A 115,343-nucleotide genomic window follows, 5' to 3' on the forward strand; every position below is an offset into this window, starting at 1 on the left:
ATGCATACTTTACAGCTACCGGATTAGGCAAAGGATGAGGACAGCCGAACATGCCCTTAAAAATCGGGAACAACTGTTGATGCAGTTTTGCTGCCTCTTGAGCGTGTCCCCCTACAAAGGAATCCAGCATTCGCTTCATTTCTGCACCTACCACGTGACTTGCTACGCTGATAATACCATAAGCACCTACAGCCATGGCAGGTAATCCAGATGCATCATCCCCGGAATAAACCAGAAAACCTTCTGGTGCTGCCGCTGCAATCTGTGTAACTTGTGCAAGTGATGCACATTCTTTGGTTCCTACAATGTTCGGAATTTGTGCAAGCCGCAGTGTCGTTTCAGCTGTCAGGCTGGCACCGGTACGGCTTGGAACATTATACAGTATAGCTGGAAGGGATGTGGAGTTTGCAATACTTTTGAAATGCTGATACATCCCTTCCTGATTCGGTTTATTATAATATGGCACTACCAGCAGCACACCGTCTGCTCCCGCCTGCTCCGCAGCACGGGTGAGGTGGATGGAATGACGTGTGTTATTGCTTCCTGTCCCTGCAATAATTTTACATCGCCCAGCTGCTTTTTCTACAACAAATGCAAACAACTTAATTTTTTCATCATCACTCAGGGTAGGAGACTCCCCTGTTGTTCCAGATACAACAAGTGACTCTGAATGCTGTTCTTCTATTAAATAATCAATCAACGAGGACAATGCAGTCCAGTCAATCTCTCCTTGCTGATCAAAAGGTGTCACCATTGCGGTAATCAATCTGCCGAAGTTCACCATGCTGCCTCCTTTTTTTGCAAGTCCGAGCACGGACAATGCGCCTATTGATGGAGTTCAAATTTATTATGCAATGCGCGTACAGCCTGCACCATATCTTCCTTTTTAACAAGTACCCAGATCGTGGTGTTGGAATCTGCCGATTGAAGGATCTGTACGTCTGATTCTGTCAATGCCTCCACAATTGTCGCCATAATACCTGGTACCCCGTTGATACCACCGCCTATGACCGAAACTTTAGCACACCCGGCCAGTATTTTAGGCTCTAGACCCAAACCGTTAAGTACTTCAACCGCTTTGCTTCCATCATTATCAAATACGGTATAAACCGCTCCTGATGGAGTTACATTAATGAAATCGACACTGATTCCGTGTTCAGCCATAGATTTGAATACTTGTAATTGCAAGTGCTCCAAACCCGACTTTAATTCAACAGTAATTTGAGTAACATTGCCGACATACGCAATACCGGTCACGAAGCGGTCTACGATATCTGCCTGCACATCTTTAAAGCCTTCCGGATGGGTAACCAACGTCCCCTCTCCCTCGGAGAAGGTAGAGCGAACCCGTACCGGAATATTAGCCTGCATGGCTATTTCCACAGCACGAGGATGGATCACCTTTGCTCCCTGATGAGCCATATTACAAATTTCCGTATAGCTAACATGTGCAAGCGGCTTCGCATTTTCCACAATACGCGGATCAGCGGTCAATATACCATTCACATCTGTATAAATATCAACCATATCCGCATGTAGAGCAGCACCTAGTGCAGTAGCTGACGTATCGCTGCCTCCCCGACCAAGGGTAGTCATATCACCATCAGCTGTTTGTCCCTGAAAACCAGTCACAATGACCACTCTGCCTTGGTTCAGTTCTTCCACAATACGGTCTGGCTTGATATCCAAAATCCGAGCATTGCCGTATTGATCATCCGTAATAAAGCCTGCCTGTGCTCCAGTCAGCACTGTAGCAGGGATACCTTCCTTCTCCATCAGGCTGCACAATGTAGCAGCAGAAATGATTTCACCACAGCACAGCAGTAAATCCCGTTCGCGCTTCGGAAGACTGTCGCCGTTAGATGCCGCCCAATCCAGCAACGTGTCCGTGGCATAAGGCTCTCCTTTCCTCCCCATGGCCGACACAACAACAACCAATTGAAAATTTTGCTTCAGTTCCCGCTTCACATGTGCCAGCACAAGTTGACGCGCTTCAGGTGTGGATAGCGAGGTTCCCCCAAATTTTTGCACCAAAATACCCATTATTCTTCCCCCATATACTCCCGGCTTTAGGAACGTTACTCCGCTTTTGCAGCAATAATTTCCGCGATTTGCACCGCGTTCCATGCCGCTCCCTTGAGCAGATTGTCGGATACGACCCACAAGTTCAAACCACGGCTATTGCCCAAATCACGACGTACACGCCCTACGAATACGTCAGGTTTTCCTGCCGCTTCGGATGCGAGCGGATAAAGCTGGGCAGCAGGATCGTCTACCAGCGTTACTCCAGGTGCGGAAGCCAACAGATTACGAACTTCTTCTAGATCATAATCTTTTTTAAGCTCTACATAGACGGATTCCGAGTGACCGTATACAACAGGAATACGCACACACGTTGCTGTTACGTCTACAGAATCGTCACCCAATATTTTTTTCGTTTCGCGTACCATTTTCATTTCTTCCAGTGTATAGCCATTATCCTGAAACTTATCGATTTGCGGAATAGCATTGAAAGCAATCTGATGTTTTACTGGCAACGAACCTACCGGCAGCAGATCTGGCTGAACCCCATCACCGTTAAGAATGGCTGCGCTTTGACGATTCAATTCATCAATAGCACGGCTTCCAGCGCCCGATACGGCCTGGTATGTGGATACTATGATACGAGAAATGCCATATTGATCATATAATGGTTTCAAAGCAGCTACCATCTGGATGGTGGAGCAGTTCGGGTTGGCGATAATTCCCTGATGCTCGGCAATTTTATCGCTGTTCACCTCAGGTACTACAAGAGGAGCTGTCGGTTCCATTCGGAATGCGTTGGTGTTGTCAATGCAAACTGCCCCATGACGAACAGCATGCGGCGCCAGTTCCTTACTCACGTCTCCGCCTGCACTAAACAAAGCAATGTCGATTCCTTCAAAGCTGTCGGGGGTAGCAATCTCTACTGGAATCTGCTGACCTTTAAAGCTAATTAACGTGCCGGCAGAACGAGGCGAAGAAAGAAATTTGATTTTGTCCACAGGAAAATCTCGTTTTTCCAGCAGATTTACGATCTGTTCGCCTACAGCGCCTGTCGCTCCAACGACAGCTACATTAAACTTTCTATTGCTCATCTGGTGTATCTCCCCTTCTCGACTAAAAAACCATTTTTTATTCTGAAAGCATCCACCGCCAACAAGAAATTAGACTCGATGCATTATCGAATCATCTTCTAGGCGAGGGATGCTCAGCAGTTAACTATAGTACTTCATAGGGTCTTGCGTTCCACAATCATCGGCTGAATCTGTTTGCCCTGCAATGCTTCATAGGCAGCCTCTGGAATCAACTCCATATTGGCTACAAGCGAGTTCGGCTTTTTAACTGGATTATCCTGTCCGAACGGCACAAAAAAGATGTTTTTGGCTACTAGTAACTTGGCGATATTAGCAGCATTTAGACCAAGTCCATCATTAGTAGAAATGGCTAAAAGAAGTGGACGACCATTGCGTAATTGCGCCTTGGCAGCCATTAAAACCGGACTGTCTGTCATCGCATTCGCTAACTTACTCATCGAATTCCCCGTCAACGGTGCAATCACCAGCACATCGAGCATTTGGGAGGGTCCCAGTGGCTCAGCCTCCACAATTGTAGAAATGATATCATTCCCTGTTATATCTTTCAACTGTTTTTGCCAACTTTGCGAAGTACCGAAACGAGTATCCGTTGTTAGTACGGTATTGGATATAATGGGAACGACCTTCGCACCCTCATTTACGAAGCGCTGTATAACAGGCATTACCTCTTCAAACGTGCAATGTGAGCCTGTAATGGCATAACCTACTGTTTTCCCTTGCCAACTCATTGCGCATCCCCCCGATCAGGATTGTCTTCCATTAACAACTGCACCAGCGTATTCGCTATAATGGCACCTGCAGTTTTGGGAGCAACTATTCCGGGAAGACCGGGGGCAAGCATAGCCGTAATTCCACGTTTTTCCGCATACCGGAAATCACAACCGCCCGGGGCAGAAGCAAGATCTATAATCACGGTGCTCAGTGGCAATTTAGACAGGATTTGCGCTGTGATAATCATAGAGGGTATCGTATTAAAAATCAAGTCAACTCCCTTTGTCTCATTCGCTAAATCCCTCGTCATAAAAGGCTTCCAACCCATTTCTACAGCTCTCGCTGCATCCTCTGCCCGCCGTACTCCAACCTTCACTTTGGCTCCCAATCCCTGTAGTACCCTTGCCATGGTAAATCCAGTCCGTCCCATGCCTAGAACCATACAATCTGCACCATGAATCGTAAAATCAGTATGCTGAATTGCCATCATCAGTGCGCCTTCAGCCGTAGGTATAGAATTGTATATGGCCACATCATCTCTTTCCAGCAGCTCAACCAGCTTCAATTCATGTCTGGTACATATTTCTTTTAAGTACGCTCGCGCCATCCCTGTATATACAACGCAATGCGGTGGAAGAGCAGCAGCATGCTCATTCAGAAACTGGAGCTTCTGTGCTCCGAAAAGTGCATTTACGTTGCCTTCCTCATCGCATCCCACCACCGGTAGAATCAGTGCGTCTGACGATTCCAGCAGCTTGACAGACATGGGTTCTAGTGTGACTCCTTTGAGTGGTACTTCAAGCATGTCAAAGCCGACCACGGTGACGGTAGCATCCATGTCCACACATTTGCGGATTACCTCAAGCTGCCTCGCATCTCCACCCAAAACAACGATGCGCATTCCTGTTAGCATCCGGATCACTCCTTTCCGAGACACGATATGCTTTTAGTCTATGCAGATGCCCGGAGAGGGGTGAAAAAACACAAAAAAAGCCGCCCCTCTACGGGACGACTTTTATGTATATGCTTACTTTTAAACGAGTAATATTGAAGTTTTTGCAAAATGACAATTGGATTACAGGTTTTGCAAGTAAATCGTAGACTCAGCGTCCTGTATGACCAAACCCACCAGCACCCCGCACTGTTTCAGACAAATGGTCTACTTGTTTCAGCTCGACCTCAGGCACAACCTGAAATACCATTTGTGCAATTCGCTCATTGCGCGTAATGGTGAACGGTTCCTCGCCTAAATTGATAAGGAGCACCTTAATCTCCCCACGATAATCCGCATCAATCGTCCCAGGTGTGTTAAGACAAGTAATACCATGCTTGAGAGCCAGTCCACTGCGCGGACGGATTTGTGCCTCTAATCCTGCTGGCATAGCTATTGCAAATCCAGTTGGAACGAGGCATCGTTTGCCAGGTTCCAGAACCAAATCCTCCTGCACTGCTGCATACAAGTCAAACCCAGATGCAAGCTCTGACATTTTGCGGGGTAGCTCAATATCTTTATTGCCCCCGAGTCTGTTAATTTCAACGTAAGTTAACAAAATAGTCCCTCCTCATATCCTTAACCGCTGAATCACTCGCTCCGACCATTGACAGAGCAAACGGCTCCGAAAACATCCGATCCAGCACTTTGTTCACATCATCAGCCGTTACTTGCTCGATGTGTTCTATCATTTGATCCAGCGTATAATGCTGACCCAACATTAACTCATTCTTTCCAAGACGGTTCATCCGGCTACCAGTGCTCTCAAGGCTTAAAATCAGACTTCCTTTTAGCTGCTCCTTGCCTTTGCGAAGCTCATTAGCGTCCAAACCGTTGACAGCTACATCTCGCAACAACTCCAGTGTCAAATCGAGCACATCCTTTGTTTGCTTAGGAGCGGTGCCTGCGTAGATCGTGAACATTCCACTATCTGCATGGGAGCTATGATAGGAATAGACCGAATAAGCCAGTCCGCGTTTTTCACGAATTTCTTGAAATAAACGTGAGCTCATGCCCCCGCCGATCGCGTTATTCAGCAAAACCATAGCATACTGGAGATCGTCGCCTATTGCAAATCCAGGCAGGGATAGACAAATGTGATTCTGCTCCGTTGCTTTCTCATGGTACAACAGCTGACCGTTAAACGCAGGTACTGTCAGTGGCGAAACGGTTCCATGATTATCGAAATGCCCAAAATGTTGCTCCAGCAATTCTACAAGACGATCGTCAACATTACCAGCCACACTGATAACTGTATTATCAATTGTATAGTGCTCCTTCATATAATGGCTGAGATGTGAGCTATCCATAGCTAGCAGGTGATCTTCGGTTCCGAGAATCGGATAAGCCAGTGGGTGCTCACCATAGGCCGCGCGAGAAACAAGATCGTGCACCATATCATCAGGTGTGTCCTCGTACATGGAGATTTCCTCCAAAATCACATTTTTCTCTCTTGCTAGCTCTTCCTGATCCAATTTGGAATTAAAGAACATATCAGACAGTACATCGACTGCGATCGGTAGATGCTCATCTAGCACTTTTGCATAATAGCACGTATATTCCTTCGAAGTGAAAGCATTAACATTTCCTCCGATGGCGTCAAATTGCTCAGCGATTTCCTTAGCACTAAAACGCTCTGTTCCTTTGAAAAGCATGTGTTCAATAAAATGAGAAATACCGCTATTGTCCGATGTTTCGTTCCGAGAACCGGTTTTAACCCAGATGCCGAAAGAAACAGAACGCACGGTTGGAATTTTTTCGATGACCACTCTTAGGCCGTTTTTAAGTTGAATTCTTTCCACGCTTGGCCCTCCTAAACTGAATTGCATACTTAGCCATAATGTTCAATCCTAACAGAAAAAAGACATTCACTCAACCGGAGCTGGTAGCTGCCGATCAGGGGAAAGCGTCTGACTAACAGTTCCAAGTACAAGTCCTTTACTACGGATGGCATGAATCATGCCTTTGAGAGCAGCAGCAGACGAATCTGTTGGGTGCATCAATATCAGGGAGCCTGACTCAACCTTGCTGTTAATTTTATGAACCACCGATTGCGGTGACGGATGTTTCCAATCTACGGTGTCCAATGTCCACAACACTGTTTTGAGCCCATGTTCTGCTGCTATATCCACTGTTTGTTGATTAAAGTCACCCGATGGAGGGGCAAACCAATTATTTTTGACACCTAAAGTTTGTTGAAGAAGCTCTTCCGTCTTTTCGATTTCTTGTACGGCTCTAGCTCGGCTCAAACGACTCATATTAGGATGAGAGTAAGCATGATTCGAAAGCTCATGCCCTCTTCTTTGAATTTCCTTGGCGAGTTCAGGATTTTTCTTCAGCCAACTTCCATCAAGAAAAAATGTAGCCTTAACCTTCTCCTGATCCAATGTATCCAATATAGGCACGATAAACTCATTCCCCCATGCTACGTTGATCATGAAGGAAACCATTGGTTTTTCAGGATTGCCCCTGTAAATTGGGACATTACCCAGTTGATTTAAATGTATTTTGGGTGCCAATTGGCGATATACATATTGAATAGGCCGATCTGGAGCTGCAATGGCTTTGCGATAGGTAGCATCCAGATCGACCTCCAGTCCGTTATAACCTGGAATAGCCTTCCACACCCTGTCTATCTTGGCATCAACTGGTTCTCTTCGCTGACGCGTTGCTTCTGTCTTTAGTCGCTGCATGAGCGCATTATCAGGCAAAGCTACTACCGCCATCGTGGGTGTAGCTTCAAGCTCTTCGGCTCCTGTAGCGTCTCCATTGCGTAATTGACTAGCGTAGTCACGAACCCCGCTAAACTGCCCAATTACCAGTGTGATGGCTAAAGTGGCTACCACCCACACTGCTCGTTTCACCCTACTCATCATTCCTTCATCCTCCCGCTCGTTTGTCCACATTGTATGCGAGAAGGACAAGATCTATGACGTAGTAAGCTATAGAAGCCCACTTGGGTGCAACTTGTGCATATGTATGAAAAAAGAGCCAGAAACGTAGCTCTGCCTCTTTCCAAAAACTTAATTAATGCTATTCAAACCCCTTATTTTGTACAAACGTATAGACTCCCTGTGGTATGCGAACCACAACCTAGGACTTAGCAGGAGCTTCAGCCGTCAGTACTGCCTTACGGGACAAATTGACACGACCTTGCTGATCGATTTCAGTTACTTTCACTGTAATCGTATCACCAATAGCAATGACATCTTCAACTTTGGCTACACGCTCAGTAGACAGTTGAGAAATATGAACCAGACCATCTTTACCCGGTAAAATTTCAACAAATGCGCCGAATTTTTCAATTCGTTTGACTGTACCGATGTAAATCTCGCCGACCACGACTTCTTTTACGATACCTTCAATAATGGAACGCGCCTTCTCATTCATCTCTTGATTTGTAGAAGCGATGAACACACGACCATCTTGTTCAATATCGATTTTCACGCCGGTTTCTTCGATGATCTTGTTGATGATTTTACCACCAGCTCCAATAACATCACGGATTTTGTCCGGGTTAATGTGCATTGTCATAATTTTTGGAGCATACGGAGACAATTGCTCACGTGGTTTCTGGATCGCTTCCATCATTTTTCCAAGAATAAACAAACGTCCTTCTCTGGCTTGCTTGAGCGCATCCTGTAAAATATTGCGGTCAATACCGTCAATTTTAATATCCATTTGAATGGCAGTTACGCCTTCCGCAGTACCAGCAACTTTAAAGTCCATATCGCCCAGATGATCTTCCATACCCTGAATATCCGTCAGTACGGAAACATGATCTCCATCCTTGATCAATCCCATAGCTACGCCTGCAACTGGAGCTTTAATCGGTACACCTGCATCCATCATGGCCAGTGTGCTTGCACAAATACTAGCTTGTGAGGTCGATCCATTCGATTCCAGCACTTCGGAAACCAGACGGATCGTGTACGGAAATTCAGTTTCGGAAGGAATTACTTTGGAAAGCGCACGCTCACCAAGAGCACCATGTCCGATTTCACGACGACCCGGCGCGCGCAATGGACGAGCCTCACCTACGCTGAATGGAGGGAAATTGTAATGATGCATGAAGCGTTTGGTTTCTTCCAGATCAATACCATCCAGAATTTGTACATCCCCTAGTGCACCAAGAGTACAAACGCTAAGCGCCTGCGTTTGCCCACGTGTAAACAAGCCTGAACCGTGCGTACGCGGCAAAATGCTAGTGTCGCTTTCAATTGGACGAATTTCGTCAAGCTTACGACCATCAGGGCGCACTTTATCATGCGTAATCAGACGACGAACTTCTTCCTTAACGATATCATAGAGAACTTCGCTCACATCACTCAAAAGCTCAGGTGTCTCTATGTATTGTGCTTCAAAATGGGCAACGGTCTCTTCATTAACTGCATCAATCGCCTCTTGGCGGGCATGTTTTTCTGCAATTTTAACAGCTTTCACCAAACGATCAGCTGCATAAGCACGTACTTCACTGTTCACTTTTTCATCAACAGCATGCAGCTTAACCTGCATTTTTTCTTTACCTGCTACTTGCACCAATTGTTCAATAACTGCCACAATGTTCTTAATCTCATCATGTCCGAACATAATAGCTTCGAGCATAACTTCCTCTGGAATCTCATCGCCTTCTGCTTCTACCATCATAATGGCATCTTTTGTTCCAGCTACAACGAGATACAGATCGCTTGCGTTTTGCTGTGCAATATCTGGATTAATCACAAATTGTCCGTTTACACGACCTACAGCAACTCCGCCAATTGGACCGTTAAAAGGAACATCCGAAATACTGAGTGCTGCTGAGGTTCCAATCATGGCTGCAATTTCTGGTTCGCAATCCTGATCAACACTCATGACTAGGTTTAACACCTGCACATCATTGCGGAAACCTTCAGGAAACAATGGGCGAATTGGACGGTCTGTCAAACGACTGGATAAAATCGCCTTTTGACTCGGGCGTCCTTCACGCTTAATGAATCCGCCAGGAATTTTCCCCACAGCATACAATCTTTCCTCATAGTTCACGGTCAGCGGAAAAAAGTCCAAATCTTTCGGTTCACGGGAAGCGGTCACAGTACACAGCACAACTGTTTCTCCGTAACTCACCTTAACTGCCGCATTGGCTTGTTTTGCAAGACGTCCTGTTTCAAGCACCAGCTTTCTTCCGCCGAGTTGCATTTCTACGCGTTGCTCCATGGTATCCCTCCATTTCATTTCATTGTAAAAGTTCTATACACATCCAGTATTTCCTGCGCAGGTCTTATTCATAAGAAATTCACAGACAAAATAGGATATGTAATTCAAAAAAAGATTCCTCATTTCAAAAAAGAACCCGGCTGCTGTCCGCCGTCGCCTTAGCAGGGACAAGCGGTGAACAACCAGGCTTCTTTTCTCATTACATGTCTGAAAATTAACGACGCAGTCCGAGACGCTCGATCAACGCACTGTAACGTTTAACATCAGTCTTCTTCAGGTAAGCCAAAAGTTTACGACGCTGACCGACCATTTTCAACAACCCGCGGCGGGAGTGATGGTCTTTCTTGTGCGAACGAAAGTGACTTTGCAAGTTGACGATGTTTTCAGTAAGGATAGCGATTTGTACCTCAGGTGATCCTGTATCGGATTCATGAGTTTTGTACTCCTCGATCAATTGCTGTTTACGCTCTTGAGTCAATGCCATCCTGTTCACCTCCTTCATTATAATCGCCATTAGCCTCGTAACCGCCGGTGAAAGCGGACAACCAAGCTAAGGTTCATCGTTGTTTACACAACATAAGTCAGTATAACACAGCGCCTGTCTTATGTAAATAAATTAGCCCAACAGCTTTTTAGCCGTTTGTGCGTCATTGCCAATTTGGCTGATCAGTTCATCCACCGAAGAGAATTTGCGTTCAGGGCGGATGTAATGGTGAAGCTCAACGAGCACAGACTCCCCATAAATTTGTTGATTAAAATCAAAAAGATGTACCTCAAACGACGGATTCAGCACACCTTCATGAAAAGTAGGCTTAACCCCTACATTCATTACACCATTTATCCAATGATCACCTATGAGCGCCCGTACAGCATATACACCCTTAACCGGAATGACATAAGAATCATCCAGCTTGAGATTAGCTGTCGGAAAACCGATTGTGCGTCCGCGCTTCTCACCATCCATCACAGTACCCTGGATACGATAAGGGCGTCCCAACCAGCGCGAGGCATGTGCTAAATCCCCCGTCTGTAAAGCACGGCGAATGCCTGAGCTGCTTACCTTATCCCCATCCAGTTCGAACGGTGGTACAGTGTAGACAGACATCAGCTCTCCTCCCAGCTTCCGAAGCGTATCCTCATGCCCGGCTCCCCGGTGGCCAAACCTAAAATCAAAACCTACTACCGCCGTTAGAATTTGTAATGGGAGTAACACGTCTGTTATAAAAGCCTCCGGGCTAACCTTGGAAAATTCTTCGTTAAAACTTAAAATATAAAGTACATCCACACCCATATCGGACAGAATAGTCTGCTTATCCGCAAGCGGTGTTAAATAACCTTCATAATCGCCTTTTTTCATGACTTCCTTCGGATGAGGGTGAAATGTCATGACAGATACTGGCACTTTCTGTTCGCGAGCGAGCGCGACGGCCTTGCGTATCACGCTTGCATGTCCCAGATGAAGGCCGTCGAACTGGCCGATCGCCGTGACTTGTGGACGTCCCCATTGCTGCAATAGCTCATCACTCAAAGGATAAGATAACGATACGGTAATCATATTCATTCACCTGCATTTCACATCATTTGACTAACTTCGTCAAAAATTATAGCACAATTCAAGGTGAAAAACGTCTATCAGCATAATTTCACAGAAGCCAGGCCGCAGTCTAGGAGAAAATCTCTGACGATTATAGAATGATTCAGCTCCGCTGAAAATTTATAAATCCTACAAACTTAAAAAAACTTTAATTGGAGCGATCGCACCTGATTCATCCCGTCCATATATGCCTAAAAACGTTTTATCCTCTTTATATAATCGGAAAGGCTGGTTGTCTGTCACTGGTGGTGAAATCATACTCAGTGACAGGCGTTGGCCTTGCAGAGCCGCAGCTGCCTTGGATTCAGCCACTGTATGCTCAGGCATATAGTCAATTGCTTTATCGGTGGCGATAAGCCGCTCACCTAGGCTACCATCGGCTACATAGCGCTCAATTTCTTCAAATGTTAAACAATGTTCTGTAGAAATTCCCGCAGACATGGTTCGCTCCAGCTTAACCATTGTTGAAGGATATCCCAATTCACGGCCAATATCAACACATAGTGTACGGATGTAAGTACCTTTGGAGCATAAAGCACGAAAAGAAATATCCACATGCGTCCCCATCTTCGCAAATCCCGTCATTTCCAGCTCGTAAATGCTCACTTCACGACTTTTACGCTCCACGGTTTTGCCCTCTCGAGCCAGCTCGTATAGACGTTTTCCATCTACTTTGAGGGCAGAGTACATGGGTGGGACTTGGGAGATCGTACCAACGAAACGCTCCAAAACCGCTTTGGCTTCCATTTCGGTCACCTCAACCGGACGTTCGCTCTCTTCTGTTATTGTCCCAGTCAGGTCTTCGGTATCAGTGGCAATGCCTAAGCGCAGTGTAGCCCGGTATTCCTTGGGTCGCTCTTGCATGTACTCCACCACTCGGGTAGCGCGTCCCAGACACAAGGGCAGAACACCGGTTACCTGCGGATCTAGTGTCCCAGTATGTCCTATTCGCTTCATCCCCAATAAACGGCGAGCCTTGGCCACCACATCATGAGAGGTAAATCCAGCAGGTTTATAAACAGGTAGAACACCTTCCCAAGTTGCCTGTTCCTTCTTTATTGGGTTCATAGCTCAGACTTCACCCGCCCTACAACTGTCTCAATGATATCTTCCAGCTTACCCTCTAGTCGACAGCCAGCCGCACGTACATGTCCGCCGCCCCCAAATGATTGAGCCAGCGCAGCTACATCAACATTCCCTGCCGATCTCAAACTAGCCTTGGTCGCTTGATCATTAATAACTTTAAAGAAAATACCGACTTCAACCCCACGAATATTTCTTGGATAATTCACGATGCCTTCCAAGTCCTCATTTACAGCACCACATTCCATCATATCATCAGGTGTTACAACGACCCAAGCAACTTTACCGTCCTCCGACATAGTGAGCGTTTGCAATGCTTTGGTTAGTACTTTCATTTGGGGAAATGTCATTTCCTCGAGCAATTTCTCGGACAAAAATGGGCCATCTACACCATAAGCAAGTAGCTGTGATACCGTAGACATCACTTTCGGTGAAGTATTGGAGTAGCGGAAGCCTCCCGTATCTGTTAACAACCCTGTATATACAGCTGTTGCTACTTCGACATCCCAAGTTACTGCAAACTTTTCCAATAAATCAAAAAGGATTTCCGCTGTTGCCGCAGCATCTGACTTAATCACATTAACCGTACCATAAGCATCGTTCGTTGGATGATGATCGATATTCAGAATAATGGCATCTTCCGTAAAAAACTGCTCTGTCAAACCAACACGACGGTAATCCGCACAATCTACACAAATGATCCGGTTGTATTTCCGTTCTGGCGGTTGTTGACTCATATCCATAATCTCATCGGCATGCCATAAAAAATCCATGCGTTTAGGAATAGGTCCCTCATTCAGCATGGTAAATTTCTTCCCCAGACATGAGAGAAGCCAGCCCACCGTTACGGTGGAGCTGACTGCGTCTCCGTCCGGCTGTACATGCGATACGATCAGGTAATCATCATGCTCCAGAATAAATTCCTTCGCTTGTTGAAGCGCCTGTTCATAGGTATGCATTGCCGTCTCCTTTACATTCAGTTCATGGTTCTTCAGACTAACAAAAATTCCTATTTCTCATCCTTGTCGATATCACTCAACAGCTTTTCAATTCGGCTGCCATAAGCAATAGATTCGTCAATTTTGAAAATCAGCTCAGGAATATGGCGAAGCCGTATCCGTTTGCCAAGTTCAGAACGGAGATAACCGTTCGCTTTGTCCAGCGCCTTCAGAGAAGAAGTTTTTTGTTCTTCATCTCCAAGTACGCTCAAGTATACTTTCGCTTGGGACAAATCGTTTGTGACATCGACACCAGTCACCGTAATAAAACCGATACGTGGGTCTTTTAATTCGGTCTGTATGAGTAGGCTTAGTTCCTTTTTAATCTGCTCGCCAACTCGACCTGTACGTATTTTAGCCATGGGTGCTCACCTCTCTGCCGTTAGCGCTCCACTGTTTCCATGACGAACGCTTCAATAATGTCGGATTCCTTAACATCATTATAACCATCAAGGGTGATACCACATTCGTAACCTTGGGCAACTTCTTTTGCGTCGTCCTTAAAGCGTTTCAGTGAGTCGATTTTACCTTCAAAAATAACGATGCCATCACGAATCAGACGTGCTTCTGCTGAACGAGTAATTTTGCCGGACGTCACCATGCAACCAGCAATCGTACCGACTTTAGTAACTTTAAACACGTTACGAACTTCAGCGTGACCGATCACATTTTCTTTATATTCAGGGTCCAGCATACCTTTCATAGCCTGCTCGATTTCTTCAATAACATTGTAAATAACGCGATGCAGACGAATGTCCACTTTTTCAGCTTCCGCTGTAGATTTCGCCTGATTATCAGGACGAACGTTAAAGCCAATAACAATAGCATTGGATGCCGCAGCCAAAATAATATCGGATTCGGTGATTGCACCTGCACCACTGTGAAGAATTTTGACGCGTACACCTTCAACTTCAATCTTGTTCAAGGAGCCTTTCAGCGCTTCGACAGAACCTTGTACGTCACCTTTAATAATGACGTTCAGATCCTTCATCTCGCCATCCTTGATGTGTTGGAACAGGTCATCCAGCGTTACGCGGGTATTACTGCCCAGATCAGATTGACGTTGCGTAATCGCACGTTTATCAGCGATAGCACGAGCCTTACGCTCATCCTCGAACACCATGAACGGATCGCCTGCAAGTGGAACTTCCGTCAGACCAGTAATTTCAACTGGAGTGGAAGGACCTGCTTCCTTAAGACGACGACCTTTATCGTTAACCATAGCACGTACACGTCCGAAGCAGTTACCTGCTACGAATGCATCGCCGACTTTCAGTGTCCCGTTTTGAACGAGAATACGGGCTACAGAACCGCGACCTTTATCCAGCTCAGCCTCAATAATAGTACCACGCGCCCGTTTATCTGGGTTCGCTTTGTACTCATTCACTTCAGCTACGAGCAGAATCATTTCGAGCAAATCTTCCAGGCCCATTCTTTGTTTAGCGGAAACATTGACAAAAATTGTATCGCCGCCCCACTCTTCGGGCACCAATTCATATTCTGTAAGTTCTTGCTTTACTTTGTCCGGGTTGGCATCCGGTTTGTCGATTTTGTTTACAGCTACGATTATTGGTAGACCTGCTGCTTTTGCATGGCTAATGGCTTCAACCGTTTGTGGCATAACACCGTCATCAGCTGCAACCACAATAATCGTCATATCTGTTACTTGAGCACCACGTGCACGCATAGCGGTAAAGGCTTCGTGACCTGGTGTATCCAAGAAAGTGATTTTTTTGCTGTTAATTTCAACTTGGTATGCACCAATGTGCTGTGTAATACCGCCAGCTTCACCACCTGTTACATTCGTGGAGCGAATGGCATCCAGCAAAGTTGTTTTACCATGATCGACGTGACCCATAATTGTTACAACCGGTGGACGTGTTCTCAAATCCGCTGGATCATCATTTTCTTCCACAGTTTCAAAACGATCTTCTTCCACTGGGATTTTCACTTCTACCTCGACGCCAAAGTCACCAGCAAGCAAGAGAATGGTATCCATATCCAGTTCTTGGTTGATGGTCGCCATTGTTCCGAGCATGATCAATTTTTTGATGACTTCTGAAGCATCCTTGTGAAGAAGCTTGGCTGTTTCGCCTACAGTCATCTCACCACGCACAATAATTTTCTTAGGCGTGTTGTCGATTTTCTCGCGACGCTCCTGTTGTTGACCTTTACCACGGTTGTTGAATTTACCACCACGATTGTTTCCACCACGGTTGTTGCCTCCACGACCACCGTTACCACCGCGCCCTCCGCCTTGACGGTTATCGTCAAAACGTCCTTGACCGGAACGGTTACCGCTGTTGTTGGAGTTGCCACCTGTACGGCTGCCACCACTGCGGTTGGAATTATTGCTTCCTGCCGAAGAAGAAGTTCTTACTGCCGCACCACCCTGGCTGCTTCCCTGAGGACGTGAACCTGTGTTATTGCTACCGGTACGCTGTTGTCCTCCCTGCTGTTGACCATTACTGCGGTTCTGAGTGCCTTGCTGGCCGCCTGGTCTAGTAGAACCTTGTTGACTGCGGTTTTGACCGCCCTGCTGACTGCTTTGCGCTTTTGGAGCGCTGCTTCGGTTACTGTTTTGGTTGTTGTTTGTCCTATTCATACTTACCTGCTTTTCCTGTTGATTTTTGGTTTGCTCCGTTGAATGATTACTATTCTGGCTTGAACCGGTCTGATTCGAGCTTACTTGCGCCGTACCTGCTTCGCCTTGCTTGACCGCAGCATTGGATTTAATATTCTTAAAAAAATTTTCCACTTTACCTACGGCATCATGTTCCATGACGCTCATATGGTTGTTCACGGGAATATCCAGCCGTTTAAGAATGGTGATAATTTCTTTGCTGCTCATGTTCAACGATTTGGCGTATTCGTATACCCGCACTTTGTCTTTGCTTTCTTGTTTACTCAATATACTCCACCTCCGACATTATCCCCGCATGTTTCATGATCAATTTCGCGAATCCTTGATCCGTCACAGCCAGCACGACCCGTTCAGGTTTGCCGATGCTGCTTCCCAAGCTTTCCCGGTCAAATCCTATCAATAAGGGGATTTTGTACGTCCCGCATTTGTCGCGGAATTTCTTTTGAGTATTCATTGAAGCATCTTTCGCAAGAATGACCAGCTTGGCTTCTGAAGACCTGATCGCTTTATAAACGATCTCATCACCTGTTAGCAACTTGCCAGCTCTCATGGCAAGCCCCAATCCAGACAGCGCCTTATTCATCCTGCACGCTGCCTTGTGCCGCCAGGAATTCTTCCTCGACGGCAGCAAAATCACGACTTAGCTGCTCATAAATATCAGGATGGACCGAGTGCTTCAATGCTCGATCCAGTGCCTTGCTCTTTTGAGCCAGCTTGAAGCAGGCGGCTTTGCCGCACAAGTAAGCGCCGCGTCCCGACTTTTTGCCAGTCAAGTCAATCAACACTTCGTCTTCAGGGGTTTTGACGACACGGATTAACTGCTTCTTTGGCATCATTTCATGACAGGCGACACATTTACGCAAAGGTATCTTTCTCTGTTTCATGCATTAACCCCCCTACACTCCGCTTAATCTACAGAAACGGAATCCTGATGCATTTCATCGGTGGATGTTCTCGGTCTGCCGAGTTCTTCCTCCGCCTGTGTTTCACTCTTAATATCAATTTTCCAGCCAGTAAGCTTAGCAGCAAGGCGAGCATTTTGCCCTTTGATACCAATAGCTAGAGAAAGCTGATAATCAGGTACTATAACGCGAGCCATTTTCTCTTCTTCAAATACCTGTACTTCAAGCACCTTGGACGGACTCAAAGCATTAGCCACGTATTCATCAACATTATCAGAATAGCGTACAATGTCGATTTTTTCGCCACGCAGCTCGTTTACAATGGTCTGCACCCGCGTTCCTCTTGGTCCCACACAAGAACCTACCGGATCAACCTCGGCGTTACGAGAATGAACAGCGATTTTAGAACGGAAGCCTGCTTCACGCGCTACGGAACGAATCTCTACAACACCGTCAAAAATTTCAGGCACTTCGAGTTCGAACAAACGCTTAAGCAGACCCGGATGTGATCGGGACAGCATAATTTGCGGTCCTTTGGTTGTGTTCTCCACCTTGGTAATATAAGCCTTAATCCGATCCAAATGGTTGAATTTCTCATTAGGCATTAGCTCACTCAACGGAAGAACTGCTTCCACCTTACCAAGATCAATATAAATATTACGTGGATCTTGGCGCTGTACAGTTCCTGTTACAATATCCTCTTCCTTGTCCACAAACTTGTTGTAGATCAGTCCCCGTTCCGCTTCGCGAATGCGCTGGGTCACGACCTGCTTCGCTGTTTGTGCAGCAATCCGTCCAAAATCACGTGGTGTGACTTCAATTTCAGCGATATCCTCCAACTGAAAATGTGGGTTAATCTCACGGGCTGCCGGCAACGAAATCTCGGTACGAGGATCCAATACCTCCTCAACAATCAGCTTGCGGGCATATACCTTAATGACTCCCGAGTTGCGGTTCATATCAACACGCACGTTTTGTGCGGTATTGAAATTCCGTTTGTAGCTGGAGATCAGGGCTGCTTCAATGGCCTCAAACAGCACGTCCTTACTGATCCCCTTTTCTCTTTCCAACTCGTTCATTGCTTCAATAAAATCCATACTCATGGATTACTGCTCCCCCTTTCAAATGATGGCACCTGCGTACTGGTCGGCACACGAGGCAAAAAACATGTAGTACATGTCAAACAGCAACAATCAAATCTGAATTAAAATATGATCGCGAGCCTTGCACCAGCTACCTTGTCATAAGGTATGGTATGCTTCTTTTGTCCACTTTGGACGGTGAGTTCCCCATCTTCAAAAGAAAGCAAACGGCCTTCGAATTCCTTCAGACCGTTAATCGGCTCGTATGTAGTAACGAATACGTTTTTGCCTACCGCTTTAGTGACATCCTCCGCTTTTTTCAGCGGTCTCTCGGCGCCTGGTGAAGACACCTCCAGAAAATATGCTGTAGAAACAGGGTCATTTTCATCCAGCTTTTGACCCAAATATTCACTGATCATACTACAGTCGTCCAGATCAATTCCTCCGTCTTTATCTACAAAAACGCGAAGAAACCAATTGCTACCCTCTTTGACATACTCGACATCGACCAGTTCAAAACCATGCTCATCGAGGTAAGGTTGGGCCATTTCTTCTACTACTGATTTGATCTTTGGTGTGCTCAAAGATTATAACCTCCAAAAGTGAACTTTCCTGTGGTGAAAAAGAGATACCCTCTTGCCGTGGGCAATGCTTCTCCATCACCGGCATTTTCATTTTCATTTGATGTAATGTTCATTTTGGGCTCACTGCAAATAAACCGGCGTACCGGTTGCCTGCCCAAAAATAACCTTTTTTTCACGTTGTACCTGTATATCAAACAGTAAAGAGTGGGTTTCCCCACTCTTTTAGCAACGGTTTTATCTCCATGATTACCAAAAAAATTATAACATAACCGTAGTTATGTGACAAGTGCCAGAGCTTGACTACTATAGTTCGGATTAAAACAGAGACAGCTGATTACTCTCTGGCAGACCTCGAAAGCATCCCATCTGGGACAGCATTTCGACAATCGTTTTACTAGCCTTCGATTTCTGTTGAAAATCCTCAACGGACAAAAATTCACCTTGTTCACGGGCAGCTGCGATGTTACGTGCTGCATTATCTCCAATACCCTGAAGAGCTCCGAACGGAGGAATGAGCGAGTCCCCGTCCACTTTGAAACGAGTAGCTTCGGAACGGTACAAATCAATGGATTTAAAACTAAACCCGCGAGCCGTCATTTCCAAAGCCATCTCCAGGATTGGAAGCATCCCTTTTTCTTTAGGTGGCGCCTGAAAACCAAGCTGCTCAATTTCGACAATCTTCCGTGCGATCGCATCATACCCCTGACAGCACAGGTCAATATCAAAATCGGCTGCACGTACTGAGAAGTAAGTTGCATAATACTCGATCGGATGATACAGCTTGAAATATGCTGTACGCACGGCTGAAATAACATAGGCTGCAGCATGCGCCTTCGGGAACATGTACTGGATTTTTAGACAGGAATCAATGTACCACTGCGGCACCTTGCATTTTTTCATTTCTTCAATCCATTCGGCACTAAGTCCTTTACCTTTACGTACGCTCTCCGTAATTTTAAAGGCCAGACCTGCATCCATCCCAGCCTTGTAAATCAAAAACAGCATGATATCATCCCGACAACCAATTACGGTCTTGATGTTACATGTATTATTTTTAATCAACTCTTGTGCATTCCCTAGCCATACACCCGTCCCGTGAGACAAACCGGATATTTGCAGTAAATCGGCAAAAGAACTCGGCTGCGACTCTACCAGCATCTGGCGTACAAATTTTGTCCCCATCTCTGGTACACCATAGGTGGCGACAGGCGTGCGAATCTGCTGCGGTGTTACACCGAGTGCCTCCGTGGAATTGAACATGCTCATCACCTTGGGATCATTCATTGGAATGGTCGTAGGGTCAACCCCGGTCAAATCCTGAAGCATTCTCATCATGGTCGGATCATCATGGCCCAGAATATCGAGCTTGAGTAAGTTCGCATCAAAAGCGTGATAATCAAAATGCGTCGTTTTCCATTCCGAGCTCGTATCATCAGCCGGATACTGCACCGGTGTAATGTCCTCGACCTCAATATAATCGGGAACAACAACGATCCCGCCCGGATGCTGTCCGGTACTACGTTTTACACCCGTACAACCAGAAGCCAGCCTGTTCAGCTCGGCTCCACGCCATTTTTTATGATGTGCCTCTTCATATTTTTTGGCAAAACCAAACGCCGTTTTCTCAGCAACTGTACCAATGGTTCCTGCACGGAAAACACTTTTTTCACCAAACAGTACTTTTGTATAGTTATGGGCAACAGGTTGATATTCACCAGAGAAGTTCAAGTCAATATCGGGAACTTTATCTCCTTTAAAACCGAGGAACGTTTCAAAAGGTATATCCTGTCCCTCACCCTTGAGCTTGCCACCGCAATTCGGACAGTTTTTATCTGGCAAGTCAAAACCGCTCGGCACACTTCCATCCAAAAACCATTCGCTGTGTCTACATTCAGAATTACCGCAAATATAATGGGCGGGCAGTGGATTTACCTCAGAAATACCGAGAAAAGTAGCAACTACAGAAGAACCAACAGAACCCCGTGAACCTACCAAGTATCCATCCTGATTAGACTTTTTAACCAGACGTTCAGAAATGAGATAGTTAGCGGAGAAACCATATTTAATAATAGGTTCCAATTCTTTTTCAAGGCGAGCTACAACAACCTCAGGTAAGGATTCACCATAAATGGATCGAGCCGTCTCATAGCATGTATTACGAATTTCCTCGTCTGCTCCGTCCAGCAATGGCGTAAAAAGCTTGTCGGGGAACAGTTCCAGTTCTTCAAAACGCTCTGCCAGCTCACTAGTGTTTTTCACAACGACTTCATACGCTTTTTCCTCACCCAAAAACTCGAACTCTGCCAGCATTTCATCCGTTGTCCGCAAATGAGCATCTGGCTTTCGGATGTCCTTTAGCGGGCTAAAACCAGTAATGCCATGAATAGTAATATCACGGTACAGCTTATCGCGAGTTTCCAAATAGTGAACATTGCCTGTAGCAATTACGGGCTTATCAAGGCGTTTTCCTATGTCGCATACTTTGCGAATGGCCGTTTTTAGTGCATCAGGCCCGCTTACAAGCTGCTTTTCCACCAGATGCATATACATCGTCAAAGGTTGAATCTCCAGCACATCATAAAACTGTGCAATCTCCTCGGCTTCTTCCTCGGACTTGTTTAACACAGCCTCGAAGAATTCTCCTTTTTCACAGCCAGAAATAATAAGCAATCCGTCTCTCATCTCAGACAATTTCGATTTAGGAATACAAGGCACACGCTTGAAATATTCGGTATGAGACATGGAAACCAGCTTGTACAGATTTTTTTTACCAACCGGATTGAGAGCATAAATGCAGCAGTGGAAAGGACGAACAGTCGATAGATCCTTACCTACATAATCATTCAGACGATCGAGCATTTTTAATCCCTTAATTTGTTCCGCATCATTCAGCAAGCCATTTAGCACTTCAGTCAGTGCGACTGTATCGTCAATGGCTCGGTGATGACTTTCTAGTGCCACTTTATATTTGCTCGTCAACGTATTCAGACGATGGTTTTTCATTGTTGGAAACAGTAAACGAGCCAGTTCGAGCGTATCCAGTACCGGATTGGTCATTTCGGGCAAACCCATCTTTCGAAGGGTGGCCTGGATAAAGCCGATATCAAACCGCGCATTATGGGCAACCAATACAGCATCGCCAGCAAAAGCTACGAACTCCTTCATAACAGGTTCCACATCCGGCGCATCCTTGACCATTTCATCGTTAATGTTGGTCAGTTGCTGAATGTTGTATGGTATACGTTCATGCGGATTGACAAAGGTTGCATAACGATCAATTTCCTTGCCCTCATGCATTTTAACAGCAGCAATCTCTATGATTTTATTTTGTGTAACTGATAGACCGGTGGTTTCAATATCAAAAACGACATAAGTCGCTGTTTTCAAATTTAATGGCTGTGCCTGCATTACAACCTCAACAGCATCATTAACCACATTGGCCTCAACACCGTAGATCATCTTAATGCCATTTTTCTTTGCAGCCTTAGCGGCATCAGGGTAGCATTGCACACCGCCATGATCGGTGACCGCAATCGCCTTGTGCCCCCATTTGGCGGCTGTTTTGACATATTGATCAATCGAGGCGACAGCATCCATTGCACTCATCTTTGTGTGCAGATGAAACTCAACCCGTTTTTCCGCTGCATTATCCTTACGTCCGGGTGGAGCCTGTACTTCAACTAGATCGGAAGGAATCATAACCAGCTCGGGAATTTGCATAAAACGGTCATATTCAACTCTTCCCCGCACTTTGACCCATTTACCGTTAGCCAACAGACTGAGAATTTTTAGATCTTCTTTAGTTTTAGCAAACATTTTCATTTGCAGGGAATCACTAAAGTCGGTCAAATAATACGTAAACAATGTACTGCCGTTGCGCAATTCTTTACTGTCCAAACCGAAGATTGTTCCTTGTAGGGTGACTTTCTTTTCTTCGTCCTGAATCTCTTGCATCGGAATAGCCGGTTCTTTGATGTCATAACCAAATTGAAGCCGTACGTCTCCTTCTTCTTCTTCCAAAGGCGGCATCTCGGATTCCATACTTTCCATCATCTGCTGAATAACTTCGCGTTCTTCTTGCATCTTCTTTTCTTGGAATTCCTGTAATGCCTCCTGGTTACTTTCACCCACCTGGACTTTAATGCGCATAGAGATCCCAAAATATTTATCGTAAAACTTAATAATAGCTTGATCTATCTGCTTTTTGCGCGCCAGTTCCAATGACATACTATCGCTCATTGTTAGTAATAATAGACCGTCTTCCCACTCATGCACAGCCCGGTTCATCCAACCGTTAACAGATGGAATTTCACGGTGCACCCACTCTAAAAAAAGCTTCCAGTATTCACCGATAATATCACCAGGTTGAACCTGCTCACTGTACTGAAAGCGGAATGTGATTTTAGCGATATGGCTCATTTTTTCCTGTACTTGAATACAGAACGTACGATACACCTGAGCGGGGACCAGTGTCTCTTTGGCAATAGTGATATTCCAATCCTTGTTGGTACGGCTAATCTCAACCTGATCAATCCAACCGTCCAAAAAATAAGGATCAACCACTCCCGCCGGCATTACAACCTGCTTCATCAGCAGCTCCAGCCGCTTTCTCTTTTCTTCAGCTCCGCCCATGACTCTCCCCCCAATTTCCAATCTACCATTCTGAAAACATGAAAAGCTTCTGCGTCTAAAACATCTCCGACCGCAAAAGCTTTTCGTAGCCTTCTTCAACCCTCATCACAACGATATAGATAGTCCGGAATATTATCCAGTAACAGCTATTCCTGTTGGCGAAGAGAATGAAGTAAGTATAGGGTATTGCTCTTCTTTATTAGTACGCCCGTGCGAACACTACTGTATGCTTGGCTGGTTTGCCACAGCACAAACATGTGGTCTTTTGCTCAGTTGTTTTAAACGGTATGTTACGGCTCGTAGCGCCTGTCACTTCTTTAACTTTGTCTTCACATTCTTCAGATCCGCACCAACCAGCCAAAGTAAAGCCACGTTTTTCTTCCATGAGAGTCTTCATTTCATCCAACGTATCGACGGAATAGAAGTTTTCTTCCATGAAGTTCTTCGCACGGTCAAACATCTCTTGTTGTACCTGTGCGAGCATCGCGTGTACTTCTTCAAGCAGATTGTCCTGTTGTACAATTTTTTTCTCACCGCTGATACGGGATACAAGAACACAGACACCGTTTTCCATATCACGAGGGCCGATCTCCAGACGAACCGGTACACCGCGCATTTCATATTCATTAAATTTCCAGCCTGGACTTACATCACTGCGGTCGTCCATTTTAACACGGACACCCGCTTGTTTCAACTCAGCAAACAATTCATCTGCACGAGCGATAACTGCATCACGTTTCTTAGGTGGTCCAATAGGAACCATAATAACCTGAGTAGGTGCCACTTTAGGAGGCAGTGCAAGACCACGGTCATCTCCATGGACCATAATTAATGCACCGATCAAACGTGTACTTGTTCCCCAAGATGTCGTATGCGCGAATTCCAGGTTGTTTTCACGACTCAAATATTTAATGTCAAATGCTACGGCAAAGTTAGTTCCCATATAGTGGGATGTTCCAGCTTGTACCGCACGTCCATCTCTCATCATCGCTTCCAGTGAAAATGTATCCTTCGCACCTGCGAACTTTTCAGAAGGTGTTTTCTGTCCAGTTATAACCGGAATAGCTAGAACTTCCTCGATGACCTCACGATAAACTTCCAGCATTTTCATCGTTTCTTCACGTGCTTCTTCTTCTGTTTCATGAGCTGTGTGACCTTCTTGCCACAAAAATTCACTTGTTCGCAAGAAAGGCAGCGTACGTTTTTCCCAACGCACCACATTAGCCCATTGGTTAATGAGCACAGGCAGATCACGATAGGATTGAATCCATTTGGAGTACATATGACCGATCATGGTTTCCGAAGTTGGACGGATTGCAAGACGTTCTTCCAGCTTTTCCCCACCAGCCTCAGTCACCCATGGCAGTTCAGGATTAAATCCCTCCACATGCTCTTTTTCTTTTTGGAAAAAGCTTTCTGGGATAAACATTGGAAAATAAGCATTGCGATGACCCGTTTCTCTGAAACGTACGTCCATAGCTTCCTTAATGTGCTCCCAAATCTCAAAACCATCGGGACGGAATACAATACACCCGCGAACCGGCGAGTAATCCATCAGTTCTGCTTTTTTAATAACATCAATATACCATCGGGAAAAATCTTCGCTCTGCGGCGTGATTTCCTCGACAAACTGTTTATCGTTCGACATAGAAATGCATGTCCTCCCATACAGACCATTTTTATAATGTCCGTCTCTAATTAACCATTAATTAAGCGTAAAATATCGTTATACGTGACCGCAATCATAAGTAGGAATAGCATAGCAAAACCAACGAAATGGACCATTCCTTCCCTGCTCGGATCAACAGGACGTCCTCTTACCGCCTCAACCCCAAGGAAAACAAGTCTACTTCCATCCAAAGCCGGAATAGGCAATAGATTGAATATCCCCAGATAAAGACTCATGATCGCAGTCCAATATGTCAACTGCTCAATGCCTTGCTTAGCAATTTGTCCCGTCACTTCAAAAGTACGTACGGGGCCTCCCAGGTCATTGATAGAAAAACGTTGGATAAGCTGGCTAAATCCTTGAAAAATAATATCTGTCGTTCTGACCATGGATTGTCCGGCAAATTTGAATGTTTCCCCAACACCTGCTTGGCGTTTTGGAAGTTCAGGCACAATGCCCACCTTGCCACCCTTTTGTCCTTCCATTGCACGAGGTGTAATAGTAAGATCAAAGGTTTTATCATCACGGCGAACTGTCCACTTCATCGGCTTGTCTTGAGAATCCGCAATCAGTTTGATCATGTTTTCAACATTCGCACCAATTGCAACTCCGTTCACCGATTCAATGATATCTCCCTTATGCAAATCAGCTTCAGCAGCAGGCATACCTGCTGTAATTTCACTAATTTGAACATAAGTTGGGTTGTCCACTTGTATGCCGACCATCTGGATATGCAGACCAAACAGAATAAAGGCAAGAATAAAATTCATCAGTGGTCCAGCAAATATAGCCATCGCACGCTGTCCCACTGTTTTACTCCCATACTGTCGATCCTTCGGTGCAATTTGAATGGATTGTCCTTTGGTTACCATCATCGCTTGTGGATGCACAGTATATTGCTGATCTTCGCCATCCACATCTAATTTTACAGTTAGCGCTTGTTCCAGATCAATATCCAACACTTCACCGCGCACAACATTCTTGCGGTTATCCAGTTGGTCCAAATAGATGGTCTTAACGACGCCATCTGTTACGCGTACAGCAATCGTTTGTCCGGTTTCAATTTCATTGACCTCCGGATCCTCTCCCGCCATGCGGGCAAAACCACCGAACGGCAGCAACCGTAGTGTAAATCGTGTCTCGTTTCTTTTATAAGAGAACAGTTTCGGACCGAAACCGATCGCAAACTCCCGTACCAGAATCCCGGCGCGTTTGGCAAAATAATAATGCCCCCATTCATGCACCGTCACTATGACGAAAAACATGAGCACCGTCATCAACACTATTTGAATCGTTTCCAATCGTTTCCGTTCCCCTTTCAATGAGATCAAGTTTGTCTTCCTAGATTATCATTATTCTCTGAACCCGCACAAGAGAATCACAATTCGTTCTTGACCCCAACATTAGCCTACAACCTCGCAGCTATACTACGAGTTTCGCGGTCACAGGTTTCAATCGCAGACAAATCAGGATCAGCCATATTGACATGCTGTTCGAGCACCTGTTCAATAATAGCTTCAATATGCAGAAAAGAAATTTCTCCACGCAAGAAACGGGCAACAGCAATCTCATTAGCAGCATTAAATGCGGTCGGTGCTGTACCACCCATTTTACCACATTCGAAGGCAAGCCTTAAACAAGGAAAACGATTAAAATCCATTTCCTTAAAGTGGAGTTTTCCCACTTCAGCCAGTGACAGAGGCTTTGCCGGAGACTTCATCCGCTCAGGATAAGTCAATGCATATTGAATGGGTACTCTCATGTCCGGGTTCCCAAGTTGAGCAACAATGCTTGTATCCTGAAACTCGACGTAGGAATGAATAATGCTTTCCGGATGAAGCAACACATGGATCTGCTCATAGCTAAGTCCGAACAGCCAATGTGCCTCAATGACTTCCAGCCCTTTGTTTACCATCGTTGCTGAATCAATTGTAATTTTGGCCCCCATTGACCAATTAGGATGCTTAAGTGCATCTTCCACAGTAACTTCACGCAGCTGTTCCCTTGTCAAATCTCGAAAAGAACCGCCTGATGCTGTGAGGGTAATATGTGCCACATCTTTCATACGCTCACCATTCAGACATTGGAAAATAGCTGAATGCTCACTGTCAATCGGCAGCAACGGCACTCCTTTCGCCCGAGCTCGCGCAGTGACCAGATGACCAGCAGTAACCAGTGTTTCCTTGTTAGCCAAACCGACCTGTTTTCCAGCCTCAATCGCGGCCAGCGTGGAGTGCAATCCGACACTGCCCATTACAGCCGTCACAACCATATCCGCCTCTGTATTCGCGGCCAGCTCAACAAGTCCTTCATTTCCCCAGTGTAGTTCGATTCCAGAAGGCAGTAAAGGACGAATTTCATCCGCTAACTGCTGAGTACCGACAGACACTTTTTTAGGATGATAGAGATGTGCTTGCTCAGCAAGTAACTTTACATTGGAGCCGCCTGCTAAAGCCTCAACAGTGAACTGATCTGGGTGCATGGACACCACATCCAGTGTTTGAGTTCCAATAGAGCCGGTTGAACCAAGTACCGTAATTCTTTTCATGATGCACCTTCCTATCCTGAAAATCACTTTAATCAGGAGCTCATTGTTTGTTACCCAGGCAACTATACAGCTGCTACCATCCTTCTAATAGCGCAGGAGGAACAACATAAAGGTTGATCCTGAGCATAAGTTGTAATTACCAGACTCATGGAAGCAGCATCAGCATATGTACAAATGGAAAAACGACAATCCAGCTGTCGCAGCGGTCTAGTATACCACCGTGTCCTGGCAGCAGATTACCAGAATCTTTAATGCCGTACACTCGTTTGTATGCAGATTGTACCAAATCGCCCAGTTGTCCCACAACAGCACATGACAAACCGATGCCGAAGGCTTTACCCCAGGGCAGCAGTCCACCTGATAATCCAGCGAATACCAGAGCTACAACCAAAGCTAAAACAACTCCGCCAATGGACCCTTCAACCGTTTTGTTTGGACTAATCGCAGGCCATAGCTTCGTCTTTCCTACCATTTTGCCTACAAAATATGCCCCTGCATCACTTGCCCAAATACAAGACAACAACAAAAAAGTCCATAACAGTCCATGTTCCATATGACGTGATTCTGCAATATACGAAAATCCAAATCCTATATATACAGTACCAAGAAATAGTATAGCTACCGTTTGAATTGGGATTTTATTTTTCGTTCCTACCGTGATCATCATAAACACTATCATTACCAACCAAAGCAAACTGGCAAAGGATAGCGGTGTGTGTAAACCCAGAGGTTGATATGGGAATACAAATGCTAATATGCTTACGTAGCCAAGCAGTGCCGTACCTCCAAAAGGAGATACCTGCGTCATTCGTGCGAACTCATAAAATCCGATTAGGGCCATCACCAATATAAGCAAATGGTAGGCCAAGCCGCCCCACAGGACCATTGCCAAAAAGAATATGCCTGCCAGAATACCGGTAATTAATCTCTGTCTCAACGGCTTTCATCCTCCATTTACTTCAGTCCGCCATACCGTCGTGATCTTTTCTGATATTCGATCACTGCTTCGTATAAATGCTCTTTTTTAAACTCGGGCCAATAAATATCAGTAAACCACAACTCACTATATGCAAGCTGCCAAAGCATAAAATTACTGAGTCTAAGTTCCCCGCTTGTTCGAATCAATAAATCAGGATCTGGCATACCAGTAGAAAGCAACGTGTTGCCAATTAGCTCAGATGTTATATCTTCCGGCTTCAGCTTTCCATCCTCAATTTGTCGGCCCAATGCTTGCATGCACTCTGTGATTTCCAACCGACTGCCATAATTTAATGCAAAATTAAGTACAAGTCCGGTATTATTTTCAGTACGTCGAGTCGCTTCAGTCAGCGCTTCAACGGTATGGGAAGGTAAATGTTCCTTGTTCCCCATCATACGCACTTGCACATTTTTTTCAATCAGCTCATCCAGCTCAATTGTCAAAAATTCTTGAGGCAATTTCATTAGAAAATCAACTTCGTCCTTTGGACGCGTCCAATTCTCAGTTGAAAAAGCAAATAAAGTTAAATACTTAATACCCAGTTCATCCGCTGCAATTGCTGTGCGTTTCACTGCCTTCATTCCATTTTGATGCCCTACAATCCGCGGCATTCCAATCCGTTTGGCCCATCTGCCGTTCCCATCCATGATGACAGCAACATGCTGCGGAATATTGTCTTTTGAAATGGCCGGTGTTTGCTGTTTTTGTTCCCCGTTCCACCAAGACCGAACCCGTTTGATCATTCCAGTTCCTCCAGCATTCTCTGAAAATGTGCCTCAGGCTTGAAAAGAGACAAACCCCACCGTAAGGGAGGGGCTGCCAATCTTTTTAAACTTCCATAATTTCTTTTTCTTTTGCAGCTAAAACTTTATCCACTTCAGCGATAAACTTATCAGTCGTCTTCTGGATATCTTCCTGATGCTTACGAGATTCGTCCTCGGAAATATCACTTTTCTCCATTTTTTTAATATCATCGTTTGCATCACGACGAATGTTACGAATAGCGATTTTCGCTTCTTCACCGCTCTTTTTCGTCAGCTTCACCAAATCAGTTCTGCGCTCCTCCGTTAAAGCAGGAATACTCAGACGAATGGTGTTACCATCATTCGAAGGTGTCAAACCCAAATCGGATTTTTGGATAGCGCGTTCGATATCAGCCAAAGAAGATTTGTCCCAAGGCTGAATCATCAAGGTCCGACTGTCAGGTGTATTGATATTCGCCAGCTGATTGACTGGAGTCATTGCGCCGTAATATTCAACCTGCACACGGTCCAGTAATGCTGGTGTTGCCCGTCCTGCACGCAAAGATGCAAGATCACGTTGCAATGCCTGGATTGCTTTTTGCATGCGCTCTTCAGCGCTCTTTTTCACAGATTGTGGCATTAATTTACACTCCCTTTGACGATCGTACCAATTTTTTCACCCAGTACGACACGTTTAATGTTACCTTGCTCTGTAATAGCAAAGACAATCAACGGAATATTGTTATCCATGCACAGCGAGGAAGCTGTAGAATCCATGACACCAAGATTTTTATTAAGCACATCCAAATACGTGAGCTGCTCATATTTTTCAGCTGTGCTATCTTTAAACGGATCGGCGGAGTACACACCATCTACTTTATTTTTAGCCATCAGAATTACTTCTGCTTCGATCTCAGCGGCACGCAAAGCAGCTGTAGTATCAGTCGAGAAGAACGGATTACCCGTACCTGCAGCAAAAATTACGACCCGACCTTTTTCCAGATGACGAATAGCTCTACGGCGAATGTAAGGTTCTGCAATCTGTTGCATTGCGATGGACGTTTGTACACGCGTAGGCACTTCAATCTGTTCCAAAGCATCCTGTAGAGCCAATGAGTTCATCACGGTTGCAAGCATACCCATGTAATCTGCCGTTGCCCGGTCAATCCCATTGGCACTTCCAGCAATACCACGCCAGATATTACCGCCTCCGCACACAATAGCAACTTCTACTCCTAGTTCCACCACGTCCTTAACTTGTTCAGCAATCGACGCAATTGTATCCGCATCAATACCGTAACCGTTAGGACCTGACAGCGACTCCCCACTAACTTTCAGAACAACACGTTTAAATACAGGTTTTTCCAAATGATCACCCTCCAATTTCATATATTATTTATGTAACAGGATAGGTGTCCTGTTGCAAGAAATGGAACACTGATGTGTTCCATTTCTGTTTATTCATATGCATTTACCGATCGTTGGTAATTATTGTTTCACTTGAGACATAACTTCTTCGTAGAAGTTGTCTTCTTTTTTCTCCAGACCTTCACCCAGTTCGAAACGAACAAAGCGGCGTACGGAGATGTTTTCACCAATCGTACTGATTTTCTCGTTGATCAGTGTGGAGATTGTTTTGTCTGGATCTTTAATGAAAGATTGCTCCAGCAAGCAGAATTCTTCGTAGAATTTACCGATGCGGCCTTCAACCATTTTTTCAACGATTTTTTCTGGTTTACCTTCGTTCAAAGCTTGTGCTTTCAGGATTTCTTTTTCTTTTTCAATCTCTTCCTGTGGCACTTCTTCGCGACGAACATAACGAGGGTTCGATGCAGCGATATGCATTGCAATGTCACGAACAAAATCTTTGAACTGGTCAGTTTTCGCTACGAAGTCTGTTTCGCAGTTTACTTCTACCAGCACGCCGATACGGCCGCCAGCATGGATGTAGGATTCAACAACGCCTTCAGTAGCAATACGGCCTGCTTTGTTGGCTGCAGCTGCAAGTCCTTTTTCACGCAGAACTTCAACCGCTTTTGTCAAATCACCATTTGCTTCTTCAAGCGCTTTTTTACAATCCAGCATTCCTGCGCCTGTTTTTTCACGAAGCTCTTTTACTGCGCTAGCATTAACTGCCATATTATTTCCCTCCAAATTTAATTTTCAGTGGTATATACGAGCTTTATTCCTTAAAAAAAGGGTAGTGAGAGGTTTTCCACCTACCAACCACCCTTTTCATTTAATTCGTATAGGTATTTCCGATCGGAAATATTATGCTGTAGTTTCTTCGCCTTGGTTAGCTTCCATAACTGCATCAGCCATTTTACCTGTCAGCAATTTAACAGCGCGGATCGCGTCGTCATTACCTGGGATAACATAGTCGATTTCGTCTGGATCGCAGTTTGTATCAACGATACCTACGATTGGGATACCCAATTTGCGAGCTTCAGCAACCGCGATACGTTCTTTGCGCGGATCAATGATGAACAGAGCACTTGGAAGGCCCTTCATGTTTTTGATACCGCCCAAGAATTTTTCAAGACGATCTTTTTCTTTGCGAAGAATGATAACTTCTTTTTTAGGAAGAACAGCAAATGTACCATCTTCTTCCCAAGCTTCCAATTGTTTCAAACGATCAATACGTTTTTGAATGGTTTGGAAGTTAGTCAGTGTACCACCCAACCAGCGTTGGTTGATGTAGAATTGACCAGCGCGAGCTGCTTCTTCTTTAACGGAATCTTGTGCTTGTTTCTTCGTGCCTACGAACAGGATTGTACCATTCTCAGCTGCAATGCTTTTTACGAAGTTGTAAGCTTCCTCAACCTTTTTCACTGTCTTTTGCAAGTCAATGATGTAAATACCGTTTCTTTCAGTGAAGATATAACGATCCATTTTCGGGTTCCAGCGACGTGTTTGGTGACCAAAGTGAACCCCAGCTTCCAAAAGCTGTTTCATGGAGATTACTGCCATCTTCACGCACCTCCTAAGTTTGGTTTTTTTGTGTGTCCTCCGCCGACATCATTTTTTATAAAGACTTCCTACTTGGAAGCACCCTCTATAAAATTAACCGACGTGCGTTTTTAACACCGTCAATTAATATACCATAACACTTGCAGCGTTGCAACCAGCTTTTCGACAATAGTCGAAACCGTGTGAAAAACGTCCGTACACTTCCATCTGCCTGGCTTCTTAGCAAAATGTTTGTGAAAATAAAGTGTTAGACTCTCGCATTGCATTGAACGGGCAGGATAGTTCCAATATGTACCCTATTAGCCGCATCTGTGCTAGTCTTTTATATATAGACGACGCCATGCTGGGCGTACCAGCAAAAAGCCTTGACCGACTAACGGCCAAGGCTTTTTGCACACGAATAAAATCGTACCGATTCGCGATTAGTGACCCATCATCGCCGGGTCCGGGTTGTCCCCGTCGGCGGTACCTTCTTCCTGCTGCTGCGGTTTACGCAAAAGGAGCGACAGAGCTACACCCGCAGTCGTAAGGCACGCGGATAGGAAAAACGTATTGCCATAACCCGTAACGACAGCATTCAGCGGATTCGCGTCCGCTCCCGCATTTGCGGTGTGGGAAGTGATTTGCGACGTCAGATAACCCGTCAGACCCGCGACCGCGAACGAGAGAACAACTTGCTGAGCTGCTGTTGTCAATGGTGTGACTCGGCTCACCAGGCGGCGAGGTGCAGAGTTCAGAACATGCGTGTTGAGCGGCATCATGGAGAGGCCCATTCCGAGACCCATGGTGCAGATGCATAAGATAATAACCCAGAGCGAAGGATCCACAGATATATTGGACAAGATGAATAGAGAGATGGATAGGACGGCAAGACCGGCGAAGGCGAGCGGACGCGCGCCGATTTTGTCGAACAGCCGGCCGCTGATCGGGTTGCCGATTCCGGCGCATAACGCATAAGGCATCAGGATCCAGCCGGTTTCAAGGGCGGTGTAGTGCATGACGCCTTGCAGGTACAGGGGTACGATCAGCATTGTGCCGAACAACACGAGCTGTACGATCCACGTCAAGATGATGCTGCGTGTAAAATCAGACGATTTGAACGCCTTCAGTTCCAGCAGCGGCTGCTTCTGTGCCAGTTCCACGAAGATGAAAAGGATGAGCGCAATGCCGCCGATGGTCAAGCCCGTGATCGTCGAAGCCTTGGACCAGCTGGTGCCGCCTTCGCTTACACCATACGCCAGGATGGAGAAGGCGATCGGCGCGAGGCACATGCCGATGACGTCCAGATGCGGCGCCTCATGACGGCCGGATTTCGGCAAATATTTATACCCGAGAATTAAGGCGATAATGCCCCCTCCTCGCTAGAGCTACATTGATCCGGATTGAGGGCAGTTTTAACAATACATCTTAGTGTAAGCCGCCATGAGATGACCTTTGAATTCTTCAGGGGTCTTTTTTTATGTCCACTAGCTCTGAATTGCAATAGACTATGTTGTAAGCCATTATGGGGGGGTCATTCCCGCTTTTGAACTAAACACTAAGAAAATTCTTTATTCGCATCGAAAAAAATAAAAAGCCGTCCTCTTCCGATTAGGTCAGTTGGACGGCTTCTTCGTTATTTTAGTAATAATAGAACTGAAATCCTCACCTTTAGCAAACTGATAGGTGCCTGTACGAATTTTGGTATTGATTTTTTTAGCCTTAGCTGCTGCCTCAAATGCACTAGCATCCGATACGACTCCAGCCCGTTCCAATCCAGATGCCACACTTCTTAAATTACTCCCCGATGCAATGCTATATTGCACTTGTGGGGTGGCAGGCTGCTTGGGAATATCGGGAGTGGTTGTAGTGCCAGCTCTTTGAGTTTGTGGCTTGTTTGGACTTTGTGGTACCGACGTGCTAGTCGAAGGCTTAGAAGCAGCCGAGGATGTGCTGTTTGCAGGTACCTTTGGTGTTGAAGGCGTTTGAGCTGGTTTAGCCTTTTGAGGTGCAACGGGAGTCTTGTTGCCTTCCTTGATCAGCTTATTACGCCATTCCTCTTCTGTCATTTTCGGATCAGAACTGTCACTGATCTGAAGATTTAACTCGGCTGCTGCCTTCTCTAGTTGTTCTCGCGTCATGTTTTTCGGGTCTGTCGAAGATTGCTGTGACTGCCCCTGACCAATTATTGCCAGTTGCAACAACAATGCCCCCATTATAAGCCCCGTACCCATGCCTAACATAAATGAGCGGTTTTTGATCATGTCACATCCTCCCGTTCCGCGAGTTGTAATATGAGCTGTACTTCGCCCCGCTGGATGCCTGATTGCTTGGCTATATAATCCACCGACTTGCCTTGCTCATGCATCGCGAACAACTCTTGATAACGATCTCGGATGGACTCTTGTTCCTGCTCAGTTTGAGGCTCTTGCAATGCCGTTTGCTCCTCCAAAGTTACGATAGAAGCTTCTGAATCTGAGATTGGCATAGAGACGGTAGCAAGCATTGCCTGACGCTCAAGCTCCACAATACGATTCCGAAGCTCAGTTACTTGCTCCTGTAATGCTGCCTGCTTAACCGCGTGCTCCTGCTTCATACCAGATACGAGTTCAATCAACTCGTCATTGTCGTTTTCAATATCGGCCATATATTGCTCCAATGTAGCCTCAACCTTTTGAACGACGGCCTCTTCTGTTCCCCGGCTTGGCTGGCGCTTTGGCATAAGCCAGGCGTAGACAACAGCTGCGGCTCCCAGCAGAACAATATAAATCCATGGTTGATCCACTGCCCATCGTCTCCTTTTATAACGCTTCTCCACCCATCGGATCAGAGCGAAAAATCAATATGATGTCCCTTATACGGATGCTCTGCCGGATGCTCCTTAGGCAGCTCAGTCTCATCTGAGCGGGAGCGACTCTGCTGGGAAGAATCTCTACTCTGCTCACCTGTTTGCCTCTCACCGACGAATGTTTCTGCAGACTGGTCTATGGCACCGCTTCGCTGACGCATGTTCTCCGTCTCCAGCGCAGTCTTTTGTCCAAGTAATGCCTGGTCATTCATCGGTCGCTGCTGAAACTCACTATGGTATTTCCCTGCTTCACTAGTGCGAGGTACAGCAATTTGCAATTCAACAGCCTTCAAGCTCATTGGACCACACCCTTTCCGATTGGGCATCCGTATCAGACTACCGAGAAATATAATAAATTGAATTATTATCAGTGTAATGAATTACATGTAGGAGGACATGCTGATATCTCCCTCATGGTAATAAAACGCCATTCTTTCCAAAGAATCTTTAATAAATTTTGTATATCTGCCGATAACTATCTTAGAGCCACCATAAATCACATTTTTCACTTCTACCCGGGCGCGGCTCGTATCTTCTAAAGTTCGTTCTATTTCAAGCATTCTGGACTTGGTTTCCAAAAGTTCCTGTTCATTAGATTTTTTAGTAGATGTCAGCTTGATTCGCATAGCCATTCTGTCAGGTGCAAGCTGTCCGGCAGCCGCTAGCTGATCCAATATCGTGAGAGCCTTGTTCGTTTTATCCTGGCTGGCTGTCTGTTGCTTCAACCGTGCACGGAGTTCTGTCAGTTCATCACGCAGTTCGGGAAGCACACCCACTTCAATATTGGTAGCTGTGGACATCGTATTACCGACGGTACGAGCCACTACCTTTTTACCAGCTTGTACACTGCCACCTACGATAAGCCCTTTTGTCCCTTCGCAGATTACATTATTACTCGCTTTGATCTGGGAATGCATGATACTCTGGGATACAAGTACATCGGCTCCCGCGATCACGTTACCATCTTGTATAAACGAGCATTTCACATTTTGTGCAGCTTTCACGAATCCTTTATGGTATCCGATAATACCCCCGCTGATTTCCACTGAGCCATCCGCCTCAATTTCAGCGCCTTCCACACCGCCAATGACACGAATGTCACCAGCCGCCCGAACGCGAAAACCTGTCAAGACATTCCCGCGAATGACGACGGTTCCAACAAAATCAATGTTACCGACGCTATAATCGACATCCCCATTCACTTCATACACAGGGAACACATTAAGCTTGCCCTTTTCAGTTGTAGTCACTAAACCATCAATAGCCGCATACATCGCAACGCCTTCCGGATGGATCACTACATTTTTGCCAACTTTAAAACGCGCCTCTTTACCTGGAAGAAAAGGAATTTCCTCTCCGGTTACAGCAATCCCTGGTACACCTGGCAGAGGATCCACCCGTTCGGCAATCAGTTGTCCACGTTTTACATTTCTTAAACGAGTTAATTCTTTATAATCCACCCGTCCATCCACAGTTTCAAGTGGCTTATGTGCATCTTCACCGGTCACAATATCGGCCAGATTTATTTTCCCATCTGTACCATGAATCGGCTGCTTTCCTTGAGCAATCAGTAATTTCCCGAAGAAATGATCTTCCGGATTTGCCGCAAATGTGCGAATTGCATCGGTAATTACACCGTAGGATATTTTTTGGTTGCTTAGAAAACGTTCTAATTCTTGCACAGAACAGGCAAAGCCTTCTTCACGTTTGGCAAACTCCAAGTAGGCGGATTGTTTGTCAGGTGAGACAACCACTTTTAAAAACTGATCCAAAGCATACTGCTTCTCCACATGGGTGCTCCTTCCGTCTAACTGTTACTGTAACCTCCCGTACGTTAATCTTTACGCATTAGCAAATCCCGTTGTTTGTCCAGTGTCGCTCTCAGACGTAATATTGCTTTGGAATGCAACTGAGAAATTCGCGAAGGAGAAAGTGACATGACCTCAGCAATTTCGCTGAGTGACAGATCCTCGTAATACAATAAAGAAACAACGATACGCTCTTTTTCAGTTAATTTATCAATGCCTTGTGCCAAGGCATCACGAAGTGTGAATTCATTGACCTTATGGTCCGGATTTTTCGCCTTTTCGTCCACCAACAGGGAAAGCCGTGTTTCCGACTCTTCTTCGCGGATCGGGTCCTCCAGTGAAACAATCGACATCACGGCGACCTCCTGGATCATACTTTGAAACTCTTTCTCGGAGACGTCCAAATAATGACTCATCTCTTCGTCGCTTACTGTGCGTAAATATCTTTGTTCTAGATGCTGGTAGGCGTCTTCAATTTTTTTCGCTTTTTCCCTAACTGAACGAGGAACCCAATCTCCTTGACGAAGGCCATCCAAAATTGCTCCACGAACACGCCAAGAAGCATAAGTCTCAAACTGCAAACCACGCTCATAATCAAATTTCTCTAAAGCATCAATCAAACCCATAACACCGTTGCTCGCCAGATCATCCTTGGATACATTTTTAGGTAAGCCTACTGCAAGACGGCCCGACACATACTCCACAATATGAAGATACTTTTCAATTAACTGTTTCTTCGCTTCCTTGTCACCGTGTTCTTTCCATTGCTCCCACAGGTCGGAATGGTTCAAATGAGCGGCTTTTCGCTCGTTCATCGGCTTCACCCTCCTTATTTGTCTGTCAGGTGACGAACGGCCTTGGCCAATTCTTCAGGGTCCTTGTTGGAAACCAGCTTGGGTGGGTTTAAAGGTGCGAAACCATTATTCCCCTCGTCCGTCTGCTCTGGTTTCGGTTTCAGCAATTCATTCAGGTTTTCATTTTCGTCTGGTGTCGTCAGGTCCAGATTTCCCCCTACGCCATCTACCTGAGAGCTTGCCCGGTCTTGGGCATTACCCAGATCTGGCCGCGCTACCACACCCAGTGTCCAGCGCAGCACAAATGCAAGTAGGAACCAAAAAACGAAGGCGATTAAGCCACGAATTAAGCTCGTGGTCAGCAGATTGCTGCCAACGGACAACACAAAAGTCAGAATAAATCCGACTACTCCAGACCAAAGATTAATGCGTAAGCTACCAAATAACATGTTTATAATTCCTTTACACCTTTTTGTACGCTTCGAATATTCAAAACGCCAGTTTCAGAGTTTAACTCAATCGTTCGTCCATAATTGCCACCCGTATCTTCCGCAATTAAAGGAATGCCCAGATCTACAAGCATTTCCTTGCACGATTCTACATTGCGCGGGCCAATCCGCATGGTGTCTCCGCTACCCGCAAAGGCAAACATTTGCGCTCCTCCTGCCATTTTGGCAATCAGTCTGCGCCGTTCAGCACCCCGTTTCAACATTCGCTCCAACAACTCTGGCAGTGCTGTATCTGCATATTTGGCAATATTCAACTGCCCTTCACGCGCAATATCCGAGGACGGTAACATCACATGTGCCATGCCTGCCAGTTTCAAATGAGGATCATAGAGGGTCAATCCGACGCAGGAGCCAAGTCCTGTCGTGCGAATCGAGTTCGGGTTGCTGGTAACATTTAAATCTGCCATGCCGACTTTAATGATGCTTTTATCCTCAATCATCGTTCATCGGGACTCCTAACGACCTAAAGATTTTCCCGAACGATTCTGGATCAGGAATCAGGAAAAATTGACCCTCAATCTGATTCTGCCCTTCCAGAAACGATGTGTCAATCAATAAAGCAGCATCCCCCATCTGCCCAAACTGCAGCAGTCCGTAGCTGAGAATGGCTCCTGCCATATCCAGTGCCAGCGCAGGGACTGTTGGATACATGGATAAACGTGTGAAATCCGCCAACGAAGAAAGGTAGGAGCCTGCTAAAATGTTACCGATCTCCGACAGAGCTGAATGCTCCATTTCGTTAAAGCTATCCTCGTCATCCGAAGGAATATTCGCCAAACGGGAAAGTAAGCTTTTCGCCGCCTGAGGTTGCAATATGAAGAATAGATTACCAGGGGCTTCCCCTTCGACTCTAAAAAATATTGCAACAACAAGTTGTTCATTTCCGCCGACTTTGTCCGCAATTTCCTCAAAGGGCAGCATTTGCACTTTGGGTACACCCATATCGACTGGTTTATTGAGAAGCCGGGAGAGCGCTGTAGCAGCGTTCCCCGAGCCAATGTTGCCGACTTCTTTCAATACATCCAACTTGAAGTCTTCAAGATTTCCTAGATTTTCCATATATTAATCCTCTAAACCTTCCAGTTGGTTCATTTCGCTACGGTTCAAAACTTCGGACAAGTTCAGCATAATCAACAGGCGTTCTTCACCAATTTTAGCAACTCCGCGAAGGTATTTCGCCTTAACTCCGCCAACCACTTCCGGTGGTGTCTCAATGTTGTCAGTATTCAGGTCAATTACATCATTCGCTGAATCCACGATAAAGCCGACTTGCATTTCGCCCACAGCAACGATAATAATACGGGTTTGATCGGTATATTCAGCTTCAGGTAATCCAAAACGGCCACGAAGATCAATAACCGGAATAACCACGCCTCTCATGTTGAATACGCCTTTAACAAAATCGTAAGTTCTCGGAACTCGTGTAATCGGCACCATGCGTTCAATAGATTGGACTTTTTCTACTTCAACACCGTATTCTTCTTCACCAAGCTTAAATACGATAACTTTAATTTCTTCTCCCATGTCTAAAAACCCTCCTTATTGATGTCAGCAATCTCACATTTCTTTCATTTTTAATGAAGACATTATTTAATGAAAACATTCGGGTCAATGATCAAAGCAACCTGACCGTCACCCAGAATCGTAGCACCTGAAATTCCTTGGATGTTTGGAAGATACTTGCCCAGATTTTTAAGGACGATTTCACTTTGTCCCAAAAAGTCCTGTACGGAAAGAGCTGCCAGACGGTCTCCCTTACGGATGACCACGACCTCTGTCTCTTCTTCTTCATCTTCGTTGAAGTCCGGTACCTCAAACAGCTGACTCAAGGAGATAAGCGGGATATGAGAATCGCGGAAAGCAATCATCTTATTGCCATGCACAGAACGGATTTGCTTACGTTTGACTATCGCAGTTTCCACAATGGAAGACAAAGGAATCGCATATTTTTCAGAACCGATCTGTATCATCATGGCTGCAATAATGGATAGAGTCAGCGGCAATTGTACAGAGAAATTAGTGCCTTGGCCCAATGTGGAGTGAACCGTAACATTACCACCCAAAGCAGTGATTTTGGATTTAACAACATCCAGACCGACACCGCGTCCTGATACGTCTGAAATGACTGCAGCTGTACTAAAGCCTGGAGCAAACAATACTTGATAAGCTTCCTCGTCGGTCATTGAAGCTGCTTGTTCTGCTGTCAAAATCCCTTTGGAAATAGCACTGTTTAGTACCTTTTCACGGTTAATCCCGTTCCCATCATCCTCAATCTCGATAAATACGTTATTACCGCTATGAAAAGCACGCAGTTGAACCGTTCCAGTTTCTGGTTTGCCAGCTGCAATCCGGTCGGCCACTGACTCGATGCCATGATCCACGGAGTTACGAAGCAAATGCACCAGAGGATCGCCAATTTCGTCGATAACAGTCCGATCCATTTCAGTCTCTGCTCCAGTAATAACCAATTCCAGTTTTTTATCCAGCGACTTGGCCAGATCGCGAACCATACGCGGGAAACGGTTGAAAACAGTATCTACAGGCACCATCCGCAATTTAAGAACAACATTTTGCAAATCACTGCTCACACGACTCATATGCTCAACCGTTTCTGTCAGTGCTGGATTGGAAGCCTCACTGGCTAACTGTTCTAAACGCACACGGTCAATGAGCAACTCGCTGAATAAATTCATAAGTACATCCAGACGTTCAATATCTACGCGAATCGTACGGTTGTGCGTAGGAGCAGCCGCCTTGGCTGCTGGCGCTTTACCTGCAGCTGGCTTGGCGACAGAGGCCGCAGCTGAAGACTGCGGCTGGGATGGAACGGTTGGCTGCACGGCAACTGGTGCTTCCTGTACCGCCGCTGTCTCAGCGAGTCCAGCAGTAACTTCGCTCATTTGTTTAAGGGATTCCTGATCCAGTTGTACCACTGAGACAGTGTCAATTTCAGAGATACCCGCGATTTCCTTTTCCAGCTCCCCAACTTCTTTCTGCGTTATGTAATATAACGAGAAGCTTTGTTCGAATTTTTCCTGCTCGATATCCTGTACGGATGGATAGGCCTTGACAATTTCACCAGAGTTTTCCAATGTGTTAAATACCATAAAGGCACGTGCTGCCTTCAGCTGGCTCTCTGAACTGATTGTTACCTGTATATAGTGAACACGATGCCCTTCTGAAATCGATTGCTCCAGTACAGAATACTGGAATTGGTCCAGAACCAATCCAGCACTATCGTTAGTGCCCGCTTTTGTAGAAGGAGACTCCTCAGTGGCGGCATTTGAGCCGGACTTTAGGAAATCCCCGCTCACGATGGATTGTAATGAAGATACAATAGAGGAGACATCCGCTTTTCCATCGCCTCCCTCTGTAATGTGCTGCACCATGGATTCCAGGGCATCCAAACCTTTAAATAAGGTATCGAATATAAATTCATGCATCGCCAGCTTGTTGTTACGTACCAGATCAAGAACGTTTTCCATTTGGTGAGTGAGCGATGCCAGGTCTTCAAACCCCATCGTAGCAGCCATTCCTTTGAGGGTATGGGCAGAACGGAAAATCACCTGAACGATGCCTAGATCGGTTGGGTTGCTTTCCAGTTGAAGCATATTTTCGTTAAGAGATTGCAGATGATCATTCGACTCATCAATAAACATGTTTAAATATTGGTTCATGTCCATTGTGAGACACCTCCTCCATGAGTTACACTCCGATTATTTCACAACTTGTACAAGCTTGGGGGCGATCTCCTGCATTGGCAGAAGGTGGCGCACACATTTTAATTCAACTGCTGAGCGGGGCATTCCGTACACTACACAAGTCTCCTCATTTTCAGCAAATGTGGATTGAACCCCAGCGTCATAAAGCTTTTTCATCATTTTAGCCCCGTCGCTCCCCATTCCAGTAAGCAATACTAGATGTCTTTCCAGCGAGGTTAACGAGAGCAGTGATTCGAACATCGTATCTACGGAAGGACGGTGACCATTGCGAGCCTCCTCCATCTTCAGTGACACAGTGTATTTACCACCGGCTCCAGGCACAATTCTTAGCTGATATCCCCCTGGAGCGATGTAGGCTGTTCCCGTCTCCAGCGTCATCCCCTGCTCAGCCTCCACCACTCGTAGTGGACTCAACGTATTCAACCGTTGGGCTAGCGAACGAGTGAAGTTTGGCGGCATATGCTGAACGATAACGATTGGAGCTGGAAAATCCCCAGGAATGCGCTCCAACAGTGTCTTCAGCGCCCGTGGTCCGCCCGTAGAACATCCGACCGCCACCAGTTTTCGAAAGCTGGACGTGTGTACACCTTTTTTAAGTGACAATCCCTTTGGTGCGGCTGGAACTGTAGGTGCTGTTACTGGAGGCGGTGTAGCCGCAGGAGTGGAAGAAGCTGATGAAGTTACCGTCTTCCGTGATTCCGGCTTGACCAACCCTGCTTTATCCTTACCCTGCATCGATTTGCCAGCGGTCGGCTCAGAGCTCTTCAGTTGTCCCGACGTTATTCCCGTACCCATGGACAAGTCTTCTTTCTTCTGCACATGAGGTGCTTGCACTGGTTTCCTTGGCTGAACAGCTGGCTTGTCTATGCGATCAGCTGTAGCAGCTGTTCCAGACAGCTGTTTTTTAGTTTCCTGCTTGGCAGCTGTTGGGACGGACTTCCCAGCATCTTTCTTTGGCTGAGCCGATGCAGCAGGTGGAGAAGCAAGCGGAACAACAGGAGGCTTGTCTGTCGAAGCTTGACTTCCAGCTCGTTTCTCAGTCACAGCCTGTCCAGGTGGCTTTTCCATTGGCGTTTTTTTTCGCTTGTTCCAATGCAGCTTTGCGTTCATTAGCTTCCTTGCGCTCCAAGCGGCTGCGTACTGCTTGCATAGCAGTATGCATCTGTTCGAGCAATGCCTTGCTCACCTGCTCAATATCTTGCGCATGAGCAATGGAAGGCTTTCTTATAAAATCAAAAGCCCCTGCCTCCAAAGCCATGATGGTCTCCTTCATGCCTTGTTCATTGATGCCTGACAGCATAATGACAGGTAGCGGATGGGCTGCCATAATCAGTGGCAACGCTTCAAGACCATTCATTTCAGGCATTTCGACATCCATGGTGACCAAATCAGGCTGCAATTCTTTCACTTTCTCTACAGCCTCTCTGCCATTGGCGGCTGTACCTACGATGTTGAACGACTCATCCCTTACAATTAGATCTGTAATAATTTTGCGCATAAAGGCCGAATCATCTACAACCAGCACCCGGTAAGCACACATGTTAAACACCCCTGTTTCCTCTCATCAAAAATCAATGCATAGAACGCCGCAACCATTTTTGCATAAATCCTTTAATTCCACTCAATGCACCTGATTGTGGAACCTGTGGCATTGCTGCAAAACGGTGTGCCAGATTCAGTACATCTCTTGAAGCCGTACATCCCGGAAAAGCAACCATAAAAGGTACTTGTCTTTTGACTGCCTGCATGACATGAGTATCATCACTGATATGTCCAAGCAGCGGGATTTCGATCTCCAAAAAGCGTTTCGCAACAAGTGCGATCTTATCAGCAACTTGACGGGCCTCATTATCGTTATCGGCACGATTGACTATAATTTTGAATACCGTATCTTTCTGCAACCCGTTGACGACTTTAATTAATGCATACGCATCTGTTAAGGACGTCGGTTCTGGGGTGGTTACTACCATACATTCGTCAGCTGAAGTGATGAATTTAAGATTTTCTTTGGATAAACCTGCACCTGTATCAAAAAGAATATAATCCATGTCAGCTGCCATTTTTTCTACTTCTTCAGCAAAATAATTCAGATTCTCATCTGATAATGCAAACAGTTCGCTTAAGCCTGAGCCTCCAGCAATATAAGGCAAACCACCTATACCCGTTTGAATAATTTCATCAATTGATTTTTCACGTTTTAACAGATGAAGAAGATTGTATTGTGAGTGGGCCCCCATCAACACATCAATATTAGCCATACCGATGTCAGCATCAAACACAAGTACTTTTCGACCAAGAGATTGCAGGGCCAAAGCAAAGTTCAGCGTAAAATTGGATTTGCCCACCCCGCCTTTACCACTGGTAATCGTTATAATTTTTGCGTGACGATTACGTGGGGGTAATCGATACTTATCCAAGGATGAAGCCATTTGTCTAAGTGATTGGGCTTGATCACTCATATGGAATCTCCGTTAACTCCTGATGATCCTTTGGCTCCAAGCAGCATATTTGTCACCATTTCTGCATCGGGATGAAGCAGGTCGTCAGGAACATTTTGTCCATTAGTAATATAGGCCAACTGCATCGGAAACTGGTGCAAAAGATTAAACATTCCGCCACAACTGCCTGTCTCATCCATCTTGGTAAATACAACCTTACCAAGGCCAAACTTACTGAAATGTCCAGTTATATTGAGCATATCCCTGCTTTTGGATGTCAGGCTGAGTACCAGATACGTCTCACTTTCATTAATAGGTGAAAGCAGACTTTGCAGTTCTGATACAAGCAGTTCATTACGATAATTTCGCCCAGCAGTATCCATGAGGATCAAGTCACAATGCTCCAGACGTTGAATAGCTCTTTGGACGTCACCGGGAGATTGCACAACTTCAAGCGGTACATTTAAAATCGTTGCATATGTACGCAGTTGCTCGACGGCTGAAATTCGGTACGTGTCAGAAGTAATAAATCCAACTTTGCGATGATGCTTGAACAACTGTTCCGCAGCCAACTTCGCAATGGTTGTCGTTTTTCCTACTCCGGTAGGGCCTGCAACATACACAATTTTGGTATCTTGGGAAATTCCTTTATCCAGTCTTGTCTGTATAAAACTGGTCACTTCCTCACGAAAGGCTTGTTCCCAATCAAAAGTTTCAGGTGCAAAAGGGTGCTCACTTCGACGGACATATACCTGTTCGATCCAATATTCCAGTAAATCACGTTCCACTTCCTGTTCCAACACATGCTCACAAATCTCTTGCAGCGCCTCCGGCCAAGTACTTTCCATCGAAGAGTTTCTGGAAAACCGAGTCATCATCGCTTTCATTTCCCGTAATTCATTAAGCAAAGCCTGATTTTCCTCAGCTCCACTCTTGTCTGGAACACTTGCTTCGATTGGCCGTTTATGCAGCTCACTGGATGATTTCAGGTTCGAAAGCAATATTTCTTGATCAAATGCCTGAGATATAGTCTCCAGGTTATTAGCAGACCTAGGCGACAAATGCTCAGTTGCTGATGCAGCTTGTTCTGTATTAACCGTTAATTCAGCTTGTCCTTCTTTGGAACTACCGGCTATCTGTTGTGTAACCCGTCGATAAGCTTCTGGAGCTGCTTGTCTGGGGACCACAGGGACTAATGGTTTTTCCGGCTTCTCAGGGGTGTTCATTAGAGGCGAAGAAGCCTGGGCAAGCTGGTGTGACGAGCGTTCAGCCCGCCGAGGCTTTGGAGGTTGCTGCTCCTCAACTGCAGCAACCACTTCAATTTTCTTTTTACTGAACATCCCCATAAAACCGCCGACCTTCACTTCCTTTGTACTTAAAATGACGGCATCTGTTCCTAAGTCACCCCTGATTTGCAGCATGGCTTCTGGCATGGTATCCACTACATATCGTTTCACCCTCATAAGTTCACCACCCCGACACTTTGAATTTCAACGTTCGGCTCCAGCTCACTGTACGACAGCACCGGGACATCCTGCATCGTCCGCTCCATCACTTGCCGCAAATACATACGTATTGTCGGTGACGTTAACACAATAGGCTGCTGTCCAGATTGAATGAGGCGGTTGATTTGCTCCATCATCCTTTGATACACCGTTTGCGTTGACACCGGATCAAGAGCCAAATAGCTACCTTGCTCCGACTGCTGCACGCTCTCAGCAATTTTCTTCTCCAATCCTGGTCCCACAGTAATAACGCGCAACGTTTCTCCCTGCTGTGCAAATTGCTGCGTAATCTGACGTGATAACGCTTGACGAACATATTCAGTCAGCACGTCTGGATCTTTTGTATAAGTACCATAGTCAGCCAGTGTCTCGAATATAGTCACCATATCGCGTATAGAGATTTTTTCTTTCAACAGCTTGGCCAACACTTTTTGTACGTCCCCAATCGCAAGCACAGAAGGAATAAGGTCGTCCACCAGCACTGGGTAATTCTCCTTGAGATTGTCAACCAGCGAACGTGTTTCCTGTCTGCCAAGCAACTCATGGGCATGTTTCTTGATCGTCTCTGTTAGATGAGTAGCTACAACTGAAGGTGGATCAACTACCGTATAACCTGACAGCTCAGCAACATCCTTGGTGTTCTCGTCAATCCAGAGTGCAGGCAATCCGAAAGCCGGTTCTGTCGTTTCAATCCCTGTAATAGAGTCGTCGTCGTATCCCGGACTCATAGCCAGATAATGATTCAACAACAGTTCTCCGCCGCCTACCGTATTGCCTTTAATTTTAATTACATATTCGTTAGGCTTGAGCTGAATGTTGTCCCGAATACGAATGACCGGCACAACCAACCCCAGCTCCAAGGCGCATTGACGGCGAATCATAATAATCCGATCCAGTAAATCACCGCCTTGCTGTGTATCCGCCAACGGAATCAACCCGTACCCAAATTCAAATTCAATCGGATCTACTTGAAGCAAGTTAATGACACTTTCCGGACTACGCACCTCTTCGATTTGTTGCTCCTCCTCCAGCTGTTCATCAGCAATTTGCTTGCGTTCCATATTGCTCTGCATTCTTCGCGCTGCAAAAAATAATAGAATCGCAAGTGGAAGAGTTGTAATGATATGAATAGGCGTGAAAAGGCCCAATAATGCAATGGTGGCAGCCACTATGTAGATCAATTTTGGATATGAAAAGAGCTGTCCGGTTAAATCTTCTGCTAAGTTGCCATCCGACGTAGCCCGCGTAACAATCAAGCCTGATGCCGTGGATATGAGCAGCGCGGGAATCTGGCTAACCAATCCATCACCGATCGTGAGTACAGAATACGTTGACAGCGCTTCTTGAAATCCTTTTCCCTGAACGGCCATACCGATAATAAAGCCGCCCACCAGGTTAATGATCAAAATGATAATACTGGCGATCGCATCGCCTTTAACGAATTTACTCGCACCATCCATTGCTCCGTAAAAATCCGCTTCCCGTTCGATTTTACTGCGTCGTTCACGGGCTTGCTGCTCATTAATCAGACCTGCATTCAAATCAGCATCAATACTCATTTGTTTACCTGGCATCGCATCCAATGTAAACCGGGCGCCCACTTCTGCTACCCGCTCCGATCCTTTGGTGATAACAATGAACTGTACGACCACAAGAATGAGAAAGACAACAAAGCCGACGGCAATTTGGCCGCCTGCAATCCAGCTACCAAACGTAGCAACTACTTCGCCGGCATGACCCTCACCTAAAATAAGTTTGGTCGTAGAAATGTTGAGTGCCAAACGAAACAACGTTGTAATGAGCAGCAATGAAGGAAAGATAGAAAATTGTAAAGCTTCCTTCGTGTTCATTGATACGAGCAAAATCATTAAAGCAATAGAAATATTAATGACGAGTAGGACATCCAGCAGCCATGAAGGGATCGGGAGAATCATCATAAGAACGATACCGATGACGCCTGCAAGGACGGTTATATCTTTTATTTTCACGGGTCTCTTGGCCTCCGATCCCTTTATTTCACTTTACCTTTTAATTTATATACATACGCCAGCACTTCGGCAACGGCCTGAAAAAGATCAGCTGGTATCGCATCCCCGATTTCGGCTCTTTGAAACAGCGCCCGCGCCAGCGGCTTGTTTTCCATCGTTATAACGCCGTTTTGCTTGGCAATTTCCTTAATTCGGAGCGCGACATAATCTTGTCCTTTCGCAATAATCTGCGGCGCTTCCATCTCCGAACCGTCATATTTCAAAGCCACAGCAAAGTGCGTAGGGTTGGTGATGATGACATCTGCGTTAGGAACCTCCTGCATCATGCGCTGCATAGCCATACGGCGCTGTCGCTCGCGAATTTTCCCTTTGATCAGTGGGTCACCCTCCATTTTCTTGTATTCATCCTTGATGTCCTGTTTGGACATTTTCAGATTTTTCTCATGCTCATAACGTTGATACATATAATCCAATATCGCTAAAATGAACAGCACCACACCAATTTTGAGTCCCAGTTCCATTGTTAATGAAGCCGTAAAACTCAACATCTGGTCGCCGGACATCTCAGCTAGTTTGGGTAGGTCAGCCTTTGTTTTCCAAAGTACGCTGTACACCAGATAACCAATTACAGTCATTTTTAAAACAGATTTCAGGAATTCAACCAATGACCTCATGGAAAAAATATTTTTAAAGCCTTTAATCGGATCAATCTTGCTAAACTTGGGTGTAATGCCCTCTCCGGTTAATAAAAAACCGATCTGCATGTAATTCGCTGCTATTCCGATGACAATGGCACCAACAAAAATAGGAGCCAGCATAATCAAGATTTGCACACCATACTCACCCATCATCAGCAGCGTTGTATTCGGTGTCACTTCCATAGACAGACGATTCATAAAAATATCCCGAAACAAGCGGACCGCATGATCCTTAAAATACCCGCCGAAAATCATGAGGCAAAAAAACGTAACCAGCAGGACACCAGCAGCGGGCAACTCCATGCTCTTGGCAACCTGCCCTTTTTGTCTTGCATCCTGTTTCTTCTTGGGTGTAGCTTTTTCCGTTTTTTCCCCTGAGAACAACTGCAGGTTCATAGCATATTTAAATGACAAACTACGTTCCTCCAGACCAGACATTAAGGACGATTACCCATAATATCCAACAAGTTGCGCATGGATTCGAACATCACAGAAAACAATCTTTCGAATATAAAAGCAAAACTTGGCATGAGAAGCAATAACATGAACAATCCCACAATAATTTTAAGCGGCACACCAATGACAAAAATGTTAAATTGCGGTGCTGTTTTAGCTAAAAAGCCGAGTCCCACATCCGTTAAAAAGGTCGCTACTACAATGGGAGCAGCAATTTGAAAGGCCAACATAAATGATTCCGCAAAAGAACGTACCAGAAATTCAGTTACACTGCCACCATACAGCTTTATAAAAAAATCATTGGTCAGTGGTACCCAATCATAACTGTATAAAATAGCGTTTAGCAGATGATGGTGCCCGTTTATGCTCAAAAAGAACAATACAGCTATGGCGAACTTGAAATTACCCGTAAGAGGCGTTGAAGCCCCTGTCATGGGATCAAATACACTGGCCATTCCGAACCCCACCTGTAGGTCTATAAATGAACCTGCGGTTTGGATCGCTGTCATGAACAAATATGCAGTAAACCCCAACAACAACCCAATCAGCACCTCACGCCCTACTAACAGCACATACGCTACATCGGTCGGCACCTGTTGATGCGTACCATAAGTAAGATACACGACCAAAGCTAGAAATCCTGAAATTCCCACCTTAAAGATATTAGGTACCCCTCGGGTTGAAAAAATAGGCGCTACTACAAAAAACGAGGTAATCCGACAAAAAATCAGCAAAAAAACAGGAAAACTCTGCAACAATATGTTCATAACTTTCAGCCTAACCTATATATTTGTACAAATTGTCCAGAATGTTATACGTAAAGTCCACTAATGTGGTCAATATCCAGGGCCCGAACAAAAGCAATGCCAGCAATACGGCGACAATCTTCGGAACAAAGGCCAGTGTCTGCTCCTGAATTTGAGTTGTCGCTTGAAAAATACTGATGATCAAACCCACGACTAGCCCCAAAATCAGCATCGGAGCACTCACCTTGAGTACAATGTACACCGCTTGCCCAGCTAGGGAAATAATAAACTCCGAAGTCATTGCCGTCCTCCTTGATTGCTGTCCTTGCAGAAAGTATTCATGTATTAAAACTCAGAAGTAATGATTTGACTACCAAATACCAACCATCTACAAGTACAAAGAGTAGTATTTTAAAAGGAAGCGAGATCATTACCGGTGGTAGCATCATCATCCCCATAGCCATGAGTGTACTAGACACTACAATGTCTATAACTAAAAATGGTATGAAAATCATAAAGCCCATCTGAAATGCTGTTTTCAACTCACTGATTGCATATGCCGGAACCATCACCGTTAGTGGAATATCTTGATAGTTTTTTGGTTTTTCCATCTTGGTGTATTTCATAAAGAGCAGTAGATCCTTCTCACGTGTATGAGAGAACATAAAAGTCTTAATCGGTACCGATGCCTTATCTAGTGCCTGAGACTGTGTTATATCCCCCTTGAGATACGGCTGAAGCGCAGTTTCGTTCATAGCTGAGAAGGTCGGCGCCATAATAAATAAGGTGAGAAACAAGGCTAGTCCAACAAGCACCTGATTAGGCGGCATCTGCTGAGTTCCCAGTGAAGTTCGCACAAAGCCAAGTACAATCACGATACGCGTAAAACTTGTCATAAGTACAAGCAACGCGGGCGCTACACTAATGACAGTAATAAGTAAAATAATAGACAGCGAGGTGGCACCGGGCTGTCCTTTGTCCGAATTGCCGACTTGAATATCAATGTTCGGAATCGGTTCCGCAGAGGCCGCCGTCACCGAAATGAAGCTGAACAAGACAAGCAGCAAACATGCTAGTATAATCTTTTTTCTCATGAATCTCCCGACCGATCTGTAGTATTCTCCTCATTGCGCAACTTTTCAAGTTTATCCTTGCGATTCGGCATCTGCCGAAGCTTGGATTCAAACATCTCATGAAAAGATGTTTCCTCTTCAGTTTGCTGCTGCTGTGCCGCGTTGTTCCGGCGAAGCTTATCCGCAATTTTAGCGAATAGCGGGGCAATTGGGCCGCGCTGCAGAGAAGCTTCCTGCTCCAGTGCGGCCAAAATTTGCTCCACTTCTTCAGGATCGGATACTTTGTCAACAAGCCGGATATCTTCTCCCACACCAATGAGGTACACACTGCTACCAATTTCAACAAGCTGAAGGGATTTATTGGGGCCAAGCCCCACGCCTCCCAGTATGCGAACGGAGCGGTTGCTGAACCAGCTCTGATTTCTTTTACTCAAAAACCGTATCAAGTACACGATCAGTACGATGATAAAGATTAGCACGAAAAGGACCCAAGCAATGTTTCCTATATTGCTGGATGTACTCAAAGCGTCAGAGGCACCCTGTTGTGTATCCATACTGGATGCGCCTTACACACCCAGTGTTTTGTTGATGGCTTCGATAACCCGATCCGATTGGAATGGCTTAACGATAAAATCTTTTGCGCCAGCTTGAATGGCATCAATTACCATAGCTTGCTGACCCATCGCGGAACACATGATAACCTTTGCATTCGGGTCAATTTGTTTGATTTCCTTCAGAGCGGCAATGCCGTCCATCTCAGGCATCGTGATATCCATCGTAATCAGGTCCGGACGAAGCTCCTTGAATTTTTCAATGGCCTGTGATCCATCCTGGGCCTCTCCTACTACTTCAAATCCATTTTTGGACAGGATGTCCCGAATCATCATTCTCATAAATGCAGCATCGTCCACGATCAAAATACGGTTTGCCATCTGAAATAAATCCTCCCTAAATTATGCTTTTATTGTAATTTTTGAATTCGGTCCCATTGGCTTACAATATCCGTTACACGCACGCCAAAGTTCTCGTCGATTACGACAACCTCGCCCTTGGCAATCAGTTTGTTGTTAACCATAATGTCCACCGGCTCCCCGGCAAGCTTGTCCAGTTCAATAATTGAACCTTGTGAGAGCTCCAGAATATCTTTAATTTGCTTTTGGGTCCTTCCTAATTCTACGGTGACTCTAAGGGGAATGTCCATCAATAAATTTAAATTGTTTTCATCCACTTGCGGAAATCCACCGGACTGCAAGTTAGAAAATTGTACAGGCTGCACATTTACATTACGTCCCGGTGGTACAGCCCCGTAATGATGAGGTGTTCCATAAGGCACTTGCGGCGACACACCTGCTGGCATTCCATACCCCGGCGTTCCATACCCTGGAGCGCCCTGCTGCCCATATCCCGGGTCTTGAGGATACATCGGCGGTTGTTGCCCATAGCCTGCATCTTGCGGTGCCTGCGCGGCTGCAGGCGGCTGTTGGTAGGCTGGTGAAGACGGTGGCTGCGGAGTACTAGCTTGTGTCGGCGCTTCGGGAGCAGCTGTTGCAGCTGCCTGCTGTGCGGACGCTTGCGGTTGCTCGTCATCCTCTCCGCCATTCATTAAGATGCTCACCATCTTTTTGGCGAAATTAACAGGTAACAGTTGCATCAGTGTAGAGTCAATCAGATCTCCAATCAATAACCGGAAGGATACTGTAATCAGCGTCTCTTCATCTGGCAGGCTGGATACTCCATCACCGTGCAAAGGATCCAAAATATCAATCCCTGGTGGAGAGATATTAACAAAACGATTAAACATGGTAGACATAGAGGTCGCAGACGATCCCATCATCTGGTTCATCGCTTCCTGCACGGCACTGATGTGAATTTCATTCAATTCTTCATCTGCCGGATTTCCTCCACCACCAAGCATTAAATCCGCTATAACCTGCGCATCACGCTTTTTAATTACGAGCGAGTTAATGCCTTCAAATCCATCGACATAATTTACATGTACGGCTACGTGCGGCTTTGGAAATGCAGTTTCAAATTCAGAACGTGTAATAATTGAAACTTTAGGTGTCGTAATATCCACCTTTTGACCGAGCAGTGTGGAAAGAGCCGTAGCTGCGCTGCCGAACGTTATATTACCGATTTCCCCAAGAGCATCCTGCTCCAGAGAAGTCAGAAAATCGTCAACGGTCTTGCCTGCGGGAGTAGAATCCGTCCCCGCTTCAGACTGTTTCAGCAAGGCATCAATTTCCTCCTGGGACAAATAGTCTTTACTCGTCAATTTCTTCAACTCCTTCGTTGACAATTTCATCAATTTGTACGGCAACACGATCTCTTACCATGCCGGGACTTCCCATAAACTTCAACTTCTCGCCTACCCGGATGGATAGTCCTTCTTTGACTGGCTTGTTCAATGAAATGACATCCCCTACCGAAAGGCCCAAAAACTCAGCTACATTTATCCGGGATTCACCCAACTCCGCAATAATAGGAAGCTCTGCTTTGGTGACCCGTAATCTCAAGGCGTCTATCTCTTCAGGCGCCCTTGATTTCTTTTCGGATGTAAACCACTGGTGCGTGGACAGTCTGGCCATAATAGGTTCCAATACCACGTGCGGGATACAGAGGTTAATCATCCCTGTGGTATCACCAATTTTGGTGCTAAGCGAAATCAGAGCAATCGTCTCATTGGGCGAAACAATCTGCATGAACTGCGGATTTGTTTCCATAGCCTCTAGACGTGGTTCAATGTCGAGTACCGTTTTCCAAGCCTCTTGCAGGCTATCAAAGGTACGGCTGAAAATTCGCTCCATGATCGTCGTCTCAATTTCGGTCAACGCGGTAACCTTGGTTGGTGCCGAACCTGTTCCTCCGAGAAGCCTGTCCAGCATGGCATAAGCTACGTTCGGGTGAACCTCAAGCACCATTCGGCCTTCCAGTGGTTCAGCTTCAAAAATGTTTAGAATGGTCATTTTCGGAATGGAGCGAATGAATTCATCATATGGAAGCTGCTCCACCTGAACGACATTAATCTGGACAAAAGTACGAAGCTGTGCTGAAAAATAAGTGGTCAGATACCGTGCAAAGTTCTCGTGTATCCGCGTCAGACTTCGTATATGGTCCTTGGAAAACCTAAGCGCTCTCTTGAAATCATAAGCGCGAACTTTCTTTTGGGTTTCTTCCTTTTTGAGTTCTTCCGCATCCATTTCACCGGACGAGAGAGCTGCTAAAAGGGCATCAATTTCCCCTTGTGACAGTACATCCACCAATGTTATTCACCCCCTTACGTGTTCCTGACAAGATCACCTGGAATCAAATGGCTGCCAGCAAAAAGTCTGTAATTTTGGCGTTCCCCAGGTGACCTTCAGGGAGCGACTTATTGATGAGATCCGTCAGCTTGTCACTGAACTGATCCCGGCCTTTAGCCGTTCTGAGCTCATCAGGTTTGGTGTCTGCAAGTAATTGAATAACGATAGGCTTAATACTAATGTCCTTGATTTTTTCAAAAGCTTCTTTGGCTTTGGCATCGTTCAATTGAAAAGCAAGATTCATCTGCACAATGTAATCTGCGTCTGCCAAATTTGTTTTGATACCGGTAATTTCAGAGCTTACTTCCACCAATTCATCTGCTGACAATCTTGGAAGTTGTTCTGCTTGAGCGGCTTGCGCATTCGGTATGACTTCCGACTTCTTCCCGCTAAGCGCTGGTATAAGTACAAAGGCCGCGCCTGCAATCAAAGTAATCGCGAGTAAAATTGTAATGAGCCATGGCAGCATTTTCTTCATTCGTCTTCCTCCATTTGTTGCACTTTTATCGTGGCGGCATGCATGCCGATTTCACGGCTGTAACCCTTGATCAAGGAGACGACATCTGCCGCTTTTTCCAATACAATCAACCGTTTCCCCGTCACCAAAGTGACGTATGTATCCGGTGTTTCCTCCACAGTCTCAATGAGCAGCGCATTAAGCCACATAGGCGAGCCGTTCAGCCGCGTTAACGGGATCATCGTAACACCAACCTCCTGATAGGTGCGGAGGAGCCTCTACTCCTCCGCGTTTAAATGAGATTATCGTTTCAAGTTTACAACTTCCTGAAGCACTTCATCCGAAGTCGTAATGATACGCGAGTTCGCTTGGAATCCACGCTGAGCTACGATCATTTCGGTAAATTCGCCTGTCAAGTCAACGTTGGACATTTCCAGCTGACCCGCGATGATAGCTCCACGCCCCTCTGAGTTGGCTGCTCCAGGCTCAAGTTCATCAATGTTGGAGTTGACCGTTGTACGATACAGGCTGCCTCCAATTTTCTCCAAACCTTCCGGGTTAGTAACTCTGGCTATACCAATTTGCGTGCCATTATTCACTGTACCATCATCTAATTGCTGTACAATCGTGCCATCCTGTGAGATAGAGACTGCCGTAACATTGTCTTCAAGTGTGATTGGATCTCCATCCAAATTTCCCACAAAAAATCCATCGGAAGTCACCAGATTCCGGTTTGCATCTATGTGGAAATCACCCGCACGAGTCAGATAGGGAACTTCCTGTGCATCATTCATTTTGACCAGGAAAAATCCGTCACCATTAATCCGCAAATCCGTTGGGTTATTCGTGGTCATCGCACTACCTGGAAGATGCAGTGTATCAATTGAGCTAACCGAGACCCCCAAACCTACCTGCTTGGCATTCTGTCCGGCGGTTGTTGTTCCGTCTGGTGCACTTGCACCCGAACTGGTTTGGCTCAAGATATCCTTGAACATCACTCGACTGGACTTGAAGCCTGTAGTATTTACGTTTGCAATGTTGTTACCGATAACGTCCAGCTTCGTTTGAAAGCCCTTCATGCCCGATACACCTGAATACATTGATCTCAACATTGAGTATAAATCCTCCTCTGATTGGTTGCTTAGTTGACCGCATCAGTCGATCCGCGGCTTTTTCATGGCTTTCCTATTCGGGCCAGCCACTTCGTATATTTTTTTATGAAATAATTACAGCACTATCTATCTGCGTAAATACGTTATCCTCCATGGACTGCTTGTCCATCGCAGTAACAACCGTTCGATTAGGCACACTAACAATCAAAGCCATATCCTGCATTAAAATCAAAGATTCTTTAGCGCCTTTGGCAGCAGCCTTATCCACAGCAGAGTTAATTCTCGCCATTTGGTCACTTTTCAACTCTATTCCTCGCTGCTCCAGTCGCTTGGCTGCATGGTTGCTGAGCTTGAGCACCTGTTCCTGCAACACCTGACCAAATGGTTTGGTGTCCTTTGTTACCGAATTTAATCGGTTTTGAGAAATCGCTGCCGGGGGAACGTTGGTAGGAAAAAGGCGTCCGACCGTTATCCTGTCATTCATGAGTTTTCACCACTTCCAGTAGAGGAAGAAGATGAAGTATCTGACGTCTCTGTAACAGGAGCCGTTGTATTAGCCTGGCTTACTGATGTTACATCTTTTAATGCCACCTCAGCCGCTCCCATTTTGGCATACTGCACACCGTCGCGAATAACGATGGAATCTACGATTCCACTTTTCACCGTACCTGCGCCTGTCTCACCTGTAATGGAATCTTTTTTCCCTGGCTCAATCCAACTGACTTCTTTTCCTATCAAACCAGAAGCTGTACCCAAAGACTGTCCCAATGCAGTCAACTGCGTAGAAATGTTCATCAGTTGTTCCACTGAGGAAAACTGTGCCATTTGGGCGACAAATTCTTTATCCTCCAAAGGCTGCATTGGATCCTGATTTTGTAGCTGAGTGATCAAGATTTTTAAAAATTGATCTTTACCCATCGTTTTAGTATCCTTGGCACTTGCTGTTTTGACATTATTCACATTGTAATTCGGCCAGACGTTACTGGTGGATACATTGTTGTCTGTAGTCGTCATTGTGTTCTCACCTCCATCATTACGCTTGTGCTGTAAAGGATCCTGTCAATTTCATGTCATCTGCGCGTTGTTCTGCTGTCCAGTTACGAAGCTCTTCTGTCATTTCAGCTACCTTCACAGCATCCTCGCTCTCTTCTCTACCTCGAGCTTTAGAACGTTGGTTGGATTGCTGCTGCTGATTAGCTCCAGATCCGCGTCCATCCTGATACATATGGGAAGATAGCGACTCATTGTGCGTTACTTCTACTTTGTCCACTTGAATACCTTGGCTCTGAAGACTCGTACGCAGCTGCGACATTTGCTGTTCCAGCAAATCCTTCGCTCCGCTATGCTCAGTCATGAACTGGGCAACCAGATGACCGTTTTGCATCGTTAGCTTAACCTCCAGCTGGCCCAGATGATCTGGACGAAGCATGATGGTCGCTTCTGTCAAACCAGTGTGCTTTACAATATCAAGTTTCTGCACTACAAACTCCGTCATCTCCTTGGCAAATTGCCGTACATGTACGACGGGTTGAGCTGGAGCCGAAGGTGTAGTTCCCTGTGTTTGTACCGAAAGCTGCCCCACAGTCGTGATCACCGGAGTCTGATTATCAGTTGCTGCCGGATCCGCTTGCTCAGCTGCATCTACGAATGTACCTGCTTCATCCGTTACAGTAGGTTTAAGTGCGGACTGAACGAGAAGATTTATTGATGAACGCTGTCCTTCTGAGCCTTGCTGGCTAGTTTCACCCTGACTTGCTTGCTGCTGAGGAGCAACCTGCTTGTTTGTAGATGCTGCAGTTAACGTCTGAGCACCATTTGCTCGTTGTGCAGAAGGCTGGGCCGCTTGTGAATCTCCACTATCAGCAAGTTCCACAGCTTTCAATACTCCATGCCACTGCTCATCGGAAATAGCTCCCGTCCCAGCCGTTGCGCTTTGCAGCGATTGTAGTAACTGTGTTACCTTAGACTTTTGATCCCCCGAAGCCTGTTCTGCTACATTGGCAAGTTGTGACAAAGCGTCCTGCAATGCAAACCGAAGAGTTGCCGGGTTAGCTGCCAAAGCTGTCAAGCCTGTAGCCTCTGCCGTTTTCCCACCATCTGCCTGTTGATTTGTTCCATTGCCTTGCAAAAACTGTTGTACTTGCTGAATCCACGATTGCAGAGTTGCAAGCAGCGCAGGATCGGCAACTACCTGATCATCCAATTTCTCGAGATTTTGCAGCAAAGGAGCTAATGTTTCAACCAGTGGCTCGGTTGGAGTTTCCGCAGATTCTCCCTTTGCAATAAGTGGTAGTACCATAACTAATGGAGAACCATTTGCATCTGTTCCTGCTGAGCCCGTTTGCCCGCCTGTCATCATTTGCGTCAGTGTTTGATTAAAGGCACCCGTGGTTGCTCCAGCAGCCGTGGCTGTACTTGTTGTTGATGCTGTCGTACTGTTAGCTGTTTGACTAGAGCTAAGAGATACACTTTGAGAAATAAGGGTCATACATTTTTCACCTCCCTTCAATTCAAATTACTTACTACCCATCAATTTATTCAAAATTTTCGCGGTCTGACCTGCATCCTTGGCAGACATATTTTGCAGTAAAGAAGCACGTGTCGAATCATCTACTGTATTTAATATGTTTAATGCCTTATCCGGACTGATTTTGTAAGTTTGTAAAATAAGTTCGGCACCGCTTTTCTTGTCCATGGAAGCAAATGTGCTACTGATTTGAGTGCTTTGCAGACTTTTACTCGTCGTTCCGGCTGTAGCACCTTGATCCTTTTTCAGACGAGACTGCAACGCAGCTACCGATAAATCCGTAGATGGTGTTACGTTTTTCAGAGCCATCGTAATATCTGCTGCTTTTTTAGCGTCCATCTTTTGCAAAATCTTCGCACTGTTGGCAGGGTCCATGTAGCTTAAGAGCTGTACGGTCTCTTCCGTGGTCAGATTCTCCATGATCGGTGCAGCTTTACTTGCCGTCATTCCTTCATACATGCTGGCAAGTTCTCTGGTCTGTTTTACATAAGGATCTTCATTTGTTGTTCCGTCTGTAGTTTGCGTACCAGCTTGTCCCTGCTGCCCGACCTGTCCCTGTTGACCCGTCTGCGACTGTTGTTCCTGTTGCGTTTGCAGTGTATTGACCTGATTCTGAAGTTCAGTAACCTTTTTATCTTGTGTCGTCTTAGCAGCCGTAGCCTTTTTTAGTTCCTCCGTCTGCTTAGCTAAATCCGCTTTTAACTGTTGAATGGTTGCTTCAGAACTTTCAGACTGCGCCTTCTGATCTGCCTCTTTTGTCTGGGTTGCCTTATCCTTCGGTTCAGGGATCCAGTTTTTAACAATTGGTATTTTGTTCCCTAATGAGATCATTTCGCTTCTGAAATCCATATTGAACAGTGTAAGCAAGACCCCGACCAGAACGATTGTGAAAACAATCGGAATCAGGAAAAACATAAACCGTTCAAATCCCCCGCCTGATTCTTTTCCTAAATCCATATCCAGTTCATTTTCTGCTAACTTCTGTGCCATCGTCTTCCTCCTCAGGCAGCTGATATGCGTATCCTATGACGTTCCGCTTACCGGGCTTTCATGGCAAATCGCACGGAAGCCATTTCATCCAGCTCATTCTGCTCGCGCAGGAGCATTTCCTGTTGGAATTTCACGTTGGCCTTCTCTCTTGCTTTCAGCCAAACTTGTTCATCCAGCATTTTATCGGTCAAAACGGTTTGTTTGCTTTGCACATTTTGCTGCGCATATTGAACATCCCTATGCTTGCGTGTAATACATTGGTCCAGATGATTGACATAAGCTTGTAATTCCTGAATGCTAGAGAGTGGCGCGCAATCTTCGGCAGCCTTTTGAATGGCTGATATGACCCGATTCCTTTCGCCTATAAGCTGTGTTAATGTCTGCTCCTCAACCTGCAATTGTCCAACAGCACTGGAAAGCAGCCATTCGGCCTGTGACTTTTCGTTCGTTTTCAAGTCTACAACTTTTTGAAAGGAATACTGAAATCTCATCGTTCAACCTTCATCTCCTCGTAAATTCAGAAATCAAACGTTCTCGTACTTCGTCCAGCTCAGCCTTTTCATCGGTTCTTTGTCTTGTAAAATCCCATATATCCCGTATGCGCTCCATAGATTCGTCAATTTCTGCATTCGAACCCTGTTGATAAGCCCCAATGTTAATCAGGTCCTCTGAATCTTTGTAAATGGCCATCAAGCGCTTAATGTTTTCGGCAGCGTCTATCTGATCTCGTGGTGCAATGTCCTTCATGACCCGGCTAATACTTGCTAAAACATCAATTGCGGGAAAATGTCCTTTGTTCGCAATCCCGCGGTTCAAGACAATGTGCCCATCCAATATCCCGCGCACCGCATCCGCGATGGGTTCGTTCATGTCGTCACCATCAACCAGCACTGTATAAAAAGCGGTTATGGAGCCAGTAGGACCTGTCCCTGCGCGTTCCAGAAGCTTAGGCAGACTAGCAAACACAGATGGAGTGTATCCTCTCATTGCTGGTGGCTCACCCACCGCTAGACCGACTTCACGCTGGGCCATCGCATATCGGGTAACTGAATCCATCATTAACATGACATTCAACCCGCGATCCCGAAAATATTCCGCTATCGTCGTTGCAATAAGTGCACCCTTAATGCGGATCAACGCAGGTTGGTCGGAAGTGGCCACAATGACTACAGAGCGTTCTAGTCCCTCAGGACCCAAATCCCGTTCAATAAAGTCCAGCACCTCGCGTCCACGTTCTCCGATCAAGGCAATTACGTTCACATCTGCTTCCGTATTACGGGCAATCATACCCATCAAAGTACTCTTACCTACACCCGAACCCGCAAAAATACCAACCCGTTGTCCTTTGCCAATCGTAAGCAACCCGTCAATTGCACGTACTCCGATACTAATGGGTTCCTGCACACGCGGACGATTCAGCGGATTGGACGGTATATTGAAGGTTGAATATCTCGCCATTCGCGAGGGAATCAGTGATCCGTCCAAAGGCTGACCCAAACCATCGAGCACTTTGCCTAACAGTTCCGAACCAACCTGCACATTCAGCGGCTTCCCTGTTCCTACGACATCACAACCAGGACCAATGGATTGTAGTTCTCCAAGTGGCATCAGAAGCACTTTATTGTCTCTGAAGCCAACAACCTCTGCCTGCAATGGCTTTGCCGCTTTGCCCGGATAAATATAACAAACATCCCCGATACTCGCGTCTGGACCTTCCGACTCAACCATCAAGCCGATAACCTGTGTAACCTTGCCATTCACCCGAACTGGGTCCAGCTGTCGCAAATGATCCATGTAGCGCTGTGCATTAAGCCCCTTCATGTCTTCGCTCCTCATTTTCATGTGCCAGACGCAGTAGTTCCTTTTTAATCTCAGCTAATTGCGTATCGATCCGGGCGTCCACGCTTCCAAAGGAAGAACGGATGACGCAACCGCGATCCTTTACGGTACCATCCGGAATAATTTGCAGTTCTGCCTGCGAATCGACAGTTAATGACAATTCTTCCCGCGCACCTTGCACAAATGCGAAATGCTGAGGCGACACACACAATGTAATGATTCCTTTTTCTCGCTTACGAGCCAAATTTTTGCGAATTAACTCAATTGTATATTCCGGTTCAAGACTAAGCTGTTTTTCAATGACCTTCTCGGCAATCGCACTACTCAGTTCAACCAAAAAAGGCTCTGCTTCCTGAATCAGTTGTTCCTTAATCTCATAGGCCTGACGCAGAATATCTTGTGCTTCTTCCATCATCTGCTCCGATTTCGTCTGAAGCTCAGCCTCAGCCAGCTTCTGGCCTTCTTCATATCCTTGTTGAAATCCATCTGCTTTTATCGACTGAATCAACTGATCGTCATGCTCGCGTCGTTCCTGCCACCAATCTTCAATCTGCTGCTGTGCTTCCTGAAGCATTCGTTCCGCTTCTTCAGCCGCCTCGCGTACCTGACGTTCGGCAAAGTCCTTAGCATCATTCAACATTTCATCTCGGAGCCGTTCTGCCTCATAATCTCGCTGAGGCTCTGGCTCCGTATATTCAGTTGTAATTTCTTCATCCGTCGTTTCTGGCACGTACGTATGTGCCACATCAATCGTTTTCAAAGCCTCTACAGGCACATATTGGAAAGATTTAATCAAGTTAGACAATGATGTCATCTCCTCCGCCGCGTGCGATTATAATCTCACCGGCCTCTTCCAATCTGCGGATCGTTGAAACGATACGTGTTTGTGCTTCTTCCACATCACGCAGCCGCACCGGTCCCATGTACTCCATTTCCTCTTTGAAGGTTTCTGCCATACGTTTCGACATATTTCGGAAAATCACATCGCGTACTTCTTCACTGGACACTTTAAGTGCCAATTGCAAGTCTGCATTGTCGATATCGCGGATAATGCGTTGAATGGACCGGTTGTCCACGTTGACAATATCCTCGAATACGAACATTCTTTTCTTGATTTCCTCAGCCAGTTCAGGGTCTTGAATTTCAAGCGAGTCGAGAATTGTACGCTCGGTTCCGCGGTCTACGCCATTCAAAATCTGAACGATAGACTCGATACCACCTGCATTCGTGTAATCCTGCGTTGCAGTTGCCGAGAGCTTTTGCTCCAATACTCTCTCCACTTGAGATATGACCTCCGGAGATGTACTGTCCATGACAGCAACACGCCGGGCCACATCTGCCTGCTTTTCCTGTGGTAAGGACGATAGAATTGCCGCCGCTTGCTCAAACTGCAAGTATGAAAGCACGAGAGCAATGGTTTGCGGATTCTCATTTTGTATAAAATTCAATATTTGGTTCGGATCAGCCTTACGAGCAAAATCGAAAGGTCTCACCTGTAATGTCGCTGTCAAACGGTTAATAACCTCAACTGCTTTTTGCGATCCAAGCGCTTTTTCCAATATTTCTTTAGCGTAATTAATACCGCCTTGGGAAATGTACTCCTGAGCCAGACAAATTTGATGAAACTCGGCCATAATGGAGTCTTTTTCAATGGCATCGACCTTCCGTACATTGGCAATTTCCAATGTAAGTTGCTCGATCTCTTCATCTCGCAAATGCTTGAATATTTGAGCAGATACTTCTGGCCCCATTGTGATCAAAAGAATAGCTGCTTTCTGTCTTCCCGTTAAACCTTGACTGCTTGCCTTTGCCAATGAACTCACCTCTATTCGTCAGCCAGCCATGTACGAAGCAGATTGACGAATTCGTCGGGTTTCTTTTTCGCCAGACTTTCAAGCTGTTTACGCACTTGACTTTCATTTGTCACACTTTCCATGGTAATGGACGGGAATTCCGTCGGCGTTGGCATGAGTTGCAATTCTTCATCCAACTCTTCTTCCTGATTACGACGGCTGCGTACGATGAAGAAGATTACACCCGCCAACAGTGCCAGAACTGCAGCTCCGATGCCCCACATCCACGGGTTGGAAGCTGAGAAGAATGTATTGGTACTCGTAGGCGCTGGAGCAGCTTGCGAGAACACTGAAACCTTTTTAGCCAAATCAGCGTCTGTAAAAGTAGTACCGGAATTCGCCAGTGATGCTCTTACAATATTAACCAAAATGTTTTGAATTGCTGTCTGAGTTGCAGTATCCAACGTTTGCTGACCTGTTGGTGGTTCAACTGCTACATTAATGGTTAAATCTTTTACAGTGTACGGACTTTGAATAATATCCCTTGCAATTCGGTTAACTTCGTAGTTAATCGTACTTGAGCTCTTATCCGAGCTGGTATTGCCGGAATTGGCTCCTCCAGGGTAACCCGGGACATCCTGCGTTCCTGTCCCTGCAACTCCTCCGGTTTGTCCACTACTGCCCGTATAACTTTCCTGAATTTGTTGGGCACTGATTTCAATACCCTTCATTTTCGTTTGGTCAACAGGTGTGACCATTTGTTCCTTTGATGTTACTTTGTCGAAATTTAGCTGGGACATAACCAGTACGTTCACTTTGTCGTCTCCAACAATTTTCGACAAAAATTGTTGGACATTATTCCTTACATCGCTCTCAAACTTCTTCTGTAGAGCCATGTTTTCCTGAACACCACTTGTGAGTCCACCTTGGCCGCCCTTGGCCGTTGGAATCAATTCATATTCCTTATTGGTGATCGTAATATTTTCTACTGGCAAATTCGGTACAGCCGTTTTTACCAGGTTAAAATATCCGTCGATCGCTTGTTGATTGGGAGTAAAGCCAGGTTCGAATTCCATTTGAATCGAAGCAGATGCTTTGTCCTTTTCTTCAAGTCCGGCAAAGATATTTTCCTTTGGCATATTAATGACAGCTTTGGAGCTTTGGACACCATCCATCCGTTCCAATAGTTGCTGTACTTCGCCGTTCAATGCGTTATTGTACTTCACATTGAACTCGTTCTCCGTCATACCTATAGCCGAGGAGGACTGGTCAAAGGCGCTCATGCCGATTGACCCTTTCTGTATCAGGCCTTGAGACCCAACATCTACCTTCGCCTTATCTGCATTTGCGGTTGGGACTGAAATTTGTGTCCCCCCAGCATTAAGCTGATACGGTATACCCGCAGAATCGAGATATTTAATGACCCCAGCGGCATCATTTGCATTAAGATCCTGGAAGGCCACTTCATACTCAGTTTTGGTAAACTGCATCGTTAGCACTACAATGGCGATAATGATGAATGCTAATGTCGAAACAAGTAATATCTTCTGTTTTTTGCTGAAATTATTCCAATACCCGGAAATCTTATCCCGGTATTGGGCGATTCTCTCGTTCACTCCGTCACCCCATCCGAAACTTTGCTAAACCCTCACTTTACATCTGTGTACGCATGATCTCCTGATAGGCTTCGATCGCTTTGTTTCGGACCTGTGTAGTAAGCTGCAGGGAAAGCAGCGCTTGTTGTGAAGTGATCATGACCTGATCTACATCAACTTTGCCTGCCATGAATTGGTCGGACATCTGGTGTGTAGCGGCTTCCTGCTGCCCTACTTCATTAAGAGCATCCTTTAGGAAGGAGCCAAAATCCTTCAAGGATTCGGAAGGAGTCGCTTTCGTCAACTCATTGTTAGGCGATTGAATCTGCTGTATTACCGGTGTCTGTACGTTAAACATGGCGTTCTGAATCATGTTTTACTCTCCCTATTAAGTAGTTAGTAGTCCTGGAACTTAGCGACCGATTTCAAGCGCTTTGGAAACCATCGCCTTTGAAGCATTCAGAGCTGTTACATTGGCTTCGTATGAGCGTGTTGCGGAAATCATGTCGACCATTTCTTTCATTATGTCTACATTAGGCATATATACATAGCCATCTTTATCAGCGTCCGGATGACCCGGATTGTACACTGGCTTCAAAGGTGACTGATCTTCCTGAATTTGCGAAACTTTAACGCCAGCGGCGCTTGTACTACTTCCTTCCATTTGAGCCTTCAAAACATCGGCAAAGCCAGATTGGTTCGGCTCCAAAACAACCGTTTTTCTTCGATATGGAATTGCTTGTCCATTCTCCACCTTCGCCCGAGTTGTCTCTGCGTTGGCAATGTTGCTCGATATAACGTCCATCCGCAACCGTTGGGCCGTAAGAGCAGATGCACTAATATCAAAGCCGTTGTTAATCTTCACCTCGTCCTATCTCCCTTCTACCGCTGTTCTCATCATTTTGATGCGCTCATTAATTTCTTGGATGTAGGTATTATATCTTAGTTGATTTTCAGCCATAAGACTCATTTCTCTGTCTATATCTACGTTGTTCATGTTGTTATTCATGACTGAGTACCCATCTTTGGTGACCGTGGCATCAGGAATGGAGTTCACAGGTCCTATTTGAAAATGTCTTGAATTGGTTACTTTTCCACGCAGTGGCGTGACATCACCGTCCATTTGCTGCTGAAGCAGTTCTTCAAATGAAACCTCCGAACGCTTAAAATACGGGGTATCCGCATTGGAAATATTATCGGCCATCACACGTTGTCTCGTATTGGCCGCCTGTACACCTGCCTGAAGCTTTTGAAAGCTTACATCACCCAGCAGATTCATTTAGCTCCTCCCTCCAGCGTCTACTCCAAAGTAAGATTCAATAAAACAAGATTTTTCACTTTTTTTCGACAATAAAATTTCATAATTATACATTTCTTTTAGGTCTTAAGTAGAAAATCTTAACTTTCTGTCATATATTCTAAGTTTCGTAGAGTTGGGACCTAATTACAATAAGAAAAAAGCCCTATCTTTTTTAAAAAAGAGGGCTTTAGATGCATAAAATGTTAAATTTTTCAGGTTTTTTTCAAGAAAATGAATGTTTTCTTAGCACTTTACACCTGTAAAAGATTATACGTCCTACTTTTGGAATAGACAGAAAAATCATCAACTTAACCTGTGTCTAGGACTAAACGACGGTGCAAGATAGTGTTATTCTGGACCACACACCCTATTTTTAGACACCCTGTTCATAAAATATACTGACTAAGGTCCCTGTTTTGGGCAATATCTCCCAGCTTCTCACGCACATATTCCGGGGTAATGATCATACGATCCAATGTAAGCTCCGGGGCTTCAAATGACAGATCCTCCAGTAGCTTCTCTAAGATGGTATGCAAACGCCGTGCGCCGATATTTTCGGTGTTGCGATTAACGGACTCGGCAATACTAGCGATCTCACGAATCGCTTCCGCAGAAAATTCGACTTCTATTTCCTCGGTGCGGAGCAACTCGGTGTATTGCTTGGTCAGCGCATTTTTAGGCTCCGTCAATATCGACACAAACTCATCCAAGGTCAGACTACTTAGCTCCACACGGATTGGAAAACGACCTTGAAGCTCTGGGATCAGGTCTGACGGTTTAGCCACATGAAAAGCCCCAGCGGCAATAAACAGAATGTAGTCTGTTCTTACCGGGCCGTATTTGGTCATAATGGTAGAGCCCTCGACAATAGGTAAAATATCGCGCTGGACTCCTTCTCTCGACACATCAGGGCCACTTCCCTTGCCTTGGCTGGCAATCTTATCTATTTCATCAATAAAAATAATACCGGATTGCTCAGCACGCTTCACAGACTCCTGAATCACATCATCCATATCGATCAACTTGGCTGCTTCATCTTGAATCAGTACCTTGCGAGCTTCCTTGATTGGTAGCTTGCGCTTCTTCGTCCGCTTAGGAAGGAAACTTCCGAACATCTCCTGCATATTCATACCCATTTGTTCATTCCCTTGCCCAGCAAACATATCGAGCATATTGGGTGCGGTATCCTCCACATCAATCTCTATGACATCATCCTCAAGCTTACCGGACAACAGATCAAATTTAACCTTGCGTCGCTTCTCTGCTAAGGTTCCGTCCTGTTGTGGTGGTTCTTCTTCTACCGAAGTCCCTGTGTTATTGCCAAACAGCATTTCAAAAGGATTACGTTGCGATTTATTTGACTTTTCTGCAGGTACAAGGATATTGACAATCCGTTCATTTGCCATGTCCTCCGCTTTGTCTTTCACATTCTCTGTTCGTTCCGACTTGACGATACGGATAGAGGTTTCCATTAGATCCCGCACCATGGATTCTACATCACGACCGACGTAACCCACTTCTGTAAATTTGGTGGCCTCTACCTTGACAAAAGGAGCTCCCACGAGCCGTGCAAGTCTACGTGCAATTTCAGTTTTACCCACACCTGTCGGTCCGATCATCAAAATATTTTTAGGCACAATTTCATCCCGAATATCATCCGGCAGTTTACTACGCCGATAACGATTACGCAAGGCAACAGCAACTGATTTTTTAGCTTCCTTTTGTCCGACAATATACTTATCCAGCTCGGATACCACTTGTCTGGGCGTCAACGATTGATTATTCATTTTGCACTCCTCCACCCTTGAATACTCAGAGCCGACTTACAATTCTTCCACGATAATCTGACTGTTCGTATACACACATATTTCCGAAGCAACCTCTAACGCTTCCCGTGCCATGTCCTTTGCTTCCATACCAGAGCCATGACGTTTGAAAGCACGGGCAGCTGCCAATGCAAAATTACCACCTGAGCCAATGGCCAACACATCATCGTCAGGTTCAATAATTTCTCCGCCTCCAGAAATGAGCAGCATCCCGGATGAGTCCATCACAATCATCAGCGCTTCCAGCTTGCGTAGTACACGATCCTGCCGCCAGTCTTTGGCCAGTTCTACAGCAGCCCTTTGAAGATTGCCATGATGTTCCTCCAGCTTATTTTCAAACTTTTCAAACAATGTGATAGCATCGGCCACCGAACCCGCAAATCCCGCAACGACCTGCCCACGATACAATCTGCGCACTTTTTTAGCCGTTTGCTTCATCACAACACTGTTGCCGAACGTTACCTGCCCATCACCCGCAATAGCTCCTTTGCCATTATGGCGTACAGCACAGATGGTGGTAGCATGAAAGGACATATCCATAACGCGCTCCTCCTTTTCCTTCATCCTTATGCCTGTACTTCTGTTGACATAACTCCCGTTTGGTTGATATAACCGCGCAAACTTTCCAACGCGCGATTAGCGAGAGCTTCATTTTTTTCCTTTTTGTTACGAATGCGTGTCTCCAGCTTTGGAAGCAGACCAAAGTTTGCATTCATCGGTTGGAAATGTTTGAAATCAGCAGTTGTAATATATCGTGCCATGCTGCCTAGTGTCGTTTCCGCAGGAAATACGAACATTTCCTGCCCACGTGCTGCTCGTGCCGCATTTATACCAGCCAGTAGACCTGAGGCCGCCGACTCTACATAACCCTCTACACCAGTCATTTGTCCGGCAAAGAACAGATTACTTCTTCCCTTGAACTGATAAGTTGGGTGAAGCTGCTGTGGAGAATTAATGAAGGTATTGCGATGCATCACGCCATAACGTACAAACTCTGCCTCTTCAAGTCCCGGGATCATTGAAAACACACGCTTTTGCTCCCCCCATTTGAGGTGAGTCTGGAAACCAACCAGATTATATAGCGTACCTGCAGCGTTGTCTTGTCGAAGCTGAACAACTGCATAGGGTAGTTCTCCTGTATGTGGATTTACGAGGCCTACAGGCTTCATCGGTCCAAACAATGCCGTTTGTTTCCCACGTTGCATCATTACTTCGATAGGCATACATCCTTCGAAGTAGATTTCTTTTTCGAACTCCTTGACTTGTGCCACCTCAGCAGTAATCAAAGCCTCATAGAAAGCATCAAATTCCGCTTCGTTCATCGGACAATTTAAGTAAGCTGCTTCTCCTTTATCATAACGGGAAGCCAGATAGACCTTGCTCATATCGATGGAGTCCTTCTCTACAATCGGAGCTGCCGCATCGTAGAAATAAAAATACTCCTCTCCCATCAGCGTTTTGATCTGTTCTGACAAAGCTGGAGAAGTTAATGGTCCCGTTGCAACGACCACGATACCGTTCTGCGGGAGTTCCTGGAGTTCTTCATTAACGACCTCGATCAAAGGATGTTGATGAAGCGTATCTGTAATATGACCGGAAAATCCATCACGATCCACAGCCAATGCCCCACCAGCCGGAACAGCATGGCGATCTGCCGCACTCAGAACCAAAGAGTTTAGTATTCTCATCTCTTCCTTCAGTACGCCTACTGCATTCGTCAGACCATTCGCGCGCAAGGAATTACTACATACTAATTCGGCAAATTTATCCGTATGATGCGCGGGTGTTTTTACAACCGGTCTCATTTCATATAACTTAACTGGCACTCCACGGCTTGCAATTTGCCAGGCAGCTTCGCTGCCCGCCAATCCTGCTCCGATGACCGTTACCTTTTGTAATTCACTCACTTTGAAATCCCCCTGCTATCTTTGTTCTTAAGAAGTCTCTACACTCTCATCGCTCTCCTCCAGCATTTCGCTGTGATCGCAGACGGTACAGTTGAGCTTCGTTCCCTGTTTAGTACGTTTTTTCGACCATTAGGCCACTGCAACTTGGACAAGGCTTAATGGACGGTTTATCCCAGGATACAAAATCACATTCTGGGTAACGGTCACATCCGTAAAAGACACGTCCTTTTTTACTTCGTCGTTCGACGACATGTCCCTCACCGCATGTAGGACAATTTATCCCGATATCCTTGACAATTGGCTTGGTGTTACGACAATCCGGGAAAGCAGAGCAGGCCAGAAATTTACCAAAGCGGCCCAGCTTATACACCATGGGGCTGCCACACTTGTCACAGATGACGTCGGATACTTCATCCTTAATTTCAATTTCTTTCATTTCTTCTTCAGCCACTTCCAGACGCTTCTCGAATGACTCGTAAAAGTCACTCAACACCTTGACCCAATCACCTTCGCCTTCTTCAACGTGGTCAAGATCACCTTCCATATTGGCTGTAAATTCTACATTCAGAATCTCTGGAAAAAATTCCTCCATCTGCTCGATGACCAACTCTCCCAGCTCGGTAGGGAAGAATTTCTTCTCCTCAATAGCGACGTAACCGCGCTTCTGAATGGTTTCCAGGGTCGGTGCATACGTACTCGGGCGTCCTATACCCAATTCCTCCAGCGTCTTCACCAGTCGTGCTTCCGTATAGCGAGGAGGCGGTTGTGTAAAATGCTGCTTTGGTTCAACCGATTCCTTTTTCAGCTTATCGCCGGGTTGAAGTGGCGGCAACAGCTTATCTTCTTCGGTTTTACCGTCGTCATTCCCCTCCACATACACTTTCATGAAGCCTGGAAAGCGAACCTTTGAACCGGCTGCCCGGAATATCGCCTCGCCTGCTTCAATATCAACGGACAAAGTATCCATAATAGCGGAAGCCATCTGACTCGCCATAAAACGTTCCCATATCAGTTTGTACAATCGGAACTGATCTCTACTCATAAAAGGCTTAACAGTTTCCGGATCACGCAAGGCGGAGGTTGGACGAATCGCTTCATGCGCATCCTGAGCATTAGCCGACTTTTTTGAATACTGACGAGGACTTTCAGGCACAAAATCTTCGCCATATTTTTGAATGATGACCTCTTTCGCTTCCTCTTGAGCCGAAGTGGCGATCCGTGTGGAATCCGTACGCATATACGTAATCAGACCCACAGTCCCTTCTTTTCCCAAATCCACACCCTCATACAGCTGCTGCGCTACAGACATCGTTTTAGATGCCCGGAAGTTGAGCTTTCGAGCCGCCTCTTGCTGCAAGGAACTTGTTGTGAATGGAGGAGACGGATTGCGTAAACGCTCCTTCTCTTTCACATCGCGCACCTTGTAAGACGATTTTCCGATAGCTTCTAACACTTCTTGTACATCCGCTTCGCTAGAGAGCTCTTTCTTTTCGCCGTGTAGCTTATGGAATTTCGCTTCAAAAGTGCTGTCTTTAATAGCTAGTTTAGCTGTGATCGTCCAGTATTCTTCCGGTACAAACTCATTAATCTCGTTTTCCCGGTCCAGAATAATTTTCACTGCAACCGACTGCACACGCCCAGCAGACAGACCCTTCTTTACCTTTTTCCAGAGCAATGGACTTATTTTATAACCGACAAGCCGATCCAATATCCGTCGTGCCTGCTGCGCATTGACCAAATCCATGTTGATCTTGCGGGGGGTTTTAAAAGCATCTTTGACAGCCTGCTTCGTTATTTCATTAAACACCACACGACAATCCGCCGTATCGTCCAGTTCCAGCGCATGCGCCAGATGCCAAGCAATAGCCTCGCCTTCGCGATCCGGGTCAGCCGCCAGATATACTTTTTTTACTTTTTTTCGGGCATCCTTTAACTCTTTTAGTATTGAGCCTTTACCTCGAATGGTAATATATTTGGGATTAAAATCATTTTCAACCTCTACACCGATCTGGCTCTTAGGTAAATCCCTAATATGACCCATGGAAGCCTTGACGATATATTTGCTGCCTAAGTATTTGCCGATCGTCTTCGCCTTGGAAGGCGATTCCACGATGACGAGTGAATCCGCCATAGGCTCTTCCTCCTCTCAATTACATACATGAATATGATAGACTTCCTGAAATGTGGTGAGCTATAGTTCGTTAATACGAGCTATAAATTCAACACATTTCAGGAAGTGGGGAAGGAGTAGGAATCCGCGATGCGAATTAACGCTAATTTCCCTCCACCTATGTTTAAAATTGAATTTTACGCATTTACTAACTAAGGATTTGACAAAAACAACGACTAAATAAGCTTGTATTTTGTGCCCGCTAGCTGAGCGATCCTTTTTTTTATGATTAACGATAACAGAACTGCGTGTAAAAGTCCAAAATCCCATGCCGTAGCATCAAGCAGTTCATCCAGTGTCATGGTTCCTTGTTCCAGCAGCAGCACTACGCGCTTTTCCTCAGAAGTCTCACTTTCTGATGCTTTGGAGACTTTCTTAAGATTAAGACTCTGTTCTCTATTGTATGAAGAAACCTGCCTTGTACGCAAATCTGCTTCATACTCCTCAATAATATCCGAAGCTTCAGTGACCGTTTTGGCTCCTTGCTTAATTAAGTTCAGCGTGCCTTTACTCTTCGGTGACGTAATGGGTCCAGGAACAGCAAACACATCTCGATTTGCCTCCAGCGCAGCATCCGCTGTAATCAAGGAACCGCTTCTAGCGTCTGCTTCTACAACGAGCGTCCCCTTCGTTAAACCGGCAATAATGCGATTACGTTGTGGAAACATCCCGGGATGAGACCTCGTACCTGGAGGATACTCCGATACGATTAGACCTTTACTAGCCATCTCTGCAAACAAAGAGGCATTTTGGGGAGGATAAATTTGGTCAATTGCTGTTCCAAGTACACCAATTGTGTTGCCTCCCTGGCGCAGGGCTGTTTCGTGACAAATACTGTCAATCCCTCTCGCCAATCCACTAACCACTGTAATCCCTGCATTACATAATTCCTCTGTTAGTATCTCCGCTGCTCTACGACCATACGCAGTAGGAACGCGAGTTCCTACCATGGCTACAGAACATGTGTGCAAAAGTGATTTATCCCCTTTTGTATACATCACCCAAGGAGGGTCAACTGTTTCCTTCATTAATAAAGGGTAATCTTCGTCCACATAAGTTATCGTACCAATATCACTGGATTGAATTCGCTGATATCGTTCATGCACCCATTCTTCATCGTAACACTGTGCCGCAATGCGTGCCTGTGTGGGACTTAAGCCTATCTCAATCCACTTTTGTTCGCTAAAATGCAGTAGCTCATGCAATCGATAATCACTCGACCAAATACGCTGAATAGTTCTTCTTCCGATTCCCTCTAACTCATGTAGACCTAATAAAAGCCATCTTTCTTCCAAACTGTGGTTCCCCCATTCATGGAAGAGTGAACCCTTCCTTATTTTGTGGCACAACGGATCATTTTGCAAGCGTTTCCCTGACAAGCCTGTCTCAACGCAAAAAAAAGCAACCTTTTCATCCCCTGTTTCAGAAGATAAAAAGGTTGCTTACCTTTCTTTCATTATACACTAGCCAGCAGCAAATTTCGATGTTGATTTACAGCCTGTATATTAATGAAGAAACACGATTTAATGTGTTGTACACAAGTTCAAAATGCCACGTGCTTCCAACACACTTACCAGTGTCGAGCCCATTTCGGAAGGAGTCGGTGCCACCTTGATCCCGCAGGCTTCAAGCGTTGCAATCTTCTCTTTTGCCGTTCCTTTTCCGCCAGAAATAATGGCGCCTGCATGCCCCATTCGTTTGCCTGGAGGCGCAGTCACACCACCGATAAAACCAACGACTGGCTTCGTCATATTATCCCTGATCCACTCGGCAGCCTCTTCCTCGGCTGTACCACCGATTTCTCCGATCATAATGACAGCGTGAGTGTTGGGGTCCTCATTGAAGCGATGTAAAATATCGATGAATTCCGAACCTTTAACCGGGTCACCGCCAATACCAACCGCTGAAGATTGACCTATACCTCGAGTGGTTAACTGATGCACTGCCTCATAGGTCAAAGTACCACTACGTGACACAACGCCTACATGACCAGGCAGATGAATGTAACCTGGCATGATACCAATCTTACACTCTCCTGGCGTAATAACGCCCGGACAGTTAGGGCCAATCAGAACGGTCTTTTTACCTTCCATAAAACGTTTGACCTTGATCATATCAAGTACCGGAATCCCCTCTGTGATACAAATCACGAGGTCCAGTTCCGCATCCACAGCCTCCAAAATGGAATCCGCTGCGAAAGCCGGCGGCACGTAAATGACGCTAGCAGTTGCGCCCGTAGCTTCCTTGGCTTCGCTTACTGTGTTAAACACTGGCAGTTTGACCTGTTGTCCGTTTTCCAGTGTAATTTCTACCTCGGTGCCTCCCTTACCTGGAGAGGTGCCACCTACCATCTGTGTACCGTAATCAAGTGCACCTTTGGCATGGAACAACGCCGTTTTTCCCGTAATCCCCTGTGTAATCACCTTTGTATGCTTATCGACCAAAATACTCACGATCTTCACATCCCCTATCGTTTATTCGGCATATCGGAATGCAAACAGGCTATTGAACAAGTTCAACGATTTTTTGGGCACCATCGGCCATGGAATCGGCTGCTACAATATTCAAACCGGATTCCGCTAAAATCTGTTTGCCGAGCTCAACATTTGTCCCTTCAAGACGGACAACAAGCGGACGAGTCAGCCCCAACTGTTTGGCAGCCTCCACGACGCCGTTCGCAATGATGTCGCACTGCATAATCCCGCCGAAAATGTTGACGAAAATACCTTCTACCTTCGGATCGGACAAAATGATTTTGAACGCTTCGGTTACTTTTTCCGTCGTTGCACCGCCACCAACGTCCAGGAAATTGGCCGGATCACCACCGTAATATTTGATAATATCCATCGTGGCCATTGCCAACCCCGCACCATTGACCATACAGCCAATATTTCCGTCCAGAGCGATATAGCTTAGATCATATTTAGATGCCTCAATTTCCTTCTCATCTTCTTCATCCAAATCACGTAATTCCAAAATATCCTTGTGACGGAACAACGCATTAGAATCGAAATTCAATTTGGCATCCAGCGCCAGTACATTCCCATCACCCGTAACGACTAGGGGATTAATTTCTGCAATCGAACAGTCCTTGTCCACAAAAGCTTCGTAAAGCGCCAGCATAAACTTGACCGCTTTATTCACCAGCTCATTGGGAATATTAATCTCATACGCCAGCTTACGAGCTTGATGCACCTGAAGCCCAATTGCTGGATCAACAACTGCTTTAAAAATCTTCTCCGGAGTAGCCGCAGCCACCTCTTCGATTTCCGTACCGCCTTCTTCGGAGGCCATCAATACGATGCGTCCAGTCGCGCGATCCACGACAACGCCTACGTAATATTCTTTGCGAATATCACAGCCTTCCTCAATCAAAAGACGTTTGACCTCTTTACCTTCAGGTCCGGTCTGATGTGTCACTAGCACCTTACCCAAAATTTCAGAAGCAATAGTCCGCACCTCATCCAAGCCTTTGGCAACTTTTACGCCACCCGCTTTACCGCGTCCACCAGCATGAATTTGTGCTTTTACGACCGTAACAGCGCCTCCAAGCGATTCTGCCGCAGCAACGGCTTCTTCCACCGTGTAGGCAACCTTGCCGTTCGGTACAGCCATTCCGTACTGCTTTAATACTTCTTTACCCTGATATTCATGGATATTCATTCTGGAATCCTCCTATCAACATGACTGCAACAAGGGCGGTTCACAAGGAAATCTATACTAAACCTACATCATTGTAACATGTTTTTAAAACGCTTTCCTTATAATTCAACCTCATGAATTACAGTATTTTGATATCATTATCATTCCAAAAATCGAATGTTTGGATATTATTGGATTTTGCTTTTTAATACAAATTCACACAAAAAAGCACCTCCACAAAATGGGATTACCTAATCCGCAATGAGAGGCACTTTATTTCATTAGACTTTAAATAGCATTTTTTCTTTCAGTTAAGAACAACTCATGTCGTAAATTCACAAGAGCAACCGAAAGTACCTGTTATGATTTTTCAATTTGTACATTCGCTTGATGAACACGATCGAGCAGATCATTAAACTGAAGCAGAAGCGACCCAAATTGATCATGAGTCATACTTGTTTTTTCCTGTATGCATCCTGGTACAGACAGGGCTTTATCCCGCAACGCTCTTCCCTCTGTCGTCAAAGAAATCAGCACCTTACGCTCATCTTGAGTGGAACGCTTTCGATCGATCAGCCCGGCATTCTGCAACCTCTTTAATAGTGGAGTTAGTGTGCCGGAATCCAAATATAACGCCTCACCCAATTCCTTCACTGTACACTCTTCACGCTCCCAGAGCACGATAAGTACCAAATATTGCGAGTACGTTACACCAAGCTTTTCTAGATAAGGCTGGTACAGCTTTGTAATCTCTCTGGAGCATGCATATATGGCAAAGCATAACTGATTATCAAGTTTCAACGCCGCGTGTTCATTGGAATTGTTTTCCATGCTGTCTAGTCACCTACTTTCGTCATTATTTTAGCACATTATATAGCAAAGTACATTCTAATTGCATAAAATACTTTACAGACAATAATTATTTTGATAAATTAAATTGTGTAAAATATAAATTGAGCGAGAGGCAGTGATTGGATTATGATGACCATTCAACAAAAAATGTATGAAACAACAGTAAAAGCAGTTGGTGGACGTAACGGTTATATCGAGTCTTCTTCCCCTGAACTTCGTTTAGATATTGATACTCCAAAAGAAATGGGTGGCGCCGGCGGTACAGGTACGAATCCAGAGCAGCTATTCGCAGCAGGCTATTCTGCTTGCTTTGACAGTGCTTTAAATATGGTCGCTCGCATGCAACGTGTTAAACATGAAGGTACCGAAGTCACAGCTACGGTCCATTTTGGCAAAGTCGAAGACGGCGGCTTCGGAATCGGAGTAAACCTCGACGTTCTGGTCAAAGGCGTTGATCATGAAACTGCGGTAAAACTGGTGGAAGGCGCACATGAACAATGTCCATACTCCCGCGCTACCCGCGGTAATATTGAAGTGAAGCTGAACGTTTTGTAACATAGAGTTAGAATGAATTTCACAACAAGCCCCTCAACCGTATTGGTCGAGGGGCTTGTTGTTTTTCCATCAAGTAACATGGGAGATGATGCATAATCGTATATACGAAATTGATATACTCATAGTATAATCACTATTGTCATAATCTTTTTTGCTTCTCCAGGTCTTTTTGCCTGGAGCTTTTTTTTGTCCTTATTTCCGTTTTCTCTCGTATACATACCCTTTGGAAAAACTTTTTCATAAAAATGATCGTACTGTATCTGCTAATTTTATCGCCTTTTTACATTTCGGGAAAATTGGAATTTGCTCTATCCATCTGACGGTATTGAATAGCTTCAGCCACATGTGAAGTCGTAATTTTCTCTGACTCCTGTAAGTCTGCAATGGTGCGGGACAGCTTGAGAATTCGATCATACGCACGCATGCTTAAACCAAGTGCATCCATCGTCTGGTCAAGCAACTCCGCTGCATTTTGTTCTAAAACCGCATATTTACGCAGCAGCTGACCGGACAGCTCACTATTCCATGAAAAAGGAAGCTTGCTGTATCTGCGGATTTGTATTGCTCGAGCAGCCAACACCTGCTTTCTCATATCAGCAGACGACAGTGATTCTTTTTCCTCCCGCCAATCCTTCGGTTGTGATACCTCAAGCTGAAGATCAATTCGATCCAGCAATGGACCGGAAATACGTGAGCGGTATCGAGCTACTGCTGCAGGTGAACAGGTACAGCGCTGATGTTCCGTGTTATTGCCGAAAAAGCCACAGTGACACGGATTCAAAGAAGCTGCAAGTAAAAAATGCGCCGGATACTTAAACACTGCACGTGAACGACTGATTGTAACATGGTGGTCTTCCAGAGGCTGCCGCAGCACTTCTAGCACATGACGGCTAAACTCAGGCAGCTCATCGAGAAATAAAATCCCTCGGTGTGCAAGACTGATTTCTCCTGGTTTGGGTATGCCTCCTCCGCCCACCAATCCAGCAGCAGAGATCGTATGATGAGGCGCACGGAAGGGACGAACATGCATAAGATGAGTCGATGAGTCCTTCCATTTTCCTGCTGCACTGTATACCTTGGTCACTTCTAGCGACTCCTTTTCAGTCAAAGGCGGCAGGATAGAGGGCAACCTGCGGATGAGCATCGTTTTTCCAGCACCCGGCGGTCCCATAAGAAGAATATTATGCATTCCTGCTGCAGCGATAACTAACGCACGTTTGGCGTGTAGCTGACCCAATACATCGCTGTAATCCTCCATATTACTGATTAGCGCTTCTTGCTCACACAACGGTATATGCTCTGCTCGGGGTAAATGGTCATAGGAATGGATTATGACTTGTTCACTGGCAGTACAATTTTGATTGGTCACTTGGCCCTGCGGGGTGGCTTGTGCATGATCATTAACCGGGATAAGATCCACCAGATGGCGTATAGCGTAAATACGTATATCCGCAATTAGACGAGCCTCGCTTGCGTTTTCTTGAGGAAGCAGCACGGAATCGAATCCTTCTCGCTTGGCCAGATCAACCATAGACAACACCCCATTTACAGGACGAATGCTGCCATCTAGTGCCAGCTCGCCAATAAACAGCGTTCGTTCCCCTACTGGTAAGACAACCTGTCCACTGGTTGTCAGCAAGCCTAAAGCGATAGCAAGATCGAAAGATGAGCCTTCCTTACGCAAATCTGCAGGAGCTAAGTTAATCGTGACACGCTGGGACGGATATTTGAAACCGCAGTTTTTGATTGCTGCTCTCACACGTTCTACTGCCTCTCGAATCGCTGAATCCGGCAATCCGATAATCGCGGTCTGAGGCAAGCCATTGGACAAATCAGTCTCAACTTCGATCAGAACGCCATCTATCCCATATAGACAAGCTCCATGTAATTTTCCATACATATCAAAAAAGCACCTCTCCTCATATTGAAATGTCCCTCTATGGGAATCATTGCCTATATGAAAAAAGGTGCTTCCAAATTTTCATTTATTGCATATATAATATTCTAAATTTAGCTCTCAACCCTAATTTCAAATCCTCAACTAAGCTTATCTGACGACAGATTATTTGTCAATTAAGGTATAGCTTATCGACTGCTGGAGTACGTGGTCTTGATTCCGGGGCTCGCCCAAACCAAGCTTGGACAGCACTTCAACTAGCGCAGCATCCTCCTGAACAGGAACACCATGTTCTTTGGCTTTTTCTAAAATGCTATCCGCAATGCGGCCGCTCCCCTTGGCAACGACGATCGGCGCTTCGCTCTCACCAGGCGTATATTTAAGGGCGACCGCCTTCTTCATGGAAGGAGAAGAAGGTTCCAAGGGCTCTCCTGCGGATGAGCATCGTTTTTCCAACACCCGGCGGTCCCATAAGAAGGATATTATGATACATTGTCACGCATTGAAAAACCAAGTAATATCAAGGATTTGGCGATACTAAACAGTTTTCCTTTCGGTGGGAGATCGCTTTTTTCTTTTAGGCTCTATTAAACACATATGTGATTTTCTTATAATTTCATAAATACTATCAATTTAAAATTTATCAGGAACGATGTATTGTCGAGTTTACTTTCCACGATGATGTAACTCTAAAAAGAAGACAAGTAAGCCGTCTCCCTTTGGGTCGGCGCGAAGAGAAGAAACCGAAGGCTAGGTAAGTCTGATGAGAAATTGAAGGAACAAAAAAAATCCTGAGATGTCAGGACTTTTTTTGATCTGAGCGCTGCCCGAATTCGACATTTTATTTCCGCGTAGTGGCGGGAGTTTTCAGTTTTCACCCGTGAGAAGTGCGTTCAGCAGGTCTGAACGATTAGAAAACCACGACTGAAAGTCGTATATTGAGGGGACTACCCCAGCCAGTATTCCCACGTACAATTACTATACCGTCGTCATGCGGAACGACGTTATGGATCGTCATGGTAGCAGCTCCTTGAAACGGCTTAACTTGACCGCCAAAAATACCAATTTCCGTGATCGAGACAAGTACCCTACTTGAGGAATTAACAAACCCAGCCAGGTTCAAGCGACTTTGGAACAAATTCGGACCTACATTGTTGAGACTAAAAATGAATGCGGTACCTGCTTTAGTTCTTAGGCGACGCATAGGTTTTAGAATTTTTCTAGAAGAATTTACTTTTCCCATTTGAATCAACTTCCCTTCTTTTTTGATAATATAGAATATGCTAGTTTTTATAGAATCGAAACAGACAAACGGATTGGAAAAAGTGACTATCTTTATCACTAGGCAATAAAAAAAGCCCCGCGATGTCAGGGCTATGGTCTAAAACTTGATTGAAGTGAGCGAACGAAAAACGACAGAGAGCTGCTCGGATTGCCACGCTACAAATGAAGATCAAGGAACTCCGTGAGAACGAATAGAATTACCGAGAGCTGCACGATTAGAGAAGATCCGCTGACCGTAAATTTGACGCTTTTATGGATCAGCAGAATATTATGCATTCTTGCTGCAGCGATAACTAACGCACGTTTGGCGTGTAGCTGACCCAATACATCGCTGTAATCCTCCATTATTACTGATCAGCGCTTCTTGCTCACGCAACGGTATATGCTCTGCTTGGGATAATGGTCATAGGAATGGATTATGACTTGTTCATTGGCAGTACAATTTTGATTGGTCGCTTGGCCGTCCGGTCAGAACGCCATCTATCCATATAGACAAGCTCCATGTAATTTTCCATACATATCAAAAAAGCACCTCTCCTCATATTGAAATGTCCCTCTCGGGAATCATTGCCTATATGAAAAAAGGTGCTTCCAAATTTTCATTTATTGCATATATAATGTTCTAAATTAGCTCTCAACCCTAATTTCAAATCCTCAACTAAGCTTATCTGCCGACAGATTATTTGTCAATTAAGGTTAGCTTATCGGCTACTGGAGTACGTGGTCTTGATTCCGGGATAACTTCAGGATAGCCTGCATATATCATTCCAATTACCTTCTCACCTGGTTGAATTCCCAAGCAATCACGGAATTTAGGCGAATACAGAAATGGTTTTGTCACCCAAAACGTTCCGATCCCTTTGCTCCATGCAGCAAGCATAAAGTTTTGAACAAGCGCACTGACTGCTGCAAAATCCTCATCCCAAACCGCTTGACGCGGATCTTCTTCCATCACCACTAAAAGCTGAATCGGGTTGTGCAGAATTCCACTCTCAAACTTGTTGTCTTTACCAATATCGGCTGCAATGGCTTTTGCAAGCTTTTTCCGTCCCTCACCAGCAAACAACAGAAAACGCCACGGCTCACGCATTTTATGATTAGGAGCCCATACAGCGACGTTCAGCAGTTCTTTAATCGTATCTACCGGGATAGAGTCAGGTTTAAATCGTTTAATCGTCCGGCGTTCCTGAATTACATCTATGACATTTTCACTAAAGGTATGCTTTGTCACGTAAATCCTCCTTCACAGGTACAACGACTAGATATTCATTATAGAATGAAAATGATAACTATTCTCAATAAAATATACCTGCAGCTTTCCTTTCTGTCAACCTGTACATATGAATTCAGTCCTGTGCTCCAACATCCAAAGAAGTTCTTACTTTTTTAAAAGGCATCTATATAATGGTCCGTAACAACAGCCGTTTCAGCAGATAATCGTACAGAAATCATATCAAAACGGATTGGAAATTCTCCCATTCCGTTCATATGCAAGTATACTGCGGCTGTTTGGCGAACCTGGGTTATTTTACGTGCAGTAACTGATTCGGCTGGTGTTCCATATTTAGAGCTGCTTCGGCTACGTACTTCAATAAATACGAGTATGTGCTCCTGCTTGGCAATCAGATCTATTTCTCCACTACGGCATCGCCAATTGCGCTCCAAGATACGATAACCCAAGTTTTCTAAAAACAAAGCCGCGGCTTCTTCGCCCATCGCTCCTTTGGCTTTCCGCTGGTCCTTGCCTCTAGTCTTCATTTCATTTCCCATCACCAGTCATCCCTTGGAGCAAGCCGATCCATTTGGTATATATAGGTTAACACCTCTGCTACCAACTGATAGAGTTCTGCAGGGATTTGCTCGTCCAAATCAAGTTTGGACAGCACTTCAACCAGCGCAGCATCCTCCTGAACAGGAACACCATGTTCTTTGGCTTTTTCCAAAATGCTATCCGCAATGCGGCCGCTCCCCTTGGCAACGACGATCGGCGCTTCGCTCTCACCAGGCGTATATTTAAGGGCGACCGCCTTCTTCATGGAAGGAGAAGGCGGTTCCAAGGGCTCTTTCATATTTTAAGATCGACTCCTTTGTACGGCTGAGGCACATAGCTTTGTACCTCTGAAGAGGCGAGGCTGCTCTGTTCAGCCCTTGTGGGCATAGACTCGGTACGCAGTGTTAAAAGTTGGTAGCCTAGCGACTCCAGCGCGGTACGAATGGACTCACGCCCACTCGTTAATAGCGAAGCCGCCCATTCCTGATCATTATGAAGCTTGAGACTTACAATCCGATCTACAACCTGCACATCCACCAGCGTCGGACCAAGCCCCTTCATGTCCAAATCAAACCAAAGTCGACAGTTGGAGGCATCCAGCTCTCCGCGTTTGCCACGGCGGGACTGAATCTGGATTGTAGCTGTTTCGCGACCGTCCGGTCCAATAAACGGTATAAACATGTGCACTTGTGCAAAAGGCGCCGTTCGGTCTGTATTTAGCAGCAGCTGCTGGCCTGTCAGGTGCTGTACAACCTGCTGAGCCGCCTCTTTCAAAGCGGGCGGCAGGTCGTCGCTGCTCATTAGCTGGAGTAGCGCCCCTTTAACGGTGTCTGCGGCCGCTGTCACGGAGTTGTCTGTCGTAGCCGCTAAACCCGGCAGCGTCTGCAACACTCCCTCAGGCGGCTCCGTACGTGCCGCCGCCCCTTGCGCGAGCTGCGCAGTCGAGCGGTGTACCTGCTGCTCGTGCTCTGCACCGAGCAGCTTCAGCACACGGCCTACCCACGGATCCTCCGTGGGGCTGAGCTGCATGCTGGGCGCCGCAGACTGTGAAGCAGCGGCATCCGCAGTCCGCGAAGCGCCAGCCGCCGGCTGCGCTACCTCTCCCGTGGACTGGTCTGGTGCAACCGTGCTCAGTTCGGGTGGCACTGCTGCACGCAGCTCTTGCAGCAGGAGGCGCAGCCGCTGAAGCGGCGCCTCTGGTACAGCAGCGTTGCCCGCCGCGGAGGGCGGCGTAGAGCCAGCGGCTTGCTGTGCGGAAGGACGGTCTGCCATGACTGCGTTTAAGGCAGACTTCGTCCCCGTAGGCTCTGCCGTGGCCGGAGTTGGAGCACCATCGGCATCCTTAAGCTGCGTACCTGCCGCAGTAGCTTGCTGTTGTTGCTCCACTTTGACGCGGGAGCCGTTTAATGCATCAGCAGCGCCCGATTCAGGCGCATTGGCACCAGCATCCAATACCACTGTCGCTCCTCGCCCGCTAACTGCTTGCGGTTCTTCTGAAGCAGTCCCGTTGGAGGCAAATGCAGTAGATCCCGCCGAAGTATCCGAATCTGTAGCCAAAACACTCGCTTCGCTTACTGTAGCAGCGAGATTGGCTGCCTGAGTCCCTTTTAACAATTCCTTGCCGCCTGTGACTTGTTGTCCTGTTTCTGCCTGTTTTGTAGCAGCAGAGGCAGAAGCATCCTTGGACAATGTTAAAGCTTGGCCTTCCTGTCCATCTGCAATCACCACAGAAGAAGTGCCTGTTGGACTAACTGACGTTCGGTCAGTGCTTTTTATTTTGGTTGCTTCCCCTACTGAACGGTCAGTAGGCGTTCCCTGTCCTTGCTGCTTTAACACCGCTTCAAGTTCTTGCTCCAACGATGACAACAAATCATTTAAAGGAGGCCCAAACATCGTTTGACGCAATCCATTTATGCTTTCGGCCGTTAATGGAAGTCCCCGTTGAAAGGCAACTGCCGCTGCCTGCACAAACGTTCCCAATTGTACATTGCCGCTTTGCTTCGACAAGGCTTCTTGCAAAGAAGCCGCATTTTCCGATGTCAACGGCACACCATTCTTTTGCATTGCCTGTATAAGCTCCCTGTTCTGAGCTGTATCCGGCAGTCCTACCGATTCCAATACGTCTGTCAGCGCTACGGTTTGCTGTGGCATATTGGCAGCATCATTCAGAGGCTTAAGCACAGTCATTCCGCTGGAAGAAGCCGGTTGTACCTGAAACGTTGCAGTCTGTCCAGGTTGAAGAGGGGTCTCCAGCTTTGCCCTGACTTGAGAACCCTGTATTTGCAATACAGCCTCGTCGCCGTCCTCAGACACCTTTAATACGACTCCTCTTACGACCTGGCCTGGCTGCATATCAAGTTTTTTCGCCTCTCCCGCCTTCACATCTCCAAGTAATCCCCGGAATACAGATCCGATGTTCATATCGCCCCTCCTCTCACTCTCCCCCTACTCAAAAGGGTCTGTAATATTAGATATACTTTATATCGGTATTGTCCTGATTCATAATAAGTATCTACAGATCAAACAACGTCGGTTGCTCGGTCAACAAATTGCCTAAAAAGCTGCGTCTATGCATTTCTGTAGGCCCTAGCGCCAAAATTTGTTCTCTATGCAACTTGGTAGCATAACCTTTATGTATACCAATCCCATATTCCGGATATTTCGCATCCCATTCACCTTTGCATAGCCGATCACGAGTCACCTTGGCAATGATAGAAGCTGCCGCAATAGACTGACTGTTTGCATCTCCCTTAATGATGGATAGCTGAGGAATAGGTACATCTACCTTTTCTGCATCTACAAGTAAATAATCAGGAGACACATGTAAAGCCTCAACAGCCTTTTTCATAGCTAAACGAGCCGCTTGTTTAATATTGATTTCATCAATCATCCGCGCGTCTACATGACTAACTCCTACAGCAATCGCCTTCTCCATAATCAGTTCGTAGTAGGCTTCTCTTTTCTTGTCCGTCAATTTTTTGGAATCGTCTACCCCCTCCAATAACTCACCAACTGGTAAAATGACTGCTGCCGCCACAACATCTCCAAACAGACATCCACGCCCTACCTCGTCAATACCTGCAATCCGCTCACAAGATTGTTCCCAGCATTTTTTTTCATAGTGTAGCATGTCCTTTACTGCGTTCTCTTTAGCTTCCATATTCAATACCTGCCCATCTTTACGTAGTTTAAGCTTCATCATGCCGTAGCTCTAACAATTGAATTCAGCTTACCACAGACCTCTACTGTTCAAAACCCTTTTCTATCTACCTTTACATACCAAAAAACCTTCCTCCTCTCCGGAGAGATGGGGAAGGTTCTTCCTTGCCACAAAATGCAATGTTCTGTATCAGATGTACCAGCTCTATCAATATGGTGCTTCTAAACTGAATCGTCCCAGCTTCCCTGCACGTAGCTCACGCAAAATAATTTTTGACGCCTTTTCGAGATCTACACGTCCACCACTAACAATACAGCCACGCTTACGTCCGATAGCCTCCATAACGCTCACAACATCATCTGGATTTTCTGTATCCACAGGACGTTCGGTAAGCTCAAAACGTTCTGCCATGGCATCCCAATAATATTGGACAAGATATTTTGTCGCGAAAAAGGCAATGTCCTCTACATTTAGAATTTCTTCCTTGATCGCGCCTGTAACTGCTAGACGATAGCCGACGTTCTGATCCTCAAATTTAGGCCACAAAATACCTGGTGTATCCAGCAACTCAATTTCTCCGGTCTTGATCCACTGTTGTGCCTTCGTTACTCCGGGGCGATCACCCGTAGCTGCAATATTACGTCCTGCCATTCGGTTGATCAATGTCGATTTGCCGACATTCGGAATACCGACAATCAAAGCACGTATAGGACGCGGATTCATTCCCTTCGAAATCTGCCGGTCTATTTTTTCCTTAAGCAACAGCTTGGCCTGAACCGGAATTTCTTTGAGCCCCGTCCCTGTCGTGGCATCTACTGGAAAGGCTACATGCCCCTGTTCCTTAAAGTAGGCAATCCATTGCTGTGATACTACAGGGTCCGCCAAATCTGCCTTGTTCAAAATAATCATTCGCGGCTTGCCTTGCAAAATATCATCAATCATTGGATTTCGGCTGGAAAGCGGCAACCGAGCATCAATCAGCTCAATAACCAAATCAATCAGCTTTAATTTTGCTTCAATTTGGCGGCGCGCTCTGGTCATGTGACCAGGAAACCATTGAATCGTCACCGTCATCACCCCATTGAGCGTAACTCCTACTTTCACCCTTAGGGTCATAGTTAGGATTACGGCAGCTATGCTGCTTATTAGTTATTTCTAGTGGTTAATCCACTGCATATCCTTCACAGGCCAAAAAATGACATCAGCCCGGCCCACGACTTCCTTCAAATCAATATATCCAATCATCCGACTGTCTGTACTATTGGAACGGTTATCGCCCATAACAAAAATATGCCCTTCTGGCACTTTTCCATCCTTAAACTTTTCATTTGGAAAATTGGTAAACTTGTTGTAAAGTTCTCCATTTTGATGTGCTTCTTCCAAAGGAGCCTTGAGATAAGGTTCTTGAATCGGCTTACCATTTACTGTAATCGTGTCACCTTCTACCTTGACCGTATCACCCGCAACGGCAATGACGCGCTTGATGAAGTCTCTTTTTTCTTCCGGGACATGGAACACGATCACTTCACCCGGTTTAGGAGCACGAAAATCATACAAAATCTCATTTACAATGACGCGTTCTCCGGTATGAAAGTTAGGCTGCATTGACGGGCCATCCACAATAAAAGGCTTAAAGAGAAGCCAGCGGATTAAAAAGACAAGCACTAACGCAATAATGATGGCCTTGAGCCACTCAAAAATCTCATTTTTTGGTTTACGCTTGGGCGTACCATCCTGATCAGTTGGCTGTTGCACAGCTCCTTGTCCTACTTCTTGCTCCATAGCTCACTGTCCTCTCTTTACGGTCAATAATCCACAGTTCCCTATGTACGTAGAAAAAACGAAAGGAGCTTGTAACCAAGCCCCTTTCGTTATTCGTTGTATTAACGACGAATTTCTTTAATTCTCGCTGCTTTACCGCGCAGTTCACGAAGATAATAAAGCTTCGCACGACGCACTTTACCACGGCGAGCCACTTCGATTTTATCGATTTTTGGGGAATGAAGCGGGAAAGTTCTTTCCACACCTACACCGTAAGAAATTTTACGAACTGTAAAAGTCTCACTGATTCCACCACCACGGCGTTTAATTACTACACCTTCAAACAACTGGATACGCTCACGAGTTCCCTCGATAACTTTCACGTGCACTTTCAAAGTGTCACCAGGACGAAAGTTAGGCAGATCTTTACGCAGTTGTTCTTCAGTAATCGCTTGGACGATATTCATCTATGACTCCCTCCTTCCGTACAGGTGTTCATGTTTCTTCTGGAAACTCTTCCGTTTCCTTCATCATCCACAGAGGACCACCGTATTACACACAACAGATGTATTGTATCATGGAGGTTACCGCATTGCAACAACAAAAAGGGATTTGACCAAACATTATTTAATTGACTTCAATTATAAAACAGGTCCCTGCCTGCTTTCAAATCCACTCATGTTAATAGTGCTTTATCGCTTGTCCCTCGAACTGTCCGATTGGTGCTGCTCCTCAATCCACGCGCGCTCCTTGCTTGTCAGTTCAGCCTGTTCCAGCAAGTCCGGTCGACGTTCCATCGTGCGACGTAACGCCTCTTGTCGTCTCCAAGAGTCAATATTGACATGATGCCCTGATAAGAGTACATCCGGCACTTTCCAGCCCCGAAACTCAGCAGGCCGAGTATAATGGGGGTATTCTAACAGTCCTGTACTAAACGAATCTGTTACCGCACTCGTTTCATTACCCAACACTCCTGGTAACAACCGTGTCACACTATCAATGACGACCATGGCTGGCAGCTCGCCACCAGTCAATACATAATCTCCGATCGAAAGCTCATCCGTCACCAGATGCTCTCGAATACGCTCATCATAACCCTCATAATGTCCACATATAAAAATAAGATGGTCCTCTTTGGCCAGCTCTTCCGCTTTTTTTTGCGTAAAAGTCTCTCCTTGTGGACACATCAAAATAATACGCGGAGTTTTTATGTCTGCAATATGTTCGGCATCTTCATCTCCAATACCTTCAACGGCAGTTTCAAATGTTGGTTGCTTTGATTTATCCAACAGCGCCTCCACGGCAGCAAAAATAGGGTCTGGCTTCAAAACCATGCCGCCTCCACCACCATAGGGCGTATCATCCACTTGCCCATGCTTGTTGCCGGCATACTGGCGAAAATTAACCGCTTGCAGTGATACAATCCCCTTATCCCTTGCTTTTCCCAGAATGCTTGCATTAAAAACGCCATCAAACATCTCTGGAAACAGGGTCAGTACATCCACCCGCATTACAGCAGACCTTCCATTAATCGTACTGTAACCCGTTTTTCGCGCACGTTTACATCCAAAATAACATCCTCTATATACGGCAATAGCAGTTCCTTACCTTTAGGCATTTGGACTACCCATACATCATTCGCTCCCGGTGTCAAAATTTCTTTTACCTCACCGAGCTTAGTTCCGTCTTCCGTTACTACTTCCATACCGACTACTTCATGAAAGTAAAACTCGTTTTCTTCCAATTCTCCTAACCGTTCAGCAGAGACCTTTAACAAAGTACCTTTATATTTCTCAACATCATTGATGTTGTGATATTCCTTAAATTTTACGACAACCATATTTTTTTGAAAACGAGCTGTTTCTACAGTTACGGGAATCGGTGCTTTGCCATCTGCTGGAACAATCAATAGCTCGCTGCCTTTGGCAAAACGATCCTCAAGAAAATCAGTTGTCGTTAATATTTTTAGCTCACCGCGAATTCCATGTGTATTCACAATTTTCCCGACATTAAACATTTGCTGCATCGTGTTCCTCCTGCATATAATCGGCTCCGCTCCATATCATCTTCATCATGTACGAAAAAGGGTTAGGACATACATCCTAACCCACTTTCGTATATCTTTAAGATATGATGTCTACGGTAACCCGTTTATCCATCTTAACGGCTGCTGATGCAACCACAGTGCGAAGCGCCTTGGCGATACGTCCCTGCTTGCCAATGATCTTACCCACATCCTCAGGATGTACACTAAGTTCATACACTACAAGTCGATCCTTCTCCAAGGTCTTCACGGTCACATCATCCGGATGATCGACTAAAGCCTTAGCAATGATTATCACTAATTCTTCCATGGTTGACCCTCCGTATCAGCACCTTATTTCTGTGTTTTAAGCTCATGAAACTTTTTCAACACGCCCGCTTTGCTAAGCAAGTTGCGAACAGTGTCGGATGCTTGTGCACCATCTTGCAACCATTTCAGCGCTTTATCTTCATCAATTTTTACAACCGCTGGTACTGTAATAGGGTTGTAGTAACCGATTTCTTCGATAAAACGACCGTCACGCGGGGAACGGGAATCAGATACCACGACGCGATAGAAAGGAGCTTTATGTGCACCCATACGTTTCAGACGAATACGAACTGCCACGAAAATTCACCTCCTTCAAAAAGTAGACTGTATATTGCTATCCTATAACTCCAAAGGCCTATCGACCTTTTAGCGGAAAGGAAACTTCATACCTTTGCCCATACTCTTCAGCTGTTTCAGAGCCTTGTTTTTGCCACCCTTAGGACCCATCATATCTGAGAACTGCTTCATCATACGGCGCATTTCGTCAAATTGCTTAATGAGACGATTTACCTCAGCCAGCGATGTTCCACTGCCTACAGCAATCCGCTTGCGACGACTATGATTAATCATGTCTGGGTTTTGCTTTTCCTGTTTAGTCATCGAATGAACGATAGCTTCAATCCGGCCCATCTGTTTGTCATCCACTTTGATGTCTTTCATTTGCTTCATGTTGCCCATACCAGGAATCATATCGAGAATCTGGTCGATTGGGCCAAGCTTCTTAACCTGATCCATTTGCTCCAGAAAATCCTCGAAAGTAAACTCGGCATTGCGCATTTTCCGTTCCATTTCCTTCGCCTTATCCGCGTCGATATTGGACTGCGCTTTTTCAATCAGGGACAGCATGTCACCCATGCCTAAAATCCGTGAAGCCATCCGCTCAGGGTGAAATGGCTCCATTGCATCCAGCTTTTCACCCAATGTAGCAAACTTGATCGGGCATCCTGTCACAGCTTTAACCGACAAGGCCGCGCCCCCACGAGTGTCGCCGTCCAGCTTTGTCAGTACAACTCCCGTTAACTCAAGGCTATTGTTAAAGTGCTCCGCAACGTTAACTGCATCCTGTCCTGTCATGCTATCTACAACCAGCAGAACTTCATCCGGCTTGACATTAGTATGAATCTGGCGCAACTCTTCCATCAGTTCTTCATCAACATGAAGACGACCGGCAGTATCTATAATAACGTAGTCATTACCATTATCTTTAGCATGCTGCAAACCCTGTTTTGCGATTTCCACCGGGCTTGTCTGATCTCCCAATGTAAATACAGGTGCGTTAATCTGCTCACCGAGAATCTGAAGCTGCTTGATCGCGGCAGGTCTGTAAATATCACCAGCTACAAGCAATGGACGATGGTTTTGCTTTTGCAACAACTTCGCTAGTTTACCTGACGTCGTCGTCTTACCTGCGCCCTGGAGACCCACCATCATAATGACTGTAGGCGGTTTGTTTGCTTTGGCAAGCTTGGCCTGACTGCCACCCATCAACTCAGTCAATTCCTTGTTTACAATGTCGATGATGACCATGCCTGGCGTAAAGCTGTCCATCACTTCCTTACCAACGGATTTCTCCTTTACCTTGGCAATAAAGTCCTTTACAACCTTGAAGTTAACGTCCGCTTCAAGCAAAGCCAATCGCACTTCACGCATCGCCTGAGCTACATCATCCTCAGACACTTTTCCTTTGCCGCGCAGTTTACTGAATACATTTTGCAAGCGAGTCGATAATCCTTCAAATGCCATACTTTCGCACCTCCTTGTCTACCAGGGTTGTTAGTTCTTCATTTATATATCCTACAATTCCTGCAGGCGATTTACAATTTGTTGGACATGTTGCAATGTATCCTTATCGGGCTTACCAACTTTACCGAATGCATCATATAACGTCGCATTCAGTTCCTCTAAATCTTGGATTCTACGTTCATGCTTACTTAGCAATCCAAGCTTTTCCTCATACATTTCTAATACCTGTTCAGCACGTTTAATATGTTCATAGACTGCCTGACGGCTAATTTGAAATTCCGATGCAATTTCCCCTAAAGAAAAATCATCATGGAAGTAATATTTTAAAAACATCTGTTGCTTCTCTGTAAGTAGAGGTTCATAGAAGTCAAACAGTCGGTTAATCCGGTTTGTCTTTTCCAGCCGATTCTCCTGACTCATCTTGTATACCTCCATCGTCAAGGAAAAACACTTTACAGTTCTTTTCAACGTTCCTTATGATACATAAAAGAAAAGAAGATGTCAAGCGTTATCCCTTGTCATACAAAAAAAAGCCGATCCACTGCCCTTAAACGGGAGAATAGATCGACTTTTTTGCCCCTCTCACTCAAACCCTTACTGGAGTAAGATACAGCAGAACAGCCAGAAAATGAAGTATGCTGCCTGCCAAAACAAACAGATGCCAGATCGCATGGTGATATGGAAATGCCCGCCACACATAAAAAATCGTGCCCAGCGTATACATAAGACCACCCACGAACAATAGCGTCATCCCTCCGGCGGGAACAATGGCCATCAGGGGATTCCAGGCAATTGTAATGAGCCAGCCCATTATAATGTAAAACACAGTAGACATAAACAGGAAGCGTTTGGTGAAGAACGCCTTGAACAGTACACCAAACAAAGCGATCCCCCAAATCACTCCAAATAGCGTCCATCCCAGAGTACCTCGCAAGGCAACGAGCATAAAAGGGGTGTAGCTACCTGCAATGAACAGGTAAATACAAGAATGATCGAATATTTCGAACAAATCCTTCAATTTTCCTTCACGCAGGCTATGAAGCAACGTGGAATTGGTATACAGCAACAGCATTGTAATCCCGTAAATTGTAAAGCTTACGACATGCCAAGCAGTTCCTTTCATGCTAGCAAAAACAATGAGTAGCACAAGTGCTGCTACACTTAAAACGGCTCCAATACCATGTGTAATCGCGTTAGCTACTTCTTCCCGGCGGGAATAAGTATAGGTGTTTGCCATCGTTTTTCACCCGGCTTCCTGAGTAATATTTTTATACAAGAAATTTATCCGGCATCGTCAAACCTTTTGCTTTCATTATACAATTGGGCGAACTTACGCAGCAACAGGAGCACTGCTTAGTCCCAGACTTATAAGCAAGTCTAATCAAACGGATTAGCTCTGCTCTTCCTCGCCAGCAGCAGTTGCTTCGACAGCCTCTTCTTGGATCAAACCGGCGAACAATGCATGAACAAATTGTTCTGAATCAAATGGTTGAAGATCATTCACTTTTTCACCTAAGCCCACCAGCTTAACAGGCAAATTCAATTCCTGACGGATAGCAACAACAATCCCGCCCTTTGCTGTACCATCCAATTTTGTCAGTACCAGACCGGTTACGCCGCTCTTCTCACCAAACAGCTTGGCTTGGTTAAGTGCATTTTGTCCAGTCGTCGCATCAAGTACCAACAACACTTCATGAGGAGCGTCTGGAATTTCACGCTGGATAACGCGGAAAATCTTGTTCAATTCTTCCATTAGATTGCTTTTATTTTGAAGACGTCCTGCTGTATCGCATAACAAAACATCTACTTGACGCTGCTTGGCAGCCTGTACGGCATCAAACATAACCGCAGCTGGATCTGAACCAGATTGCTGTTTAATGACCTCTACACCTGCCCGTTGGCCCCAAACCTCCAACTGTTCAATCGCGCCCGCCCGGAACGTATCTCCAGCAGCCAACAATACTTTTTTGCCCTCTTGTTTAAAACGGTGAGCCAACTTGCCAATGGTCGTTGTTTTTCCGACTCCATTGACGCCTACGAATAGAATAACCGTAATCCCGTCTGGATTCATTTTGAGCTGACTATTGTCATTCCCCCGCAGCAACTCAGACAGCTTTTCCGACAGTACAGGCTGTAACTCGGACGCATCCTCGATTTTGCGTTTTTTCACTTCTCCCCGCAAGTCTTCAATGAGGTTCATAACCGTATTGACGCCTACGTCCGCTCCGATCAGAATTTCTTCCAGTTCCTCGTAAAATTCCTCATCAATTTTTTTACGGCGAATCATCAGGTCCGTTACTTTTTCAACGAAACCTTTACGTGTTTTTTCTAAACCGTCTTTGAACTGCTTTGTGACCGATTCCGTTTTGCTTGCGATGCTTTCCTTCAATTTTCTAAAGAAACTCATGAATTCCCTCCGTTGATCTGAAAGTATGTTATTTGATGTCAGGCAATCTCAGCTTCATCGTTGTCCAACTTGACAGATACGAGTTTAGAAACCCCGCCTTCTTCCATCGTAACCCCGTACAGCACATCGGATTCTTCCATGGTGCCCTTACGGTGTGTAACTACGATAAACTGTGTCTGCTCTGAGAATTCCCGTAAATACTGAGCAAAACGCACCACATTTGCTTCGTCTAATGCTGCCTCTACTTCATCGAGTACACAGAATGGAACAGGTTTAACGTGTAAAATGGCAAATAATAAAGCCATTGCTGTTAGAGCCCGTTCACCGCCTGACAACAACTGTAAGTTTTGAAGTTTTTTGCCTGGAGGCTGAGCTACAATGTCAATGCCCGTCTCCAGCAAACGTTCCGGATCAAGCAACACAAGGTCTGCACGTCCGCCTCCGAACAGCTTGGAGAAAACCGTTCCAAATTCGCGACGAATCGCATCGAACGTGGTCTTGAAGCGCTTGGACATTTCATCATCCATTTCACGAATAACCTGATAGAGCGTTGTCTTGGCCTCTACCAAATCAGACTTTTGCTCATCAAGAAACGTATAGCGCTCATGTACACGCTGGTATTCCTCAATAGCACCCAGATTGACCTCACCCAGCGCAGATATCCCGCGTTTGAGCCTTTCCACCTCACTCTGCGTACCTTCAATATCTTCCGGTATAGGGTAACGTTGCTTGGCCAGCTCATAGCTGAGTTCATAATCATCACTTAATTTTTTCAAAACATTTTCCAGTTCCACATCAAGTCGGTTTACTCCAATTTCTGTTTGGCGAAGCAGTTCCTCCACCGACTTAAGCTGAATTCGCTGTTCTTTTGTGTCATTCTCAGCAACTTCCAGTTTTTTGGACAAGCTGCTGCGTGCAGCCCGTTTGAATTCCAATTGCTCTGCAGCTTCTTCCTTTTTCAAACGGTATTGATTAAGATTCTCAATTTGTTTCACGGTCTCCTGCTCATTGGTGAGCAAATCCGCTTCGATGGAAGCAAGCAAGGTCTTGTTTTGTCTTGAATCCTTACCAAGGGTATCATAATCCCCACGCAGTCTGCGAATCTGCTCTTCCAATGAAAAGCGCTCTTGGTCCAACTTGCCTTCTCTTACCTTGAGATTGGTGAGCTCTCCTTGCAGCTGCTCTTTGGCTGATTCATTCGCTTTACGAGCAAATTCGGCAGCGTGAATGGCTTGATGCGTTTTCTTCTCTTCTTCCTCCAGCGCAGCCAACTTTACCAGTGCTTCTGCACGGGAAGCTTCCAACTCCTTGATTTCCTGGTCAAAGCCTTTTTTCTCCTGGCCAGACGCAGCTACCTGCTCCAGAACATGACGAAGTTCATGCTCAATTTGTTTGAGCTCCATTGCCATCTGCTGCTCTTCGGTCCGCTTCACATCGCCGCCCTGGCGCAATTCATCCAGACGGGTCTGTGTCTCCTCCAACTGTCGTTTGGTATCTATTGCACTCTGGCGCAACCTTGCAATTTGCTGTTCCGTATCTAGAATGTCTTGATCCAACTGATCCAGCTGACGTTTACGGCCCAGCAGATTAGCATTTTTCTTGAACTGGCTCCCCCCAGTCATGGAACCACCTGCATTGACAACATCGCCTTCAAGCGTGACAACACGATATCTATATTGACAACGGGCCGCAATACGATTGGCATCTTCCAGCGTACGGGCAATGACCACATTCCCCAAGAGACTGCCTACGATTCCGGCATATCGATCATCGTACTGAATAAGATCTGCACCGATCCCGACAAAGCCTTCTGCGCTTTCCACAATTTGACGTTCTCCAGCACCGATCTGTCGCGGGCGGATAACGTCCATAGGCAAGAATGTCGCTCTGCCCAATTGACGTTGCTTTAGAAAACTGATCGCCTGTCTGGATACCGATTCATTTTCCATTACAATATGCTGAACTGAAGCGCCCAAAGCGGTTTCCATCGCCTGCTCTAAATGCTCAGGTACCCGAATCAGCTCTGCTACTGCTCCATGCACACCGTGCAAAGTCCCCTTGCGTGAAGCCTTTAACACCTCTTTAACTCCGAGCATGAAGCCGTCAAAGTCATCCTGCATTTCTTTCATCGTATCTCGCCGTGAAATTTGAGCCTCACGTTTTTGTTCCCATTTACGAACCGTGCCCTGGTTTTCTTCCAGTAGTTTTTGCAGGGCCTGGTACTGTTCACTTCCCTGAATATAGCCACTGCGCAAACTGCTAATTTCCTGTCCCAGCTTCTGAATCGTCGCTTCCAATCCTTTTTTGCGCTGTTCAAGTTCAGCTTTCTGGGCTTCCCATTTGCCGGATTCATCACTGACGCGATTCGCTCGGCGTTCCAACGCTTCCTTCTGTTGGTCAGTATAACGAATTTCGTTACGCGCCTGCGCCATCTGATTCATCAGCTCCAGCAGACCACCCTTTAGGCTTTCTTCCTGCTCCTGGCTGATCCCACCTGTGACGCCAATCAGTTTGGCCTCTTCATCAGACAGACGCGCACGCAACTCGTCCAGCTCTACATTCAGCGCTGACAGCTTTTCGTTCAGCTGATCCAGTTCGCTTTTGCGTTCGGAATGCCGTGATTCGCTTGTGCTGAGGGATAAGATCAATTGTTCCCGATTGGCCTCCAAATTGCGTGTGCGCTCTTTGAGCAATTCACCGTAGCCTTCACTTTTTTCTGTAGCTTCACTGTATTGCAGCAGATCCTTTTGCAGACGTTCTACTTGCTCTTCCAGCTGCCGTAATTCATTACGATCGTTTTCCAGCATTGCATCATGGCGGGACACCACTGTAGACAATTGAAGCTGCTCTTGCTGCAACAAAGCTAGTTTGGAAGTCGCATCGCTCCATGAAGTGTGAATTTGTTCAATTTGATGGACGTACATCGAAATTTCTTTTGATTTTAATTCACTGCGCAGCTCTTTAAAATGAATCGCCTTTTCAGACTGCTCCTTAAGAGGTCCAATCTGATCCTCTAGTTCACTGACCAAATCGTGAATGCGCAGCAAATTTTGCTCTGTTTCATCCAGCTTGCGAACTGCATCTTTTTTACGTGATTTATATTTTACGATACCCGAGGCTTCCTCAAAAATACCCCGTCGATCCTCAGATCGGGTACTCAAAATTTCTTCAATACGTCCTTGCCCAATAATCGAATAAGCTTCTTTACCAATCCCTGTATCCATAAACAGCTCAGTAATATCCCGAAGTCTGCATGATTGACGATTAATGAAATATTCACTATCCCCACTCCGATGCACACGTCGCGTTACCGTCACTTCACCAAAATCCAGAGGCAATGCCTGATCTTCATTATCTAGCGTAAGTGATACTTCACCGTAATTAACAGCCTTACGAGCATCACTACCTGCAAAAATAATGTCCTCCATCTTGCCGCCACGCAGTGATTTGGCACTCTGTTCGCCCAACACCCAACGAATTCCGTCGGAAATATTACTTTTTCCACTCCCATTGGGTCCGACGACTGCCGTAATGCCGCGGACAAATTCCATTTCCGTTTTATCTGCAAACGATTTGAAGCCCGCCAGCTCAATGCGCTTTAAAAACATGCTCAATCTCACCTCTAACATTCAAATATGCTTGTACAACTTCATTGACCTGATTGATTGAATTATCCTTATTGTAGCATAAGACTAATTTGAAAAAAGCACAGTATCGACGTTCACCTTACAGCAGTAAAGCCACGAAAAAAGAGCAAAACGCAGTCCATTCGCCATTATGGGCCGGGACTCCCCGCGGACTGCCCTTTGCTCTTACTTTGTGTCCTCTGCTTGCGTCACCCGTTCGGGCCGCTCAGGTACCGATTACGATTCCGCCAGCTTCAAACGGTTTAAAGCAACTGCCGCCGCTTGCTGCTCAGCTTCCTTTTTGGAGCGTCCTGTACCTGCCCCCAGCCGTTCGCTGTCCATATATACCTCGGCTACAAACTCGCGTTCATGGGCAGGTCCGCGTTCCTCGACAATCTTGTATTCAAGCATCCCCATGTTATGATGCTGCGTCAGTTCCTGAAGCTCTGTTTTGAAATCACTCATCTGAAGCTTACCGTTTAATACAATTTGAGGAAAAATATAACGTTCTAGAAACGACCGGACGGCTTCCAGACCCTGATCCAAATAAAGCGCGCCTACGAACGCCTCGAACACATCAGCCAACAGAGCAGGACGAGTACGTCCGCCTGTCAGCTCTTCACCTTTTCCAAGCAATACATACTGCCCAAACTCAAGCCCGACAGCAAACTTCACCAAAGAAGGCTCACAGACAATAGCTGCACGCAACTTGGTTAGTTCGCCTTCGGGCCGGTTAGGGTACTGATTGTACAATTGCTCAGACACCGTCAGTTCCAGAACAGCGTCACCCAGAAATTCCAGACGCTCATTATCTGCATGCTGACTGAACCGATGTTCGTTTACGTAGGAAGCGTGCGTAAAAGCCTGCTTCAGAAGCTGCCGATTGTTGAATTGAATATGAAGTTTCTGCTGTAATTGCTTCAAGTCTCCACTCAACGAACTGACCCCTTACGCTTCATATTTTTTTAGAATAACCGTAGCATTGTGACCGCCAAAACCAAAGGAATTGGACATAACCACATTCAGTTCCGCTTTTCTCGGCTTATTAGGTACATAATCAAGATCACAAGCCGGGTCTTGATTATCCAAATTAATTGTTGGCGGAATTGTCTGATGTTGGAGCGCAAGACCACAAATTACGGCTTCAACGCCTCCCGCTGCACCCAGAAGATGCCCTGTCATCGACTTGGTTGAACTGATCGCTACCTTATAGGCATGCTCTCCAAGCGTTTTCTTAACTGCTTCCGTCTCCGATTTGTCACCAACCGGCGTAGATGTACCATGTGCATTGATATAATCGATATCTTCAGGATTCAATCCAGCATCACGGATCGCCATTCTAATGCAGCGTGCTGCTCCCTCTGGATCAGGCTCCGTCATATGATGGGCATCGCCTGAAAGACCATAGCCAATCACTTCGCCGTAAATATGTGCACCACGCTTCAAAGCATGATCCAACGATTCCAGAATCAGTACACCAGAGCCTTCGCCCATAACAAATCCGTCCCGTTCGGTATCAAATGGACGACTTGCCTTTTCCGGCTCATCGTTACGTGTGGACATCGCTCGCATGGAGCAAAATCCAGCAATACCAATCGGACGAATCGTTGCTTCGGCACCGCCGCAAATCATAGCGTCAGCGTCACCGCGCTGAATCATGCGGAAGGAATCACCGATAGCATGACTACCTGTGGCACAAGCCGTAACTGGCGATGTATTGGGACCCTTAGCACCGAGTGAGATCGAAACTTGACCGGAACCCATATTAGCAATCATCATCGGAATGAAGAAAGGGCTTACGCGTTTAGGTCCCTTTTCGATCAGTGCATTATGCTGATCTTCCCAAGTGCCCAATCCGCCAATACCAGAACCAACAGATACACCAACACGCTCAGCATCCACATTCTCTCCGATTACGAGTTTGCTGTCCTCAAGCGCCAATTTACTAGCAGCAACCGCGAACTGCACAAAGCGGTCCATTTTACGCGCATCCTTACGATCGATATAATCCTCTGGATTAAAATCTTTAATGGAAGCGGCTATTTTCGTAGTGTATTCACTTGTATCAAAAGCTTCGATTTTACTGATACCAGATTTTCCAGCCATCAGATTATCCCATAGTGTGTTCAAATCCTGTCCCAGCGAAGTGATTACACCCATTCCTGTTATGACAACACGTTGTTTCAAAGATAATCACCTCTATGTCTACTGCAAATTGTATTTTTAGTTCGCACACGCTTGTGTACAAAAATAATATAGAATCAACTAAAGTTAGTAATGCCGCATTATACTCAGCCCTTGACGAAGTGAAGCTGAGATGAAGTCAAAAACACGCGACAATTCCGTCTTTAGTTCAATCTGTATAATTAGGAGAAAGTCCCGCCTGTAACAGAACGGGACTTTTGATGACATGAATTAGGTATGAGATTGTATGTACTTCACAACTTCACCTACAGTTGTAATTTTCTCTGCATCTTCATCAGAGATTTCCATATCAAACTCATCTTCCAATTCCATAACCAATTCAACTACATCGAGAGAATCAGCGCCTAAATCATCTTTAAAAGATGCTTCAAGTGTAACTTCGGCTTCGTCGGCTCCCAAACGGTCAACGACAATGCGTTTTACGCGCTCCAATACATCGGACATCCGGCTCACCTCCTCCTTATGGTATTATACGAAAATTACAATTAAAATGCCATAGAAGAGAGTTTTCATTAACTACTCTCCATCGGGGCATGCGGATTGGCAACAAGAACTACATATACATGCCGCCATCCACATGCAAAGTCTGGCCCGTCATATATGAGGAAGCATCCGAGGCCAAGAATAGCACCACATCTGCAATTTCCTCAGGCCGTCCAAGACGGGCCAGCGGAATACCGCTAAGCATATTGTCACGCAAATCATCAGCCAGCACCTGCGTCATTTCAGTATCAATGAATCCAGGAGCCACACAGTTCACTGTAATTCCTCTTGAGGCAAGCTCTCTAGCAGAGGATTTAGTAAGACCAATCACTCCCGCTTTAGCAGCGACATAGTTGGCTTGTCCTGCGTTACCAAGTACACCAACAACGGAAGAGATATTGATAATTCGTCCAGAACGCTGCTTCATCATTGGGCGTGTGGCCGCCTTGAGACAATTAAACACACCCTTAAGATTCGTTTCGATCACCTGATCGAATTCCTCTTCTTTCATCCGCATGATTAAATTATCTCTTGTTATGCCAGCATTATTCACCAGGATATCAATCTTGCCCCAAGCGCCAATTACATCCTTGATCAACTGATCAGCTTCTTCAGCACGTCCCACATTAGCCTGAACTGTAATAGCTTCTACACCTTTGGCACGAATCAGCTCTGCTACCTCAGTCGCAGCCGCTTCGCTACCAGCATAATTTACTGCGACATTAGCCCCTGCTTCAGCCAGCGCCAGTGCGATACTACGGCCAATTCCGCGCGACGCTCCCGTAACCAGCGCTGTTTTTCCACTCAATGGCTTAGACATCATAGTCCTCCCTTGCAAGTATTTAACCCGTAAAGGCAATCATTAATACTTTTAGCGGGCTTCCAGGGCTTCTGTTATAGAAGCAAACGACTCCAGGCTACTCATGTTATACAGCTTAACCGTTTTGTCAATCTTTTTAACCAGTCCGGTCAAAACACTTCCCGGTCCAAACTCAACAAAGGTGTCCACACCTTGTTCCAGTAACCATGCTACGCTGTCTTCCCATAGTACCGGAGAATAGACCTGTTCCACCAACAGTTGGCGAATTTCACTTCCCTCACGTACAGGTTTTGCTGTCACATTGGTCACAACCGGAATCTGGGCTTCAGCAAATTTCACAGTCTCCAATTTACCGGAGAGCTTGTCCGCCGCTTCCTTCATCAATGACGAATGAAAAGGTCCGCTGACCTCCAAAGTAATAGCACGCTTACCGCCTGCTTCCTTCACACGTTCAGCGACGGCAGCTACGCCCACCTTTGTACCGGATACAACAATCTGTCCGGGACAGTTGATGTTGGCCAATTCAACCAGTTGGCCAGACTCCGTAATATCACGGCACAATGCTGCCAATGCTTCACGATCAGCTCCCAGCACAGCAGCCATCCCGCCTTGTCCATCAGGAATGGCCTGCTCCATAAACTGACCACGTGCACGAACAGTCTCAACTGCATCCTCAAATGTGAGAACACCGGAAGCCACTAGCGCACTGTATTCTCCTAGACTGTGCCCAGCCACATAATCAGGGCGGATGCCCTTTTCCTTGAACGCTTCATACAACGCAATGCTCGCCGTTAACAGTGCAGGCTGCGTATTGGATGTTTGCTTCAAGGCTGTGTCAGGCCCTTCAAATATCAGTGTGCTTAGCGCGAAACCCAAACGTTCGTCCGCTTTACGGAATACTTCTGTTGCAGCTGGAACTGCTTCATAAGCATCTTTAGCCATACCTACAGCTTGTGAACCCTGACCGGGAAATATAAATGCCGTTTTGCCCATCGTGCATGCACCTCTCTGTATCCAATGCTTCTTCTGTAAAACACCAGACAAATTCAATATTATATCAAAAATTCCACTTAATTACCAGATAAGAACCGACGCACCCCAGGTCAAACCGCCGCCAAAGCCCACCATTAGTATACGGTCGCCTTCCTTCATGCGGCCTTCCTCAGCTGCTTCCACAAGAGCGAGAGGAATAGATGCTGCGGATGTATTCGCATATTTATTAACATTAATAACTACCTTTTCCTCTGGCAAATCCAAACGTTGCATTGCGGATTGGATGATTCGGATATTGGCTTGATGCGGAACGAACAGATCGATGTCGTCTTTGGACATCCCAGCTTTCTCCAACACATCAACCGTTGCTGTTCCCATAACGCGAACCGCGAACTTGAACACTTCGCGTCCGTTCATGTAAATATAGTGCTGTTTATTTTCCAGTGTATTCGCACTCGCAGGCAAACGTGAGCCCCCAGCTTCCAACTTGAGCAAGGTGCCTCCAGCGCCTTCAGCCCCCAGATCAAAGGATTGGAATCCTCTACCTTCAGGTACTTCACCAATCACTACAGCTCCTGCTCCATCTCCGAAAAGAACGCAGGTGTTGCGGTCAGTATAATCTGTAATCCGGGAAAGGCAGTCTGCACCAATAATTAACGCATTGTTATAAATACCTGTCTTAATGAAACTCGTTGCCGTAGCCAGCCCGTACACAAAACCCGAGCATGCAGCAGACAAATCGAAAGCCGCTGCGCCTTTGGCCCCCAACTTGTCCTGAAGAATGCAAGCAGTTGACGGAAATGCCATATCTGGTGTAACCGTAGCTACTATAATCAGGTCCAGATCTTGTGCCGTCATACCCGCAGACTCCAACGCCTTAACTGCTGCTTCATAAGCCAAATCAGATGTAGCCTGCTCTGGAGCAGCAATATGGCGCTCCTGAATCCCTGTACGGCTAACAATCCACTCATCACTTGTTTCAACGATTTCTTCCAAATCTTTATTGGTCAGAATTTTCTCAGGTACGTATTTCCCTGTTCCGATAACACCAACCGGCCGTAATTTATTCATATCGTCACTCACTTCCTGCTGATTTCCTTGGATATACTTTCCACCAACCGGTTTTGCAAGGCCGTACGAGCCTGCCTTACCGCATTTTTGACGGCAATGCCATCAGACGAACCGTGACTTTTTAAGACGAGTCCGCTCAACCCCAACAAAGGAGCCCCGCCGTGCTCTTTATAATCCAGTTTCCCCTTCAGACCCCGAAGCTCAGGCATAATCAAGGCCGCTGCAAGCTTGGTCTTTAAGGATTTGGTGAACTGCTCTTTAAGGAGAGAAAATATCGCTCCAGCTGTTCCCTCTAGCGATTTTAGCATAATGTTTCCGGCGAATCCGTCACACACCAATACATCACAATTTCCAGTTAACACATCTCGGGATTCAACATTCCCCACAAAATTGACAGGTAACTGCTCAATAAGTGGAAATGCCAACTTTGTCAGTTCGTTGCCTTTTCCTGCTTCAGTCCCAACATTCAGCAGACCCACTCTTGGAGAAGCCAATCCGTGAACCTTCTGACGGTACAAGCTCCCCATCAGTGCATATTGGGCAAGATGTTCAGGCTTGGCATCCATATTGGCCCCCAAGTCCAGCGCCAGTATACCTTGATCATCAATCGTTGGTATCATCGGCGCGAGAGCCGGACGTTCAATGCCCTCCATTCTTCCAACCACTAGCAATCCTGTAGTCATCAGAGCGCCTGTATTACCTGCGGATATCATGGCATCCGCTTCACCTTCTCTAACCATTCGACCCGCTACGACCATTGAGGCATCCTTTTTACGCCGCACTGCCTTTACAGGCTCGTCCTGCGCATCTATCGTTTCGGACGCATGGCGAATGGTGAGGTTCGTCGGCAGCGCCCTGCCGTTCAAAACCGATTCAATCCGTTCCCGGTCACCAACCAGCGTAATGTCTGTATCCTTCCATTCCGCCGCCGCAGATAACGCGCCCTCTACTGTCGCCTCAGGAGCATTATCTCCCCCCATGGCATCAATGGCGATCCGCATGCTGACTTCCTCCTTCGCTATACTCTTCCTCCGTGGAGCGATAAATGACAAAGTTGCCTTGGAACACCATTTCTTCTCCTACGTAGGCAAACACTTCCACTTTGGCCTTTCCTTTTTGTTCTGGATTTGAGCGTACATATGCCTTGGCAATACATTTTTCACCCAAATGAACCGGACGAACAAAGCGAATATCCGCTGAAGCGGTCAATGCTATCTCATCGTTAATTACGGCAACGGCCAATGAATTGGCCTGCGCAAACACATAATGTCCTCGTGCAATGCCTGTGCGTGAAAAAGTATGTTCCTCTTTAATTTCAAAAATCGAAATACCACTTCGATCCAACTGGAGATCAACGATGTCCCCAATTACTTCATGTAAAGGCAAGGAACGAACCTGATCGTAGGAGCGCTCAGCCATCAGCTTTAGCCGCTCCCGCAATTCCGGGATCCCCAGTTCCATCCGGTCCAACCGAATGGTCTGAATGCTTACCTTCAGCTGTCTTGTCAATTCCTGATCCGTCACGAACGGATTATCATCAATTAATTGAGTCAGCCGTTGCTGTCTCTGTCTCTTCGGCAAACGTTCGATATCAGTGACGCCTCCTTTCCCTACAGTAAACTGCCGTTCAGCCGACAGTTCAGGTTACTTTACGTTCTAACGGCTAAACTTCAAGCCGGTTTGTCTTCTTGTATGTATAAAGGAACCTCTTAGGCCCTTCTTTCTTAGAACCTGGTACTAAAACAGTATATAGCATGCTGACGCAAAAAGAAAGCATGCTGATAAAAAAAGTAGCGCCTCACTGTAGTGAAGCGCTACTTTCTCTGCGAATATTCCAAAGAATCCGCTTATCGGACATTATTGAGAGATGATCTCTCTAGCTTTGTACGTTCCGCAAACTTTGCACACATGGTGAGCAAGTTTCAATTCGCCACATTCGGAGCATTTCACCATACCTGGTACTTCCAGTTTAAAGTGAGTACGACGTTTGTCGCGACGAGTTTTGGATGTTCTCCGTTGAGGTACTGCCATTATTCCCACCTCCTTAAACAGATCAACCCCGCATAACGGGTATGACTTCTTATCTCATTCAAGACCGAAAGAAAATGCCAGAAGACAATGATCTTACAGCCGGTGAATCAAGCCTGCAACATCCACGTATCGGTTCAATAACTTCCCGGCACAAGCGGATGATGATTTTTTTCAGAATTGAACTCAATTCTCATTTAAAAAAATCCTTAAGCCCTGCCAGACGCGGATCAATCTTTTCCGTATCACTATCGTTACTGTCGTCGGAGCCAAGGCTCCAGTCTTGTCCAGCCGCTGGCGCGATGCCCTGACAATCCTCACTGCATACAGGCGCAAACGGCACATGCAGTACAAACAGTTCTTCACAATACGGTGCAATGTCGAAGGAATCCTCCGTCACTGCGATAAAATCGCCATCTTCATCCTCCTCTTCAACACTTGAAGATGAGGTTTGCTTAAACCGTTCACGAAATTCAATTTTCAAATCCTCGTGCATCGGGCTCAAACAGCGTGAGCAAAGCATGTCCAGACCTGCGGTCAACTTGCCTTCCACACTCATCGAGCCTTGACCCAGACTAACGGCGACCAAGTCGGTCTCCAGCGGGGAAACGGCTGTAACATCAGCACGATCATCCACCAATTCACTCACATTAAGAGATTCACGGATAGGAAAGGGACCGTCACTTGTTGCTACTTTGCGAAAAAATAGTTGCATCACTATCACTCCAAACAAACAAAAATTATTATAACGACTGATCGAGTCGTTTGTCAACACCTTTCACTTTACACCACTTACAAATCCATTGGTTTTCCAATGGTTCGGTAAGATCTACGCGGATGCAAAAATGTGTTGTATTCATCATGTACCTGTGAGTATTCGTACCCCCGCCACTCTTCGTGTACAATAATGCGAGTATAAAGCTTTTTGCTCTAGGTCTCAATGGTCTTGTTGAAGTGCATGATGAAATACCAGATAGCTGCCCTGAAAACATGCATTCGTTGGTAGTAAACCACTCAAAATAGTTATCAAATAAGCTACTAAAGAAAGGAGCCGACATACAGTTTTGAAAACACTCGGTATCATTGTAGAGTATAATCCCCTGCATAACGGACATGTCCATCACTGGAAGGAGTCCCTTCGTATCACTGGTGCACAGCGCACGGTGGCTGTGATGAGTGGTCCCTTCCTTCAACGGGGCGAACCCGCGATTACAGACAAATGGTCGCGCACCGAAATGGCACTCGCCATGGGCGTAGACCTGGTTCTGGAGCTGCCTGTAGCCTATGCTGTCCAGCCCGCAGAATGGTTTGCCCGCGGCGCGGTGACCTTGCTGTGCGCGACGGGCATCGTCGACGCGCTCTGCTTCGGCAGCGAGAGCGGAGACATCGCCCCGCTGCACACGCTGGCTCGCGTGCTGGCGGCAGAGCCGGCCGAACTCAAGGCCGGCATCGCCCAGCGCCTGAGCAAGGGCGCGAGCTATCCCGCCGCCTACGCGGGAGCCGCAGCCGCGCTGGCGGCCGAAGGAGCGGACGGCGCTGCGCTCGCCGCTCTTATGCAACAGCCCAACAATACGCTGGGGCTGCATTACTTGATTGCGCTGGAACGACTGGGCAGCACGATCAAGCCCTTCACGGTAGCCCGCACGGGATCGGGCTACCACGAAGCCGTGGCTCCTGCGGACGGAGTCATCGCCAGCGCCACGGCCATCCGCCGTCTACTGCTGGACGGCGGGCCGGAGGCCGCATCGCCGTACGTACCTGCGGCGACCCTGGAGATTTTGCAGCGCGAGTGGCAAGAAGAACGCGCGCCGCTGCATTGGGAAGCGTTCTGCCAGCCACTGCTGAACGCCCTGATCACGCAGAGCCCGCAGCAGCTGGCGGAGCTGCACGAGGTCACCGAAGGGCTGGAACATCGCCTGCAGCAATCGCTGTACACGCTGCCCCAGCCCTCTGTGGAGGCTCTGTTTGCCGCTGTCAAGACAAAACGCTATACTCGTACGAAGCTTCAGCGAATGTGTACACATATTTTGCTGAATCATGCCAAAGCGGATATGACTCCCGCTGAGCTGGCGAAAGGTCCCGGCTATATCCGCGTGCTCGGCTTTAACAGGGCTGGACGCAAGCTGCTGGCGCAAATGAAAGACACAGCCGCCCTGCCAGTATGGGTCAAGCCGTCTGCCGGGTCACATGCCCATCTGGACTGGGATACTGCCGCCGCCGCCATACATGCAGCCGGGATGCCGCGTCCCGCCATCCGTCACATGTATGCTGATTACTTGCGGCCCCCCGTTATGGTTTAATAGGCAGCTTTTCCATATAATTCAGCGCATCGCCAAGCTTGCGAACCGGGACAAGCTTCATCTGGGTTCCGATTTGCTCTGCTTTGGCTTTTGCCTCTTTATAATTATCCGCCGGGACGAAAAACAATTCCGCGCCCTGACGGTCAGCAGCGACAATTTTATACTTGGCACCACCAATCGCTCCAACCTGACCGTCCTTATCAATAGTACCCGTACCGGCTACACGATATCCCTTACTTAAGTCACCTGGTGTCAGCTGGTTATAGATTTCCATAGTAAACATCAAACCTGCCGAGGGACCGCCGACATCCGTAGATGTAAAATGAATCGTTTTACGTCCATCCTTCGGCTCTACCTTCTGTACCGTGGCAATACTGACGCCAAACCCGGAACGTTCTTTTCCCGTCTCACTGTCCGTGATGGTTGTTAATGGAGCTTGCACTGCCAGCAACTTTCCATCGCGCTTTAGCTTCACTTTAGCCAGCGTTCCCGGTTTCGCATCCTCCAAGGCCTTCCGAATGGAATGATTATCAGTTACCCTCGTACCGTTCAACTCTAATATTTCATCTCCGGGCTCAAACACGCTGTTTGGTCCCGGAACCTTAAATACATACACATAATCCGGCACAATGCGATAGGGAACATGAGCACGGGTATAGGCAGCCTCCATCGCGGAAGATTGGGAATCCCCCATATACCATACCTGCTCTGCTGCATATTCATCTTCACTTCTGCCATGCAGACGATCCTCTTTGCGCTGAATCTCCGAGTTGCTGTCCAGCTTGGACATAGCTAGCATGATGACATTGGCATATCTCGCCGATACCGTCGTCATCATAAAACTCCCCCGTTCGCTGCTATCCCCTTCCTGTACTTTAACCATCGGTTTGATCTCGTTTGCCCCACCTGGTCCATAGATCAGATAAGGGGTTGGCATATAAACCAGCACATAGACCATTGCAGCCAGTATTAAGACATAACCGGTTGTAAAAAAGGCTCTTTTCCGGTTAATTTGCATCATTGCTTCTCCCCCTTGCAGCCTAACTTCTCCTATCTTACCCAAGTGCCTTTGCTCCACCTGTTCTCAAGCCTTCCAAAAAAGCATACATTGTTTACGACAACGTGTACGAGCAACCTCTACCCAGACAATGAACGTGAATAAACGCTGGAGACAGCATCCGACTCTCTTAGTATATTTATGAGAGGTGAACTCTTTGATGCAAAAGGAAGCCCGCCCTGCTCCTTATTGGACAACCTTGCTGCTTGGCCTCGGAGCCATTTTGCTTGTAGTGGCTATTGTCGCCTCACCAGAAGAAGTATTTCAAGCCTCTACCCAGGGGCTTAAGTTATGGTGGAGCATTATTTTCCCGGCCATGCTGCCCTTTTTGATGCTATCTGAAATGCTCATCGCCTTTGGTCTGGTACATGGTCTAGGTGTTCTGCTGGAGCCGTTCATGCGATTTTGGTTTCGGCTGCCGGGACGAAGCGGCTGGGTGTTGGCCCTCGGCCTAACTGCGGGATTCCCGGCTGCTGCGGAAGCGGTACGCCAATGGGCACAGCAGGAGGATATGACCCCGCTTCAGCTTCGACGTCTGACCGCTATCGCTCATTTCTGCAATCCGATTACGATCCTGCTCGTCATTGGCACAGGACTGCTGCACAATGCTGCTGTAGGCGGGCTGTTACTTGCCGTTCACTGGATTTCTGGGCTGCTGGCAGGCTGGATCACAGCCAGATTACCTGAATCGTCCAGAAAATCGAAAAAACGGGAAACGCCAGCTGCCATCCGGCTCGCTTCTGTTTCCCGCCCTACCACCTCCCTGATCCGATCCGCATGGGAAGCTACCCGCTCTGCCAAAGAACGGGACGGTCGCAGTTTTGGAAAACTGTTAGGCGAAACCGTATCCCATGCTGTACAGACGCTGATGGTGACAGGTGGATTCATTATTTTCTTTTCCGTACTGATTCGGCTGCTGACCCTATACTCAGGTCAAGGGACGCTTTCTATGGTGTGGCCTGCCTGGATGGAAATCCATCTGGGTTCCTATGAAATCAGCCGTCTGCCCAACGATCTCCGTACACAAGCAGCGCTGATCAGCGCTGTGTTAGGCTGGGGCGGCTTGTGCGGCTGGCTTCAAATTACCGCCGTCACCAGACCTTCCGACAAGGGCATCACCTTCACCTTATCACGAGTGCTCCATGGGATCATTGCTTTTGGACTGACCTTGGCGGCATGGACTCCGCTTAGCCACATTGTCAGTAATACAATTCCTGCTTACATCAGTCGCAGTTCTGTATCTTCTTTTTCGGAAAGTGTAAATGACTCTGGTATACAATCTGTCATGGTCGGAGCCAGCAGTTTATTAACACAAATAGAAGGAACATCCATGTACCCCTGGCAACTGACCGTACTGTCCGTCGTACTTCTAAGTACGATTATACTTGCTCTGCTCGCCGTTTCCTTTATGACTTCATGGTGGAGCCACCGCGATTCGCGCTAACCTTGGCACGCAGTGCGTCTTCCACCTCTGGTGACACCAGATCTACGACCTTGCCATCAAAATGCGCAATTTCCTTCACCATACTGGAACTCAGATATGAATAAGCCGGATTGGTCATCATAAAGATCGTTTCCGCATCCGGGTTCAGCTTATGATTGGTAGAGGCCAATTGCAGCTCATATTCAAAATCGGTCACTGACCGGATTCCTCTGACAATAACCTGAGCCCCTTTTTGACGTACATAATTTGCTGTCAAATCACGAAAGCTGTCCACTTCAACGTTTGGAATATCGCGAGTTACCGTCCGCAGCAGCTCCATTCGCTCCTCAAGTGAAAACAGCGGATTTTTACTAATATTGTTAAGAACCGCGACAATCAGTAAATCAAACTGTCGGGCCGCTCTTTGAATAATATCCTGATGCCCCATCGTCACGGGATCAAAGGTTCCCGGATATACGGCAACACGTGGTTTGTGCTCAATCATGATGGTCCTCCCCGTCTGATTCGGTGATGCCGAATTTGCCCCCTTCGGCTTCTGTATGTTCTTCGGCGTCTGACAAAGCATCATCTGCAAAGTGATAAATGGATAACGCCGTTTCACCATAGACCGCTTTTCTAACCTGTTCAAACGGTCCGAAACTTATCGGATACTCATGTCCCGATTCATACTCCAGCACGATGATTGCACCTGAACGAAGCAAGTCCAACTCTGCCATGCGGCTCATCAATTCATCCCCGTGCTTGAGACGATAAGGCGGGTCCAGAAAAACTGCATCAAAAAGAGCTCCACGTTTTGCCAGCGCCTTGAGCGCTCGTCCGGCATCATTGCGGAACACTTCTGCCTTTCCTTCCAATCCAGTTTTTCGCAAATTTTCTTTAATGACATCAATGCTTTTGGATTCCATATCAATAAAAACTACCTTGTCCATTCCCCGACTAAGCGCCTCTATCCCCAGGCCGCCACTGCCAGCAAACAAATCAAGCGCGACTCCTCCATCAAAATAAGGACCTATCATGCTAAATAGCGCTTCCTTGACCTTATCCGTGGTCGGTCGCGTCCCGGTGCCGGGAACTGCCTTTAACGGCCTTCCTTTGGCACTACCCGATACCACTCTCACGCTGAAACTCACCTATTTTCTATATGTGTTCATAACCATATAAAGATTATGACGTTATCGTACCACATGCACCGCCGTTTGAAAAACTTAGTGATGAAGCAGGTATAAAAAACCATCTCCTGGGCATCCTTAGGATATCGGCATTCAACCAATGTCGTAGACAACCGCGGAGAAGACTTACGTTTCCCCATAAGCTCTTCGTCCGGTTTCTCCTCTCCCATTCGGGCGCTCTTTCGTAGAGCGCCTGTTTTTTTGCATAAAAAGAAGCTGCTTTAAAGCAGCTTTATGTATTATTTTTTCTAATCTGCATTTTGCTTATTTCAGCAGTTCTTCGGGTGTATCCCCTTGATAAACATACACATAACTTGCCACCGATACAGCAAATGTCGCAAACATAGACAACGATGTGGCTAACCCGTATACTACTTTTTTCATCATTCCACTCACCTCCTTCCCCGAATCAATGTTAGGCTTTGAAGCAAAAAAGCAACAGCCACTACAGAAGAACCAATAACAAAATTTGTACATACAAGCAAGGAGGATAACAATCGCAAGAGGGGATAAAACCGGACTGGAATGCGCGACTGCTTTTCAATTCTGGACGGGGCAAAGCATAAAACAAGAATGAGCGCGATTCCGTTAAACAGGTTTGTCAACCCATTATTTAAGGAAATGCAAGATATGTATGTAAAAGCTACAGAGGTCACCAACACACATGCCATACCCGTTTTCAAGTGAATACCACCAGATACTTGGCGCAGCAAAGCAAAAGCAACGAGAATCGTTGCAGCTTCTACCATCCGCCCCGTGAAGAATGAGGCGAATAGTGTCAACAAGATGATCATAGACGCATTCAGAATGAGAGCGAGTGCGTATTTAAGCACTGGGACGGAGGCCGGATGATCAGGCACAATACGTTTAATCTGGTTAGCAAGTTTGAAGGCCATCGTTTCAATCATCTCGGTATTCCTTTCCGACTGCGTAGTAGATAAAAAATCCCGATACCAGTGCAAAAAATATCATACTCAACCATACTTCGCTATAGTAAAGCACAATAGAGGTTGAAATGAGAGACAGAATGATCAAGGTAATAACAATGCCATATTCCTCTTTGAACTTAAGCTTTTTGAAATTTGGGGAAAAGCCGATCTCTTTTCGATACAATATAAATGAAATAAGTAGTCCTGTTGCTGCGCTAACCACTTGTAACAGATAGCCCTTCAAGGACCCGTTCTGCAGCTCAGAAATAGGCAGGTTACCGAACATAGCCTTCAGGAGTACCGATTGAATAACGGCATATGCAAAATAACCGGTAACTGTCATAATACCTGACCAAACAATCGGGATCTTCACCACCGTAGCAAGTAAAAAAATAAAAAGCAGCATATTAATGACAGGTACCAAATATGAAAGTGAAAATTCCTCTCGGAGCAAATAACTTTGCAGGTTCATAATCAGGTTTACAAAAATAGCCTGCCATAGATAGAAAGTCATTCTAACCTTAAAGATACTTAAAATCAGCGCAAAAACAGCTACTCCTTCCAGTGTAGAGAAAAATAAAAAGCCGAGTGGCTCCAAAAGCATACGTGCATCTCCTTTACAATTCCAACAAACCTCATCGGTGTATTCAAAAACTTGGATGTACATCGAATATAAAGGGCTGGGAGCTACTTTTCAAGGGGTCTTTTCAATAATTTCGTAGATTTATTCAAGCACTTCAACCAAATGTTATCTGATGCTGCTTCAAGTTGCAACTAGGCAACACTTTCTTTGACCGAATCTTCCTGCTTGCGTACAGATTTTATACGTGATATAAGCTTTTTCCCCAATCGGATGCCGGGCTGTTCTATCCATATGTAGGTAAACCAGGAAAGTCCAGCGGTGCATAGCAACGTCATGATGAACATAAGTGTGAGGCTGACCAAAGGAGCAAACGGTAATTTAATCTGTATGATTAGCCCCAGGACCAGTATATGCGTCAAATACATGCTATAGCTGAGGCGGCCGATCCATGACCACACCTGATTAAGCAGCCACATCGGCTGCCAATGATACAAAGCATACGCTCCCAGCAGCAACCCGACACCTAAGAGATAATCCGCCATACCTCCAAAAAACGCAAACAGCACAGTACCAAGCAGCAAGCCGCCACTGAGCGCGTCTACACTTTTCCAATGACGCTCGTCTTTCCAAATGAAAAACAACAATATACCCAGTCCAAAGACAGGCAACTGATTCGGAAACCATAAATACAAATAGTGCCCCCATAAAGAGTGATCACTAATTAGTGGATATTGAGCAAACACCGTATTTAGCCCAAAGCTTGCCACAAGCACCATCATGACAAACCAAGTCGCATGGCGAACCGATCGAATCAACTTAAATAAGAGGGGGATAAGCAGATAAAACATGCATTCCACCGCAATGGACCATTCCACACCGATAATGCTGTTGATCCAATACGGATTGAGACCGTTCAAAAACAGAACATGGGCTGCTATATTAGTGGCAGTAACTCCCTCCTGATCCCCAAGCCAAAATCGTGGACCCGTCCCATCCACAGCTAAATAGATTCCTAACATCACGTAATACAAGGGTGCAATCCGAAAAAAACGACGCAACAGGTAGGCCGCCATTCCTTCTCTCTCGTCACTCGAACGCCTGCTCAGGGATAGAAAAAGCGTAAAAGCGCTGGCCATATAAAATAAAGCGACTCCTTTGGCTCCTATGCTCAAGCCTTTTTGCAACCAACCATTTAATCCGTCCACATGCTGACTGACATGCACAAGTAATACTCCCATAATCGCCAGCGCCCTTAGCGTATCTACAAATTGCAACTTATCTTGTTCCATCTTCCCCTTGTCTTCGGGCATCGTATCCCTCCATAACAAATTCAAATGATACATTTTGTATCTATAATACACAAAATGTATCACCCAAGTAAATATCCCCATTATGTAAAAAAACACCCTCTGACCGCACCAAGATGCGGTCAAAAAGTGTTGATTTTATCATGCTATAATCAGCTGTTCTCTATTTGTTTAAATGAAAAGGTACGGTCGTTACGATGACATCTTTGTAGTTAATCAAATAGGCTCTCATCAGCAAACTGGTCTGATTATGCAGTATATTTTCCCACCAGTGTTTAGTGATAAATTGTGGAATGAGAACTGTAATATGATCCTCGTCTGCTTTTTTCCACTCTACTGTATCAATGAACTTGCGAAGCGGATTAATGATACTGCGATAACGCGATCTCAGCACTACTAAACGTATACCCACATCCCACTCTTCCCACTTCTGTTCCATTTTTTGAATCGCTTCATCGTCCACACCTACATATACGGCAACCACATTGTCCGACAGAGTTTTGGCATAGCTGATGGTATTCATGACGACTCGTGTAATGCCTGCCACCGGAATAATAATCGTGTTGCCTTTGACCATAGGTTTGTCCTTTGTGATATCAATGCGCAGCTGTTCAGCCGTATTTTTGTAATGCTTATTAATCTTCATAAAGAAATATAATACCAAAGGCAGGAAGATAAAGACTACCCATACCTGGCTAAACTTAGTAAAGATAAAGATAAGCGTAATTGACAGCGTGGTTAGCATCCCGACCGTATTAATAGCCAATTTGACGACCCAGCCAGCTGGTTTGAGCCGAATCCACCGAATCATCATACCAAGCTGTGACAGGGTAAACGGAATAAATACCCCTACGGCATAAAGCGGGATGAGGTTTTCTGTGTTGCCACCAAAAACGATGACCAGCAATGCCGAGAAGATACTCAGAAACAGGATGCCGTTAGAATAGCCGAGTCGATCTCCACGAACCATGAACATATGCGGCATGTATTTGTCTTTCGCGAGCATAAAAGCGAGCAACGGAAAAGCTGAATAAGCTGTGTTGGCCGCCAAAAACAAGATAAGTGCCGTCACGCCTTGAATGATGTAATACATCACACCGCGCCCAAAAGTAGCATTAGCAATTTGCGAAATCACTGTTTCTTGCGGATTAGGACGAACACCGTACCAATAAGCCAGCAAACTAATTCCGATAAACATACAGCCGAGAATCAAGCCCATCATCATCAATGTAGTTGCCGCATTTTTGGCAGCAGGCTTGCGGAAGTTCGGAATGGCATTTGAGACAGCTTCTACACCGGTTAGCGCCGAACAGCCCGAGCTAAATGCTTTTAGTAAGAGAAACAGACTGACGTTAGATACCGTAGCTCCAAATTGCGGCGCCGCCGCATGGGCTCCTCCTGCCAGATAGTGAATGATACCACTAATAATCAGAACAAAAATGGCAACAACAAATAAGTAAATCGGTATAGCCAGCACCGAGGCAGATTCCGTCACCCCGCGCAAGTTCATAATAGTCAAAAAGATAATCATCACTAAAGCAATTGCGATTCGATGATCATGTAACGATGGGAACGCCGATGTAATGGCATCTGTACCTGCCGATGAGCTAACAGCTACCGTTAGAATATAATCGACCAGCAGAGAGCCGCCTGCAATCAGACTCGGACTCTTTCCTAAATTGTCCTGTGCAACAATGTAGGCTCCCCCACCACCAGGATAGGAAAAAATGGTCTGTCTATACGATAGGATCAGAATGATAAGCAAACCCAATACCGCAATGGATATAGGGATAGAATACCATAGGGCAGCAAAGCCCGCTGTAATTAAAACCAGCAGAATCTGCTCCGTTCCGTAAGCTACAGAGGACAATGCATCTGAGGACAGAATGGCCAGTGCCTTGAGCTTATTCAGTTTCTCATCTTCAAGGGCCGTCGATTTTCGCGGACGACCGATTAATAACCTTTTGACTTTACTTAGCATTTCGTTGACTCCTTCTTTGGATGAGGGTTTTGCAAAAGAACTATGAATCGTATATTTATTATGTCACCTGCACATCAGATTGATGAAACAAATGAACT

The 115,343-nt window shown here is 46.0% G+C and carries 115 protein-coding genes and 2 pseudogenes (1 of these 117 running past the window's edge); 3 read left to right on the forward strand and 114 right to left on the reverse strand.

Annotated features, from left to right (window positions below; translation table 11 throughout):
* The 75 genes and pseudogenes from dapA to BN1546_RS01705 form a co-directional block, all read right to left on the reverse strand.
* On the reverse strand, positions 1-784 hold the 5' portion of the coding sequence (gene dapA, locus BN1546_RS01335) for a 4-hydroxy-tetrahydrodipicolinate synthase (RefSeq protein WP_013370736.1). Its footprint begins 98 nt before the window's first position; only the first 784 of its 882 coding nucleotides appear in the window; the start codon lies at positions 782-784; the stop codon falls past the left edge of the window.
* Positions 785-825: 41 nt separating this feature from the next.
* Entirely contained in the window at positions 826-2,043 is a 1,218-nt protein-coding gene (gene dapG / locus BN1546_RS01340; protein ID WP_013370735.1) for an aspartate kinase, read from the reverse strand.
* Between the two features lie 35 nt (positions 2,044-2,078).
* Positions 2,079-3,116: an aspartate-semialdehyde dehydrogenase gene (locus tag BN1546_RS01345; protein WP_090735465.1), complete on the reverse strand. Its 1,038-nt coding sequence runs from the start codon at positions 3,114-3,116 to the stop codon at positions 2,079-2,081.
* A 134-nt stretch (positions 3,117-3,250) separates the two neighbouring features.
* Positions 3,251-3,844, reverse strand: a complete 594-nt coding sequence (locus tag BN1546_RS01350) for a dipicolinate synthase subunit B (protein WP_090735468.1) — start codon at positions 3,842-3,844, stop codon at positions 3,251-3,253.
* Positions 3,841-4,740, reverse strand: a complete 900-nt coding sequence (dpsA, locus tag BN1546_RS01355) for a dipicolinate synthase subunit DpsA (protein ID WP_090735469.1) — start codon at positions 4,738-4,740, stop codon at positions 3,841-3,843. The genes BN1546_RS01350 and dpsA overlap by 4 nt, the downstream gene beginning before the upstream one ends.
* A gap of 190 nt (positions 4,741-4,930) precedes the next feature.
* A complete protein-coding gene (dut, locus tag BN1546_RS01360; RefSeq protein WP_090735472.1) occupies positions 4,931-5,377 on the reverse strand; it encodes a dUTP diphosphatase in 447 nt (148 codons plus the stop codon).
* Positions 5,361-6,620, reverse strand: coding sequence for a M16 family metallopeptidase (locus tag BN1546_RS01365; protein WP_090735474.1), 1,260 nt, complete (start codon positions 6,618-6,620; stop codon positions 5,361-5,363). Before BN1546_RS01365 ends, dut begins: the two co-directional genes overlap by 17 nt.
* Positions 6,621-6,686: 66 nt before the next feature.
* The gene (locus tag BN1546_RS01370) at positions 6,687-7,694 is read right to left on the reverse strand and encodes a polysaccharide deacetylase family protein (RefSeq protein WP_013370729.1); all 1,008 of its coding nucleotides are present in this window, start codon (positions 7,692-7,694) and stop codon (positions 6,687-6,689) included.
* A gap of 217 nt (positions 7,695-7,911) precedes the next feature.
* Positions 7,912-10,014, reverse strand: a complete 2,103-nt coding sequence (gene pnp, locus BN1546_RS01375; protein WP_090735477.1) for a polyribonucleotide nucleotidyltransferase — start codon at positions 10,012-10,014, stop codon at positions 7,912-7,914.
* 214 nt (positions 10,015-10,228) lie between these two features.
* Entirely contained in the window at positions 10,229-10,498 is a 270-nt protein-coding gene (rpsO, locus tag BN1546_RS01380) for a 30S ribosomal protein S15 (RefSeq protein ID WP_007430074.1), read from the reverse strand.
* A 132-nt stretch (positions 10,499-10,630) separates the two neighbouring features.
* A complete protein-coding gene (locus tag BN1546_RS01385) occupies positions 10,631-11,569 on the reverse strand; it encodes a bifunctional riboflavin kinase/FAD synthetase (RefSeq protein WP_025679739.1) in 939 nt (312 codons plus the stop codon).
* Between the two features lie 168 nt (positions 11,570-11,737).
* Positions 11,738-12,676: a tRNA pseudouridine(55) synthase TruB gene (gene truB / locus BN1546_RS01390; protein ID WP_090735479.1), complete on the reverse strand. Its 939-nt coding sequence runs from the start codon at positions 12,674-12,676 to the stop codon at positions 11,738-11,740.
* Positions 12,673-13,650 (reverse strand): DHH family phosphoesterase, encoded by a 978-nt coding sequence (locus BN1546_RS01395; RefSeq protein ID WP_090735482.1) that lies wholly within the window; start codon positions 13,648-13,650, stop codon positions 12,673-12,675. The genes truB and BN1546_RS01395 overlap by 4 nt, the downstream gene beginning before the upstream one ends.
* 50 nt (positions 13,651-13,700) lie before the next feature.
* On the reverse strand, positions 13,701-14,051 hold the full coding sequence (gene rbfA / locus BN1546_RS01400) for a 30S ribosome-binding factor RbfA (RefSeq protein ID WP_013370723.1): 351 nt from the start codon (positions 14,049-14,051) through the stop codon (positions 13,701-13,703).
* A 20-nt stretch (positions 14,052-14,071) separates the two neighbouring features.
* Positions 14,072-16,600: a translation initiation factor IF-2 gene (infB, locus tag BN1546_RS01405; RefSeq protein ID WP_090735485.1), complete on the reverse strand. Its 2,529-nt coding sequence runs from the start codon at positions 16,598-16,600 to the stop codon at positions 14,072-14,074.
* Positions 16,593-16,916, reverse strand: coding sequence for a L7Ae/L30e/S12e/Gadd45 family ribosomal protein (locus BN1546_RS01410; protein WP_007430068.1), 324 nt, complete (start codon positions 16,914-16,916; stop codon positions 16,593-16,595). The genes infB and BN1546_RS01410 overlap by 8 nt, the downstream gene beginning before the upstream one ends.
* On the reverse strand, positions 16,909-17,217 hold the full coding sequence (rnpM, locus tag BN1546_RS01415) for an RNase P modulator RnpM (protein WP_007430067.1): 309 nt from the start codon (positions 17,215-17,217) through the stop codon (positions 16,909-16,911). Before rnpM ends, BN1546_RS01410 begins: the two co-directional genes overlap by 8 nt.
* Before the next feature lie 23 nt (positions 17,218-17,240).
* Entirely contained in the window at positions 17,241-18,338 is a 1,098-nt protein-coding gene (gene nusA / locus BN1546_RS01420; RefSeq protein WP_016820980.1) for a transcription termination factor NusA, read from the reverse strand.
* A gap of 101 nt (positions 18,339-18,439) precedes the next feature.
* Positions 18,440-18,901, reverse strand: a complete 462-nt coding sequence (gene rimP, locus BN1546_RS01425; protein WP_013370719.1) for a ribosome maturation factor RimP — start codon at positions 18,899-18,901, stop codon at positions 18,440-18,442.
* 315 nt (positions 18,902-19,216) lie between these two features.
* The gene (locus BN1546_RS01430) at positions 19,217-23,533 is read right to left on the reverse strand and encodes a PolC-type DNA polymerase III (RefSeq protein WP_013370717.1); all 4,317 of its coding nucleotides are present in this window, start codon (positions 23,531-23,533) and stop codon (positions 19,217-19,219) included.
* A 199-nt stretch (positions 23,534-23,732) separates the two neighbouring features.
* Positions 23,733-25,181 carry a proline--tRNA ligase gene (gene proS / locus BN1546_RS01435; protein WP_013370716.1) on the reverse strand — a complete coding sequence of 483 codons (1,449 nt, stop codon included), beginning with the start codon at positions 25,179-25,181 and terminating at the stop codon, positions 23,733-23,735.
* Positions 25,182-25,231: 50 nt separating this feature from the next.
* A complete protein-coding gene (gene rseP, locus BN1546_RS01440) occupies positions 25,232-26,503 on the reverse strand; it encodes an RIP metalloprotease RseP (protein ID WP_013370715.1) in 1,272 nt (423 codons plus the stop codon).
* Between the two features lie 107 nt (positions 26,504-26,610).
* Entirely contained in the window at positions 26,611-27,750 is a 1,140-nt protein-coding gene (locus tag BN1546_RS01445; protein ID WP_090735488.1) for a 1-deoxy-D-xylulose-5-phosphate reductoisomerase, read from the reverse strand.
* Between the two features lie 145 nt (positions 27,751-27,895).
* Positions 27,896-28,687 (reverse strand): phosphatidate cytidylyltransferase, encoded by a 792-nt coding sequence (locus BN1546_RS01450; RefSeq protein ID WP_090735491.1) that lies wholly within the window; start codon positions 28,685-28,687, stop codon positions 27,896-27,898.
* A gap of 17 nt (positions 28,688-28,704) precedes the next feature.
* Entirely contained in the window at positions 28,705-29,472 is a 768-nt protein-coding gene (locus tag BN1546_RS01455; protein WP_090735494.1) for an isoprenyl transferase, read from the reverse strand.
* Between the two features lie 85 nt (positions 29,473-29,557).
* A complete protein-coding gene (gene frr, locus BN1546_RS01460) occupies positions 29,558-30,112 on the reverse strand; it encodes a ribosome recycling factor (RefSeq protein ID WP_014599669.1) in 555 nt (184 codons plus the stop codon).
* Positions 30,112-30,840, reverse strand: coding sequence for a UMP kinase (pyrH, locus tag BN1546_RS01465; RefSeq protein WP_013309918.1), 729 nt, complete (start codon positions 30,838-30,840; stop codon positions 30,112-30,114). The genes frr and pyrH overlap by 1 nt, the downstream gene beginning before the upstream one ends.
* Before the next feature lie 120 nt (positions 30,841-30,960).
* Positions 30,961-31,611, reverse strand: a complete 651-nt coding sequence (gene tsf, locus BN1546_RS01470) for a translation elongation factor Ts (RefSeq protein WP_013370709.1) — start codon at positions 31,609-31,611, stop codon at positions 30,961-30,963.
* A 132-nt stretch (positions 31,612-31,743) separates the two neighbouring features.
* Positions 31,744-32,442, reverse strand: coding sequence for a 30S ribosomal protein S2 (gene rpsB, locus BN1546_RS01475; protein ID WP_013309916.1), 699 nt, complete (start codon positions 32,440-32,442; stop codon positions 31,744-31,746).
* Positions 32,443-32,864: 422 nt separating this feature from the next.
* Positions 32,865-33,761: an MFS transporter gene (locus BN1546_RS01480; protein ID WP_255305247.1), complete on the reverse strand. Its 897-nt coding sequence runs from the start codon at positions 33,759-33,761 to the stop codon at positions 32,865-32,867.
* 276 nt (positions 33,762-34,037) lie between these two features.
* Positions 34,038-34,685, reverse strand: coding sequence for an endolytic transglycosylase MltG (locus tag BN1546_RS01485; protein WP_040101557.1), 648 nt, complete (start codon positions 34,683-34,685; stop codon positions 34,038-34,040).
* Positions 34,682-35,206 carry a DUF6115 domain-containing protein gene (locus BN1546_RS01490; protein ID WP_013370703.1) on the reverse strand — a complete coding sequence of 175 codons (525 nt, stop codon included), beginning with the start codon at positions 35,204-35,206 and terminating at the stop codon, positions 34,682-34,684. The genes BN1546_RS01485 and BN1546_RS01490 overlap by 4 nt, the downstream gene beginning before the upstream one ends.
* 41 nt (positions 35,207-35,247) lie before the next feature.
* A complete protein-coding gene (locus tag BN1546_RS01495) occupies positions 35,248-35,568 on the reverse strand; it encodes a hypothetical protein (RefSeq protein WP_058710527.1) in 321 nt (106 codons plus the stop codon).
* Positions 35,569-35,649: 81 nt separating this feature from the next.
* Positions 35,650-37,059 (reverse strand): DUF342 domain-containing protein, encoded by a 1,410-nt coding sequence (locus tag BN1546_RS01500; RefSeq protein WP_090735497.1) that lies wholly within the window; start codon positions 37,057-37,059, stop codon positions 35,650-35,652.
* A 44-nt stretch (positions 37,060-37,103) separates the two neighbouring features.
* Positions 37,104-37,892: a FliA/WhiG family RNA polymerase sigma factor gene (locus BN1546_RS01505; RefSeq protein ID WP_025677638.1), complete on the reverse strand. Its 789-nt coding sequence runs from the start codon at positions 37,890-37,892 to the stop codon at positions 37,104-37,106.
* A 14-nt stretch (positions 37,893-37,906) separates the two neighbouring features.
* Positions 37,907-38,320 carry a hypothetical protein gene (locus BN1546_RS01510; protein WP_013370699.1) on the reverse strand — a complete coding sequence of 138 codons (414 nt, stop codon included), beginning with the start codon at positions 38,318-38,320 and terminating at the stop codon, positions 37,907-37,909.
* Positions 38,321-38,322: 2 nt separating this feature from the next.
* Positions 38,323-38,820: a chemotaxis protein CheD gene (locus BN1546_RS01515; RefSeq protein WP_090735500.1), complete on the reverse strand. Its 498-nt coding sequence runs from the start codon at positions 38,818-38,820 to the stop codon at positions 38,323-38,325.
* Positions 38,813-39,439 carry a chemotaxis protein CheC gene (locus tag BN1546_RS01520; RefSeq protein WP_013309909.1) on the reverse strand — a complete coding sequence of 209 codons (627 nt, stop codon included), beginning with the start codon at positions 39,437-39,439 and terminating at the stop codon, positions 38,813-38,815. Before BN1546_RS01520 ends, BN1546_RS01515 begins: the two co-directional genes overlap by 8 nt.
* Positions 39,440-39,442: 3 nt before the next feature.
* Entirely contained in the window at positions 39,443-39,904 is a 462-nt protein-coding gene (locus BN1546_RS01525; protein ID WP_013370696.1) for a chemotaxis protein CheW, read from the reverse strand.
* Positions 39,905-39,966: 62 nt separating this feature from the next.
* Positions 39,967-42,063: a chemotaxis protein CheA gene (locus tag BN1546_RS01530; protein ID WP_090735503.1), complete on the reverse strand. Its 2,097-nt coding sequence runs from the start codon at positions 42,061-42,063 to the stop codon at positions 39,967-39,969.
* Between the two features lie 33 nt (positions 42,064-42,096).
* Positions 42,097-43,642 (reverse strand): annotated as a pseudogene (locus tag BN1546_RS01535) (chemotaxis protein CheB).
* A gap of 31 nt (positions 43,643-43,673) precedes the next feature.
* Positions 43,674-44,561, reverse strand: coding sequence for a MinD/ParA family protein (locus tag BN1546_RS01540; RefSeq protein ID WP_013370693.1), 888 nt, complete (start codon positions 44,559-44,561; stop codon positions 43,674-43,676).
* A complete protein-coding gene (gene flhF / locus BN1546_RS01545; protein ID WP_013370692.1) occupies positions 44,558-46,003 on the reverse strand; it encodes a flagellar biosynthesis protein FlhF in 1,446 nt (481 codons plus the stop codon). The genes BN1546_RS01540 and flhF overlap by 4 nt, the downstream gene beginning before the upstream one ends.
* Positions 46,000-48,033: a flagellar biosynthesis protein FlhA gene (flhA, locus tag BN1546_RS01550; protein WP_013370691.1), complete on the reverse strand. Its 2,034-nt coding sequence runs from the start codon at positions 48,031-48,033 to the stop codon at positions 46,000-46,002. Before flhA ends, flhF begins: the two co-directional genes overlap by 4 nt.
* A gap of 23 nt (positions 48,034-48,056) precedes the next feature.
* Entirely contained in the window at positions 48,057-49,169 is a 1,113-nt protein-coding gene (gene flhB / locus BN1546_RS01555; RefSeq protein WP_090735506.1) for a flagellar biosynthesis protein FlhB, read from the reverse strand.
* The gene (gene fliR, locus BN1546_RS01560) at positions 49,169-49,954 is read right to left on the reverse strand and encodes a flagellar biosynthetic protein FliR (protein ID WP_014599665.1); all 786 of its coding nucleotides are present in this window, start codon (positions 49,952-49,954) and stop codon (positions 49,169-49,171) included. The genes flhB and fliR overlap by 1 nt, the downstream gene beginning before the upstream one ends.
* 10 nt (positions 49,955-49,964) lie before the next feature.
* Positions 49,965-50,234 carry a flagellar biosynthesis protein FliQ gene (gene fliQ, locus BN1546_RS01565; RefSeq protein ID WP_007430038.1) on the reverse strand — a complete coding sequence of 90 codons (270 nt, stop codon included), beginning with the start codon at positions 50,232-50,234 and terminating at the stop codon, positions 49,965-49,967.
* A gap of 37 nt (positions 50,235-50,271) precedes the next feature.
* Positions 50,272-51,027, reverse strand: coding sequence for a flagellar type III secretion system pore protein FliP (gene fliP / locus BN1546_RS01570; protein WP_013309901.1), 756 nt, complete (start codon positions 51,025-51,027; stop codon positions 50,272-50,274).
* On the reverse strand, positions 51,024-51,560 hold the full coding sequence (locus tag BN1546_RS01575) for a flagellar biosynthetic protein FliO (protein ID WP_090735508.1): 537 nt from the start codon (positions 51,558-51,560) through the stop codon (positions 51,024-51,026). The genes fliP and BN1546_RS01575 overlap by 4 nt, the downstream gene beginning before the upstream one ends.
* A gap of 12 nt (positions 51,561-51,572) precedes the next feature.
* Positions 51,573-51,938: a response regulator gene (locus BN1546_RS01580; protein ID WP_013370687.1), complete on the reverse strand. Its 366-nt coding sequence runs from the start codon at positions 51,936-51,938 to the stop codon at positions 51,573-51,575.
* A 29-nt stretch (positions 51,939-51,967) separates the two neighbouring features.
* The gene (fliY, locus tag BN1546_RS01585) at positions 51,968-53,281 is read right to left on the reverse strand and encodes a flagellar motor switch phosphatase FliY (protein WP_090735511.1); all 1,314 of its coding nucleotides are present in this window, start codon (positions 53,279-53,281) and stop codon (positions 51,968-51,970) included.
* Positions 53,271-54,269, reverse strand: coding sequence for a flagellar motor switch protein FliM (gene fliM / locus BN1546_RS01590; protein WP_013370685.1), 999 nt, complete (start codon positions 54,267-54,269; stop codon positions 53,271-53,273). The genes fliY and fliM overlap by 11 nt, the downstream gene beginning before the upstream one ends.
* 43 nt (positions 54,270-54,312) lie before the next feature.
* Complete coding sequence (locus tag BN1546_RS01595; RefSeq protein WP_013370684.1) at positions 54,313-54,786, reverse strand: flagellar basal body-associated FliL family protein; 474 nt, start codon at positions 54,784-54,786, stop codon at positions 54,313-54,315.
* Complete coding sequence (locus tag BN1546_RS01600; protein ID WP_013309896.1) at positions 54,783-55,007, reverse strand: flagellar FlbD family protein; 225 nt, start codon at positions 55,005-55,007, stop codon at positions 54,783-54,785. Before BN1546_RS01600 ends, BN1546_RS01595 begins: the two co-directional genes overlap by 4 nt.
* A 60-nt stretch (positions 55,008-55,067) precedes the next feature.
* On the reverse strand, positions 55,068-55,877 hold the full coding sequence (gene flgF / locus BN1546_RS01605; RefSeq protein WP_090735513.1) for a flagellar basal-body rod protein FlgF: 810 nt from the start codon (positions 55,875-55,877) through the stop codon (positions 55,068-55,070).
* Between the two features lie 103 nt (positions 55,878-55,980).
* Positions 55,981-56,361, reverse strand: coding sequence for a TIGR02530 family flagellar biosynthesis protein (locus tag BN1546_RS01610; RefSeq protein ID WP_090735516.1), 381 nt, complete (start codon positions 56,359-56,361; stop codon positions 55,981-55,983).
* Positions 56,358-56,891: a flagellar hook capping FlgD N-terminal domain-containing protein gene (locus tag BN1546_RS01615; protein ID WP_090735519.1), complete on the reverse strand. Its 534-nt coding sequence runs from the start codon at positions 56,889-56,891 to the stop codon at positions 56,358-56,360. Before BN1546_RS01615 ends, BN1546_RS01610 begins: the two co-directional genes overlap by 4 nt.
* Positions 56,892-56,910: 19 nt before the next feature.
* On the reverse strand, positions 56,911-58,365 hold the full coding sequence (locus BN1546_RS01620) for a flagellar hook-length control protein FliK (protein WP_090735522.1): 1,455 nt from the start codon (positions 58,363-58,365) through the stop codon (positions 56,911-56,913).
* Positions 58,366-58,392: 27 nt separating this feature from the next.
* Positions 58,393-59,394, reverse strand: coding sequence for a magnesium transporter MgtE N-terminal domain-containing protein (locus BN1546_RS01625; protein WP_090735524.1), 1,002 nt, complete (start codon positions 59,392-59,394; stop codon positions 58,393-58,395).
* Positions 59,395-59,441: 47 nt separating this feature from the next.
* Complete coding sequence (gene fliJ / locus BN1546_RS01630) at positions 59,442-59,885, reverse strand: flagellar export protein FliJ (protein WP_013370677.1); 444 nt, start codon at positions 59,883-59,885, stop codon at positions 59,442-59,444.
* 10 nt (positions 59,886-59,895) lie between these two features.
* A complete protein-coding gene (gene fliI, locus BN1546_RS01635) occupies positions 59,896-61,215 on the reverse strand; it encodes a flagellar protein export ATPase FliI (RefSeq protein ID WP_016820950.1) in 1,320 nt (439 codons plus the stop codon).
* Positions 61,202-62,038, reverse strand: coding sequence for a FliH/SctL family protein (locus tag BN1546_RS01640; protein ID WP_013370675.1), 837 nt, complete (start codon positions 62,036-62,038; stop codon positions 61,202-61,204). The genes fliI and BN1546_RS01640 overlap by 14 nt, the downstream gene beginning before the upstream one ends.
* On the reverse strand, positions 62,031-63,047 hold the full coding sequence (gene fliG / locus BN1546_RS01645) for a flagellar motor switch protein FliG (protein ID WP_013370674.1): 1,017 nt from the start codon (positions 63,045-63,047) through the stop codon (positions 62,031-62,033). Before fliG ends, BN1546_RS01640 begins: the two co-directional genes overlap by 8 nt.
* A gap of 11 nt (positions 63,048-63,058) precedes the next feature.
* Complete coding sequence (gene fliF, locus BN1546_RS01650) at positions 63,059-64,642, reverse strand: flagellar basal-body MS-ring/collar protein FliF (protein WP_064963108.1); 1,584 nt, start codon at positions 64,640-64,642, stop codon at positions 63,059-63,061.
* Positions 64,643-64,679: 37 nt separating this feature from the next.
* A complete protein-coding gene (gene fliE, locus BN1546_RS01655; protein ID WP_007430020.1) occupies positions 64,680-64,994 on the reverse strand; it encodes a flagellar hook-basal body complex protein FliE in 315 nt (104 codons plus the stop codon).
* A 39-nt stretch (positions 64,995-65,033) separates the two neighbouring features.
* Positions 65,034-65,486, reverse strand: coding sequence for a flagellar basal body rod protein FlgC (gene flgC, locus BN1546_RS01660; RefSeq protein WP_013370672.1), 453 nt, complete (start codon positions 65,484-65,486; stop codon positions 65,034-65,036).
* A gap of 6 nt (positions 65,487-65,492) precedes the next feature.
* Positions 65,493-65,900, reverse strand: coding sequence for a flagellar basal body rod protein FlgB (gene flgB, locus BN1546_RS01665; RefSeq protein WP_019686986.1), 408 nt, complete (start codon positions 65,898-65,900; stop codon positions 65,493-65,495).
* Positions 65,901-66,307: 407 nt separating this feature from the next.
* Positions 66,308-67,708 carry an ATP-dependent protease ATPase subunit HslU gene (hslU, locus tag BN1546_RS01670; RefSeq protein ID WP_017427922.1) on the reverse strand — a complete coding sequence of 467 codons (1,401 nt, stop codon included), beginning with the start codon at positions 67,706-67,708 and terminating at the stop codon, positions 66,308-66,310.
* A 36-nt stretch (positions 67,709-67,744) separates the two neighbouring features.
* On the reverse strand, positions 67,745-68,287 hold the full coding sequence (gene hslV, locus BN1546_RS01675; protein WP_013370669.1) for an ATP-dependent protease subunit HslV: 543 nt from the start codon (positions 68,285-68,287) through the stop codon (positions 67,745-67,747).
* A gap of 26 nt (positions 68,288-68,313) precedes the next feature.
* Positions 68,314-69,654: an FADH(2)-oxidizing methylenetetrahydrofolate--tRNA-(uracil(54)-C(5))-methyltransferase TrmFO gene (trmFO, locus tag BN1546_RS01680; protein WP_090735527.1), complete on the reverse strand. Its 1,341-nt coding sequence runs from the start codon at positions 69,652-69,654 to the stop codon at positions 68,314-68,316.
* A 27-nt stretch (positions 69,655-69,681) separates the two neighbouring features.
* A pseudogene (gene topA, locus BN1546_RS01685) lies at positions 69,682-71,785 on the reverse strand (type I DNA topoisomerase).
* Positions 71,786-72,000: 215 nt separating this feature from the next.
* Positions 72,001-73,119 carry a DNA-processing protein DprA gene (dprA, locus tag BN1546_RS01690; protein ID WP_090735530.1) on the reverse strand — a complete coding sequence of 373 codons (1,119 nt, stop codon included), beginning with the start codon at positions 73,117-73,119 and terminating at the stop codon, positions 72,001-72,003.
* A gap of 228 nt (positions 73,120-73,347) precedes the next feature.
* Positions 73,348-74,277 (reverse strand): succinate--CoA ligase subunit alpha, encoded by a 930-nt coding sequence (gene sucD, locus BN1546_RS01695; protein ID WP_013370665.1) that lies wholly within the window; start codon positions 74,275-74,277, stop codon positions 73,348-73,350.
* Positions 74,278-74,326: 49 nt separating this feature from the next.
* Positions 74,327-75,487, reverse strand: coding sequence for an ADP-forming succinate--CoA ligase subunit beta (gene sucC / locus BN1546_RS01700; protein WP_090735534.1), 1,161 nt, complete (start codon positions 75,485-75,487; stop codon positions 74,327-74,329).
* Between the two features lie 339 nt (positions 75,488-75,826).
* Positions 75,827-76,297 (reverse strand): MarR family winged helix-turn-helix transcriptional regulator, encoded by a 471-nt coding sequence (locus BN1546_RS01705; RefSeq protein WP_013370663.1) that lies wholly within the window; start codon positions 76,295-76,297, stop codon positions 75,827-75,829.
* A gap of 147 nt (positions 76,298-76,444) precedes the next feature.
* On the opposite strand from BN1546_RS01705, the gene BN1546_RS01710 reads away from it, so the two are divergent.
* A complete protein-coding gene (locus tag BN1546_RS01710; protein WP_013370662.1) occupies positions 76,445-76,873 on the forward strand; it encodes an organic hydroperoxide resistance protein in 429 nt (142 codons plus the stop codon).
* A gap of 280 nt (positions 76,874-77,153) precedes the next feature.
* Here BN1546_RS01710 and BN1546_RS01715 read toward each other — a convergent pair whose 3' ends face one another.
* The 31 genes from BN1546_RS01715 to BN1546_RS01865 form a co-directional block, all read right to left on the reverse strand.
* Entirely contained in the window at positions 77,154-78,830 is a 1,677-nt protein-coding gene (locus tag BN1546_RS01715) for a YifB family Mg chelatase-like AAA ATPase (RefSeq protein WP_255305567.1), read from the reverse strand.
* Between the two features lie 105 nt (positions 78,831-78,935).
* Positions 78,936-79,172, reverse strand: coding sequence for an EscU/YscU/HrcU family type III secretion system export apparatus switch protein (locus tag BN1546_RS01720; protein ID WP_090739117.1), 237 nt, complete (start codon positions 79,170-79,172; stop codon positions 78,936-78,938).
* Positions 79,150-79,263 carry an ATP-binding protein gene (locus BN1546_RS28435; RefSeq protein ID WP_155742211.1) on the reverse strand — a complete coding sequence of 38 codons (114 nt, stop codon included), beginning with the start codon at positions 79,261-79,263 and terminating at the stop codon, positions 79,150-79,152. The genes BN1546_RS01720 and BN1546_RS28435 overlap by 23 nt, the downstream gene beginning before the upstream one ends.
* Before the next feature lie 947 nt (positions 79,264-80,210).
* On the reverse strand, positions 80,211-80,399 hold the full coding sequence (locus tag BN1546_RS01730) for an ATP-binding protein (RefSeq protein ID WP_090735542.1): 189 nt from the start codon (positions 80,397-80,399) through the stop codon (positions 80,211-80,213).
* A gap of 334 nt (positions 80,400-80,733) precedes the next feature.
* On the reverse strand, positions 80,734-81,285 hold the full coding sequence (locus BN1546_RS01735; protein WP_090735545.1) for a nitroreductase family protein: 552 nt from the start codon (positions 81,283-81,285) through the stop codon (positions 80,734-80,736).
* Positions 81,286-81,440: 155 nt separating this feature from the next.
* Positions 81,441-81,824: a YraN family protein gene (locus BN1546_RS01740; RefSeq protein WP_090735547.1), complete on the reverse strand. Its 384-nt coding sequence runs from the start codon at positions 81,822-81,824 to the stop codon at positions 81,441-81,443.
* Positions 81,824-82,123 carry an EscU/YscU/HrcU family type III secretion system export apparatus switch protein gene (locus tag BN1546_RS01745; RefSeq protein ID WP_016819285.1) on the reverse strand — a complete coding sequence of 100 codons (300 nt, stop codon included), beginning with the start codon at positions 82,121-82,123 and terminating at the stop codon, positions 81,824-81,826. Before BN1546_RS01745 ends, BN1546_RS01740 begins: the two co-directional genes overlap by 1 nt.
* Positions 82,120-84,246: a DNA ligase gene (locus BN1546_RS01750; protein ID WP_090735550.1), complete on the reverse strand. Its 2,127-nt coding sequence runs from the start codon at positions 84,244-84,246 to the stop codon at positions 82,120-82,122. Before BN1546_RS01750 ends, BN1546_RS01745 begins: the two co-directional genes overlap by 4 nt.
* Before the next feature lie 91 nt (positions 84,247-84,337).
* Complete coding sequence (locus tag BN1546_RS01755; protein ID WP_176702360.1) at positions 84,338-85,024, reverse strand: ribonuclease HII; 687 nt, start codon at positions 85,022-85,024, stop codon at positions 84,338-84,340.
* A 168-nt stretch (positions 85,025-85,192) separates the two neighbouring features.
* Positions 85,193-86,053: a ribosome biogenesis GTPase YlqF gene (ylqF, locus tag BN1546_RS01760; protein WP_090739119.1), complete on the reverse strand. Its 861-nt coding sequence runs from the start codon at positions 86,051-86,053 to the stop codon at positions 85,193-85,195.
* A gap of 87 nt (positions 86,054-86,140) precedes the next feature.
* A complete protein-coding gene (gene lepB, locus BN1546_RS01765; protein WP_058710927.1) occupies positions 86,141-86,767 on the reverse strand; it encodes a signal peptidase I in 627 nt (208 codons plus the stop codon).
* Between the two features lie 101 nt (positions 86,768-86,868).
* Positions 86,869-87,213, reverse strand: coding sequence for a 50S ribosomal protein L19 (gene rplS, locus BN1546_RS01770; protein WP_007429998.1), 345 nt, complete (start codon positions 87,211-87,213; stop codon positions 86,869-86,871).
* A 225-nt stretch (positions 87,214-87,438) separates the two neighbouring features.
* Complete coding sequence (gene trmD / locus BN1546_RS01775) at positions 87,439-88,257, reverse strand: tRNA (guanosine(37)-N1)-methyltransferase TrmD (protein ID WP_090735553.1); 819 nt, start codon at positions 88,255-88,257, stop codon at positions 87,439-87,441.
* Positions 88,257-88,772 carry a ribosome maturation factor RimM gene (gene rimM, locus BN1546_RS01780; protein ID WP_013370649.1) on the reverse strand — a complete coding sequence of 172 codons (516 nt, stop codon included), beginning with the start codon at positions 88,770-88,772 and terminating at the stop codon, positions 88,257-88,259. The genes trmD and rimM overlap by 1 nt, the downstream gene beginning before the upstream one ends.
* Positions 88,773-88,869: 97 nt before the next feature.
* On the reverse strand, positions 88,870-89,100 hold the full coding sequence (locus BN1546_RS01785; protein WP_013370648.1) for a KH domain-containing protein: 231 nt from the start codon (positions 89,098-89,100) through the stop codon (positions 88,870-88,872).
* Positions 89,101-89,123: 23 nt separating this feature from the next.
* Complete coding sequence (rpsP, locus tag BN1546_RS01790) at positions 89,124-89,396, reverse strand: 30S ribosomal protein S16 (RefSeq protein ID WP_013370647.1); 273 nt, start codon at positions 89,394-89,396, stop codon at positions 89,124-89,126.
* A 69-nt stretch (positions 89,397-89,465) separates the two neighbouring features.
* A complete protein-coding gene (gene ffh / locus BN1546_RS01795) occupies positions 89,466-90,842 on the reverse strand; it encodes a signal recognition particle protein (RefSeq protein ID WP_013370646.1) in 1,377 nt (458 codons plus the stop codon).
* Positions 90,843-90,893: 51 nt separating this feature from the next.
* On the reverse strand, positions 90,894-91,262 hold the full coding sequence (ylxM, locus tag BN1546_RS01800; protein ID WP_013370645.1) for a YlxM family DNA-binding protein: 369 nt from the start codon (positions 91,260-91,262) through the stop codon (positions 90,894-90,896).
* A 166-nt stretch (positions 91,263-91,428) separates the two neighbouring features.
* On the reverse strand, positions 91,429-92,079 hold the full coding sequence (locus tag BN1546_RS01805; protein WP_013370644.1) for a PAQR family membrane homeostasis protein TrhA: 651 nt from the start codon (positions 92,077-92,079) through the stop codon (positions 91,429-91,431).
* 153 nt (positions 92,080-92,232) lie between these two features.
* Positions 92,233-93,249, reverse strand: coding sequence for a signal recognition particle-docking protein FtsY (ftsY, locus tag BN1546_RS01810; protein WP_058829470.1), 1,017 nt, complete (start codon positions 93,247-93,249; stop codon positions 92,233-92,235).
* Between the two features lie 38 nt (positions 93,250-93,287).
* On the reverse strand, positions 93,288-96,857 hold the full coding sequence (smc, locus tag BN1546_RS01815; RefSeq protein ID WP_090735555.1) for a chromosome segregation protein SMC: 3,570 nt from the start codon (positions 96,855-96,857) through the stop codon (positions 93,288-93,290).
* Between the two features lie 255 nt (positions 96,858-97,112).
* Positions 97,113-97,811 (reverse strand): ribonuclease III, encoded by a 699-nt coding sequence (rnc, locus tag BN1546_RS01820; RefSeq protein ID WP_013309856.1) that lies wholly within the window; start codon positions 97,809-97,811, stop codon positions 97,113-97,115.
* A gap of 12 nt (positions 97,812-97,823) precedes the next feature.
* Positions 97,824-99,062, reverse strand: coding sequence for a beta-ketoacyl-ACP synthase II (gene fabF / locus BN1546_RS01825; protein WP_013370641.1), 1,239 nt, complete (start codon positions 99,060-99,062; stop codon positions 97,824-97,826).
* Between the two features lie 228 nt (positions 99,063-99,290).
* Positions 99,291-99,524 (reverse strand): acyl carrier protein, encoded by a 234-nt coding sequence (locus BN1546_RS01830; protein ID WP_007429985.1) that lies wholly within the window; start codon positions 99,522-99,524, stop codon positions 99,291-99,293.
* A gap of 109 nt (positions 99,525-99,633) precedes the next feature.
* Complete coding sequence (gene fabG, locus BN1546_RS01835) at positions 99,634-100,383, reverse strand: 3-oxoacyl-[acyl-carrier-protein] reductase (RefSeq protein ID WP_013370640.1); 750 nt, start codon at positions 100,381-100,383, stop codon at positions 99,634-99,636.
* A gap of 51 nt (positions 100,384-100,434) precedes the next feature.
* On the reverse strand, positions 100,435-101,376 hold the full coding sequence (gene fabD / locus BN1546_RS01840; protein WP_090735558.1) for an ACP S-malonyltransferase: 942 nt from the start codon (positions 101,374-101,376) through the stop codon (positions 100,435-100,437).
* A gap of 81 nt (positions 101,377-101,457) precedes the next feature.
* Complete coding sequence (locus BN1546_RS01845; RefSeq protein ID WP_090735561.1) at positions 101,458-102,447, reverse strand: beta-ketoacyl-ACP synthase III; 990 nt, start codon at positions 102,445-102,447, stop codon at positions 101,458-101,460.
* 8 nt (positions 102,448-102,455) lie between these two features.
* Entirely contained in the window at positions 102,456-103,448 is a 993-nt protein-coding gene (plsX, locus tag BN1546_RS01850) for a phosphate acyltransferase PlsX (protein WP_025676841.1), read from the reverse strand.
* Complete coding sequence (gene fapR, locus BN1546_RS01855) at positions 103,432-104,028, reverse strand: transcription factor FapR (RefSeq protein ID WP_014599659.1); 597 nt, start codon at positions 104,026-104,028, stop codon at positions 103,432-103,434. The genes plsX and fapR overlap by 17 nt, the downstream gene beginning before the upstream one ends.
* A gap of 276 nt (positions 104,029-104,304) precedes the next feature.
* Complete coding sequence (rpmF, locus tag BN1546_RS01860) at positions 104,305-104,478, reverse strand: 50S ribosomal protein L32 (protein WP_013370634.1); 174 nt, start codon at positions 104,476-104,478, stop codon at positions 104,305-104,307.
* A gap of 190 nt (positions 104,479-104,668) precedes the next feature.
* Positions 104,669-105,190 carry a YceD family protein gene (locus tag BN1546_RS01865; protein ID WP_064963117.1) on the reverse strand — a complete coding sequence of 174 codons (522 nt, stop codon included), beginning with the start codon at positions 105,188-105,190 and terminating at the stop codon, positions 104,669-104,671.
* Positions 105,191-105,539: 349 nt separating this feature from the next.
* On the opposite strand from BN1546_RS01865, the gene BN1546_RS01870 reads away from it, so the two are divergent.
* On the forward strand, positions 105,540-106,775 hold the full coding sequence (locus BN1546_RS01870; RefSeq protein ID WP_090735564.1) for a nucleotidyltransferase: 1,236 nt from the start codon (positions 105,540-105,542) through the stop codon (positions 106,773-106,775).
* Here the strand turns inward: BN1546_RS01870 and BN1546_RS01875 are convergent.
* Positions 106,765-107,796 carry a SepM family pheromone-processing serine protease gene (locus BN1546_RS01875; protein ID WP_090735566.1) on the reverse strand — a complete coding sequence of 344 codons (1,032 nt, stop codon included), beginning with the start codon at positions 107,794-107,796 and terminating at the stop codon, positions 106,765-106,767. The genes BN1546_RS01870 and BN1546_RS01875 overlap by 11 nt on opposite strands.
* Before the next feature lie 196 nt (positions 107,797-107,992).
* Here BN1546_RS01875 and BN1546_RS01880 point away from each other — a divergent pair, with 196 nt between their 5' ends.
* Positions 107,993-109,276: a nucleoside recognition protein gene (locus BN1546_RS01880; RefSeq protein ID WP_090735569.1), complete on the forward strand. Its 1,284-nt coding sequence runs from the start codon at positions 107,993-107,995 to the stop codon at positions 109,274-109,276.
* Here BN1546_RS01880 and coaD read toward each other — a convergent pair.
* From coaD to BN1546_RS01920, 7 genes are all read right to left on the reverse strand, one after another.
* The gene (gene coaD, locus BN1546_RS01885) at positions 109,239-109,760 is read right to left on the reverse strand and encodes a pantetheine-phosphate adenylyltransferase (RefSeq protein WP_013370628.1); all 522 of its coding nucleotides are present in this window, start codon (positions 109,758-109,760) and stop codon (positions 109,239-109,241) included. The two genes, BN1546_RS01880 and coaD, sit on opposite strands and share 38 nt — an antisense overlap.
* A complete protein-coding gene (gene rsmD, locus BN1546_RS01890) occupies positions 109,753-110,394 on the reverse strand; it encodes a 16S rRNA (guanine(966)-N(2))-methyltransferase RsmD (protein ID WP_090735571.1) in 642 nt (213 codons plus the stop codon). Before rsmD ends, coaD begins: the two co-directional genes overlap by 8 nt.
* A gap of 315 nt (positions 110,395-110,709) precedes the next feature.
* Entirely contained in the window at positions 110,710-110,832 is a 123-nt protein-coding gene (locus tag BN1546_RS01900; protein ID WP_013370626.1) for a cyclic lactone autoinducer peptide, read from the reverse strand.
* Between the two features lie 5 nt (positions 110,833-110,837).
* Positions 110,838-111,353: an accessory gene regulator ArgB-like protein gene (locus BN1546_RS01905; protein WP_040101587.1), complete on the reverse strand. Its 516-nt coding sequence runs from the start codon at positions 111,351-111,353 to the stop codon at positions 110,838-110,840.
* On the reverse strand, positions 111,346-111,978 hold the full coding sequence (locus BN1546_RS01910; protein WP_090735574.1) for a hypothetical protein: 633 nt from the start codon (positions 111,976-111,978) through the stop codon (positions 111,346-111,348). The genes BN1546_RS01905 and BN1546_RS01910 overlap by 8 nt, the downstream gene beginning before the upstream one ends.
* A gap of 170 nt (positions 111,979-112,148) precedes the next feature.
* The gene (locus BN1546_RS01915) at positions 112,149-113,267 is read right to left on the reverse strand and encodes an acyltransferase family protein (protein ID WP_090735576.1); all 1,119 of its coding nucleotides are present in this window, start codon (positions 113,265-113,267) and stop codon (positions 112,149-112,151) included.
* Positions 113,268-113,427: 160 nt separating this feature from the next.
* Positions 113,428-115,245, reverse strand: coding sequence for an APC family permease (locus BN1546_RS01920; RefSeq protein ID WP_013370622.1), 1,818 nt, complete (start codon positions 115,243-115,245; stop codon positions 113,428-113,430).
* Positions 115,246-115,343 lie beyond the last annotated feature (98 nt).

Origin of the sequence: Paenibacillus sp. Mc5Re-14 (assembly GCF_001049835.1) — a bacterium.
In the GTDB taxonomy this organism is placed as follows: domain Bacteria; phylum Bacillota; class Bacilli; order Paenibacillales; family Paenibacillaceae; genus Paenibacillus; species Paenibacillus polymyxa_C.

Bases quoted from the DNA above. Each gene is read 5' to 3' on its own strand.
- dapG (WP_013370735.1), bottom strand. From the start codon at position 2,043: ATGGGTATTTTGGTGCAAAAATTTGGGGGAACCTCGCTATCCACACCT.
- BN1546_RS01345 (WP_090735465.1), bottom strand. From the start codon at position 3,116: ATGAGCAATAGAAAGTTTAATGTAGCTGTCGTTGGAGCGACAGGCGCT.
- BN1546_RS01350 (WP_090735468.1), bottom strand. From the start codon at position 3,844: ATGAGTTGGCAAGGGAAAACAGTAGGTTATGCCATTACAGGCTCACAT.
- dpsA (WP_090735469.1), bottom strand. From the start codon at position 4,740: ATGCTAACAGGAATGCGCATCGTTGTTTTGGGTGGAGATGCGAGGCAG.
- BN1546_RS01370 (WP_013370729.1), bottom strand. From the start codon at position 7,694: ATGATGAGTAGGGTGAAACGAGCAGTGTGGGTGGTAGCCACTTTAGCC.
- pnp (WP_090735477.1), bottom strand. From the start codon at position 10,014: ATGGAGCAACGCGTAGAAATGCAACTCGGCGGAAGAAAGCTGGTGCTT.
- rpsO (WP_007430074.1), bottom strand. From the start codon at position 10,498: ATGGCATTGACTCAAGAGCGTAAACAGCAATTGATCGAGGAGTACAAA.
- BN1546_RS01385 (WP_025679739.1), bottom strand. From the start codon at position 11,569: ATGATTACCGTATCGTTATCTTATCCTTTGAGTGATGAGCTATTGCAG.
- truB (WP_090735479.1), bottom strand. From the start codon at position 12,676: ATGAACCCAATAAAGAAGGAACAGGCAACTTGGGAAGGTGTTCTACCT.
- BN1546_RS01395 (WP_090735482.1), bottom strand. From the start codon at position 13,650: ATGCATACCTATGAACAGGCGCTTCAACAAGCGAAGGAATTTATTCTG.
- rbfA (WP_013370723.1), bottom strand. From the start codon at position 14,051: ATGGCTAAAATACGTACAGGTCGAGTTGGCGAGCAGATTAAAAAGGAA.
- BN1546_RS01410 (WP_007430068.1), bottom strand. From the start codon at position 16,916: ATGAATAAGGCGCTGTCTGGATTGGGGCTTGCCATGAGAGCTGGCAAG.
- rnpM (WP_007430067.1), bottom strand. From the start codon at position 17,217: ATGAAACAGAGAAAGATACCTTTGCGTAAATGTGTCGCCTGTCATGAA.
- nusA (WP_016820980.1), bottom strand. From the start codon at position 18,338: ATGAGTATGGATTTTATTGAAGCAATGAACGAGTTGGAAAGAGAAAAG.
- BN1546_RS01430 (WP_013370717.1), bottom strand. From the start codon at position 23,533: ATGGGCGGAGCTGAAGAAAAGAGAAAGCGGCTGGAGCTGCTGATGAAG.
- proS (WP_013370716.1), bottom strand. From the start codon at position 25,181: ATGTCGAACGATAAACAGTTTGTCGAGGAAATCACGCCGCAGAGCGAA.
- BN1546_RS01445 (WP_090735488.1), bottom strand. From the start codon at position 27,750: ATGAAAAGAATTACGGTACTTGGTTCAACCGGCTCTATTGGAACTCAA.
- BN1546_RS01455 (WP_090735494.1), bottom strand. From the start codon at position 29,472: ATGATCAAACGGGTTCGGTCTTGGTGGAACGGGGAACAAAAACAGCAA.
- frr (WP_014599669.1), bottom strand. From the start codon at position 30,112: ATGCCACAATCTGTGAAAAAGAGCGCTGAAGAGCGCATGCAAAAAGCA.
- tsf (WP_013370709.1), bottom strand. From the start codon at position 31,611: ATGGCAGTTAATGCTAGCGCAGTAAAAGAGCTTCGTGAAAAAACAGGC.
- rpsB (WP_013309916.1), bottom strand. From the start codon at position 32,442: ATGGCAGTAATCTCCATGAAACAGCTTTTGGAAGCTGGGGTTCACTTT.
- BN1546_RS01485 (WP_040101557.1), bottom strand. From the start codon at position 34,685: ATGATCAAAAACCGCTCATTTATGTTAGGCATGGGTACGGGGCTTATA.
- BN1546_RS01495 (WP_058710527.1), bottom strand. From the start codon at position 35,568: ATGAGCTTGAAGGCTGTTGAATTGCAAATTGCTGTACCTCGCACTAGT.
- BN1546_RS01505 (WP_025677638.1), bottom strand. From the start codon at position 37,892: ATGAACGAGCGAAAAGCCGCTCATTTGAACCATTCCGACCTGTGGGAG.
- BN1546_RS01510 (WP_013370699.1), bottom strand. From the start codon at position 38,320: ATGTTATTTGGTAGCTTACGCATTAATCTTTGGTCTGGAGTAGTCGGA.
- BN1546_RS01515 (WP_090735500.1), bottom strand. From the start codon at position 38,820: ATGATTGAGGATAAAAGCATCATTAAAGTCGGCATGGCAGATTTAAAT.
- BN1546_RS01520 (WP_013309909.1), bottom strand. From the start codon at position 39,439: ATGGAAAATCTAGGAAATCTTGAAGACTTCAAGTTGGATGTATTGAAA.
- BN1546_RS01525 (WP_013370696.1), bottom strand. From the start codon at position 39,904: ATGGGAGAAGAAATTAAAGTTATCGTATTTAAGCTTGGTGAAGAAGAA.
- BN1546_RS01530 (WP_090735503.1), bottom strand. From the start codon at position 42,063: ATGGACATGAACCAATATTTAAACATGTTTATTGATGAGTCGAATGAT.
- BN1546_RS01540 (WP_013370693.1), bottom strand. From the start codon at position 44,561: ATGAGTGATCAAGCCCAATCACTTAGACAAATGGCTTCATCCTTGGAT.
- flhF (WP_013370692.1), bottom strand. From the start codon at position 46,003: ATGAGGGTGAAACGATATGTAGTGGATACCATGCCAGAAGCCATGCTG.
- flhB (WP_090735506.1), bottom strand. From the start codon at position 49,169: ATGTCTGGTCTGGAGGAACGTAGTTTGTCATTTAAATATGCTATGAAC.
- fliR (WP_014599665.1), bottom strand. From the start codon at position 49,954: ATGAACATATTGTTGCAGAGTTTTCCTGTTTTTTTGCTGATTTTTTGT.
- fliQ (WP_007430038.1), bottom strand. From the start codon at position 50,234: ATGACTTCGGAGTTTATTATTTCCCTAGCTGGGCAAGCGGTGTACATT.
- fliP (WP_013309901.1), bottom strand. From the start codon at position 51,027: ATGAGAAAAAAGATTATACTAGCATGTTTGCTGCTTGTCTTGTTCAGC.
- BN1546_RS01575 (WP_090735508.1), bottom strand. From the start codon at position 51,560: ATGGATACACAACAGGGTGCCTCTGACGCTTTGAGTACATCCAGCAAT.
- BN1546_RS01580 (WP_013370687.1), bottom strand. From the start codon at position 51,938: ATGGCAAACCGTATTTTGATCGTGGACGATGCTGCATTTATGAGAATG.
- BN1546_RS01595 (WP_013370684.1), bottom strand. From the start codon at position 54,786: ATGAAGAAAATGCTGCCATGGCTCATTACAATTTTACTCGCGATTACT.
- BN1546_RS01600 (WP_013309896.1), bottom strand. From the start codon at position 55,007: ATGATCCCGTTAACGCGGCTGAACGGCTCGCCTATGTGGCTTAATGCG.
- flgF (WP_090735513.1), bottom strand. From the start codon at position 55,877: ATGTTGAGATCAATGTATTCAGGTGTATCGGGCATGAAGGGCTTTCAA.
- BN1546_RS01610 (WP_090735516.1), bottom strand. From the start codon at position 56,361: ATGAATGACAGGATAACGGTCGGACGCCTTTTTCCTACCAACGTTCCC.
- BN1546_RS01615 (WP_090735519.1), bottom strand. From the start codon at position 56,891: ATGACGACTACAGACAACAATGTATCCACCAGTAACGTCTGGCCGAAT.
- BN1546_RS01620 (WP_090735522.1), bottom strand. From the start codon at position 58,365: ATGACCCTTATTTCTCAAAGTGTATCTCTTAGCTCTAGTCAAACAGCT.
- BN1546_RS01625 (WP_090735524.1), bottom strand. From the start codon at position 59,394: ATGGCACAGAAGTTAGCAGAAAATGAACTGGATATGGATTTAGGAAAA.
- fliJ (WP_013370677.1), bottom strand. From the start codon at position 59,885: ATGAGATTTCAGTATTCCTTTCAAAAAGTTGTAGACTTGAAAACGAAC.
- fliI (WP_016820950.1), bottom strand. From the start codon at position 61,215: ATGAAGGGGCTTAATGCACAGCGCTACATGGATCATTTGCGACAGCTG.
- fliE (WP_007430020.1), bottom strand. From the start codon at position 64,994: ATGATTCAGAACGCCATGTTTAACGTACAGACACCGGTAATACAGCAG.
- flgB (WP_019686986.1), bottom strand. From the start codon at position 65,900: ATGAATCTGCTGGGTGATGTAAGCTTTCAAAAGCTTCAGGCAGGTGTA.
- hslU (WP_017427922.1), bottom strand. From the start codon at position 67,708: ATGAATAATCAATCGTTGACGCCCAGACAAGTGGTATCCGAGCTGGAT.
- hslV (WP_013370669.1), bottom strand. From the start codon at position 68,287: ATGGATATGTCCTTTCATGCTACCACCATCTGTGCTGTACGCCATAAT.
- sucC (WP_090735534.1), bottom strand. From the start codon at position 75,487: ATGAATATCCATGAATATCAGGGTAAAGAAGTATTAAAGCAGTACGGA.
- BN1546_RS01705 (WP_013370663.1), bottom strand. From the start codon at position 76,297: ATGGAAAACAATTCCAATGAACACGCGGCGTTGAAACTTGATAATCAG.
- BN1546_RS01710 (WP_013370662.1), top strand. From the start codon at position 76,445: ATGATGACCATTCAACAAAAAATGTATGAAACAACAGTAAAAGCAGTT.
- BN1546_RS01720 (WP_090739117.1), bottom strand. From the start codon at position 79,172: ATGAAGAAGGCGGTCGCCCTTAAATATACGCCTGGTGAGAGCGAAGCG.
- BN1546_RS28435 (WP_155742211.1), bottom strand. From the start codon at position 79,263: ATGTATCATAATATCCTTCTTATGGGACCGCCGGGTGTTGGAAAAACG.
- BN1546_RS01730 (WP_090735542.1), bottom strand. From the start codon at position 80,399: ATGGAGGATTACAGCGATGTATTGGGTCAGCTACACGCCAAACGTGCG.
- BN1546_RS01740 (WP_090735547.1), bottom strand. From the start codon at position 81,824: ATGGGAAATGAAATGAAGACTAGAGGCAAGGACCAGCGGAAAGCCAAA.
- BN1546_RS01745 (WP_016819285.1), bottom strand. From the start codon at position 82,123: ATGAAAGAGCCCTTGGAACCGCCTTCTCCTTCCATGAAGAAGGCGGTC.
- BN1546_RS01750 (WP_090735550.1), bottom strand. From the start codon at position 84,246: ATGAACATCGGATCTGTATTCCGGGGATTACTTGGAGATGTGAAGGCG.
- BN1546_RS01755 (WP_176702360.1), bottom strand. From the start codon at position 85,024: ATGAAGCTTAAACTACGTAAAGATGGGCAGGTATTGAATATGGAAGCT.
- lepB (WP_058710927.1), bottom strand. From the start codon at position 86,767: ATGGAGCAAGAAGTAGGACAAGGAGCTGTGCAACAGCCAACTGATCAG.
- rplS (WP_007429998.1), bottom strand. From the start codon at position 87,213: ATGAATATCGTCCAAGCGATTACTGAAGAACAACTGCGTAAAGATCTG.
- trmD (WP_090735553.1), bottom strand. From the start codon at position 88,257: ATGCGGGTGGATGTACTGACCCTGTTTCCAGAGATGTTTGATGGCGTT.
- rimM (WP_013370649.1), bottom strand. From the start codon at position 88,772: ATGCAGCAAATGTTTAATGTCGGGAAAATTGTGAATACACATGGAATT.
- BN1546_RS01785 (WP_013370648.1), bottom strand. From the start codon at position 89,100: ATGGAAGAATTAGTGATAATCATTGCTAAGGCTTTAGTCGATCATCCG.
- ffh (WP_013370646.1), bottom strand. From the start codon at position 90,842: ATGGCATTTGAAGGATTATCGACTCGCTTGCAAAATGTATTCAGTAAA.
- ylxM (WP_013370645.1), bottom strand. From the start codon at position 91,262: ATGAGTCAGGAGAATCGGCTGGAAAAGACAAACCGGATTAACCGACTG.
- BN1546_RS01805 (WP_013370644.1), bottom strand. From the start codon at position 92,079: ATGGCAAACACCTATACTTATTCCCGCCGGGAAGAAGTAGCTAACGCG.
- ftsY (WP_058829470.1), bottom strand. From the start codon at position 93,249: ATGAGTTTCTTTAGAAAATTGAAGGAAAGCATCGCAAGCAAAACGGAA.
- smc (WP_090735555.1), bottom strand. From the start codon at position 96,857: ATGTTTTTAAAGCGCATTGAGCTGGCGGGCTTCAAATCGTTTGCAGAT.
- BN1546_RS01830 (WP_007429985.1), bottom strand. From the start codon at position 99,524: ATGTCCGATGTATTGGAGCGCGTAAAACGCATTGTCGTTGACCGTTTG.
- fabG (WP_013370640.1), bottom strand. From the start codon at position 100,383: ATGTCTAAGCCATTGAGTGGAAAAACAGCGCTGGTTACGGGAGCGTCG.
- fabD (WP_090735558.1), bottom strand. From the start codon at position 101,376: ATGGGCAAAACGGCATTTATATTTCCCGGTCAGGGTTCACAAGCTGTA.
- BN1546_RS01845 (WP_090735561.1), bottom strand. From the start codon at position 102,447: ATGAATAAATTACGGCCGGTTGGTGTTATCGGAACAGGGAAATACGTA.
- plsX (WP_025676841.1), bottom strand. From the start codon at position 103,448: ATGCGGATCGCCATTGATGCCATGGGGGGAGATAATGCTCCTGAGGCG.
- rpmF (WP_013370634.1), bottom strand. From the start codon at position 104,478: ATGGCAGTACCTCAACGGAGAACATCCAAAACTCGTCGCGACAAACGT.
- BN1546_RS01865 (WP_064963117.1), bottom strand. From the start codon at position 105,190: ATGCAACTATTTTTTCGCAAAGTAGCAACAAGTGACGGTCCCTTTCCT.
- BN1546_RS01875 (WP_090735566.1), bottom strand. From the start codon at position 107,796: ATGATGCAAATTAACCGGAAAAGAGCCTTTTTTACAACCGGTTATGTC.
- BN1546_RS01880 (WP_090735569.1), top strand. From the start codon at position 107,993: ATGCAAAAGGAAGCCCGCCCTGCTCCTTATTGGACAACCTTGCTGCTT.
- coaD (WP_013370628.1), bottom strand. From the start codon at position 109,760: ATGATTGAGCACAAACCACGTGTTGCCGTATATCCGGGAACCTTTGAT.
- BN1546_RS01900 (WP_013370626.1), bottom strand. From the start codon at position 110,832: ATGATGAAAAAAGTAGTATACGGGTTAGCCACATCGTTGTCTATGTTT.
- BN1546_RS01905 (WP_040101587.1), bottom strand. From the start codon at position 111,353: ATGATTGAAACGATGGCCTTCAAACTTGCTAACCAGATTAAACGTATT.
- BN1546_RS01910 (WP_090735574.1), bottom strand. From the start codon at position 111,978: ATGCTTTTGGAGCCACTCGGCTTTTTATTTTTCTCTACACTGGAAGGA.
- BN1546_RS01915 (WP_090735576.1), bottom strand. From the start codon at position 113,267: ATGCCCGAAGACAAGGGGAAGATGGAACAAGATAAGTTGCAATTTGTA.
- BN1546_RS01920 (WP_013370622.1), bottom strand. From the start codon at position 115,245: ATGCTAAGTAAAGTCAAAAGGTTATTAATCGGTCGTCCGCGAAAATCG.